Origin of the sequence: Sphingomonas phyllosphaerae 5.2, assembly GCF_000419605.1 — a bacterium.
In the GTDB taxonomy this organism is placed as follows: domain Bacteria; phylum Pseudomonadota; class Alphaproteobacteria; order Sphingomonadales; family Sphingomonadaceae; genus Sphingomonas; species Sphingomonas phyllosphaerae_B.
Genome location: NZ_ATTI01000001.1, coordinates 1169824 through 1285166 on the forward strand (window position 1 = coordinate 1169824; position 115343 = coordinate 1285166).

The window sequence follows — 115343 nt, forward strand, 5'->3', positions numbered from 1 at the left end:
AGTCCGTTCCTTACTTCGCCAGCGATCCGTCGATCGCGGTGCACGCGACCAGCAGTTCCTTGACCGCATCGACCGAGACCTGGAGGTTGCCCTTGGCCTCGTCCGAAAGCTTTACCTCGACGACCTTCTCGACGCCGCCGGCACCAATCACCACCGGCACGCCGACGTACAAATCGTCGATGCCGTACTGGCCGGTCAGGTGCGCCGCGGCGGGCAGGATGCGCTTCTGGTCATAGAGATAGGCCTCGGCCATCGCGATGCCGCTGGTGGCGGGCGCGTAATAGGCCGAGCCCGTCTTGAGCAGCGCGACGATCTCGCCGCCGCCACCGCGAGTCCGCTTGATGATCTCCTCGACCTTCTCCTTGGTGGAAAAGCCCATCTCGATCAGATCGGCGACCGGAATGCCGCTCACGGTCGAATATTCGAGCACCGGCACCATCGTGTCACCATGGCCGCCGAGCACGAACGTGTTCACGTCCTTCACGGATACGACGAATTCCTCGGCGAGGAAGTGGCTGAAGCGTGCCGAGTCAAGCACGCCGGCCATCCCGACGACCTTGTTGTGCGGCAGGCCGGAGAATTCGCGCAGCGCCCACACCATCGCATCGAGCGGATTGGTGATGCAGATGACGAACGCGTCGGGAGCGTTGTCGCGGATACCTTCGCCAACCGCCTTCATCACCTTAAGGTTGATGCCGAGCAGGTCGTCGCGGCTCATGCCGGGCTTGCGCGCGACACCGGCGGTAACGATGATGACGTCTGCGCCGGCGATGTCGGCGTAATCGTTCGATCCCTTGATCGAGGCGTCGAAGCCTTCGACCGGGCCGCACTGCGACAGGTCGAGCGCCTTGCCCTGCGGCACGCCCTCGACGACATCGAACAGGACGATGTCGCCCAGACCCTTGAGTGCTGCGAGGTGCGCGAGCGTACCACCGATATTGCCGGCACCGATCAGCGCGATCTTCTTGCGGGGCATCCCATCCCTTCCGTCGTTGACGTGTGAATGGTCATGCCGACTACGCCCTTCGGGGGCAGGGGGCAACCCGTAAAGCACCAATCCAGAAAGTTTAATCGCAAATGGTTCGCAACATCATTAAGCGGTTCCATGGCCTTGCGACAGGTAGTCTTCGGAGCGCATTTCCTCCAGCCGGCTGACCGTGCGCTGGAATTCAAACGCGCCGTCACCATGCGGATATAGCTGATCGGGAGCGGCATCGGCGGAGGCGAGCAGCTTGACCTTGTGCTCGTACAAGGCATCGACAAGCTGGACGAAGCGCGCGGCTTCGTTGCGGTTGTCGGGGCCAAGGACGGGGATGCCGACGAGGATCACCGTGTGATAACGGCGTGCGATCGCGAGATAGTCGGCGGTTCCGCGTGCCTCGCCACATAGCTTCTTGAACGCGAATACCGCCACGCCCTTCAGCGTCTTGGGCACGCGCAGCGCGCGACCCTGGACGATCAACTCTTCCGAGGGGACGTGGTCGCGGTCCTCGGGCGGATAGTCGGTCAGGCGGAAGAACGCGGCGGATAGATCGGCGGTAGCCTGTTCGCCGTTCGGTACGCACCACGTCTTCTGCGCGCCGAGCCGATCGCGGCGGTAGTCGACCGGGCCGTTGAGCGCGACGACGTCCATCCGCTCCTCGATCAGCCCGATGAAGCCAAGGAAATGCTCGCGGTTCAACCCGTTCTTGTACAGGTCGGCGGGCGCGCGGTTGGAGGTCGTGACCACCGTCACGCCCGCCTCGATCAGCGCGGTGAACAGTCGCGAGAGGATCATCGCATCTGGCGAGTTGGTGACCATCATCTCGTCGAACGCGAGCAGCTGCGCCTCCTCTGCGAGCGCGGCGGCGACCGGGACGATCGGATCACCCTGCTCCTTGCGGCGCTCCGCAGCGATGCGTGCGTGGACCTCGAGCATGAATTCCGCAAAGTGGACCCGGCGTTTCCGCGCGATCGCGACATGCGCGAAGAACAGGTCCATCAGCATCGACTTGCCGCGCCCGACACCGCCCCAAAGATAGACGCCGCGCGCCGGAACCTGGCGGCGCCGGAACAGGCCGATGGTGCGTGGTTTCTCGAGTTCCGCGGCAAGCGTGTCGAGCCGCGCGGCGCCGGCGGCCTGCTCCGCGTCGGGCCGGAGCTCGTCCGCGTCGATCAGCTTCTGATAGGCGGCGAGAACCTTGCCCATGTCGTTCGAACCTTCCGCGGCGTGGTCGCTGCCACGCTTTATGTTGCCATGCACAATAAGCACATGGCCTTGCGGAAGGATTGCGGCAGGATCAAGCCACGGATGATTGCTGCACCAACGTGGCGGTCCGGCGGAGCGGAGGTGGCGGTGGCCTGATCAGACCAGCCGCTCGACCTCCATCTTCTTTATTTCCGCGATGGCCTTTGCCGGGGAGAGTCCCTTGGGACACGTGTTGGCGCAGTTCATGATCGTGTGGCAACGATACAGACGGAACGGGTCCTCCAGCGCATCGAGCCGCTCGCCGGCCATCTCGTCGCGGCTGTCGGCCAGCCAGCGATATGCCTGAAGCAGGATCGCCGGGCCGAGGAACTTGTCGGCGTTCCACCAATAGCTTGGGCACGAAGTGGAACAGCAGGCGCACAGAATGCACTCGTACAGGCCGTCGAGCTTGGCGCGCTCGGCGGGCGATTGCAGCCGCTCCTTGCCGGCGGGCGGGGGCGTGACGGTCTGCAGCCACGGCGTGATCGACGCATATTGCGCATAGAAGTGCGTGAAATCGGGAACGAGGTCCTTGATCACGTCCATCGCGGGCAGCGGCGTGATCTTGATCTCGCCCTTCACGTCCTCGATCGCGGTCGTGCACGCCAGGCCGTTCCTGCCATCGATGTTCATCGAGCACGATCCGCAGATGCCCTCTCGGCATGAGCGGCGGAAGGTGAGCGACGGATCCTGCTCCGACTTGATCTTGATGAGCGCGTCCAGAACCATCGGGCCGCATTCGTCGAGATTGACCTCGAACGTGTCGTAGCGCGGGTTCTGACCCGAATCGGGGTCGTAGCGATACACTTTGAAATTGCGCATCGTGCCGCCCGGCTGGGGCGAGGGGTGCTTCTGCCCGCCCTTGATCTTGCTGTTCTTCGGGAGCGTGAACTCGGCCATGCGCGCGTCTCGTCTTCGTCGGTGGTCCGTCGGCGCGCAGGAGGCGCACCGGCGCCGTTAGTCGGGCGTCGGATACACGATCGAGCGGCGTGCCGCAAACCGTGCCCGTCACCGCCTACGTAGCTATTATGTCCCGCCGCTCAAGGGGCGATCGCACGTTCCAATGCCGCGACGTCGATCCGCACCATCGTCATCATCGCCGCCATCGCGTTGGCCGCGTGAACCGGGTCGGTCATCAATTCGGTCAGGCGGCGCGGCACGACCTGCCACGCCAAGCCCCAGCGATCCTTGATCCAGCCGCACTGCACTTCACTGCCGCCGTCCGCGAGGATCGCGTCCCAATAACGATCGACCTCGGCCTGGTCCGCGCAATCGATCGAAAGCGACATCGCCTCGCTGTGCGTCGGGCCGGGACCGCCGTCGAGCAGCGCGAAGCTGCGTCCGGCAAGCGTGAATTCGACGGTCAGCACCTTGCCCGCCGGGCCACCCGGATAATCGATCGGGGCGCGCATCACCGTGCCGACGGCACTGTCCGGGATCAGCGAGGTGTAGAAGCGCGCCTGCTCCTCGGCGGTGCCGTCGCACCACAGCCAGGTCGTGACCTTGTCGGTCATCCGCGCCGCTCACCGACGAAGCCGAAGCGCGCACCTGCGGGATCGCGTGCCGTGACTGAAAAGCTGCCGCCCGGGATCTCGTTCGGTCCCCATTCCAGCGTGCCGCCGGCCTCGCGCAACCGCGCGACCGCGGCGTCGACATCGTCGACCATGAAATAGACCAGCCACCCCGGGGTTCCCTCCGGGGGCACCGGCATCGTCGCGCCGATGCAGGTCGTGCCGGCATGGACGAAGCGATAGTCGCCGAGCGGCCCCATCGGCATCGCGCCGTCGTGGCGCCAGCCGAACAACGTGGCATAGAAGGCCATCGCCGCGTCCTGATCCGGCGCGGCCAATTCGTTCCACACGGCATGGCCGGCGGTCGCGTCGTTGCTGTCCATGAAGGCCCGCGAGCGGTCGTCCACCGCGCCGCGCATGACGTAGAAGCGCGCGCCCTGCGGATCGGCGAGCAGCGCCAGTCGACCCGCGCCGGGCAGGTCGGTGGCGGGCATCAGCACCCTCGCGCCCGCGTCGGTCGCCTGCGTGAGCGTCGTGTCGACATCGTCGACGCCCACGTAGATCAGCCAACCCGGCGGCAGCAGCGATCCAGGCGGCGTCGGCATCAGTCCGCCGACACCGCCGCCGTCGGACGCGGTGAGGATGCGATAGTCCATTCCGCCTTCGGGCGGCGTGGCGACCGACCACCCGAGCACCGTGGCGTAGAACCGTTGCGCGACATCGGCGTCCTGCGCCTGATATTCGTACCAGATCGGCGTTCCGTGCGGATTCCTCATGCGATCGCCTCCCCTTCGTCGTTGATCATTACGAAGCCGCCATAGACGACCCGTTCGGGATCGAACGGCATCGTATCCCACATCTCGCCCATCCGCGGGTCGGCCATGGTCGCTGTCATGCCGGCATGGCGGGTGGCGGCGTCCGGCCATTCGCACCACGAGAAGACGACGATCTCCTCGGGAGTCGCGGAGACCCCGCTGCGGAAGTCGGTGACGGTGCCGGAGGGCACGTCGTCCTCCCATGCGGCCACGTAGCGAGTGGCGCCATGGTCGAGCAGCATCGCCGCCGCGGCCGCGACGTGGCGCAGATATCCGGCCTCTTTCGCCGCGGGCACCGGCAGCACGAAGCCGTCGACATAGCCGGTGGCGCGCGCTTCGCCGACCGTCAGGATCACGCGGAACCCTCCGAAGATCATCCGCTTGCCGTCAAACGGCGGCGCACCGAGGCCGGCAAGTCGCGGATCGCTTCCGATCCGTTTGCCGAACGCGTCGCCGGCCGCCTTGTCCCGAAACTCCATGAAGCCGAAGCCGGCGGTCTCGCCATCGCGCAGCTTCACCAACGGCGCGAAGCGGTCGGGTTCGTCGGCGGGAACATCTCCCCAGGCATCGGCGACGCGCGCCGCGCCGAGATCGCGCACGATCACCGCGGCGCGTCGCGCGTGATCGGTAAATTCGGCCCGCCCGGCAGTGCGGATCGGCGTCACGAACCCCTGGACGTAGGTCATACCCTCTCCCATTTCGGCTCGCCGCCGTGTCGCGCTCAGGCCGGCGGTGTGGCGCCCATGTCCATGAACACCGTTTCCCATGTATGGCCGTCCGGATCCTCGAAGGCACCGCCGTACATGAATTGCTGGTCGTGGATCGCGCGCGTCTCACGCCCGCCCGCGCCGCGCGCCGCGGCATGGATGGCGTCGACCTCGTCGCGGCTGTCGAAGGTCAGGCACAGCAATGCGGCGCTGACCTTGTGCGTGTCGGCGATCGGCTTGTCGGTGAAGGTCGCATAGAATTGGTGATCGAGCAGCATCACGCTGATCGCATCGGACCACCGCATCGCGGAGGCGGAGTCGTTCGAGAAGTCGGCATTCCGCTCGAAGCCAAGCGCTTCGTAGAAGGCGGTGGCACGCACCACGTCGCCGACCGGCAGGTTCACGAAGATCATCCGCATCGCGCATCCACTCCGAGTCGTCGTTTGCGCGGATGATGCGCGCATGTGCGGAGCAGGCAACCGGGAAGTGCGCGATCGTAACAAATAGCACCGCGCCTGGCGGGCGGTCCGCCGCACAGGCAGATCGGCGGGCAACCGTGCGGCGGCGCGGGCGTTCTGCTCCAGTTCCACCGACCGATCGCGGCGGGGCGGACGCCCGCGGCGGGTTGACGTGGGCGCGCCGGCTTCGCAGTGGTTCGGGCAACTCCAGCAAGACGGCGTACCCGCATGACCGACATTCCGAACACGCAGCCCGACAGCCGCGACACCACGATCCTGGACGCACCCGACAAGATGGTGCGCGTGCGCGACCTGTTCGGCATCGATTCGGACATGGAAGTGCCCGCCTTTTCCGAAGCGGACGAGCGCGTGCCCGATCTCGACCCCGCCTATGTGTTCGATCCGGACACCACGCTCGCGATCGCCGCCGGGTTCGCGCACAACCGCCGCGTGATGGTGCAGGGCTATCACGGCACGGGCAAGTCGAGCCATATCGAGCAGGTCGCGGCACGGCTGAAGTGGCCCTGCATCCGCATCAACCTGGACGCGCACATCAGCCGCATCGATCTCGTCGGGCGCGACGCGATCGTGTTGCGCGACGGCCAGCAGGTCACGGAGTTCCGCGAAGGGTTGTTGCCATGGGCGCTGCAGACCCCGACCGCGCTGGTCTTCGACGAATATGACGCCGGGCGCCCGGACGTGATGTTCGTGATCCAGCGCGTGCTGGAAACCGAGGGCAAGCTGACGCTGCTGGATCAGAACCGCGTGATCCGCCCGAACCCGTATTTCCGGCTGTTCGCGACCGCGAACACGGTCGGGCTGGGCGACACCAGCGGACTGTACCACGGCACGCAGCAGATCAATCAGGGGCAGATGGATCGCTGGAACGTGGTCGTCACGCTCAACTATCTGCCTGCCGCCACCGAGGCGCAGATCGTGCTCGCCAAGTCCGGCGAATACGACAAGCCCGAGGGCAAGAAGCTGGTCGAGAACATGGTCCGGGTCGCCGACCTGACGCGCAAGGGGTTCGTGAACGGTGACATCTCGACGGTGATGAGCCCGCGGACCGTCATCACCTGGGCGCAGAACGCGCTGATCTTCGGTGATGTCGGCTTCGCGTTCCGGCTGTCGTTCCTCAACAAGTGCGACGAGGCGGAGCGCGCGCTGGTGGCGGAATATTACCAGCGCGTGTTCGGCAAGGATCTGCCCGAGAGCGTGGTCGGCAAGGGGTGAGCGGAGTATCCTGCCCTGACGGTCGCCTCCCCGGCCGCCGAGTCCACAGCCCGGCCGAGTTCAAGGTCGATGCGAGTGCTGCGAAAAGATAATGGCTACCGATACCCCCCTCGATCGCTTCAAGGCCGTGCTGGGCGGCGCAGCGCGTGCGCTGTCCGACGAGGCGGAGGTGGAACTCGCCTATACCGCGGACACGCCGGTGCAGTCGGGCAAGCACCTCCGCGTGCCGATGCCGGCGCGGACCCTGCCGGCGGATCAGGTTGCGGAGGCGCGGGGGTTCGCGGATGCCTTCGCGCTGCGGCTGCGGCATCACGACGATACGCTCCACATGCGCGGGGCGCCGGCGGAAGCGACCGCGCGCTCGGTCTATGATGCGATCGAGAATGCACGCGTCGAGGCGCTGGGCAGTCGCGGGTACGAGGGGATTGCGGAGAACCTGTCGCGCGCGCTCGACGTGCGGTTGCGCAGCGACCCGATCACGCGTGCGCGGAACAGGAGTGAAGTGCCGCTGGCGTCCGCGCTGGGATTGATGGTGCGCGAGGCGCTGACCGGGCGGCTGCCGCCGATCGAGGCCGAGCCGGGGTTGGCGTTGGTGCGGGAATGGATCGGCGGGAAGGCCGACCTGAGCACGCTGGCGCTCGCGCTGGACGATCAGCGCGCCTTTCAGGGGCTGACCCGCAAGCTGCTGGAACAGCTTGAACTCGTCGAGGGCGAGCAGGAGCCGCAGGACAGCGACGAGGGCGGCGAGGACGAGGAAGGCGACGAGGGGCAGGACACCGACACTCCCGACGAGGCCGATGCCGAAGGCGCCGAGGGTGAGTCCGAGATTGAGGCGCGCGGGCAGCAGCGCGACGACCAGGCGGCCGAGGGCGAAAGCGAGCAACTCGAGGGTGACGACATCGACGATGCCGAGGGCGAGCCCGGCGACGAGGGCGAGGAGGGGATGCAGCCGGTACGCCCCAATCGCCCGCCGGCGGACCCGGGTGCGCAGTTCGACTACAAGATGTGGACCGAGCGCTACGACGAGGTCGTCGCGGCGACCGAATTGTGCGACGCCGAGGAACTGGCGCGACTGCGCGGGTATCTCGACCAGCAATTGGTGCATCTGCAATCGGCGGTGTCGAAGCTGGCGAACCGGCTCCAGCGGCGATTGATGGCGCAGCAATCGCGGTCGTGGGATTTCGACCAGGAGGAGGGCCTGCTGGACGCTGCGCGACTGGCGCGTGTCGTGGTGAACCCGACGCAGTCGCTGAGCTACAAGATCGAACGCGATACCGAATTCCGCGACACGGTCGTCACGCTGCTGATCGACAATTCCGGCTCGATGCGCGGGCGGCCGATCTCGATCGCGGCGATCAGCGCCGACATCCTGGCGCGGACGCTGGAGCGGTGCGGAGTGAAGACCGAGATTCTCGGTTTCACGACGCGCGCGTGGAAGGGTGGGCAGAGCCGCGAGACGTGGCTGGCCGCAGGGCGCCCGCCGCAGCCGGGAAGGCTGAACGATATCAGACACATCGTCTACAAGCGCGCCGACGAGCCGTGGCGGCGCGCGCGCACCTCGCTGGGGCTGATGATGCGCGAGGGGTTGCTGAAGGAAAACATCGACGGCGAGGCACTGTTATGGGCGCACGCGCGGATGATGGCGCGGCCCGAAGAGCGGCGCATCCTGATGGTGATCTCGGACGGCGCGCCGGTCGACGATTCGACGCTGAGCGTGAATTCGGGATCGTATCTGGAGCGGCACCTCCGGCAGGTCATCGCCTGGATCGAAAAGCGTTCTCCGGTCGAGTTGGTCGCGATCGGGATCGGGCACGACGTAACGCGCTACTACAGCCGCGCCGTGACAATCATGGATGCCGAGCAGCTGGGCGGCACGATCATCGAGCAGCTCGCCGCGCTGTTCGATGCGGAATGACGGCGCGGCGCAACGTCGCGCAAAAGTCCGCGTGAATAGCCTTTCGCTCGTCCAGCCCGTTGTATTGCGGAGGCGGCGACGGTGATTGCGCCGCCGGCTGGCGGGTTCGTCGGCCCGGTGAAGCGATCGGTGACGATCGCCGGTCATGCCACGTCGATCAGCCTCGAGCCCGTTTTCTGGCGCGCGCTGGAGATCGCGGCGCGGCGTCACACGCTACCGCTGTCGGCCGTGGTCGCGCAAATCGATGCGCTTCGAATCGCCCAGCACGACCCGCCTAATCTCGCCAGTGCGATCCGATCGTGGCTGGTGGCCGAACCGACATTGTTTTGCGACAATGCTGAGAGCCTTTCGCATTAGTGTTGACAGTGAAAGTCACTCGCAATAGCTAGCCCCGCAACAATAAGGGGTACGTCATCATGTCAGCTTCGTCCGCGCCGTTCCTGGCGTTATCCTGCATCGGGTTCATCGCGAGTGCACCGGTGGCGATGGCGGAGACTGCCGGTTCCGTGCGCGAGCCGGCGTCTGTGCAGGATGGCCGCGCCCGGATCGATCGTGACGATGTGGTGGTCACCGGCGCACGCGGGCGGGCGCCCGACGAACTGGAGAGTCCCAAGGCGACCTCCGCGCTGCTTGACCTTCCGCAAACCGTCACGGTCATTTCCGACCAGACGCTGCGCAAGCAGAACCTGCTGACGCTGCGCGATGCGTTGCAGACGATCCCGGGCATCACCTTCGGCGCGGGCGAGGGCGGCGGCGGCTATGGCGACAGCATCAACCTGCGCGGCTTTTCGGCGAACAACGACATCACGATCGACGGCATCCGCGACAGCGCCCAATATAGCCGCACCGATCCGTTCAACCTGCAACAGATCGAGGTCTACAACGGCGCCAATTCGGTCTTCAACGGATCGGGTTCGGTCGGTGGCACGATCAATCTGGTCAGCAAGGAGCCGCGCCGAGAGGACCTGACGATCGCGCAGGCGGCGATCGGCACCGACGACTATTACCGCGCCGCGATCGACGCGAACGAGCGCGTGTCCGATACGGTCGGGGTGCGATTGAACGCGGTCTTCCACCGCAACGACGTGCCGGGGCGCGACGTCGAGAAGTACGAGCGCTGGGGCGTGGCGCCGGCGGTGACGATCGGAATGGACGGGCCGACCAGCCTGACGCTGGCCTATGTGCACCAGCAGGATCGCAATACCCCGCTGTACGGCGTGCCCTATTTCAACAACGATTTGGTCGGTGGCCTGATCACCGGTGCGGATCGCAGCGATTATTACGGCTACCGCAATCTCGACCGGCAGGACATCGACGTCGACCGGCTGACCGCGACGCTGCGCCATGCGGTGAATGATCATGTATCGGTGCGCAACCTGACCCGTTGGCAACGGGTCGGCCAATATAGCGTGACCAGCGCGCCGCAGGGCACGTTCTGCCTTTCGGGCGGTAGGCAGCCGGTGCAGGTGGCGGGCGGCATCACCGGTGCGCCGTGCACCACGACCGTCAATGGTGCGCCCTTCGCCATTCCGGCGGGCCAGTGGCTGCCCTCCGGCCCGCGCGGGCTGGTGCGCGATCAGGAAAACCAGCTGTTCGCCAACCAGACCGACCTGCGGCTGGAACATGGCGCGAAGGGCGGCATCCGCAACGTCGCCAACGTCGGCGTGTCGTTCATGGTCGAAGACTATAAGATCCGGGTGGGATCGCTGCTGCGCAACCCCGACGGATCGGCGACCGCGCCGCTGCCGTTGCTGTCGATCGCCAATCCCGACACCGTCTATCGCGGGTCGATCAACGACATCACCACCGCGCGCTCGCAATCCTCGACGCGCAACGTCGCGGTCTATGCCTTCGACACGCTGGAACTGGGGCGGCATGTCGAGCTGAACGGCGGCGTCCGCTGGGAGCAGCAGCACGCCGAGTTCAACCAGCTCCCGATCGCGGTCGCGCCGGGGGTGACCCAGCCGCTCGCCGCTCAATTGCGGCAGCCGAACCGCGAGCGGCTGTTCTCCTACCGCGCCGGACTCGTCTATCATCCGATTGCGGATGTCAGCCTCTACGCCAGCTACGGCAACGCCCGGACGCCGTCGTCGGCAACGGTGCGGCTGGGGTGCGTGAGCGTCTCCGGCACGGTGGCGACCAACACCTGCGGCGTCGCGCCGGAGACGGCACGCAATTACGAGATCGGCGCGAAGGCCGGGCTGTTCGGCCGTCGGCTGGAGCTGACCGCAGCGGTGTTCCGCAACGAGCGGACCAATTACCGCATCCCGTCGAACGATCCGGCGCTGCCGACCGTGCAGGTGCTGGACGGGCGCAGCCGCGTGGATGGGATCGCACTGGGCATATCGGGCAACGTCACCCGTGACTGGACGATCTTCGCCAATTACACCTACCTCGACAGCGAAGTGTTGCAGTCGGTGTCGGACTTTTGCCTGGCGCGACCGGGCGGGACCGGGTGCGGCAACAATGTGGGCAACCCCGATCCGCAACGCGGCAGCCCGCTGGTGCAGACCCCGCCACATTCCGGGAGCCTGTTCACCACCTACAAGCTGCCGTTCGGGCTGGAGGTCGGCTACGGCCTGACGTACCAGGGTCCGATCACCACCTATGTGCCGACCCTCGCCAATGCGACGTTGCTGAAGGCGGACGATTACCTGATCCATCGTGCATACCTGGCGTATAGTTTCCGCGAAGGGCTGACCATGCAGCTGAATGTCCAGAACTTCACCGATGAGAAATATCTGACCAACGTGCGTAACAACATCAATGCCACGACGGGTGTGGTCACCGGCGGCTGGGCGATGCCCGGCGACCGGCGGCAGGCGGTGCTGAGCCTGTTCTACAGCTTCTAGGGCGAGTAGGACGAATGCGCCCTGGCGCGCGGAGCGATGCGATATCACGCGCCGCTCCGCTCGCGACGGCGACGACAACCAAGGCTTTTCCATGCTGATCGCCATCCCCGACGTGCTCGACGCCGCAACGCTGGCGCAGGTGCGCGCGACGATCGACGCGGCCGAGTGGATCGACGGCAACGCCACGTCCGGCCCGCAGGCGGCGCTCGCCAAACGCAACAGCCAGCTGCCCGAGGATGGCGCCGCCGCACGCGCGGCCGGGGCGACGATCCTCGACGCGCTGGGACGGACGCCATTGTTCGTGGCGGCTGCGCTGCCCGCTAAGGTGTTTCCGCCGCTGTTCAACCGTTATGCCGGCGGGCAGGACTTCGGGCTGCACGTCGATAATGCGATCCGTATGAAGCGCGGCAGCGACTTCCGGCTGCGCAGCGATCTTTCGGCGACGTTGTTCCTGGAGGATCCCGCCGCCTACGACGGCGGCGAGCTGGTGATCGAGGACCAGTTCGGGGTGCAGGAGGTGAAATTGCCGGCCGGGCACATGGTGCTCTACCCGGCGTCGAGCCTGCACCGGGTCGCACCGGTGACGCGCGGGGTGCGACTGGCGAGCTTCTTCTGGATCCAGTCGATGGTGCGCGACGACGGTGCGCGGCGGATCCTGTTCGAGCTGGACCAGGGCGTGCAGGCGGTGGCGGCGGCGCAAGGGCACGGCGCCGTCGCCACGGTGCAACTGACGGGGGTGTACCACAATTTGTTGCGGCGGTGGGCGGAGCTTTAGGCGCCGTCATAATTGCCGCGAAGTGCTTCAGGCGCTCCGTGACGGTCGCAGAGCTCGTGGATGCCGATGCCGTGATCGTTACCCACGCATATCGACCATTGCGACGACGCGGCGCAAAAGGCGCTGCCCAAGGCGATGCCGATCTTCGTCCAGAACGAGACGGATGCCGCCACCGTCCGTGCACAGGTTTTCTCCGACGTCCGGATCATGACCGCGGCGACGCGCTTCAGGGGTGTTCGGCTGTCGCGCACCGGCGGGCATCACGGCGATGGCCCCATGCTGCGCGCCGTGCCGACGCTTGATCCCGTCGGCGGCGTCGCCTTCCGCCATCCATCTCACAAGTCGGTCTATGTCGTGGGTGACACCGTCTGGGACCCGGTGGTGGCGCAGGCGATCCAGACCTACCGCCCGGACGTGATCGTCCTGAACGCCGGGTACGCACAATGGGTTGATCTCGGGCCGATCCTGATGGGGCCGCAGGGCGTGCTGTCCGTCCATCGTGCCGCGGCCGCCACGCAGTTGATCGCAACGCATATGGAGGCGATAAACCACTGCGTGCTGAGCCATGCCGATCTTGCCGCCTTCGCGAAGAAGGAAAACTTCGCGGAGCGCCTGTTGATCCCCGCCGACGGCGAGCGCATTCCGATCTGATCGCTTGGCGAGACCGACCCTTCCGGCATGCAGAGGCCCGCACCATGACGAACTCCCGCTACCGTCCCGAGACCCTTGCCCTGCATGCCGGCTGGCGTGCCGATCCGGCGACCGGCGCGGTCGTGCCGCCGATCTACCAAACCACGTCCTACCAGTTCCGGGATGCGGCGCATGCCGCTGACCTGTTCGCCCTGCGCGAACTGGGGAATATCTACACCCGGCTCGGCAACCCGACCACGGACGTTCTCGAACAGCGTATCGCTGCGCTTGAAGGAGGTGTCGCCGCCGTGGCGGTCGCATCGGGGCAGGCGGCATCGACCTATGCGATCCAGAACCTCGCCAGGGCCGGCGACAATATCGTCAGCGGCACCGACCTGTACGGCGGGACCTACAATCTGTTCGCCAATACCTTGCGCGACATGGGCATCGAGACGCGTTTCGTCGATCCGACCGATCCCGATACGTTTGCTCACGCCACCGACGATCGGACGCGGGCGTGGTATGTCGAGACCTTGCCCAATCCGAAACTGGTCGTGGCACCATTGGCGGCGATCGCTGCCCTGGGGCGACCGCTCGGCATTCCGTTGATCGTCGACAACACGGCTGCTCCGCTGCTCGCGCGGCCGTTCGATCATGGTGCAGCAGTCGTCGTCTATTCGACGACGAAGTACATCGGTGGTCACGGCACGTCGATCGGCGGCATGATCGTCGATGGCGGCAATTTCGACTGGAGCGCCCGGCCCGAACGGCAACCGCAGCTCAACACCCCCGACGCCAGCTATCACGGCGCCGTGTGGACGGAAGCCGCGCAACCGTTAGGGCCGATCGCCTATGCCCTTCGCGCGCGGGTGGTGTTGCTGCGCGATTGCGGCGCGGCGCTTTCGCCGTTCAATGCGTTCCAGATCCTGCAAGGCGTCGAGACGCTGCCGCTGAGGATGCCGCGTCATTGCGAGAACGCGCTGAAGGTCGTCGATTTTCTGACGAGCCGCGCCGGTGTGGCACGCGTCATCCACCCCTCGTTACTGACAGGCACGGCGCGGGCGACCGCCGATCAGGTCCTTACGGGTGGCCTGGGCGGGCTCGTCGGTTTCGAGCTGGATGGTGGCCGCGACGCCGGTCGGCGCTTCATCGACGCGCTTGGCCTGTTCTATCACGTCGCCAATATCGGTGACGCGCGGAGCCTCGCGATCCATCCCGCCACGACCACGCATTCGCAGCTGTCCGCGGACGAACAGCTCGCGACGGGTGTGTCGGACGGGTACGTCCGGCTGTCGATCGGCCTCGAGCATATTGACGACATCCTGGCCGATCTGGAGCAGGCGCTGGCAGCGGCAACGGCGAGCGCCTGACCGGCGATGGCGCTGCGCCGCTACCTTGCCGGCGTCTGTTTCACATTGCGCATGTCGACACAGAAGAGGAAGCCGCGATGAGAGCACTTGCGTTGATCCCGGGCGTCTTGTTGGCGTTCACCTCGCCCGCAGCCGCAGAACCGACGCGGGTAGTGGTTCGGGTGCTGAGCCAGGACGCGAAGTTCATCGGCGATCACACCGGCGGTGCCCGCATCACGATCAAGGACGCCAGAAGCGGCAAGGTATTGGCGCGCGGGATCACCAGGGGAGGCACCGGCGACACGGACCGCATCCTGGGGGCGAAAGGTCGATCGGCGACGATACAAACGACCGGCAGCGCGATGTTTGAAGCCGCCGTCGATATAGCAGAGCCGACGTTAGCCGATCTGGAAGTCGAGGGACCGATCGGTCGTCCGCAGTCCCTCATGCGCGTGAAGTCGCAGCACTGGATCATCCCCGGCGAGCCGGTCGATCAGGGAAATGGCTGGCTCGTCGAACTGCCGGGCCTGGCCATCACGCCCACCGTGGTGCGAAAGGGAGGAATCCTCACAGTGCAGGCGAAGGTCGAGCTGATGTGCGGATGCCCGATCACGCCCGGGGGGACATGGGACGCTGCCGATTACAAGGTCAGAGCCTTGCTGTGGTCGGGCAAGACCCGGATATCGACGACGATCCTTCCTTTCCGGGCATCTCCGGGAACCTTCGAAAGCTCGGTCGTCGTCCCTTCGGCTGGCCGGATGTATCTCGATGTCCATGCGATCAATGTGAGGACCGGCAACGCAGGGATCGTCCGAGTTCCCGTTTCGTGAGTTGAAGAACCTGCCCGTTATCGGATGCGGGACGTCAGGATGGCTCACGACCGATGGCGGTGAGTGTTGCGGAAATCGCCGGTGACCAAGGCGCCCGGAGCGCCGTCCCGAAGCGATGGTGCGATCACCGGCGGGTCCGCGAGCGCATGATGCTGACAGCGTCCTTCCGTCTCCGGAGGCGACGGCGCGCATATCCGGCATCGTCAGTTGCGACGCACGACGGGCGACGCGTGCGTTCATGTCGTACGAACCCACATCCGCGGCTGGTCGTGGCAGCGCGGGCGATCGGGCGGAAAAGTGCACGATCCTGATTGATTCGTGAGCGACATATTGATCGGCGGCGGCGAGGCCATAGCGAGCACCACCCCGCACCCGCCCGGAGTTGCGACCGCGTCCGGCCGCCAATTAAGCCGAATACCAGCTTGTCGCGTCCGATCCGGTCCATGATGCTGTTTGCGTGATATCTCAGACAATTCTCACGCGAGTTCGTGGTTGATCCCCTGGTTTGATTGGCTCTATCCTGATCGTGATGGCCAGAACCAAAATCAGTACAATATCGGCAAACCGTCCTCCCAAGCTCACCGAGGATTCGGAGCCGCGGCTTTCGGAGCGGGCGTACCGCGCGATCCTGCAGGGCTTGTTCGATCGAACGATCCCGGTCGGAGCGGAACTGTCGCAGAACGAGTTGATGACGCTGCTCGGATTGACGATCCAGCCGCTGCGGGAAGCGTTGCGCACCATGGAGACCGAGGGGCTGGTGACGATCCACGCGCGGTCGTGCATCCGCTTCGTCAAGGCGGACCTGGAACTGTCCCGATCCACCTACCACTTCCGGTCGCTCATCGAGCGGGCGGGCGCGCGCGCGTTGGCGAACACCGGGAATGCCGAAGAGGTGGCGGGCTTGATCGCGGACCATCGCGATCTTGTCGCAGCACTGCAGCAAGGCGATCTGGGTGTCGCCGAGCAGGCGCGGCTGAACGATCTGGAGGAGCGCCTGCACGGTGCGCTGATCGCAGCGTTGCGCAATCCGCTCATCGAAACGACTGCACGGCGGCTGAAGAACTACGTCACGCTGGTCCGGCTCGATCGCCTGGTGACCAAGCCGCTCGCGCTGCGCACGCTTCGCGAGCATCTCGACATCCTCGAAGCCTGTGCCGACCGCGAGGCCGATGCGGCCGAGGCGGCGCTCTCCATCCACTTCCAGCAGGCGTTGCAGCGGATCCTCGGCATGGCGTGACCGCGTGCAGGCGCCGCACCTACCGCCGTTTCGCCGCTCGCCGACCTCGCCGTCCCGGTCGGTGTCTGGCAAGCACTTCCCGCCGAATGGCGGGCGGGTGGCGCCGCGGCGTTGCCGGGCACGTCGCAGGCGCAGGATTCGCGACTGAAGGCGCAAGGTTCGGGCGGGTATAGCCGCATCGATGGCGGCGATCGCTTTCGACCGCGCCGGATCTGGCGCCCGCCGGCTCAGTATTGAACGTAATAATCCTTGCGGAAATCCTCGCCGGCAAAGGCGCGGCGCATCGTCCAGGGCAGGGGCGGCGCCGTCCAATAGGGATTGTCGGCGGGCAGCCCCAACGCGATCAGGCTCTCCGACGCGATATACATGCTGCCGGCGTTGGAATAGATGTCGCCCAGACCCGGTTGATGCCGCGCGAAGCCGATCGTCAGGAAGCCTTCGGCATTGAAGTTGCTGGGGTCGCCGAACACCCGCCGCTGCGCCGCCATCGTCGCGGCGCGCACTTCCCCGACGGCCAGCGTGTCCGGGAGCAGGCCCTTCCATGCGAGATGCCCGAGCGGCTGGTGGACCGCCGTGCGATAGGTCAGCGAGCGGCCGATCGCGGCATAGCTGCCGTCGGGCGCGATCATGCGCTCCAGATGTTCGGCATAGCGTTGTTCGCGCCGGATCGCGCGCGCGAGTTCCTCGGCGGCGTTCAGGTTGTTGAAGTGCGGTTCGCCGGCGGCCATCGTCGTCAGGATCTGCACCAACATCGGATGCATGACGTAGCTGTTGTAATAATCGAAATGGAAACGCTCGCCATCGCCGTACCAGCCGTCGCCGACATACCATTCGAGCATCTTTTTGATCGTCAGGTCCACGCGCATCGGGTCCCATTGCTCGCCGATGGAGAACAGGAACGCCTCGTTCATCGCCGCGAACAGCAGCCAGTTCTGATAGGGCGGCGAGATGCGGCGCAGCCCCTTGATCTCCTCGACAATCCGCGCTTTCGTCCGCTCGTCCAGCGGCTTCCACAGCGCATCCGGCGCACGCAGCAGCGCGCTGGTGAAATAGGCGGAGTCGACCAGCGCCTGGCCATGACCGCGCCACAACAGGTAATCGGGACTTTTCGGATCGACGGCGTGCGTATAGCTTTCCAGCGCCTGCGTACGGAGCCGCGTGCGCAGCCGTCCCTCGGCGGTAGCGTCATCGGGAAGCGCCAGCCACGGCGCGATGCCGTCGATCAGGCGGCCGAACGCCTCGAGGTAGGCGACGCCCGCATTGCGTCCGTCCCACGTCGGGCTGAGCTCGGGCGTCCATTCGGCGCGAAGCCGGCCGCGCGCCATCCGCCCCAGCACCGGCTCGGCCATACGTCGCAGCAGATCGAGCGCGTAGGCGCGGTCGCTCGGGCCGTCCGGCAGCGGGGCAGGGGTGCCTTGCGCGGCGGCGCTTCCCGGGGCCGCGGCGGCGGCAAGCGTCAGTCCGCCGGCCAGCAGCGTGCGTCGATCTACCGGCATCGTCATTCCCCCGCCTTGGGCGTCGCGAAATCGAGGCGCGTGCCGCCCGCGTACGCATCCCATTGCTTGCGCGAGCGGAAATTGCCTTCGCCGTGGTTCCAGGCCGATCCCGAATAGTAGACGAACGGCGTGCCCGGCATGACGCGCAACAGCACCAACTGGTTGTCCGCATCGCTGCGCACATCCGCAATCATCCGCGGATCGACGCGCACGGCGATCGCCATGCGGCCGTGCCCGGCATCGTCGGGGCCCCACCACGATAGCAGCCCGCGGGCGCGGTCGACCGTCAGTTCGCCTGCGCCCTGCCCGGTGGTGCGCTTGCCGACACCGATCCCGACCAACAGCGGCTCGGGACGATCGGAGGAGATCGTCGAGACCATTCGCGTGAAATGCGTGCCGAGCGGTAGCGTGAAGCGCCGCGTCTCCCAGACCTTGCGACCGACGTCGACCGGCCATGGCGCATAATCCACGGTGAAATCGGCGCGGTCGCCGCCCGACGCGAGAATGCGGTGCCGGATGAAATTGCGTGACGTCCACAATTTGTTGTCGTGCCAGATTCCCAAACCGCCGGCACCGCGCGTCGTGCCGACATTGTAGAAGTCGATGCCTTCGCCGTGATAGCCGTGCTGGTCGCCGGTGCGCAGTTGCCGGTCGGCGAACGGCCACGCCACGTTCTTTCCCCAGCTGTCGATCCCTGAGCCCGACGGGGGCTCGGCAGCCTCCAGCGCATGGCCGTAGATGCGATGCGCGGTGCGATCATTCTCCCACAGCAGGTCGTCGAAGCGGTAATCGGCGAGCAACGCGACGGCCCCTGGCGTGCGACTGGGTGGCGGCGGCAGCGGAGAGGTGACCGGCAGCGGCGGCGGCGATTGCTGCGCCGACACCGGCGCGGCCAGCGACAGCCCCAACGCCGCTCGTACGACCATTCGCCTGCCGGTCATGACGCGATCCCTCTTCTATCAATGTTGTACGACAACCTAATACATCATATCTATTTTGCCAAACCGCGTTTTGTCGATGGGGGCGGGCCGGGACCTTGGTATAGGGCAGGAATGACAAAGACCGTTTCGATGGCCGATGCCCTGTTCGTCAAGCTGGAGGCGCGCATCCGCTCGGGGGAGCTGCCGCCCGGCGCGCGGCTGCCCACGCAAAAGGAGATCGCGGAGGAAGAGCGGGTCAGTCGCACCGTCGTCCGCGAGGCCGTGGCGCGGCTGGAGGCGCAGGGGATGGCGGTGGCGCGGCAGGGCTCCGGCGTGTTCGTGTCCGACGAGGCGCGCTATCAGGCGTTCCAGATCACCCGGCAGGACATGGGCGAACTGGCCGAGGTCATCCGGCTGCTGGAAGTACGACTTTCGGTCGAGGCGGAAATGGCGGCGTTTGCGGCCGCGCGCCGCACGCTGACCGACATATCGGCGATGCGCGGCGCGCTGCGCGACATGGCTTCGGTGGCCGAAGACCCGGTCGCTTCGGCCGCCGCGGACGCGCGTTTCCACGCCGCGATCGCGCGTGCCACCCAGAACGAGACGTTCGTGCGCTTGATCGACTTCCTGGGCGTGCGGCTGGTGCCGCCGCGTAACCTCTACCTGCGCGACCAGCCCGCCGAGGCGCAGCGTGCCTATGTCGAGAAGGTGCGTGCCGAGCATGAGGCGATCGTCGATGCGATCGTACGGATGAATCCGGTCGGCGCGCGCGACGCCGCGCGGCACCATATGCAGGAAAGCCTCAGCCGTCATACCGAGCTGAACGAGGCCGCGAACATTTCTCGGGAGTCATGATCTCGACGCATTGACGCGGAAACAAAGTTGTATGATAACCGATCTGCAAGCCGCGAAGCGGTGCAATAGGAGGGGTTATCGTGGGCAGGTCGTTGTTCATCGGCGTGGCATCTGCGCAGGCCATCGCATTGGCGTTGCTGGCCGCTCCGGCCGCCGCCCAAGTCTCGCCCGCCAGCCCCGCCGCGCAGCCTGAGGAGCCCGCCGCCGCTCCGGTCACGACGGAGGCACCCGCCGCCGTCGAGGATGCCGCCGCCAGCGGTGAGGACATCGTCGTTACCGGCTTTCGCCGCAGCCTCGCCGAGGGACTGGCGCTGAAGCGCGAAGCCGTCGGCGTGCGGGACTCGATCGTCGCCGAGGACATCGGCAAGTTTCCCGAGGCGAACGTCGCCGAGTCTCTCCAGCGCATCCCCGGTATCTTCCTCTCGCGTGACGGCGCGTCGAACGAAGGGCAGCAGATCAGCATCCGCGGTCTCGGCCCGTCCTTCTCGGTGACGACGATCAACGGCGCGCCGGTGCGGACCACCTCGACCGGCGGCGTCGGCGGATCGTCGCGTACCTTCAACTTCGACGTGTTTCCCTCGGAGCTGTTCGGCCGTGTCGACATCTACAAGAGCCCGCTCGCCAACCTCGAGGAGGGCGGGATCTCGGGCAACGTCGACCTGCAGACGCCGCGCCCGTTCGACAGCAAGGGGCGGGTGGTGCGCTATAGCCTCGCGCAGAATTATAATACCGGGTCCGGGCAGATCCGCCCGCGCGGTTCGTTGCTGGTGAGCGACACCATCGGCAACTTCGGCGCGTTGTTCGGAATTGCTTACGCCGAAAACGTCAACGAGCGTTCGGGTTTCCAGTCGACCGGGGGTTACAATTCCACCGCGCTTGCCGCGCCCGGCTTCCTTTCGCCGGCGCCGCCGCCCAACACCACCGGCACCTTCCCCTTCGCACTCGACCTCGACAACCCGACAGCGAATTTCGGCAGCCTGACCCGTGCGCAGGTCGCCAATGCCTACATGCCGCGCTTCTACCGGGTGTTCACGTCCAGCAACGAGCGGCAGCGGCTCGGCATGGTAGGATCGCTGCAATATAAGAGCGACCGGTTCGAGGCGAGCGTCGACGGCATCTACTCGCGGCTGACCGACGTGAACGACGAATTCACCTTCGGCGTGCCGGTGCGCAACGGCAGGACGGTGCCTGGGTCCACGAGCCTGCCCGGGCGTGGTACGAATTCGGGATTGATCCCGGTCGACGTGAAGATCGACCAGTACAACAACCTGTACGGCACTTTCGACAACAGCTCGATCCTGACCGAAAGCTTCTATCGCGATGCCAAGACCGAGTTCAAATACGGCATCGCACGCGCGGTGTGGAACGCCACCGACACGCTGAAGTTTTCCGCACAAGGCAATCTGAACAAGAGCGAGGCCTTCTCATCGGGCAATCGGGTCGTGTCGAACATCTACTCGATCCGCACCACGTTCGATCCGACCGTGAACGTCACCTATCCGACGATCAGCTCGCCGGTGTCGTTCACGGACCCGCGCAGCTTCACCGATCCCAGCCTCGGCTTCGGCTCGGCACGTGAGCTCGACGAACAGCGCAGCGGCCGGTTTGTCGTGAACTGGGATGCCGGCGAGTTCGCGGGCGCCGAATGGTCGGCGCTGCTCGGCGCCAGCTATGTCTCCAGCATCAAGGAGGTCGAGCGCCGCGACGGCACCGCGATCGGCCGATCGCGTACGCTGCCGGGTGGGGGTACGTTCGCGACGCTGGACGTCTTCTCCTACATGGTACCGTTCCTGCCGTACGGCGCGATCGCGGATGGCGGTAACGCAGGCTATCCGTCGCAATTCGCAACCTTCCCGCGCGCGTTCGTCATGGACTTCCTCGACGCCAACGGCGCCAATGCGGCGTCACCGGTGCAGCTCAACTCCAAGTTCCGTGCCGAGGAGATCGTCAAGGCGGCGTTCTTCGAGGCCAACATGAAGCTGCCGCTGGGCCAAGGCGACCTGCGCGGCAACGTGGGCATGCGCTATGCCGACACCAGCACGATCATCGACAATTACGCGCCGACCGGCGGCGGTGCGTTCGCGCCCAGGCGGCGTCGCGGCGGCTATGACAATTGGCTGCCGTCGCTCAGCCTGGCGTGGGATATCACGCCGAAGGTGCTGGTCCGCGGATCGGCGGGCAAGACGATCACCCGCTCCGCGCTGGTCGATATCGCCAGCGGCATCGCCATTCCGAACCGCTTCAACCCCGACGTCACGGTCGGCAACCCTAATTTGCGCCCGCAGACCGCGACGCAATACGACTTCAGCGCCGAATGGTATTTCCAGCCGGGCGCGGTGCTGAGCGTCGGCGCGTTCAAGAAATCGCTGAAGGACACACCGCAGTCGGTCACGATCTTCGGCGTGCCGTTCAGCTCGCTGCAACTGTCGCAGGATCTGTTCGATCGCCGCTCGCTGACCGGCAGCGACAATGGCACGATCCAGCCCGATCAATTGTTCAACGTCACCACGGTCGAGAACCAGGGCAAGCTGGAATTGAAGGGGCTGGAGATCGCGTACCAGCAGAACCTGACCTTCCTGCCGGCGCCGTTCGACGGGTTGGGCGTGCTGGGCAGCTTCACGAAGGTCTGGCGCGACGGCAACGATTTCGTGACGACGAAGGGTACCAGCGTCAGTATCTCGTCCGTGCCCGACTATTCGTACAGTGCGACCGCCTTCTACGAAAAGGGCCCGTTCGCGATCCGCGGATCGTGGAATTATCGCGCGCGCTCGGGCAACGGCTCGGTCAACAACGGCAACGACCAGATCGCCTATACCGCGCCGCAGGGCTTCCTCGACGGTACGGTCAGTTACCGCGTCAATGAACGGTTCGAGCTGCGCGTGGATGCGCTGAACATCACCAACCAAAACCTCTACATCTATTACGAAAACCCGGATCAGCCGAAGGGCAACGGACAGTCGCGGCGCGATAATTCGTTCTTCAACGGCACGACGATCTCGTTCGGCATCCGCGGCAAGTTCTGAGTGTCCCCCCCTGGAGCGCGCGCGGTCGCGCGCTCCCCTTTCCGCAACGGAGCAGTTGAGGCATGACGACGCGCAGCGGACGATATCGCTGGACGATCTGCGCGTTGCTGTTCGCGGCGACCGCGATCAACTACATCGACCGGCAGATGATCGGCGTGCTGAAGCCGGTGCTCCAGCGCGATCTCGGCTGGACCGAGGCGCAATATGCCGACATCGTCTTCTGGTTTCAGGCGGCCTACGCGATCGGTTTCCTGGTCATGGGACGGCTGGTCGACCGGCTCGGTGCGCGCCTCGGCTACGCGCTCGCTTTCTCCTTCTGGACGGTGGCGCATGTGGCGCACGGGCTGGTCAGCTCGGTCGCGCAATTTGCGGCGGTGCGCTTTGCACTGGGGCTGGGCGAGGCGGGAAACTTCCCGTCCGGACTGAAGGCGGTGACCGACTGGTTTCCGCAGCGCGAGCGGGCATTCGCGGTCGGGCTGTTCAACGCGGGCGCCAATGTCGGCGCGATCGCGACGCCGCTGCTCGTGCCCGCGATCACGCTGGCCTATGGCTGGCGGATGGCGTTTGTCGCCACTGGCGCGTTCAGCGTGCTCTGGCTGATCGCGTGGATCGCGATCTACCGCCGGCCGGAGGAGCACGCCCGCGTCAGCCCGGAAGAGCTCGCGCTGATCCGCAGCGATCCGGCATCGTCGGTGCAGCGTATCCCGTGGTTGCGGCTGTTCGGGGTGCGCGAGACCTGGGCCTATGCGGTGCCGAAGTTCCTCACGGATCCGATCTGGTGGATGTTCCTCTTCTGGCTGCCCGACTTCCTCGGCAAGCGCTACGGGCTGGACCTGAAATCGTTCGGGCCGCCGCTGGTCGCGATCTACCTGTTGTCCGACGGTGGCAGCGTATTGGGCGGCTGGGTGTCGTCGCGGTTGCTGCAGCGTGGCTGGAGCGCCAACCGGGCACGCAAGTTGACGATGCTGGGCTGCGCGATCGCCGTGCTGCCGATCGTGACCGTGCAATATGTCGACAGCCTGTGGATCGCGGTCCTGCTGATCGGCGTGGCGACCGCGGCGCACCAGGCGTTCTCGGCCAATCTGCTGACCTTGCCGTCCGATCTTTTCCCGCGCCAGGCGGTGGCCTCGGTCGTCGGTATCGGCGGCACCGCGGGGGCGATCGGGGGCATGCTGATCGCCAAGTTCGTCGGCCACGTGCTGGGCATATCCGGCAGCTATGCGCCGATCTTCGCGGTGGCGGGAGGTGCCTATCTGCTGGCATTGCTGTCGCTGCACGTCATCAGCCCCCGGCTGGCCCCGGCCGGTTTCGATCCGCAGGAGAGCGCCGCATGATCCTTCGACACCTTACCATCGCCGCGACCATGGTGGTCGCCGCACCGGCGGCGGCGCAGCAGGGCCCGGTCGCGCAGGCGGTGAAGCTGGCGGACTGGCAGCTTGCACACATGGACGTGAACCCGCGCAGCGGCGACATGCGCGCGTGGGAACCTGCGGTATTCTGGATCGGAATGACCGCGCTCGCGGATGCGGGCGCGCCGCCGCGCATCAAGGACGCGATCATGGCGATGGGCCGCGCCAACGGCTGGCGACCGGGAGAGAAACCGTATTTCGCCGACGACCATGCGATCGTGCAAAGCTACCTCTGGGTCGCCGCGCATGGCGGCCCGCCGCAGGCTCTGGCGTCCGCAAAGACGACGTTCGATCGCGTCGTCGAGAAGCCCGCCGTCACCACGCTCGCCTTCGCCGTCCCGCCGGAGGGATATGGCGCGACCGAATGCCTGACGCGCTGGTGCTGGTGCGACGCGCTGTTCATGGCGCCGCCGGCGCTGGTGGAGCTGAGCCGGCAGAGCGGCGACGCACGCTATCGCGCGTTCGCGATGAAGGAATTCTGGGCGACGACCGACTTCCTGCTCGATCCGGTCGAGCAGCTTTACTACCGCGACAGCCGCTTCTTCGAGCGACGCGACCCGCAGCGCCGCAAGCAATTCTGGGCGCGCGGCAACGGCTGGGTGTTTGCCGGCATGGCGCGGATCATCCCGTTGTTACCGAAGGGCAGCGCGGACCGCGTGCGGATGGAAGGACTGTTCCGGCGCATGGCGGCGAAGTTGAAGACCTTGCAGAAGCCGGACGGCTATTGGGCGCCGTCGCTGCTGGCGCCCGAAGCATCGCCGCCGGAGTCGAGTGGCACCGGCTTCTTCACCTATGGCATGGCGTGGGGCGTCAACAGCGGCGTGCTGCCGCGGGCGGAATACGCGCCGGTCGCGAAGCGCGGCTGGGCGGCGCTGGAGCGCGCGATCCAGCCCGATGGTCGGCTGGGCTGGGTGCAGCAGGTCAGCGACCGCCCCGACAAGGTCGCCGCGCAGGAGACGCAATATTACGGCGTCGGCGCGTTCCTGCTCGCTGCGACGCAGATCGCCGCGCTCGACCGACCCGCCCGCTGATCAACAGGAGCACCGACGTGTACGCCAAGACTTATTATGCCACCCACCCCGACATGATGGATGGTGCCTCCAACCAGGCGCTGCGCGACCGCTATCTGGTCGGCGGGCTGTTCCGCGACGGCGAGGTCGTGCTGACCTATTCGCATGGCGAGCGCTTCATCATCGGCGGCGCGGTGCCCGGCACCGCCACGCTCACGCTGCCGACGCACAGCGAGCCCGAAAGCGCCGCCGGCCACGCGTTGCTGGAACGCCGCGAGCTTGGCGTCGTCAACATCGGGCGCGGGACGGGAACGGTGACGGTCGATGGGCAGGTGTTCGAGCTGGCGCGCTACGAGGCGCTGTACGTGCCAATGGGTAGCGCGGAGGTAACCTTCGCGGGGGAGGGCGCGCGTTACTATCTGCTCAGCGTTCCCGCACATGCAGCGTTTCCGCTGCGCAAGGTGACGCTCGCCGACGCCAACCCGATGCAGCGGGGCAGCCTGGAGACCTCCAACGATCGCACCATCTACCAGCTGGTGCTGCCGCATCTGTGCGCCAGCGCGTCGCTGTGCCTTGGGCTGACGCAACTGAAGCCCGGATCGGTGTGGAACACGATGCCGCCACACGTCCATGAGCGGCGCAGCGAAATCTATCTGTACTTCGACCTAGAAGACGACAATCGCGTCTTTCACTACATGGGTCGCCCCGACGACCTGCGCCATATCGTCGTCGACGACGAACAGGTCGTCATCAGTCCGCCATGGTCGGTGCACATGGGCGCCGGGACCAGCAACTACACGTTCATCTGGGCGATGGCGGGCGAGAACCAGGACTATAACGACATGGACGTATGCGACATATGCCAGCTGCGCTGAGCCATCCGTTCGACCTGAGCGGCCGCGTCGCGATCGTCACTGGAGCCAACACCGGGATCGGGCAGGCGATCGCGGTGGCGCTGGCGCAGGCGGGAGCCGACGTGGCGTGTGTCGGGCGGACGCCTGCCGATGAAACGGCGGCGCATATCCGCGCGCTCGGCCGGCGCGCAGCGCTGATCGCGGCGGACCTGTCGACGATCGAACCGGTCGAGCGGATCGTTGCCGAGACGGTTGCGGCGCTCGGGCGGCTCGACATCCTCGTCAACAATGCCGGGATCATCCGCCGCGGCGACGCGGTCGACTTCACCGAGGCCGATTGGGACGCGGTGATCGACACCAACCTGAAGTCCGTGTTCTTTCTCAGCCAGAGCGCGGGGCGGCACATGATCGCGGCGGGCGGCGGCCGGATCATCAACATCGCTTCGATGCTGACCTTCCAGGGTGGCATTCGCGTGCCCAGCTACACCGCGGCGAAGAGCGGGGTGGGCGGGCTGACCAAATTGCTCGCAAACGAATGGGCGCGCTACGGCGTGACGGTGAATGCGATCGCGCCCGGCTACATCGCCACCAACAACACTGCCGCGTTGCAGGCCGATGCGGTGCGCAACGCGGCGATCCTGGACCGGATACCCGCCGCCCGCTGGGGGGCGCCGGGGGACCTTGGGGGCGCCGCGGTGTTCCTCGCCTCCGATGCGGCCGCCTATGTGCAGGGGCACGTGCTGGCCGTCGATGGCGGATGGCTCGCGCGATAGCATCATGAACGACCGTCAGGCGGCCTGGCCGGGCCGCCTGACGATGTTCCGTTAGCAGCCGGTCAGAAGTCGAACCGGACCGTCGCGGAGATGGTCCGCCCGTTCAGCGGACGCGCGCGCAGGATGCCCGACGCCGGGATCGCAGCCTCGTCGAAGGCGGTGATCGCCAGCGCGTCGAAGAGGTTGTTCGCGTTGACGCCCAGCATCAGCCGTTCGGTCAGCTGCACCTGCGCGAAGGCGTTGGTGGTAACGAAGCCCGGCGTCTTCAGGATGTTGGTATCCTGCGAATAGCTGCCGGTCGTGCCGATGAACGCCGCGCCGATGCTGAAGCGGTCGGTGCTGACCTGCGGCGTCGCCTGGAAGATCAGCTTCGGCTGGTGGCGCGGCGTGTTGCCGACCACCGCCGGATTGACCTCGTCGCGCGTGATCTCGGCATCGGTGTAGGTCGCCCCTGCCGTCAGCGCGAACGGCCCGCGGCGCACGCCGCCCTCGAACTCCAGCCCGGTCGCACGATATTCGCGCTGGATGATCTGGCTGGTGACCACATCGACGTTGGTGTCCTGCGCCTTCGCCCAGAAGCCGGTGAGGTTCAGCGTCAGTCCGGCCTTGCGGTATTTCACGCCCAGTTCGGCCTGCTTGACGGGATCGTAGGCGGCGCTGCGCTCGGTGAGGCTTCCGTCGGTCGCGTTTACGATCGGGCTGAACAGGATGCGATCCGCGTTGGCGCGTGCGCCGCGGCTGTAGCGCGCGAAAACGGCGAGTGGCTCGGCGATGCGGAAGTTGATTCCGCTCGAGTAGGAGAGATACCGGTAGCTGTAATCGAGCGGCACCGGCGAGGTCAGCGGCGTCACCCCGACGCGCGTCTCGGGCGAGGAAATCACGCCGTTGCCGTCGATGTCGCGCGTCACCGTACCGACGCGCCCGCCGCCCAGATCGGAGCCGAACACCTGCCCGCGCGCGGTGCCGAAGTCGTAGCGCACACTGGCACCGATCGCGATGCGGCCGATGTGGTAGTTGGCGGAGGCGAACGGTGCATTGACCGCATAGTCGAGGTCGACGCTGCGGCGGCGCGTGCCACCGGCCAGCGCAAGGTTGTAGGCATAGACACCGTTCTGCGTCAGCGCACGCCCGCCCGCGGTCGCCACGTCGATCAACGCAGCGCGCCCGTCGCCGCGAACGTCCGAGATCATCGTCGACCACAAGGCGTCACGTGCGATCGTCTGCCGTGCGGCATAGAAGCCGGCAGTGGTGGTCAGGTCGCCGTCGCCCAGGTCCCACACGCGGCTGGCGCGCACGTCGTTGGTGACGTTGTTCATCGACTTGAGACGCAGGTCGAGGATGTTCAGCGCGGCCAGCAGGCCGTTGCCATTCAGCGCCGACGGATCGGCGATCGCCTGACCGGCAAGCGGCCCGTTGGCATAGGACAATTGCGCACCTGCGCCGCCCAGCAGCGCCGCGCCCTGCGTGGCGGGCAGGAACGCCGAGGTGAACGGCGTTACGAACGAACCCGTGATGTCGGAGTAGCGGAAGCGCTCGGTGATGGTCCAGCCGGCGAGATCGAGCTGGCTCTCGATCCCGACCGATTTGACCTTGCTGCTGATCCCTTCGGCCACGTCATGGACGACCGGGTTGTTATTGCCGTCGAGCACGAGGTTGTTGCGGATGTAGCGCGACAGCAGCATGTCACGCGTCGCGTCGAAATTGGCGACCTCGCGCACCTTTGGTGCCGAGTTGGTGCCAGTCGCGCGCACGGGCACGGTATCGTAGAAGGGCGAGCGGTCGTCGAGATACTTGCCGTAAAGACGGACGTAACCACCCGAGAAGGTCTTGGTAACGTTCAGCTTCACCTGACCGCCGCGCTGGGCGTCGTAGCCGGTGCGACGCGGCCCTTCGCCCTGGCGGAAGAAACCGCCGAGGTGGAAGCGCGCGGTCTCGCCCAGCTTGCCGCCGACGTCGAAGTCGGCGCGGTACTGGTCATAGTCCAGTCCGCCGGTCAGTGCGATCGCGCCGCCTTCGGTCTCGCCGGTTTTCGAGATGAAGTTGATCAGGCCACCCGGCGAGTTGGACGCGAAGGTCGAGGCGGAACCGCCGCGGATGACCTCGATCTGCGATAGATTCAGGTCGGCACGGATCAGGTTGTCGGGACCGACCCCTTGGATATCGCCGAATTCCAGCACCGGCAGGCCGTCCTCCTGCAACTGCACGAACTTGATGCCCGACGAGGCCAGCGGCAGCCCGCGGATCGACACGCTGGCCGCTCCCTCGCCGGTTGCCGCCTCGGAACGAACACCGGGAATGTCGCGCAGCAGGTCGCCGATCGAACGCGGCGCCAGCTTCATTATGTCACTTTCCTTCATGCTGCTGGTCGAGGTCGCGCTGTCCAGACGGTCGCGGCCCTTGGCGACACCGGTGGTCACGGTATCGGAGGCTGCCGCGTCCTTCGCTGATTGTTGCGGCGCGCCCGCCTCGACTGGCGTCGGCGACATCATGGCCGCGGAGATGGCGGTGGTGGCAAGGAGAAGCGAAATCACACGTAACCTCGAACTTGTCTGACTTTGAAAGTTCGGCCCAGCTACTTGCAAACGTTTAAATTTTTACTCCATTGTCCGAAGCCGTACGCTCCAGGCGGCAAGAACCCCGCATCGCGATTGATCAGCGACGTGCCGAAAGGGACCATAATGGACCGTGTGAGGTTGGGCCGAATGCATGTTCGGCTCTCCGGTCGTGTTTGCACGATTGTGACCAGCCAAGCTTGTCGACGGGGTCACCCGCTGGCGTCCAGCTTGCGCCGCCGCGAGTAGATGCCGGAGCCCGGATCGATGTCCGGGAGATAGACTTCGAAGGACCGCGCGCCGCTAGTCGACGGCAAGCACATCGATCCGCCCGATGTTCACTGCCGGTTGTCGCCGCCCTCGGCGATCATCACTCGTCGCTGCCGATCGGCATTCCCGGCGGTACGACGGGATCGTCAGAGCGATCGGCGAGTGCCGCCGCCAGCTTCGTATCGTCCAGCAACAGGCGCGCGGTGGAGAGCGCCCAAGCCCGGTCGGCGGGGTCACCGGAGCGCTTTCGCGCCTGCCGCTCCGCCCACTCATGCAGCGCCTGCCCGATGCCGCCCGCCGCTTCCGTGCCAGTGGCCGGGGCGGCGGCGGCGCGTGCCAGCCCGAGGACGATGCGGGTGCCGACCACGCGGCGGACCGCGGCAAGGCGCGCATTGAGTGCCGCTGCGTCCGCCAGTGCCAGGAGCCGCTCCGCGACCAGCGTCGGCCCGGGCACGTCAGGATTGCGGCGATGCTGATCGGCCAGCCGCGCCAATCGTTCGGGCGCGAGCAATGCATCCAGCGTGACTTGCGCGGAGACCTGCGCCGCCACCAGCGCATCGAACACCGCGCTACCCGCCGTCCGCATCACCTCGATATCGGTCTGGCGATCGCGTTCGCCCGACCAGCCCGCCGACAGTTGCGCGATAAGACGGTCGGGCACGTCCAGCGCGGCGGGCGCGAGCGTGGCGAGCAGCGCGTCGAGCGCCCGCTGCTGCGCCGCACCGCTCACCGGCTCCGGCGCCCCGCCGACGCCACCCGCTACCGCGTAGGTGGACGTGACCCCGCCAACCGACTTCGCCGCCGCCTCGACCTGGTAGCGGTGGAGCAGCCAAATCGGCACGAACTTGCGCCGCAACGCGGCGGCAGGTTCGCCGACCGCCAACGCCGCGGGGCCGAAGCGCGCGATCGCTGCGGCACGAACCTGCATCATTCGCTCCAGCTCCGCGGTCGGATCGGCGCCATCGTCCCACAGGCTTCCCCACGGCTGTGAGGCGGACGGGGCGCGCGCATTCTCATCCGAGACGAAGCGCAGCCCGCGCTGCTCCGCGGCGGCAGCCTTCGCACGCGCGGTGGCGTCGGGGTCGGCGCCGGACGGATCACCGTACAACCAGTCGATCGCATGGCGGTCCCACACGCCCAGCCCAACCCCGTACGCGTCGGACAAGTCGGGTGCGCCGTCGGTCAGCCCGATGCGCGGCGCGGGATAGTCCATGACCGATGCACGGTCCTGCGTGCTGCCCGCGAAATTATGGAGCAATCCCAGCGCATGTCCTACTTCATGCGCGGCAAGTTGCCGGATCCGGGCCAGCGCGACGGTCACCGGATCGTTCGGGCCGCCGGTGCCGGTCTTCGCCGCGCCGACCAGCGCCTCATAGATCAGCATGTCCTGGCGGACGCGCAACGAGCCCAGCAGCACCGATCCCTTCAGGATCTCGCCGGTGCGCGGATCGCTGACAGCGTAGCCGTACGACCAGCCGCGCGTCGCGCGATTGACCCAGTTGACGACGTTGAAGCGTATGTCGAGCGGGTCGGCGCCCTCCGGTAGGATCTCCACGCGATAGGCGTCGACATAGCCGGCCGCGTCGAACGCCGTCTTCCACCACGATGCGCCCTCCAGCAGCGCGGTGCGGATCGGCTCCGGCGCGGCGTTGTCGATATAGAAGACGATCGGCTTCTTGACGCGTGAGCGCGGCGCGGCCGGATCGACCTTCTCCAGCCGGAAGCGGTTCGCGAGGTTCTGGACGACCTGCGCGCCGAGCGGCGCTGCGAAATTCAGCGTCTGTGTCGAGAAGCTGCCGCCGCGCGGATCGAACGCGCGGGGCACGTACCCGCGTCCGGGCAGCGCGACGAAGCTGTGACGGACCACCAACGTCACCTGGCGCGGGTCGGGTGCGATGTTGCGTACCTCCGGCCCTGGCGTGTCGCTGGCCCAGGTCTGGCGCGCCTCGAATTCGAGATTCAGCGGGAAGGCGCGCACGGCGTTGGGATCGGCGGCGCTGAGTGCGTCGACCAATTTCCAGCCTTTCTCGCCACTCGTGTTCAGCTGTGCGGCCACATCCTTCGTATCGCGTGCGAGGAACGGCGCGATGTCGACCAGCAGCCGCCCGTCCGCGGCTTCCGTCAGATCTCCGAGCCACAATGTCGAGGTCGCGAACGCATCAGCGGCGGCCGCCTGTTCGCCCGGCGAGGCGCCGCTTGCGCGGAAGCGTGGATTCTCCAGCTCGAAGGCGATCTTTTTACCCAGCCGGCGCATGACGAGCACCTGGGCCGGGCCGGGCTGCGCACGATCCAGTCCGATCGGCGCGGAGCCGAGCCCGGTGCGCAACGCGGTGGTGTAGAGCAGCCGTGCCGCCACGCCGTCGCGTGCGGCGGCGGGAAGCGACAGCAAAATGCGCCCGCCCTTGCGGTCCAGATAGACCGGCAGCAGTCCGTCCATGCGCTCGGTCTGGGCGAGCGGATCGCCTTTTCGCGCCTTCGGAACGCTATCCTCGCGCGGGGTCGCTCGCGCGGGGTTCGGGATCAGCACGCCACCCATGCCGCAGATCAGCAAAGCCAAACGGATCATCGTCACCCCCACAGTCGCACCGTAGAAGACGGTCGTCGTGATCCGCAAGCCGGGACACGACGCGATGTCCCGCATGATCCTTGGACGGGAACTGCGCACGCTCCCGCGGCGCCTTTGGCGACGCAACACGCTTGAGCATTCGCGCGGATGGCGATCAGTGGTCGTTACAAGTGGTTGGGCGGCCGCGACTCGTGCTCGCGCCGGGCCACGGGCACGACAACGCAAAGGGCAGCGCCTTATCGGCCTTACCGGTGGTGAGACGCTTCATCTTCTGGCGACATCTGGGGCATGTGGCGAGTCCGCGGGATCGTCGCGAAGTCGCAGTGGCTGTTTCGCGACACTGACGCTGTCAAACGGACGGTCGTGCGCGCATGTGTCCCGCGCGGCTACACCGGTGATTGTAACATCTTTATCTCGTCCAACTGGCCTTACCAGTGGAATGAGCTAGCTACCTTTGTAGCATCTTCAATGCCTTAGCTGGCCACACTCGGATCTGGCAGTCGGCGTGGCACCGATGCCGTGCCGTGAGCCTCCCACCCCCTGCATCGCGACCATCCTGTACTAACTTGGCACTTACCGCGATTAATAAATCAAATTGACAAACTGGTATCGGTAGCGCAGATTGGCCTTACCAATAAGGCTGGCCAATATCGAGAAAGCTGCTCCTGAAGAGGGCGGCGATACGGCTGCAGGGAACGGAGCACGTGCTCCACGGGAGGGGATTGAAGATGCTAATGGCCAATCGCTGGCGGACGTTCGACGCCATGTTGCTTGCTGCCACGATGCTCGCGGGCACACCGGCGCTGGCACAGCAGGCACCCGCAGGTGGTATGGCGAACCCGCCGACACCGACCGTCGCCACCCCCGCCAATCCCGACCAGAGCACCGCCGCCGACCCGCAGTCGCAGGCGGAGCCGATCCCGCAGCCCGAAGGCGACATCGTCGTGACCGGGTTCCGTCAGAGCTATGCCGATGCGATCCGCTCGAAGCGCAATGAGATCGCGATCACCGACGGTATCTCGTCGGACGGGCTCGGCCGTTTCCCCGATCTCAACGTCGGCGAAGCATTGCAGCGGGTGCCCGGCGTCCAGATCAATCGTGAGGCGGAAGGCCGCAACGCGACCATCAACTTGCGCGGTTTGCCCGGCGAATATGCGCGCCTGACCCTCAATGGTGTCGCATTCGCCGAGCCGATCCTGACCGAAGCCGCGCCGCTCGGCGCGTTCAACGCGGACATCTTCAGCGCGATCGTCATCGACAAGTCGCCGCTCGCCAACGCGCAATCGGGCGGCCTGTCGGGCAATGTCGACCTGCAGATCGCGCCTGCGCTCAGCCGCAAGGAAGGCGGCTTCACCAAGGCGGCCCTGGAATACAATCAGCTCGGCGACAAGTTCGCCCCGGCCGCGACGGTAGGCTACAATCATCTTTTCTCCGACAGCTTCGGCGTGTTCGGCGTGCTGGCGTACAAGAAAGAGAACTTCCGCCGCGACACCGTCCAGTTCAACAGCTACTCGCCGTTCTCCGCGACGCAGGCGCAGGCGAATGCCGGCGTGCTCGGCAGCTATTACGCGCGCTCGGCAGCATGCCCGTCCTGCACGGGCTCCACTGCGACTTCCGGCGTGCTCTACAATTCGCAGCTTCGTCAATATTCGCGGCTCAACCCCGGCGACCTCTACACCGGCGCTGCGGGCGCGGAGTGGAAGCCGGACGAGCATACCCGCGTCAGCCTGACCGGCTTCTACACCGATCGTCGCCTGCCCAAGACGATGCAGTACATCTCGATCGTCGGGCAGAACGACACCAGCGCGCTCACCCCGACGTCGCCGCCGGTCAAGCTTGATGACGGCCGCTATGTCGTGACGGACTACGACTTCACGAACCCCGCCGACCCGCGTTCCTCAACGCGCCGTCTCGGCATCCGGCAGAGCAGCTGGGGGATCAACGGCAAGGCCGAATGGAGCGACGACGCGTGGCGGCTGTCGACGGTGCTGACCGCATCGAAGGCGAACAACCGCTCGGAAGAAACGTCGATCGACTTCGATCGTCTGCAGACCGCGACCGGCAACGGCGCGAGCGGGACGTTGCGGACCGGGGCAGGCGACGTCAGCGATTTCTATTACTCGCTCGCACCCGACCCGCTCATCACCAGTGCGGTGCCGACCTGGTATTGGGGCGGCGTGGCCGATCCCACCCAATATTATAACTCGCCGACGACGGCGGGCCGCACCAACCGCTTCCAGCTGACCGGTACGCAAAGCTATGCGACGAACGAGTTGCTCGCCTATCAATGGGACGCGGAGCGGACCTTCCAGGACAGCGTGCTGAGCGGCATCCAGGCCGGATTCCGCTTCGAACACAACAAGTTCGTCTCGCAGGGCTATCGTACCCAGGCGTTCGGCTTGCAGACCCAGAACATCGACGGCAGCTTCGTGCAGACCGCGCCGGTGGCCGGCGATTTCTTCGGTGACAAGCTCGGCACGTACAGCACGAACTGGCAGTCGACCCGCTATGATTACGCCTTGTCGAAGTTGCGCCCGGTGACGTTGTTCCCGGGCGGGGCGCTGTCTCCGTCCGGCTTCAACATCCGCTACAACGACAACAACTATGCGCTCTATAATTTCACGAACCAGACCGATATCGCGGCGGGTTACGTGCAAGCGAAATATGCGATCGATATCGGCAGCGTCCGCATCCGCGGCAATGGCGGCCTGCGCTATGAATACGCACGCAACTCGATCGATGCGCTGGATCGGGTGTCGTTGACGACCACGATCGGCTCACCGGCGGATTTCACGACGAACAACTACACCAATCGCTACGGCAAGCTGCTGCCGTCGTTCATCGTCGTCGCCGACCTGACCGAGAAGCTGCTGCTGCGTGGTGCCGCCTATCGCACCTACGTCCGCCCGCAGCCGCGGCAGTTCACGCCATCGACGATCGTCGGCAACCCCGTCAACGGCGTCTATTCGCTGACGTTGGGCAATCCGGAATTGCAGCCGTACGATTCGACGTCGTTCGATGCCTCGCTGGAATGGTACAACCGTCCGAACGGGATCATCTCGGTAGCGGCGTTCCAGAAGCGGATCACCGGATTGATCGCGCAGATCACCGACCCGACCCGCCTGTGTCCGCAGGACGGTGCGGCGCTTGGGCTGGGCACGCTGCGCGTCAACGGCGATCGGTGCGAGAGCAGCCAGATCTACACCGGCGGCGCGGTGCCGACGCCCTTCCTGGTCACCGCCAGCGGCTTCGTGAATCAGGACAGCCCCGTCACGGTGCGCGGGGTCGAGTTCAACCTCCAGCAATCCTTGGACTTCCTGCCGGGCGCGCTGCGACATCTGGGTGGCGGCTTCAACTACGCGTTCACCGGCATCAGCGGCCGTACCGCCACCGGCGCTCAGGCGACGCTGCCCGGCGTGTCGAAGCACAACGCCAACGTCATCGGCTATTTCGAGACCGACAAGGGCGGCGTGCGGCTCGTCTACAACATCCGTAGCAAGTACGACCTCGCATCCGCGGGCACCTTCACGGGCGCGGCGCGGCAGGTAAAGTCGCGCGGCCAGCTCGACCTGTCGGCTTCGGCGAACCTGACCGACACGGTCTCGCTGTCGTTCGACGCCTACAACCTCACCAATGCGATCCGCATCGAATACGAGAACGATCCGCGCCTGATCCGGCGCGCCGACTATGATGGGCGCACCTTCACGGTGACGGCGCGCGCCACCTTCTGAGTCCCTTCCCTGGGGTTACTGGCGGTGCTCTCTTCTCCCGGAGCACCGCCCCTTTCTTGCATCAGGGGATATCCTCGACCACGCAGCGGCAATACGACGTCGGATGCAGGAGAACGCGCATGAAGACGGGTACGAGCATTGCTGTGGCTCTGCTGCTTTCCACCGTGGCGACGGCGGGGACGGGCGCCGACGAAACGGCGTTGTTCCGCTATGTCGATCCGCGCATCGGCACCGGCAACGACGACCAGGGCGATACGGTGCCGGGACCCACCCGCCCGGCCGGATCGATCCACCCGAGCCCCGAGACGCTGGTTGGCAGCAACGCCGGCTATGACAAGGACGCGCCGATCAGCGGCTTCGCGCAACTGCATACGCAGGGTTCGGGCGGGCGCACCACCTACGGCACCTTCCTGATCTCCCCACAGACCGGCGCGCCGGTCTTCGACGAGGCGCGGCACCTGTCTGGCAAGGCCGACGAGCGACTGGCCGCGGACGCCTATGCGGTGACGCTGACCCGCTACGGCATTCGTGCCGAGGTTACCCCCGCGCCGTACGCCGCATTCTATCGCTTCACCTATCCCGCGGGTCGCCCGGCGACGATGGTGTTCGACGTGACCCGCAAGATCCGCGGTGAACTGGCCAGCGCTGGCGCCGAGCTTACGCTCGACCCCGCGAACGGCCGGATCGCGGGGCGGGTGCGGGCGCGAAGCTACTGGAATCCCGCCGAAGTCGATATCTGGTTCGCCGCGCAGCTCGATCGTATCCCGACCCGCTGGGGCGTGCGCGTCGGGCAGGAGGATCGCGCGGGCGCCACCCGCGCGACAGCGGCGGCCGACACGCAACTGGCGGGTTGGTGGCAATTCGACGCGACGCCCGCCGATCCGGTCAAGCTGAAGGTCGCGGTGTCGTTCACCAGTGCCGCACGCGCCGCCGAGCTGCTGGCCGAGGATATTCCAGCCTGGGACTATGATGCGGTTCGCCGCGGTGCACAGGCCGACTGGAACCGCGAACTGTCGCGCGCCACGATCGACGGCGTGGGCGCGGCGGACAAGCGCCGTTTCTACACCGCGCTCTACCACAGCGCGATCCAGCCGCGCGATCGCAGCCGCGATCAGCCGGAACAGGACCGTGCGGTACCGCATTGGGACGATTATTATACGCTGTGGGACACGTATCGTACCGGTTTTCCGCTCATGTCGTTGCTGCGTCCGGGCGTCTACCGCGACAATGTCGCCTCGATCGTCCGGACGTTCGAACGCTACGGGGCGGCGCACACGGCCTTTATCGCGGGGCGCAACTATCACGTCGGGCAGGGCGGGGACGAAATCGACAACGTGCTGGGCGAGGCGCTGATCCGCGGTGTCCCGGGGATCGACTGGCAACGCGCCGCGCCGGTGGCGTTGCACAATGCGCACGAGGAGCGTCGTCCGCGCTATCTGGTGCAGGGCTGGTTCGCGGTGGGCGACCGGAGCCCCGAGCCCGACAACCAGCGCGCGCGCTCAGGCTCGTCCACGCCTGCGTTCGCGCTCAACGATTTCTACGCCGCGCGGCTGGCGGCGGCGGTCGGCGAAACGAAGGACGCCGCAGCGCTGCTCGCGCGCTCGCGCAACTGGCGCAACGTCTGGAACCCGGCGGCGGTCAGCGATGGTTACACGGGCTTCGTCATCCCGCGCTACGCCGACGGCCGCTTCCAGCCGCTCGATCCCAAGGTCGGCTGGGATGGCAAGCGTTATGAGAACGTCGGTTTCTACGAAGGAACCGCCTGGGTCTATTCCTACTCGATGCTCCACGACGTGCCCGGCATGGTCGCCGCAATGGGCGGGCGCGCGCGCTTCATCGAGCGGCTGCGGCATGCGCTCGACACCGGGTTGATCGACATCACCAACGAGCCGAGCTTCGCGACGCCGTGGCTGTTCAGCGAAGTCGGTCGACCCGATCTGGCAAGCTATTGGGCCGATCGCATCTTCCGGCGCTTCACCCCCGACGCTTATCCCGGCGACGAGGACAATGGGGCGATGAGCTCGCACTACGTCTTCAACCGGCTGGGCCTGTTCCCGAAGCTGACCAGCGACCTCTATTACATTCATGCGCCGCACCAGCCGCTCGGTACGATCGTCGGTGCCGCGGGCAAGAGCTTCACGATCCGGGCCGACAATTGGAAGGCGGGGCGTATCTACATCGCGGCCGCGTCGCTCAACGGCAAGCCGCTCGCTACGCCCTTCCTCCGCCAAAGCGACATCACGCGTGGCGGCACGCTGCGCCTTACGCTTTCCGATACGCCGACAAAGTGGGCCTCGACCGTGTCGCCTGCGGGCAGCTGACGGGCACGCGCCCCTGCGGCGTCAGTGGCGCGGCACGGCCTGGGCATCGCGGAGCAATGGCGCGTCGCGGCGTTCGTGCAGACGCGCGACGATGGCGGCCGCGGCATCGGCCATCGTCGCGCGATCCCGCTCCGTAATGACGTCACGCGGGTTCGGGTCCACGGCACTGATGGCGCCGATCGCGTGGTTCCCGTCCCAGCGAAGAACGGCGGCGGCATAGAAGCGGAACCGTCCGGCATCGCGGTTCACCCACGGATTGTCGGCGAAACGCGCGTCGGAGAGCAGGTCGGGGATGAAGAAAAAGTCCTCGCCCGAGGCGATCGCATGGCCCGAGAACGAGTGCTTGCGACGGTAGGCGCGCGCGGCGATCCCATGCGCGGCGACCACATATTGCGTATCGTGCAGCAGGATCGACAGCAGCGACGCGCTCACGCCCATCTGCTGGCAGACGTCGCGGGCGATCGCGAGCAGCACCGGGTCGTCCTGCGCTTCCAACGCGCCACTCGCCACCACGGCACGCTCGCGTTCGCGCTCGTTCATCGGGACGGGCGGAGGCTGGAAAATCGAAATGCTCATCGGCGCTCCATCGCCGCAAACGCGGCCCATTCGGGCCTAACTACGCCACAAATACAAACAAATTACTATTCTCAACAGGATGCGGCCGATCGCCCCATTGCGGTACACCTGCCCGCGACACGATATGCCCCGCGCGGCGGCGGGAACCAACGCAGGTCCTGCGGCTTGGTCGTTCGTTCCACAAACAGAAAGACGAACCATGGGTGAATTCACCGACAAGGTCAGCGCCGCCGCCAACAAGGTCGCAGGAAAGATCAAGGAAGAGGTCGGCAAGGCGACCGACAACGAGCGGCTGGAGGCCGAGGGCGAGGCGCAGCAGCTCAAGGGCACTGGGCAGGACGTCAAGGGCAGCGTCAAGGGCGCGCTTGGCGACAAGATCTGAGCGATCAGGGCCGTCCTTTGGGGCGGCCCCTTGTTTTCAAGATGATGGCGTCGGTGCGAGGATTGTAGCGGAAACACGCTCCCGAAGGCCTCGCTGTCGTGCCTCAGTAGCTCTTCGTCGACGTTCGCGCGGGCGCGGTGTGGAGACGAAAATAGCCAGGCGCCAGGTGGCGTTGGCGGGCACGACGATCGGCATCGGCGAGTTCGAGGGCCGTGCGGCCCTGTGCTTTTGCGGTGTTGATGCCCCGGGCGGATTCGCGATGTTTGACGAACCTCGAAGCATTTGACGGACGACGATTATCTCGGCCTGCGCCTCACTTCATGCGGTGGAGGGTGAAGCGCGTTATTTCGGAGGGGACGCCGAGCCGTAGTGCGAAGCCGGGCCAGAGGCCGGTGCCGTTGCTGACATAAAGCGTTGTTTCGCCGAGGGTATATCGGCCGGACACGAAGCCGGCGTTGGCCCGTGCGACGATGCGGTCAAGCCCCACGATCATCCCGCCATGCGTATGTCCCGACAATTGCAGCGCAATCCCGCGGGCGGCGGCGGCGCGCGCGTGGCGCGGCTGATGATCGAGCAGCACGATCGGTGCACCTTCGGGAACGCCGCGTAACGCAAGATCGAGCGATGGCGGCGCTTCGCCGACGCCTGGTGCCGATAAATCGGTGACTCCGGCAAGTACGAGCCGCGCGGTGCCGCGCGCGATCACCGCGTGCGCATTCGGCAGCATCCGGAAGCCCATATCGGTCAGGTGTCGCATCCAGGCGCGATATTCGAAGAAATATTCGTGGTTGCCCGGGATCGCATAGACGCCGTCCGGCGCGCGCAATGCCGCGAGTGGTGCGACGTCGTTACGGCGCATCGCGACCGAGCCGTCGATGAAGTCGCCCGTCACCACGATCAGGTCGGCACCGGCGGCGTTGGCGCGCGCGGTGACCGCCGTGGCCCATGAAGCGGTGAACAGCCGGCTGATGTGCAGGTCGGTCAGCTGGACGATGCGGTATCCCTCGAACGCCGGCGGCAGATCGCGGACCGCGACGGCGACGTCCCGCACCGGCGGGACGCGCGTGGCGTTGGCGACGCCGATCCCCGCTGCGAGCGCCGCCAGCGCACCGATCGCATAGCGAAGCGCGGCGGGTTGCCGGACGGCGTCGTGGCGGATGAGCATCGCCAGCAGCGTGCCCAGGTCGAGCACGACCTGAAACACCGCGAGCAGCACGATCGCGCCGAACGTCCAGTTGAACAGGATGACGACGATGCGCGGGAATTCGGGTGCGAACACCGATCCCGACGAGAGCCGGCTGAAGAAGTGATATTGCGAGGCCAGGAGCATCAGCAGCGCCGCCGGGATCTTCGCCCATAACGGTAGCGGGAGCGGCCAGAGCCAGCGCCACAGGACGACGAGCGCCGGGACGGCGAAGACGAGACTGAAGATGATCGCGCTCCGATATCGTTACACTGCGTCACAACACCGTGCCGGCCGCGACGGGTCCGTGCCCGCGCGGCCGGCACGCAGGATCAGCGCGCCGCGACCCCGCCGGTCAGGTAATCCATCTTGCCGATCTGGACGCCCTTCATCCGCAACAGCGCATAGGTGGCGGTCACGTGGAAGAAGAAGTTCGGCAATACGAAGTCGGTGACGAGGGCGCTGCCGGAGAAGGTCATCTCCAGATTGGGGAACTTCAACGCGATCTCGGCCGTCTCGCGTCCGTCGAACGCGGCGACCGGCGCTTCGTCGAGATAGGCGATCGTCCGCGCGATCCGATCGCGCAGTTCGGCGATCGTCGCCTCGTCGTCGGCCATCGGGCGCGGTTCGACCTGCGCGAGCCGCGTGACCGCCAATTTGGCGGTGTCGCACGCGATCTGCACCTGGCGCGGGAGCGGCAGCATGTCCGGCGCCAGCCGCGCGGCGAGCAGTTCCGCCTCGTCGATGTCGCTGCCGACAGCCGTGGCGAGCAGATGGTCGAGGTTGCGCAGCGTGCGGGTGAAGAGCGGCACGGTGATATCGTACAGACTCGGCATCGTCGTTCCTTCGCGTGCGGGAGGCGCGCTGCGCCGCGACGTGGACGCGCGCGGATGGTTGCGCAAGGTGCGGCGCGCCGCGCCGGTCAGCGCTGCTTCTTCGCGGTCGTCGCGGTGAAGTCAGGGTCCTTGTTCGCGACCCAGTCGACGAACTTGCGGATGCCGGGGTGCGCCAGCAGCGCTTCGACGTCGAGACCGTGGCGCTGCAATTCGGAAGTGGTGAAATTGGCCATCAGCGTCTGCTGGCAGATCGGATGCATCGGTACGACATCGCGCCCGCCCCTGCTCTTGGGAACGGGATGGTGCCAGACGATCGTCCTGCCGGTCGGGCGGCCGCACAGCCAGCAGGTGACGATCGCGGGTGGAGCGTCGTCCTCCTGCTCTATGCCGGCGTAGGGATCGTTGCGGGAGTGTCGGCGAGCCATGCGGATACCTGCGTAAGCGTGAAGTCGTCAGCCCTGATAGCGCAGCGTGTTGGCAAACCCATCATTCGCCTTCGTCATCTTCGCGATTTTCCGGAGGTGCGCGCGGACGTGACGTTCGAAGCGGATGTCGTCGTAGATGCCGGTGACGGGATAATCGTCGCGCGCAAGCAACGCCTTGATCCGGGCGGCGAACGCCGTCTGGTCGTCCGCATCGCCGGTATCGGCCAAGGCGCGGCAGGCCCATTCCTCCGCCGCCGCCTTGTCGTAATCGTCCTGCGCCTCGTAGCCGCGCCGGTCCGCCGCCGCCTGTTCGAGCCGCGCGGCCTTCTGCCGCCGCTCCAGCCACGTGCGAACCAGCGCGCCATCCCATGCCGTTGCCGAACCAGTCATCGTGTCTTCCCGTCGTAATCGGTCTCGACCCGGCGCCGATCGACATTCGCGTTCGAACGTCGGAGCGGCCCGGTCTCGCGATCCGGATAACCCATGCCCGTCGCTACGGGCGCCGGCCGCACTGCCGCATTTACCGCCGTCGGCACGACGGCGGCGGCGACGTGCCGACGCCGGTCATCGATCGCGGTCGATCGGTCCTAGCGCAAACGTGACCGGCTGCCCACCGCACGACGCGATTTGGCTGGACAGCGCGGGCGGGCGATGCCCAGTCTGCGCGCGATAAAAGACGATTCCAAGGAGGATGGCATGGCGCACCGGTATAGCGTTCGGCGGCGTTTGATCGCGCTGGCAACGATCGGCGCCGCCTTCGCCGCGGTGCCCGCCACCGCGCCCGCGGCGCCCACGCCTGAAGCCGTGCCCGCACCTGCACCCACGCCCGCACCCGCACAGCAGGCTGACGCCTACACGCCGGGCGCCGCCAATCTGGAAGCGCGCCGCTGGTTCCAGGACGCCAAGTTCGGGATCTTCCTCCACTGGGGCCTCTACAGCGAACTGGGCGGTGGCGGATCGCCCGGGCTGGCCGAGTGGATCATGCAGGAGAACAAGATCCCCGCCGCCAGATACGAGCGGCTGGCGCGGTTCTTCAATCCCACCAGGTTCGATGCCGATGCGTGGGCCACGTCGTTCCGGAAGGCCGGCGCGCGCTACGTCGTCATCACCAGCAAGCATCACGACGGCTTCGCGATGTTCGACAGCAAGGTGTCGCCCTACAACGTCGCGAAGGCGACGCCGTTCGGCCGCGATCCGATCGCCGAACTTGCTGCGGCGTGCCGGCGGCAGGGCATCAAGCTGTTCTTCTATTACTCGCAACTCGACTGGCACAACACCGACTATTTCCCGCGCGGGCGGACCGGGCACACCACCGGCCGTCCGGAGGCGGGCGACTGGGAGAAATATCTCGATTACCAGGACGCGCAGCTGCGCGAGTTGTTGACGCAATATGGCCCGATCGGCGGCATCTGGTTCGACGGCTGGTGGGACCAGGAGAAGACGCCGCTGCGCGACCGCTGGCGGCTGGACCGCACCTATCGCCTGATCCACCAGCTGCAACCCGCCGCGCTGATCGTGAACAACCACCATCATGCGCCGTTTCCGGGCGAAGACTATCAGACGTTCGAGCGCGACCTGCCGGGTGAGAACACGATGGGTTACAGCGGCACCGCGAAGGTCGGCGCGCTGCCGCTGGAAACCGCCGAGACGATGAACGGCAGCTGGGGCTTCAACCTGGTCGACGACAATTTCAAGTCGCCGGAGACGCTGGTGCGCACGCTGATCGGCGCGGCAGGCCGCAACGCCAACTTCCTGCTCAACACCGGGCCGATGCCGAACGGGGAATTGCAGCCGGAGAATCTGGCCACCTACGCGAAGATCGGCGCATGGCTGACCGCCAACGGGCGTAGCATCTATGGCACGCGGGGCGGACCGATCGCGCCGGGGCCGTGGGGCGTCACCACGCAGCGTGACAAGACGGTCTATGTCCACCTGCTGCGCGCGCACGACGGGCGCGTCGCGCTGCCGTTTGCGGGCAAGGTGGCGTCGGCACGACTGTTCGACGGCGACGCGCCGGTGACGGTCACGGCGCGCGGCGGCACGATCGAGCTGTCGGGGCTGCCGCCGCTCGGCGATCGCTGGGACCAGATCGTCGCGCTTCGGCTGCGGTGACGCGGTATAGCGCCGACGTACTACGCGGGGGGTGCATCGGCACGATATGGCGGCGGCGCAGCGGGTGATAGCGTCACGCCATGAACGACGAGCACGATCACGGCGCCGACAGCATCGAACGCACCGGCCGCGAAGAACGCGACTATCTGCTTCAGCGCGCTGACGGACATCGCCAACTAGCGGAAAAGACAGAAGAGTCTGGCGCGAAGATGATCCATACGCGCCTGAAGCAACTCTATGAGGAGCGGGCAGCGAAGATCGATCTGGTAGATAGCGACTAGTAATTGCTGCAAGAATACCAGGAACGCGGCCTTTGATGATCGGTTGATGCGTCCGACCCGCCCGTGATCGACGGTGCCGGCGTCGGAGGATCGACCATGAAAGCCCTGGCCGTCATGCTGCTGAGTGCAGCGACGCTTTCCGCCTGCGCCGCGCCGGCGACCCGTATCTCGACCGGGTTGCAGCGCTATGGCCTCGACGAACAGCGCGCCGATTGTGTCGGCACGCGGCTGCAAGGCGACCTGTCGCTGGGCCAGCTCCGGCAACTCGGCCGCGCCGCCGCCGCCTATCGCAAGGGCGATACCGACCCCGGCGTACTGACGGCCGGCGACCTGCTGCGCGTCGCGGGCGAACTGAAGGATCCCGCCATTGCGCTGGCGGTCGGGAAGGCCGCCGCCGGTTGCGGCGTCCGCCCGTAATCACGCCGCGCAACCGCATTCCATTCGAGGAGCATGATCATGAACAAGGACGAATTCCAGGGCGGTGCCCGCTATGTCGGTGGCAAGATCGAGAAGGCGGTCGGCGATACCGTCGACAGCCGTGCGTGGAAGGTAGACGGCGTCGTCGACCAGGTCGCAGGCGGGGCACAGCACAGCTATGGCCGCGCCCGCTCGATCGTCGAGGACGCGATCGACAGCGCGCCCGAACTGGCCGAGGAGGCGCGCGATCGCCTGAAGGCGGCCGGCGAACGTGCGGCGGACGCCGCGCAGGAGGGCGGCAGGGTGGCCGCGCAGAAGGTGCAGGACGCGCCGCTGCTATGGGCGATCGCGGCGGCGATCGGCGGCTATGCCCTTGCGCTCGTCGTCCACGGGCGGCGCGATTGAGCCGGCGATGAGCACCGCCCCGTCGTTCAAGACCCTGCGCGAAACCGCCGACCTGCGCCACCTGCGCCAGATCATCGCCGGGCTCGACGAGGGCGTGATCCTGATCGATCCCGACCAGACCCTGCTCTGGGCGAACGCGGCCGCGCTGGCGATGCACGGCGTGGACGACAGCGCCGGGCTGGGTGCGACGGTGGACGAATATCGCGCGCGCTTCCAGCTGCGCTACCGCAACAACCACCGCGTCGAGGCGGACAATTACCCGATCGAACGCGTCGTGGCGGGCGATTCCTTTTCCGAGGTGGTCGTCGAGGTGACGCTGGCGGGAGAGGACGAACCGCGCTGGGTGCATCAGGTGCGCAGCCTGGTGCTGAACGACGCCGACGATGGCGAGCCGGCGTGCCTGGTGCTGATCATCCAGGACGTGTCGGCACGGTACGAGGCGGAGGATCGCTTCGAGCAGTCGTTCAACGCCAATCCGGCGCCCGCGGTAATCTGCCGGTTGAACGACCTGCGGTTCGTGAAGGTGAACCAGGGCTTCCTCGATATGACCGGGCATCAGCGCGACCACGTGCTGTGTCGGACCGTCTACGACATCGACGTGCTGCGCCACGCCGATCGCCGCGACCTGGCCAAGGAGCGGCTGGGGGAAGGGCGGACGATCCCGCAGATGGAAGCCGAGCTGGAGATGCCGGGCGGCGGAACGAGGCTGGTGATCGTCGCCGGGCAGCCGATCGACATGGGCGACCAGCCGTGCATGCTGTTCACGTTCGCCGACCTGGAGCCGCGTCGCAAGGCGCAGGACGCGCTGCGTCACAGCGAGGAGCGCTTCACGCGCACCTTCCAGCTGGCGCCGGTGCCGATGGCGATCGGTGCGCGCGACGGGCATCTGCTGTGCGAGGTGAACGCCAGCTTCACGCAGCTGACGGGATACGGCGCGACCGAGATCATCGGGCGGCCACTCGGCGAGGTGGAATTGTGGGAGAGCAGCGCGATGCGGCGCGTGATCGAGGCGGCGATCGACGGCGGCCACGACCTGCGCGGACACGAGGCGCGGCTCCACGCCAAGGACGGCGCAGCGATCGATTGCATCGTGTCGACGGAGTCGATCCGGCTGGGCGACGAGGCCTGCGTGCTGTGGGCGTTCCAGGACATCTCGCAGCGCAAGGCGACCGAGCTGGAGCTGGTCGAGGCGATCGAGGCGGTGATGAAGGACACCAGCTGGTTCAGCCGCACCGTCATGGACAAGCTGGCACGGCTGCGCGCGCCGCACTCCAACATCGATGGGCCGGGGCTGGACGATCTTACCGCGCGCGAGCGCGACGTGCTGGCGCTGATCTGCCGCGGTTACGACGACAAGACGATCGCACGATCGCTGAACGTCGCGGGCAACACCGTGCGCAACCATGTTGCGCGGATCTACGCCAAGATCGGTGTCAACCGCCGCATCGCCGCGGTCGCCTGGGCGCGCGCACGCGGTTTCGATGGCGAGGGCGTCGCGATCGGCAAGGCGGTTCAGGAGACGGTGGCATGACCAAGCGACGCAGCGCCACGGATACCCCCGCCGGCCCCGATGAGGCCGCCGTGGCAAGGCGCACGCGATCCTCGGTCCACGAGGCGATCGGCAAACTGATCGGCGACGACGCCGCCACCCGACGCGGCACCGCCGGCAAGGAAGCGGCGGGCGACGACGACGACGAGGAACCGACGCGGTCCTGAGAGCGCGACGGACGAAGACTTTCAACAGGAGTGATTATGGCTAGCAACGCAAGCAACGGCTTCGCGCCGATCGATGACGCATATCCGGGCAAGACGCGTACCCGGCTGTCGTGGGGCGCGATCTTCGCCGGGGTCGTCATCGCGGTGGCAGTGCAACTGGTGCTCGGTATCCTCGGGGCCGGGATCGGGCTGACGATGGTCGACCCGGTGGAGGGGACGACGCCGGGCGCGGCGGGCTTCGGGATCGGGGCCGGGATCTACTGGCTGTTGACCACCGTGCTGGCGCTGGGCGCGGGCGGCTTCGCGGCAGCGCGGGCCGCGGGCGTGCACGAGCGGTTCGACGCGCTGGTCCACGGGCTGGTCGTATGGGGCGTCACGCTGATCCTGACGCTGTACCTGCTGACCTCGGCCGTCGGCGGCATCATCGGCGGCGCGTTCCGTACAGTGGGCGCGGTAGCCGGCGCGGCCGGCTCGACGGTCGGCGCAGCGGCGCCTGCCGCCGCGTCGGTCGCCGGGGTCGACGCGAGCGATGTGCGCAGCGAGGCAGCGGCGTATCTCTCGGACGCGCCGAGCGATCCTGCACAGATGACGGCGGAGCAGGCGCAAAAGGAGATCGCCCGCGAACTGCCGGCGCTCGCGCGCGGCGGCAGCGATGGCCAGCAGGCCGAGCGCCGCATCGTCGACATCGTCGCCGCACAGCGCAAGATCAGCCGCCCCGAGGCGCAGGCACAGGTGACGCGCGCGAAGCAGCAGTTCGCCGCGACCAAGGAGAAGACGATCGAGACCGCGAAGTCGGCGACCGACAAGGCCGCGGGTGCCGCAGCCGGGACGTCGTTCGTCCTCGTCCTCGCATTGCTGGTCGGCGCGGCAGCGTCCGGCTTCGGCGCTACCGCGGCCACCCGCCGCCGCCTGCGCTGAACGACCGCGGCGGGCCAGCACAGCCGGCCCGCCGCAGCCTTTTGCCCAAGGAGTGAAGGAGATCATCATGACCAACAGGACCGGACTGGCCGCCGTACTGGCAGCGACGATCGCGCTCGGCGCGTGCAACACCGTCAACGGTGCCGGCAAGGACATGCGCTCGGCCGGCTCGGCGGTGTCCGACGTGTCGGGCAAGACCAAGAAGTAATAGATCCAGCCGGCGACGGCGCCGGTCATGCGCGATGCGGGCGGTCGGGGTTTTCACATCCCGGGACGCCCGCATCGCCGCTTCGCAGGCTATTTCACATAAGTTTTGTGGATTCTTAAGGAAGGTGCATCCGACCCGTAGCCGGCGACGTACCTGCTGCGCCTGCGCCGACGACCAGTTTTTTGCCTTCGCGTCGGGCCAAGGGAGGTGCCACCACATGAAGCAGCAAGATCTGGTCATCGATGCGCTCGATTCGCGCGCGCAGCGGCGGACCGACCGCCGCGCATTGTTCACCGCCGCACTGGGCGTCGCCGCCGTCGGCTCCGCGTTCGCTTATTCCGATCCCGCCCGGGCGCAGTCCGCCGCGACCGACCTGGACGTGCTCAACTTCGCGCTGAACCTCGAATATCTCGAGGCGCAATTCTACCTCTTCGCCGTCAACGGCGCAGGGCTGGCCGCCACCCAGACCGCCAGCGGCGCCGGCGCGGCCGGCGGGGTCGTGACCGGCGGAGCGAAGGTCGACTTCTCGGGCGACGCGCTGGTCGGCGCCTATGCCGCGGAGATCGCCGCCGACGAGGCCGCGCACGTCGCCTTCCTGCGCAAGGCGCTGGGCAGCGCCGCGGTCGGGATGCCGAACATCAACATCTCCGGCGAAGCGGACGGGCCATTCACGGCCGCCGCACGCGCCGCCGGCGTGGTCGGCCCGACTGGCACCTTCAATCCCTATGCCGATCCGAACAGCTTCCTGCTGGGCGCGTTCATCTTCGAGGACGTCGGCGTCACCGCCTACAAGGGTGCGGCGCCGCTGCTGACGAACAAGACCTTCCTCGAGGCCGCTGCCGGCATCCTGGCGGTGGAGGCCTATCACGCCGCGATCGTGCGCACGACGCTGTATGCCAAGGGCATCCCGGCGCTGGTCGATGCGACGGAGCAGATCGCGGCGGCACGCAACGCCCTGGACGGCAAGCCCACCGAAGACCTGATCCGCGGGATCGCGCCCGACGACGATGAGGGCATCCGGCCGACCGGCAGCGGCGCGACGCTGACCTCGAACATCGTGCCCCTGAACGCCAATGGCCTGGCCTACAGCCGCACGACCGGGCAGGTGCTGAACATCGTCTACCTGAACGCCGGCACCACGACGATGGGCGGGTTCTTCCCGAACGGCGTCAACGGCAACATCCGATCGACCACGTGAGCGTGCGGTCGCTTCCCTGCGTCCCATCCTCATCCCCTTTTCAGGAACGACTCACATGATCGATCATCGCAAAGCTCTCGACATCCTCGCGGCGGCCGATGCCCGTCGCGCGGCGCGACGCCAGTTCCTCAAGGTCGCCGGCGGCGGCACGCTCGCGCTCGGTAGCGCCAGCCTGTTGTCTGGCTGCTTCGATTCCGAAGGCGACGACCAGCCGAGCCCGACGCCGACCCCGACGCCTACCCCGGCGGCGGTGACCGACAGCGACATCCTCAACCTGGCGCTGAACCTCGAATATCTCGAGGCGCAATTCTACCTGTACGCCGTAAATGGCACCGGCCTGTCCGCCAGCATGATCGCCAGCGGTTCGGGCACCGCGGGCGGCACCGTCACCGGCGGCGCGAAGGTGGATTTCTCCAACGACGCACTGGTCGGCGCCTATGCCCGCGAGATCGCGGCGGACGAGGCCGCGCACGTCGCGTTCCTGCGCACCGCGCTCGGCTCGGCGGCGATCGCGATGCCCAACATCAACATCTCGGGTGACGCCAACGGCGCGTTCACCGCGGCGGCGCGCGCGGCGGGCGTGGTGGGACCGAACGACACGTTCAATCCCTATTCCTCGCCGGAGAACTTCCTGCTCGGCGCGTTCATCTTCGAGGACGTCGGCGTCACCGCCTACAAGGGCGCGGCACCGCTGCTGACCAGCAAGGTGTTCCTCGAGGCGGCGGCCGGCATCCTGGCGGCGGAAGCCTATCACGCCGGGCTGGTGCGTACGGTGCTGTATGCCAAGGGCATCGCGACGCCCGCACTCGTCACGGCGGCGGGGCGCATCTCCGACGCGCGCGACACCCTCGACCAGGGCAGCGACACCGACGAGGGCCTCGTCAAGGGCACGGCGGCCAACCTGGTCCCGACCGATGCGGACGGGATCGCCTACAGCCGCAACAGCGCGCAGGTGCACAACATCGTCTATCTGAATGCGACCGGGGCCAACCGCAACGGTGGCGGGTTCTTCCCGAACGGGACGAACAACCCGAACGCGACCCTGCGTGTCGGCCTGCCCTGATCGCGCACGGTCGCACGGACAATCGAGAAAACCTGCAAGGGAGGGTGCGGCCGCACCCTCCCGTTCGAAATATGAAGGGAGCAAGATATGAAGGCGATTGCGATGACCGGCGCGGCGATGCTCGCCGCATTTGCCGCCCCTGCGATGGCGCAGGAAAGCGACGGCGGCTTCAACGGCATCTACGTCGGCGCCGCGGGCGGCTATGACGTGCAGCCGAACGACGGCGGCGCGCAGGTGCTGTTCGACCGCAACCTCGACGGTCGCTTCGGCGACGTGGTGCGCACCGGTTCCGGCGCCAACGCCTTCTCGCCGGGCTTTTGCGGCGGGCAGGCGACCAGCCAGCTTAGCCCCGGTGCGGGCGGGCGCTGCACGAAGGACAAGGACGACTGGGCCTATTATGGCCGCATCGGTGCCGACGCCCAGCGCGGCCGCATCGTCGTCGGTCTCGTCGGGGAGTTCGGGACGAGCAACATCACCGATGGCGTCACCGCCTTTTCCGGCACGCCGGCCAGCTACGTCTTCAATCGCGGGATCGACTGGGAAGGCGGCATCCGTGCGCGCGCCGGCTTCACGCCCAACGACACGACGCTGTTCTACGGCACGTTCGGCCCCGGCTATGCCCGGATCGACCGTGCGTTCGGTTCGACCAACACCACCAACACCTTCACCGGCAGCGGCAAGCGCAACCAGTTCGGTATTCAGGGCGGTGGCGGCATCGAGCAGCGGATCGGCGAGCATCTGTCGTTCGGGCTGGAGTATATGTACCACCAGTATCAGGACGACGATTATGTCGTCCGGGCGGCCGGCCCGGCGGGCACGCCGTTCACCAACGCGAACAACGGCGGCAGCGCATCGGGTACGGACTTCATCCGTTCCGACGACAAGTTCCGCTGGCATTCGATCCGCGCGACGGTCGGCTTCCACTTCTGACGCCGATCGCCGGTCGGGTTTCGGAGCCTGACCGGCGTTGGTTCGGATGCGGAGACGGGGACCCGTCGCTTCGGCCTTGATCCGGACTCCTGCTTCTTCCCGGCGTCGGTGAGAAGCGGGACCGGATCAGGTCGGGACGATCCACGCGAACCGACCTGCGGGTCTGGCTTTGAGGGCTCAAGGTCTGCGTCGAAGCGGGACAAAGCGGGCGGCTCCTAACAACGATCGGCGCGTCGCTTCCGCGACGATGCTACCCGCCCCGCTATGAACTCGGCGGAGAGCGGCACGATGCAACGTAGCGAGAAGCAGAAGATGCTGGCCGGCGAGCCATATCACGCCGGTGATCCCGAACTGATCGCGGACCATCAGGCCGCACTTGCGTGGATGGCGCGCTACAATGCCGCCAGCACGCTGCCCGCCGACGAGCGGCGTGCGATGCTGGCGCAACGGCTGGCGTGGGTCGGCGACGGCGCGGTCATCCGGGCGCCTTTCCACTGCGACTATGGCTATAACATCGCGATCGGCGAGGGCGTGTTCCTCAACTATGGCTGCATCGTCCTCGACGTGGTCGCGGTGACGATCGGCGACGCGACGCAGATCGGCCCGGGGGTGCAGATACTGACCGCCGATCACCCGCGCGATCCGGCGGCACGTGCGACGGGTGCCGAATGGGGCCGCCCGATCGCGATCGGGCGCAACGTGTGGATCGGCGGCGGTGCGCTGATCCTGCCCGGCGTCACGATCGGCGACGACGCGATCGTCGGCGCGGGCAGCGTGGTGACGCGCGACGTCGCGCCGGGCGCGACGGTCGCCGGCAACCCGGCGCGCGTGCGCTGACGGGTCTGGCCGGCGCGCGAAAGCGGCGATATCCCCGCGCATCAAGGGAGAGCGACATGGATACGACAGGGGCAGGGATCAGTCGGCGCGCGGCGCTGGCCGGCGCAGGGCTGGCGGGCACGGCGATGCTGACGGCGGGTGCGACGGCCGCCGCGACCGGCGGAACGCTCGCGCCGCGCCCGCCGATGGGCTGGAACAGCTGGAACAGCTTCGCCACCACGATCACCGAGGCGCAGGCGCGCGAGACCGCGGCGATCATGCGCGAGAAGCTGCTGCCGTTCGGCTACGACGTGTTCACGGTCGATATCCAATGGTATGAGCCGCAGGCCTCGAGCTACGAATATAACGCCGATCCGGTGCCGGCGATCGACGGTCACGGTCGCGTGATCCCGGCGCCGAACCGTTTCCCGTCGAGCCGCGACGGATCGGGTTTCACGAAGCTTGCTGCCGACATCCACGCGATGGGGATGAAATTCGGCATCCACGTCATGCGCGGCATCCCGCGGCTGGCGGTGAAGAAGAACCTGCCGATCCTCGGCACCCGCTATCGCGCCGCGGACGTCGCCGACACGAACAGCATCTGTTCGTGGAACCCGGATATGTACGGTGTCGATATGACGAAGCCGGGTGCGCAGGCCTATTACGACAGCATCTTCCGCCTCTATGCCGACTGGGGCGTCGACTTCGTCAAGATGGACGACATGAGCCGCCCCTATGACGCGCACGCGCCGGAGATCGAGGCGGCGCACAAGGCGATCGTCAACAGCGGGCGCGCAATCACGCTGAGCCTGTCGCCCGGCGAGACACCGGTGATCCGCGGCGATCATGTCCGCCGCTTCGCGCAGATGTGGCGCATCTCCGACGACTTCTGGGACGAATGGTCGATGCTGGCGGCGCAGTTCACGCGGCTGGAGAACTGGAACCCGTGGCGACGCCCCGGCGCGTGGCCCGATGCCGACATGCTGCCGCTGGGCCGGCTGGCGCTCGGGAAGCGCGATACCAAGTTCACGCCGGACGAGCAGCGCACGTTGATGACGCTGTGGTCGATCGCGCGCTCGCCGTTGATCATGGGTGGGGACCTGCGCCATCTGGATGCGCCGACGCTGGCGTTGCTCACCAATCGCGCCGTGCTGGCGGTCAACCAGGCTTCGACCGACAACCAGCCGCATTTCGTGGCGGACGGCACGCGCATCTGGTCCGCCCGGCCGGAGGGCGCGCCCGGCGACCGCTACCTCGCGCTCTTCAACACCAGCGACGCACCGCGCGAGGTCGGCATCGCGCTCGACCAGCTGAAGCTGGCGCCGGGCGCGCGCGTGACCGACCTGTGGAGCGGCGCGGCGCTGGGGCAGGCCGGGGCACGATTCGCGCAGACGGTGCCGTCGCATGGCGCGGGGCTGTACCGGCTGCGCGGGTAGCGCTCATCCCAGCGCGCGGCGGAACAGCCCGAGCGTCAGCGCGATCGACTGGAGGAACAGCGCGGGATCGTAGCGCGGGCCTTCGTCGCGCAGGAAGGCGTGCTGCGCGTTGAATTCGTGCCATTCGTACGACGCGCCGACCTCCTCCAGCCGCGCGCGGATCGCGGCACGCCCGGCGAGCGGGACGTGCGGGTCCTGCCGCCCCCAGACGAACAGCAGCTCGGCGCGCAGCTCGGACAGCCGCGCCAGCGTGTCGTCGCTGCGCCCCGCGCCCAGCGTGCCGGAATGGATGTCGGTCGGGTAGAAGCACGCCGCCGCCGCGACCCGCGGGTCGAGCGCGGCGCGGCAGGCGAGATGCCCGCCCAGGCACACGCCGAATGTGGCCAGCCGCCCGTTGCAGGCGGGATGATCGGCCAATGTCCCGAGCGCGACGTCGGCATCGGCATCGAAGGCGGCGACCGGCTTGGTGATCTTCAGCAGATTGCCGCGGTCGGTGCCCGCCGTATCATAGGCGAGCGCGGTGCCGGCGGGTTCGTATTCGTGATAGACCTCCGGCACCGCGACGACATAGCCATGGCCCGCGATCATCGCCGCCAGCCGCCGGATCGGCGCGGTTGCCTGGAATATCTCGGAAAACAGCAGCACCCCCGGAAAGCGCCCGTCGAGCGCGGGGCGGAACAGGTGCATCCGCATCGTGCCGCCGCCGGGCACCTCGCGATCGATCGTCTCGTCGCTGCGCAGGATCATGCTGGTATCTCCATCGGACTGCGGTGCCGGGGCATAAGGACTCCTCAAGAAATAAGGTTCTTAATCCTAGCATGACCGAGCCAACCTACACGATCGATGCCGACGCGCGGGGCGAGTTCCTGAGGCTTACGCTGAAAGGGGACTGGAATGCAGGGATCACCGAGCGATTCGCCGCCGAGGTGGCGCTCACGCTGCGCCGGATGCTGGCGACTGGCACCCGGCACGGGCAGTTGCGCACCCTGATGGATATGCGGCAGAAAAACATCCTGCCGCAGAACGTCGCGGTCGAGTTCGCGCGCATGGTGCGCCCCGATTCACCGTCGCGGAAGGTGGCGCTGCTGGTTTCCGGTGCGCTGCACCGCATGCAGGCCAAGCGCATCGGCGACGCGCGCTATGCAGTGTTCGAAACCGAGGAGGCGGCGCTCGCCTGGCTGTACGTCCCCGAAGACGGCGCCGCCTGAGGTCGCTCAGCCCGCCAGCGCCGCTGACGCGGTGGCGCGCTCGTCCAGCCGCGCGACCAATGCATCGAACGGCATCGGGCGGTCGATGAAGTAACCCTGCGCGTAATCGCATCGTATGTCGCGCAGGAACGCGAGGTTCGCGGCATCCTCGATCCCCTCCGCCACCACCTTCAGCCCCAGCGCATGCGCAAGGTCGATCGTCGAGCGCACCAGCTTGGCATCGTTCTCGCGCTCATGCGCATATTGCACGAAGCTGCGATCGATCTTCAATTCGCTGAGCGGCAGTTCGCGCAAATAGCTGAGCGTCGACTGGCCCGTGCCGTAATCGTCCATCGAGATCGCGACCCCGCGCGCGCGGAAGTGCCGCAACGTGGCGGTGGCGGTGAGTGGATCGGACATCGCGGCCGACTCGGTCACCTCGAAGATCAGCGCGTCGGACGGGATCGGCGCGGTATCCAGCAGCCGGTCGACCGCAGCGATGAACGCAGGCGCGTCGAGCAGCTTGGCGGAGATGTTGACCGCCGCGGTGACCGCATGGCCCGTGGCGCGCCACCGCGCAGCGTCAGCCATCACCCGTTCCAGCACGTACAGCGTCAGCGGCTCGATGCGATCGGTCTGCTCCGCCAGCGGCACGAACGCGGCCGGCGATACGAAGCCGCGTTCGGGGTGGCGCCAGCGCACCAATGCCTCGACGCTGCCGATCCGATCGGTGGCAAGCGCCAGCTTGGGCTGGTAATGGACCTCGATCTGCCCGGCGTGGATCGCGGCGTCGAGCTCGCCCATCAACGACACGGCGTTCTCCAGTCGGTCGCGATTGACCGCGGCGCGGCGCCAGAACACGCCGGCCGCCGCCGCCTCGCCGGCCGCCAGTGCTGCGGCAGCCATGTCGCCATCCTCGGCGATGCCCAGCGCTACAGCGACATCGACCTTGCGGCCCATGATCTCGACCGGCTGGAGCAGCAGCGTGCGCAGCGTCGCCAGCATGTCCTCGACGATCTCATGCGTCGGCAGCAAAAGCGCGAGCTGGTGGCTGCGCACCCGGTAGACCGCGTCGTGCGCGCTGCACAGCCGCAGTCGCTCGGCCGTGCGGACGATCGCCTGCGACACCTGCGCCGTGTCGAACACCGCCGACAGTTCCTCCAGATTGGTGAGCTGCACCACCGCCGCGATCCCGCTGCGGTCCGCGGGTTGCGTGGCGAGCGCGCGCTGGTTGGGCAGCCCGGTCGCCTCGTCGTGCAGTCGCCCGCTGCGGAAGCGGCGGAAGATGTCGCGCGCCACGAACAGCGCCCCGGCGACCGACAGCATCAGCCACCCGAGCCCGAGCGGATAATAGATCGCGAGCCAGCGCTGCGCGGCGAGCGCCACCACCGCCATCGCGATCATGCCGCCAGCGAAGATGCCGGCCGCAACGTCGCGGCGCCGCGCGCGCACGCCCGGTACGCACAGCAGCAGCGCGAGCGCGAACGACGCCAGCGGCGTGCCGCGCACCGGCACCCCGCGCAGCAGCGTCTCGGCGCCGAGCGCCTGGATCGTCACCCCCGGCAGCACCCCGCGCAGCGGCGCAGGGTAACGGTCGCCCATCTCGATCGCGGTCGCGCCGATCAGGATGTTGCGACCCCTTACCAGCGCCGGGTCGAACGTGCCCTTTTCGACCGCGACGAAGCTGAGCCGCGGAATGGTGGCGGGATCGATCGAGAAGTCGACGGGATAGTCGACGTCGGCTTTGCCGGCACGCGCGGCGATATAGGCCGATAGCGACGGGCGCGGTGTTCCTGCGGTGACGGTGGCGAGCGGCAGCGCGCGGACCAGCCCGTCGACGTCGGGTGCGAAGCTGACCGAGGCGAGCGCGGCGTGCGCGCGGAAGGCGTCCAGCGGCAGTGCGTCGAGGTTGCGCCGGTCGCCCGCGCCGGCCTGCTGCCCGAAGGTGGGCAGCGCGACGCGGCCACCGGCGCGGCGCAATGCGGCGGCGAAGGCGCGGTCATCGACCGGATCGGAGGCGCTCGAGAGATCGACGTCGAAGACGATCGTCGCCGCACCCGCTGTGCGCAGCCGGTCGACGACGGCAGCGTAATGGCGGCGCGGCCACGGCCAGCGGCGAATTTCGGCGACGCTGCGCGCGTCCATCTCGACGATCGCTACCTGCTTGCTGGAGGGGTGGGACTGTACGGCGAAGCGCAGCGGCTCCAGCGCGCGCTTGATCGGCCCGCCGATGCCCGGCAACATCGCGAGCATGCCGACCAGCGCGGCGGCAGCGAGGATCAGCGCGTTGCTGGAGCGGCGCATCAGAACGCGCGCGCCACGCGCAGCGAGATGCGCGGCCGATGGTCGCCGGTGTCGAAGCGCGCCGGCCCCAGAGGCAGCGCCGCTTCCGCCATCCAGTCGAAGTGCCCGGTGCCGATCCGCACGCCGACACCGGTCGAAGCGAGGCTTCCCCCGCCGATCCCGCCGTGCCGGTTGCCGACCACGCCACCGTCGACGAAGGTATAGAGCTGTCCGCGATCGACGACGCTGCCGGGGATGCGCCCGGTGTCGGCGCGCAGTTCCAGCGAGCCCATCACGCCGTGGTCGCCGGTGCGCTCGGCATAATCATAGCCGCGACCGAAGGCCGGGCCGCCGAGCCCGATCTCGGCCGCGGCGAGCAGCGGACGGGACGAAACCTGCCCGGCGCTGGCGATCGCGACGCTGAACGGCTTGCCGATCGAAGCCGTCCAGTCGATCATGTAGGTGCCCGCGACGAACCGCGCGTCACCATCCGAACGCGAGGCGAGCAGCGCACCCTGGCGGGTCGTTCCCATGCCCGGCAATCCCGCGATCGTCGCGAGTTCGGCGCGCAGCACGCCGCGGCCCAGCGTCGCGCTGCCGCCCAGCGTCGCCGTGACGGTCGCGATCCGGTCGCTGCGCAGACGACGGCGGGCCAGATCCTGGTCGGTGCCGAGCGCGCGCAGTTCGCCGGTTGCCCACAGGCTGCGCGCGCGGGTGCGCACCAGCGGATATTGCAGCGCGATCGCGGCATCGGCGCTCCTGCCGCGCACATCGAGCGTGCGGAGGATGCCGCCGGGCCGCGTGCGCGCGATCGACCCGGAGGCGGACAGGATCGCCCCGTCGTTGCCGACCGGCGCGCCATAGCGGGCGCGCAGGAAGGTGAATTCGGTCGGTTGCAGCGGCGTCTGCGACACGATCAACGCCAGTTCGTCGCCGTCCTGCGCCAGCCCCCGAACGCTGGCCAGTGCGGTCGAGCGCACCGGCCCGACTTCGCTGCTGCCGCGATTGTCGACCTGGATATAGCCCGACGCGCCGTCGCGCTCGATCGTGACCAGCAGGATGCCGAACCCGTCCTGACGGATCAGCCGGCTGTCGGTGATCCGGACCCCCGGTACGTCGCCGACCAGCAGCAGCGCGCGTTCCAGCTGATCGCGGCGCACCGCCGTGCCGGTCGCCAGCGCGCGGCCCAGCAGCCGGTCCGCGGTGGCGCTGCGCGCGCCGATCACGCGCACCGCGTCGATCCGTCCGAGATCGAGCGTCACGTGCAGGATGCCATCGCGCAGCGCCTGCGCGGGCACCTGCGCCGTGGCGAATGGATACCCCTGCGCGCGCGCGACCGCGGCGACCGATCCCGCGAGCGCGGCGACTTCATCGCGGCTCAACTCCTGCCCGATCACGCTTGCGATCGGCGTGGCGAACACGGCGGCGGGCAACGCGCCGCGTCCGTCGATCACCACCGCGCGCACGGTGCCGGTGACGCGCGCGGCCGGCGTCGGCAGCGGGGTGGCGCGTGTCGGCGGGGTCGGGGTAGCGGCGTCGGAGGCGTTTGGCGGCGGGAGTGTCCGCTCTATCAGTCGCGGATCGGCGCGATCCAGCGCAGTCTGCGCAGCGGCTCCCTGCGACATCAGCGCGACCAGCACCGACCATTTCACCTTACGCGCCATTCCGCCCCAACTCGCTTCGTCACGATCGCGAGGTAGGCGTGCAATGCTTGTGATTCGGTTAGGACAGGGTGCCGGGATCATGCTGACGACGCCGCCTTATGTACAAATCAACCATTTAAAATCAGGAGATTGCAACCTTCGCGAGCGCATGCGGGACGGCGACGGCCGTGAGTACGAGGCCGTCGAGACCGGGAGATCTTCATGCGCCGCGCCCTGCTTGCCGTCCTGGCAGCTACCTGTTCCGTCCCTGCGCTCGCCGCACCGGCGGGGTGGACGATCAGCGAGGCGTCGGGCACCGTCACGGTCGCCCGCGCGGGCGTGAGCACGGTCGCCACGCGCGGGGTGGCTGTGACCGCCGGCGATGTGGTGACGACGGCGGCTGGCGCGCGTGCGGTGCTGGTGCGCGGCACCGAGTTCATGATGGTCGCGCCCGCGTCGCGACTGCGTTTGCCGGCCGAGGCGCAGGCGACCGGCGTAACGCGCGTGGTCGAGGAATTCGGCAACATTGTCTTCATGATCAAGAAGAAGATGACCCCGCATTTCGAGGTGCAGACGCCGTATCTCGCCGCCGTGGTGAAGGGCACGACGTTCTCGGTCGGCGTGTCGGACCAGGGGACGGCGGTGCAGGTGCTGGAGGGCGCCGTCGACGTCGCGACGCTGGACGGCGGCGCGCACGACCTCGTCACGCCGGGCGCGGTCGCGATGGTGTCGGCATCGAACCGGATGCGGATGACGATCGAGGACAATGGCCGCTCGCGGGTGATCGAATCGCCGAACGCGCCGGCCGAGCCCGTCGCGCCGGCCGCCGCGGCGGCGGTGGCAGCGGCACCGGCCGAGGCCGCGCCGGCGGAAGCCACGCCGGTCGCCGCTGCCGAACCGGCGGCGGTCGTGCCGGTTGCCGCTGCGCTTGCCGCCCCGACCGAGAGCGTGGAGGTGGCGACCGTCGCGCCGGCGCTGACCGAGGCGGTCTATGCGCCGTCCGCCTCGTTGTCGGTGGCGACCGGCGGGCTGGTATCGGGCACGATCGGTGGCGACGTGAGCGGCGTGGCGGCGGCGACGCGCATCGCCAGCGAGGCGGTGGTCACCACCACCCGCGTGGTCGAGGCGGCGACCGCGATCGTCGCGCAGCAGTCCGCCTCGCTCGCCGCGACGGAGATGGTGGAGAAAACCAGCGCCGAGGTGCTCGCCGCGACGCAGGCCAAGGCGGATGCCGAGCGCGCGGCCACCGCCAGCGCCGCCGCTGCCGCGCAGGCCGCCAAAGACGCCGCGCGCGCCAAGGTGGAGCAGGAGCAGAGCGCCGCCGCGCATGCCGCCGCCGCTGCCGCCGCCGACCAGACCGCCCGCGCCGCCGCTGCCGCCGCCGCGCAGACCGTGCAGGCGGAGGCCGAGCGCGTCGCCAAGGCGAGTGCGCAGGTGCAGGCCGAGGCGGAAGCCGCCGCCGCCGCCCGCACCATGCAGGATATCGCCGCCGCGACCGCGCGCGCCAATGCCGATCGTGCGGCGCAGGCGACCGCGCAGGCCGATGTCGCGCTCGCGCGTGCCGCCGCGGCGGAGCAGGCCGCACAGGCCGCCGCCGCCGCCGCGCAGGAGCTTGCCGCGCAAGAGGCGCAGCAGGTCGCGGCACAGGCGGCGGTGCGTGCCGCTGCCGATGTCGCGGCAAGTGCGGCGGCGGAGGTCCAGCGCAGCGACGCCGCGGCGCGACAGGTCGCTGCCGCACAACTGGCGCAGGTGCAGGCACTGGCAGCGACCACCGCCGCCCGCATCGCCGACGCGGTGCGCGTCGCGCAGGCCGCTGCCGACGCCCAGGCGACGTTGATCGCGCAGCAGGGGGCGCATGCCGCGGCGCAGGACGCGGCGCGGGTGGCGAGCGAGATGGCCGCGCAACTGGCGGCAGAAGCCGCCCGCACCAACGACGCGGCAAGCCAGGCGGCGGCCGACAAGGCGGCGCGCGACGCCGCCAAGGCGGCCGACGATGCGGTCAAGGCCGCTGAGCAGGTCGACAAGGCCGGGCGCGACAAGGCGTTGCGTGACGCCGCGAAGCTCGCCGCCGAGGAAGCCGCCACCGCCGCCCGCGACAGCGAGCGCGCCGGCCGGGACGCGTCGGACAAGGCGGCTGCCGATGCAGCCCGGGATGCCGAAAAGGTCGCGAGAGAGGCGGCGAAGGCGGCGGAAGCCGAGACGCGCGCTGCCGAGCAGGCCGCGAAGGCCGCCGCGCAGGCGGAGAAGGCCGGGCAGGACAAGGCGGCGCGCGATGCCGCGAAGCTCGCCGCGGACGAAGCCGCCACCGCTGCACGCGAGAGCGAGCGGCTCGTGAAGGAAGCGACCGACAAGGCCGCCGCCGACGCCGCGAAGGAAGCGGACAAGGCCGCCAAGGAGGCGGCCAAGGCAGCGGAGCGCGCGACGAAGGCTGCCGAGGACGCCGCCAAGGCCGCGAGTGACAAGGCGGGCAGCGATGCGGCGAAGGCCGGGCAGGACCAGGCCGCCGCCGCCGCCGCGCGCGAAGCCGAACGCGCCGCGAAGGACGCCGCGAAGGCCGCGGAGGGCAAGGCGACGAAGGATGCGGATCAGGCCGCCAAGCTCGCGGCGGAGGCCAGCGCCAAGGCTGCCGCGGACGCCGCCGCCGCGCAAGCCGCCGCTGCCGCGCAGGCGCAGCAGGCCGCGCAATCGGTGCTTCAGAACGTCGCCAGCGGCGTCGCGCAGGTCGCACAGGGGGTCGGCAGTCAGGTTGAAAAGACGGTGCAGTCGCTGCTGAAGCTGCCCCGCCCCTGAGCCGGAGGCCGGTGCCGGGGTTCGACGCTCGCGCTCCTCATCCGCGAGAGCGGCTGACCCGGCACGTTCGGCTTCTCCGCTCCCGTGATGACGGGTGAAGCGCTTGTCCGGTGCCATGCGCGTACGGGTGCGGCCGCGTCCGCGTGATCGGCACGATGCCGCTGCGCGCCGGCTATCACGGGGCGCCAACGACGCGCTGCGTGGCCGGAAACGACTGTGCGCGTTTGACGCGGGCACCTGTTCGATCATCTCTGCCCGGCGAGGCCGGCAACCGGAAGATGCCTGCCGCCGTTTCGCTCACCGACCGGATCAAAGGAGCGACCACATGAATATCGACCTCAGCGGCAAGACCGCGCTCGTCACCGGATCGACCGAGGGCATCGGCTTCGGCATCGCGCAGGGCCTGGCGAACGCCGGCGCGCGCGTGATCGTCAACGGCCGCACGCAGGCGAAGGTGGATGCTGCCGTCGCACGCATCGGCGGCAGCGCACGCGGCGTGGCGGCGGATCTCGCCGCCGTGGACGGGCATGAGCAACTCGTCTCCGCCGTTCCGGACGCGGATATCGTCGTCAGCAATCTCGGTATCTTCCAGCCCGCCGACTTCTTCGACACCGACGACGCGACGTGGGACCGGCACTGGCAGGTCAACGTGATGGCCGGCGTCCGGCTCGCGCGCGCCTATCTTCCTGAGATGGAAGCGAAGGGCTGGGGCCGGCTGCTGTTCCTGGCGTCGGAATCGGCGTTCAACATCCCGGTCGAGATGATCCACTACGGCGTCAGCAAGACCGCCGACGTGGCGCTCGCCCGCGGCCTCGCCAAGCGCATGGCCGGCACCGGCGTGACGGTGAACTCCGTGCTGCCCGGACCGACGCTGTCGGAAGGCGTCGAGGCGATGCTGGAAGCGGAACGCGCGAAGTCGGGCAAGCCGATCGAAGAAGTCGCCGCAGCATTCGTGCAGGAACACCGCTCCAGCTCGATCATTCGCCGCGCCGCGACCGTCGAGGAGGTCGCCAACATGGTGGTCTATCTCGCGTCGCCGCTGGCATCCGCGACGACGGGTGCGGCTGTACGCGTCGATGGCGGGGTGATCGACACCTTGATGTGAGAAACGCGCCGATCGCCACACCGGGCTGCGTGGTGATCGGTCGGCCCACCGCGGGATCACGCGCGACGGCTGACGAGCGGCGTTCGACGCCTGCGGTTGCCATCCACGGCGAGGCGCATGTCGACGACGGTCGAGCGTGAGCGGTGTCGTACGCCGCTCACGCTCTTCCTTCCGCCCGACCCGCAAATAGAACAGCGGGACAACCCGCTGGATTATGAAGCCGAGATACCCTGCACAGAAGGCAGTGTGACGATATCGGAGGATTCCGCCCAGAGATTGATCCCGCCGTCTTCGGCCGCCTTGTCGATGGCGGCAAGCTCTTCGGCGGAGAAGTCCAGCGTCTTCACCGAGTCGAGCGAATCGTCGAGTTGGTCGACCGTGCGCGCGCCGATCAGCGCCGACGTGACGCGTGGGTCGCGCAATACCCAGGCGATCGACATTTGCGCCAACGTCTGCCCACGGGCCGCCGCGATGTCGTTCAATGCGCGGATGGCCGCGAGATTCTGCTCCGTCAGCAAGGTCTGCGAGAGCGATCCGCCGCGGTTGGCGCGCGCGTCCTGCGGAACGCCGGTCAGATACTTGTCGGTCAGCATCCCCTGCGCAAGTGGCGAGAAGGCGATGCAGCCGGTTCCGAGATCCTCCAGCGTGTTCAGCAGCTCGCGTTCGATCCAGCGGTTGAGGATCGAATAGCTGGGCTGGTGAATGAACAGCGGCACCTTTTCATCGGCGAGGATCTGCGCCGCCTTGCGGGTCAAACCGGGTTCGTAGGAGGAGATGCCGACGTACAAAGCCTTGCCCTGCCGGTGGAGCTGCACCAGCGCACCCATCGTCTCCTCGAGCGGGGTCGTCGGGTCGACACGGTGCGAATAGAAGATGTCGACATAATCGACGCCCATCCGCTTCAGGCTCTGGTCGCAACTGGCGATCAGATACTTCTTCGACGAGCCGATATCACCGTAAGGACCGGGCCACATGTCCCAACCCGCCTTCGTCGAGATGATAAGCTCGTCACGATGCGTCTTGAAATCGGCCGCGAGCACGCGACCGAAGTTTTCCTCGGCCGACCCGTACGGCGGGCCATAATTGTTGGCGAGATCGAAGTGGGTGACGCCGCGGTCGAATGCGCGGCGCAGGATCGCGCGCCCTGTTTCGAAGACATCGCTTCCACCGAAATTCTGCCACAGCCCGAGGCTGATGGCGGGCAGCCTGAGCCCGCTACGGCCGGTGCGCCGGTACGGCATACCGGCATCGTATCGGTGGGGCGAAGCGACATATGGAGGATCAAACGGCATGGCAGCTCCTTTTCGAATGGTCCAACGCACAACGCGCCGGGCGTTTCAATCAAGGTCTGGCGGCCCCTGCCGGCTGGTTTGCATCCGCAACGCGTCGGACGAAGGTCGAGACATCCTCCAGCACCGGCGCGCGCCCACGGAACGGCCGGGCGAGGGCGAGAAGGATGCCGATGTGGCCGAGGCCGGCATAGGCGCGCAGGTCCACGGGGACGCCGCCCGTGCGCAGCCTGGCCGCGAGCGCCTGACTGTTGCGCGGCCGGACGAGCGTGTCCTTGTTGCCGTAGAGCAGCAATGCCGGTGGGTCGCCGACGCCAGCCCAGGTCACCGGCTGCGTTTCCGCCGGATCGGGCGAGCGACCGAACGCCGCGCGGCTCGCGTCCACATCGAAGGGGGCGAAGTCGTACGGTCCCGCAAGCCCGACCAGGCCCTTCACCGCGGCGCGGCTTTCCCCAAGCCATCGCGGGTCCACTGCGAGCATCGCTGCGATATAGGCGCCCGCGGAATGGCCCATCAGCACCACCGTTCCGCGATCGCCCCCGTGGTCGCCGGCATGCGTGACTGTCCATCGCACCGCCGCTGCACCGTCCTCGACGAAAGCGGGATAGTGGACGGCGGGAACCAGCCGGTAATCCGGTACGATCGCTACGAAGCCCTGCGCGGCCAGCGCGCGGCCGACGAAGGCATAGCCGGCGCGCGTACCGCTGTTCCAACTGCCGCCGTAGAAGAACACGACCACCGGCCGCGGCCGCTGCGATGCCGCGCGGGGCGCGTACACATCGAGGCGCTGGCGCGGGTCGGGGCCGTAGGCCACGTCCTTCGCGACGCGGATGCCGCCGCGGTCCTTCGGCACCAGCGCATCGAAGGTGGTCAGCGGCGAGCAGGCTGCGGCGAGCGAGCCGAGCAGAAGCGCGGCGTGTATGCGGATGCGAGGAAGGTTCACGTGCGTGCCGCGGCGGCGGCGTAGGACAGGGCGTCCTCGCGCAGCTTTCGCCAGAGGTCGCGCTCCGCCGCCGCATCCGCGAGGGCGCGATGTGCCGGGGCGGCGCTTTTCGTCGCGTTGGCGCTCGCGACGAGATCGTGGACGGTAACCGCCAGGCGGTCCGCCGGAACGACATCGCGCAGGATCGAGATTGCGGTGTCGCGCAACGCCACGTCCGTGTCCTGCAGGCGCAGCGCGTGGCGGGGCAAGCCGGCGGCACGCAGCAGCGCGCTGAGCCACTTGCCGTCCCACGACGGGGCGCTGGCAAAGAGCGCGTGGTCGGACAAGGCCGCGATCATACGGGCGGCGACGGCGTCGTGCGCCGCCCCGTCGCGAACCAAGGTCTCGCGCGTGATGCCGTGGATACGCTCCGACTCTTCGTCCCAGTCGGTCCAGGCGGGTGCCGGTGCGATCAGGTGGCTCTCGGAACGGCCATCCTCGAACACCCAGGCGACCTCGATCGGGTAGCTCCGGTCGGCCAGCGACGAGGCCTCGAAGTCGAGAAAGACATTCACCGTCGATACTCCACGTTGGCGCATCTGCGCGCCTGATGCGCATGTACGACGATGTAGCACGTGTCTGGCGCTGTCGACGGCCCGGCTATTTGCGCCGCCACAGGAGCGCACCGACGGTGGCCAGCCCGGCGGCGACGCCCAGCGCCGCCGCCTTGCGGCGTCGCTCGGGGTGACGACGGCCGCCTTCGATGCCGCTCGGGCCGGCAGGCGGGGCGAACAGCGCGCCACTTCCATCCTCGCCGCGCTCGGCCTTGTCGCTCCAGCGGCCCATGAACCCGTTCATCATCGCCGCCGAAAGATTGGGGACGACGAAATGGCTGAGTTTCAGCGCGATCGCCGGAGCACCGACGACGGTGGTGTTGCGGGGACGGTCGGCAAGCCGGACGATCGCCTTCGCCACCGATTCAGGGGCTAACGAGCCGGGGGGAAGCGACAGCTTCGCGCCGGTGTAGTTCGCTGCATGGTCGATGCCGGGCGTATCGACGAAGGTCGGGTAGACGTCGCAGACGTGGATGCCCGGATGCTTGGACAATTCGCCGCGCAACGCTTCGCTGAACCCGCGCAGTCCGAACTTGCTGGCCGAATAGGCCGCCGCATAGGGCGTCGCGACGAACCCACCGACCGAGATCATGTTGACGAAGGTGCCATGATCCTGCGCGAGGAAGATCGGCAGCACCGCATGTGCATCGTTCATGTGGCCGATGAGGTTGGCGGCGACCACGTGCGCGTGATCCGCGATCGGCACGTCCTCGTAGCGCCCGACGACGCCGACGCCGACGTTGCTGAACCAGAGGTCGATCCCGCCCAACGTGTCGCGAGCTTCGGCGGCGAGTTGCGCCACCGCGCCGGCGTCCGTCACGTCGACGATCCGCACGTGCGCCTCGCCGCCGGCCGCGCGGCAGCGCTCCGCGATGTCGTCGAGCCCCGCGCGCCCACGTGCGCCGAGCACCAGCCGGGCGCCGTTGCGCGCGAACGCCAGCGCGGTCGCCGCACCTATTCCACTGGATGCGCCGGTGATGACGACCCGCTTCGCTACCCTTTTGTCTGCCACGCTTGCTGCCCTGCTGGGAACGACGGAAGCAGGACGATTGCCGGGGTGGTGTCGTTCCGACCGGGCGACCATCGCCTTGCGGATATTGTCGTTCCCGGGCAGCATGGGTCGTAACGGCGCGGGACACGACATTGCCGGCGGATACGTTCGCGCGACATGCCGATCATCAAGCTCATGTCGTCAGGCCGTCGCCCTCGATGATCAGCGCGAGCCCGATGCGGTTTCGCAGGTCGTCGGGCAGCCGGACCACGAGTTCCTGGCCGGAACGGGTGAAGGGGAGGGGGGTGGTGCTTCCCGGGAACGTCACCTTGCTGACCTCGCCCCTTCCCACCGGATTGTCGCTGCCCAGCAGCGACAGCCGGACGGCACCATCCGCGGGCCAGCCCAGCACCAGCGCATGCAACGCGCCACTGCGAGTTACGTAGCGGATATCCTTCGCCGTATAGCTGCTGTCCTGGCCGCCTTCGGAGAACGCGCCTCCCGACCCGGTGCTGGAGCCCTCTCCGTGCAGACGCCACGGGCGTGTTCCGTAAATCGCGTCACCAAACCGTTGCATCCACGTGGCAATCTCTTCGACGATCTGGCGTTCGCGGTCGTCGATCGTCCCGTCGCCGCGGAGTGGAACGCTGAGCATGAGGTTGCCGTTCTTCGAGACGACGTCGCACAGCGTGTGCAAGACCTTGGCCGGCGTCTTGTAGCGGTTTTCGCGGTAATATTGTTCGCCGTAGAACCAGTTCCCCAGGCACGTCTCCGTCTGCCACGGGAAGCGGTCGATATAGCCTTTCTGCCCGCGCTCGACGACGTCGACCAATCCCATCCGCCGCTGCGGCGGGGTCTCCTTGGCGGTGACCACGCCCTCCAGCCGGCCGTCATGCCACGCCATGTTCCGGTTGTAGAAATAGGCCGCCATGTCGAGACCGGCCTGCCCGAGCGGGAGATCGTGGTTGTCGAAATAGAGCATGTCGGGCCTGTATTTGTCGATCAATTCCCGGCAGCGAAGCGTCCACCGTTGCACGAAGGCCGGGTCGTGCGGCGCGCCCTCGTCCCACAGCCCGTCGGTGGCGGCATGCCACGCATTCGCTTCCGCGATCGACGCGATCCCGTCGGGCATGGCCATGCTGCGGCCGGTGTACAGCTCCTGTGGGTCGAGCCCCTCCCACCAGCGGCCGCGTCCGTCCGCCCGGGTCAGCCGGGCGGCGTCGTAGCGCTGACCCCGACGCGGGCCTTGCAGGTCATAGCCATACGCGACCTGGTTCCAGTGCCAGGCGTGGCCCGAATGGTTGGACACCGCAAACCGAAGTCCACGCTCGCGGGCGAGCTTCGCCCAGGTGCCGACGATGTCGCGTTTCGGGCCGACCCGCGTCGAGTTCCACGCATGATGCGACGATGCGTAGCAGTCGAAATTGTCGTGGTGGTTGGCGACCGCCATGAAATAGCGCGCGCCGGCGCGCTTGTAGAGATCCAGCAGCCCGGCCGGGTCCCATCGCTCGGCGCGCCAACGGTTCTGGATTTCCATGAAACCGCTGTCGGCGGGGTGGCCGTAATGCTTGAGGTGATGCTCGTACGAGGGGTGACCTTGCAGGTACATGTCGCGCGCGTACCAATCGTCGCCCGCCGCGGGGACGGAGGCCGCGCCCCAATGCGCCCAGATCCCGAACTTGGCGTCGCGGAACCAGTCGGGCGCGCTATATCCGCTGGTGAGCGACCCCCAGTCGGCCCCGAACCGCGGCGGTGGATCGACCCTGACGGGCCGCAGGTCCGCCGAACGCGCCGGGACCCCGGCGCCACCGGGCACCGCGGCTGCCGCGGCAGTGGCCACGCCGGCGTGGAGGACGGATCGCCGTGTAACGTCCATGCTTCGATGTTCCCTCTTGGCGGCCTTCGCCGCATTCGTCATGTCAGGCGTGTCCACCGCATCGCGGCGCGGCGGCGCGTCAGCGGCTGCGCAAGGCGCGCTCGATCGCGGCAAGTGCGAGTGGACGCATCACGGCATAGCCTTCCGGCGTCGGATGCACGCCGTCGGTGGCGAGACCCGGCTTCATCGCGCCCTGTTCCGTCGCCATCGCACGGTGATAATCGACGTAGGTGAAGCCGTTGGCGCGCGCATATTCGCGTAGCCACGCGTTCATCGCAGCGATCTGCGGCACGGGGCGCTTCTCCGGGTTCCACGGAAACGCGCCGGCGGGCGGGATCGAGGCTAGGATGACCCTGATCCCGTGCGCGCGGGCGAGTTCCGCCATGGTCTGGATGTGCCCTTGCACGGTCGCCATCGTGGCCGCGCCGGTATTGCCCGCGATATCGTTGGTCCCGGCCATGATGTGAACGGCGCGGGGGCGGAGCGCGATCACGTCCTGACGGAAACGCAGCAACATCTGCGACGTGGTCTGCCCGCTGATCCCGCGATCGACCAGCCCGTCGGTGAACAGCGACGGATCCGCACCGATCCAGTTGTCGGTGATGGAATCGCCCATGAAGACGACGCGCACGGGCCGCTGCACCTGCGCATTCGCTGCTGCGTAGCGGCATAGCTGGCCATGGTCGCGGGTCAGCATGTGCAGGTTCCACATCTGCCAGGCCGCGCCATCGGCCGGCTTGGGATGGGCGGGGCAGGGCTGGGCAACGATCCCGGACGGATCGTCGGCATAGGGATCGCCGGGCACGCGCGTCTGTGCGCCGGCGGCTCCCGCAGCGAACAGCAGCGGGGCAAGGATCAGGGGAGCGAGGATCAAAGGGCTGCGCATCGTCAATGCTTCCTTCCGTGTCGGAGCGGGGTGGCCAGCGCGGCGGCGATCGCCCGCGCCGCGATGGGGGCCATGCGCGTATAGCCGACCAAGAGCGGGTGGACGCCGTCATCGGTGTAGCGGGCGTCGAGCAGGCCGCGCCTGTCCACCAGCGCGGCGTGATAATCGGCATAGCGATAGCCGCGCCGTGCGCAGAAGCCGTGCAACCACGCGTTCAGTGCGCGCAGCGTCGCCGGGTTACGCTCCCTGACGACGTCGCGGGCGTTGGGGGTGTAATCGTTGACCGGCAGCAGCGACCCGAACACCACCTTGATTCCGTGCGCGTCGGCGAGGTCGGCCATCGCCTCCCAATTGCTCTCGATCTGCTCCGGCGTTTCCTCCTGCAGAAATCCCTGCACGTCGTTCACGCCGGCAAGGATCACCACCACCGCTGGACGCAGGGCGATCACGTCCTGATGGAAGCGCAGCAGCATCTGCGCGGTCACCTGGCTGCCGACGCCGCGGTTGACATAGGGGCGGCCGGGGAAGCTTTCGGCCAGGTTCCAGCGATCGGTGATGGAATCGCCGATAAAGACCACCCGCCGTTCGTCATGGCGCGGCGGCGGCAGCAGGCGATTGGCCGCTTGGTAAAGGTAGCGCTCCCCGAAATCGTGCATCAGGCTGGGGACCAACTTGTCACGGAAGGGGCCGAGCCACGGGCCCCAGTCGCGCTCGGCGACGACGCGGCGGGTCGGCGAGCTTTGATATGCCGCAGGCGCCGCGAGGGCGGAAAACGTGGGGAATGCCAGGATTGCCGCTGCGCAGGCGATCAAACCGACGCGTCGCACACGCCGCGGACGAAGCTTGCCACCCGATCCGCTCCTCATGCTCGCCCCCTCCGCTGTACCTGTACGGCACGATCGTCGCATCTTACGGATAACGCTACCAAAAAGCGCTGGTAAAATCTTCTTTTATATATCACAGCCCGTTCAGGCCTGAACAAGGGCGGCTCGACCAGGAGGGGAACGGACATGCTGAACACGATCGCAACGCGACATCCACGCCGTCGGTGGCACGCAGGGGCGTCTGCCATCGCATTGTTGCTCGGCAGTGCCGTGCCGGCCTGGGCGCAGACGCCCGCCGACGATGCACCGCAGAGCGGCACCGTTTCACCGAGCGGCGATCAGCGCACCACCGACGATCAGTCCGACGGCGGCAATGCCGGTGCGGAAGAGATCGTCGTCACCGGTACGCGCGCCAGCCTGTCCAGTGCGCAGGCCATCAAGCGCAACGCCGACCAGATCGTCGATTCGATCGTCGCAGAGGACATCGGCAAGCTGCCCGATCGCAACGTCGCCGAGGCGTTGCAGCGGATCACCGGCGTGCAGATCCAGCGCAGCTTCGGCGAAGGCAGTTCGGTGGCGATCCGCGGCTTGAGCCAGGTCCGTACCGAGATCAACGGCCGCGACATCTTCACGGCCAACAACGGTCGCACCCTCAGCCTGGAGGACGTCCCGTCCGAACTGCTGGCCGGGATCGACGTGTACAAGAACCCGTCGGCGAACCTGATCGAGGGCGGCATCGGCGGCCTGATCAACCTGCGCACCCGCAAGCCGTTCGACTTCGACGGGTTCCGCCTGTCGGCCAGCGGCAGCAGCAATTACTACGACCTGTACGATACCACCAAGCCGCAGGCGAACCTGCTGGTGTCGGATCGCTGGAACACCGGCATCGGCGAGATCGGCGTCATGGTCGACCTGGCGTATCAGCAAACCGCCTTCCGGCAGGACCAGGTTTCCAGCCAGCCGATGTTCCTGCTGCAGGACGGGCTGAACGCTGACGGAACGCCGGTCAATGCATCGGACCGGCAGGTCGCGACGGGGCTGAACCGGCTCGGCACGCCGACCTACCTGGCCCATGGCGTCGGGATCGGCCAGTATCTCGGTGATCGTCGCCGCCTGGGCGTCGATGCCGCGGTACAGTGGCGCCCGACCGACACGGTCGAGGTCACCGCCGAGTATATCCGCTCGGACTACAAGTTCCGGTACGGCGACTACAGCTTCTTCGCCTACACCGGGCTGAACCCGATCATCCCGGACTATACGCAGCCCTTCACCTATGACTCGGAAGGCAATTTCCGCAGCGGCACGTTCGTCGACGTGCCGGTCAACGCCAATACGAGCCTCGAAAGCCGTCGCTCGGTCACCAGCGACTATTCGCTGAACGTGAAGTGGCGCCCGTCGGATAACGCCACGATCACTGCCGACGGGCAGTATATCAAGGGCACCACCGACGGCCAGCGGTCGATCGTGATCCTGGCGTCGACCGCGGAGCGGCTTTATCATTCGGTCGCCGAAGATGGTCCGCCGACCTTCTTCATCACGCCCGACGGCAACGCCGCCAACGGCAACGGGCTGATCACCGATCCGGCCAATTACGGCAGCGGGGTAGGCTATCTCGACCATATCGACCGATCGGTGGGCGATCAGTACAGCGCCCGTCTGGACGGCGAGTACAAGTTCGACGGCAGCTTCCTGAAGTCGGTGGCGGTCGGTCTGCGCTACACCGATCGCTCGGCGACGACCGACAGCTCGACCTATGCCTATTACGGGCTGAACCGGCCGCTCGCGCCGGGCCTGCTCGAGCTGCGGCCGTTCCGCGGCAACCTGTATCGTGGGTTCCAGGGCGTGCCGGACGGCGCGATCTTCTTCAATCGCGGCGTGACGCTCGACTATGACCGGACGCGCGCGGCGCTTGCCGATTACGTCGACCCGTCACAGCGTCAGGCGCTGCTGGACGGCGTCGGCTATGGCCCCAACGACCGGAACGTGCAGGGCGAGACGACCTACACCGCGTACGGCGTGGCGCGTTTCGGCACGACCGACTTCGTGCTGCCCTTCGACGGTAATCTGGGCGTGCGCGTGATCAAGACCCAGACCAGCTCGGCCGGGTTCCGCGGTGAATCGCCGCGGGTCCAGACCGGGGTGGACACCACCACCGGCCTGCCGATCTTCGGCAACGGCCCGGTCACGTTCGTGCCGGTCGAGGTCGACTCCTCGTACACCAAGGTGCTGCCGAGCCTGAACCTGACGTTCCATCTGACGGATCAGGTGCAGCTGCGGCTGGCGGGGTCCAAGGCGCTGACCCGGCCGGCGTTCGACCAGCTGAACCAGAACATCACGATCAACCAGAACGTGCCCACCAACGGCATCCCGACCGCCTCGTCGGGCAACGCCAACCTGCGCCCGCTGACCGCCGACCAGCTCGACGCCAGCCTCGAATATTACTTCTCGCGCACCGGATCGCTGTACGCCGCCGCGTTCTACAAGAAGGTCGACGGTTTCATCACCAACGGCGTCTTCGATGAGAGCTACACGTTCGGCAACGACACCGTGACCTATCAGGTCAGCCGTCCGGTCAACGGCGACAATGGCCGGATCAAGGGCGTCGAGATCGGCGGCAATACGTTCTTCGACTTCCTGCCGGGATGGCTGTCGGGCTTCGGCACGCAGGCGAACTTCACTTACGTCGATAGCGAGGCCCCCTCGCCGGATGCGGAGGACACGTCGGGCGCCCGCCTGTCCGTGCCGCTGGAGCAGCTTTCCAAGTACAGCTACAACCTCGTCGGAATCTACGACAAGGGTCCGCTGTCGGCGCGTGTCGCGTACAACTGGCGGTCGAAATATGTCGTGACCACCCGCGGCAACGGTTCCGGCAACCTGCCGATCTTCAACGATGCACGCGGGCAGCTGGACGCGTCGATCACTTATACCATCGCCCCCCATTTCGCGCTCACGGTCGATGGGACCAACCTGAGCAATGCCGAGAACCGGACCTATTACGGCGTCGCCAGCCGTCCGCAGTCGGCGGTGCTCAACGACCGCCGGATCAGTGTGACGGCGCGGCTGACCTACTAAACCGGGATGATCGGACAGTAGCGGGCATTCCGACGTGCCCGCTACTATTTCGCCCGGTCCACTCGGCAAGTACGCGCCTGTTTCCGTTGCAAACGGTAATCTTGACGTCAGTCGCTGGCGGTGACCCGCCGGTTACGGGTTGAGCTGGAATATCTTCCCGATCTCGTTTGCCGGCATGGGTCGGCCATAACGGAACCCTTGTGCCTCGTCGCAACCCAGGCGGAGCACGGCACCTTCCTGCTCGGCGGTTTCCACCCCCTCCGCGATGACCTGTAGTTCGAAGGTCTTCGCCATACTGACGACCGCGCCGACGATTGCTGCGTCACCGGCTTTACGATCGATGCGTTGAATAAAGCTGCGATCGATCTTCAGCCGGGTGAGCGGATATTTCTGGAGAAGGCTCAAGGAAGCGAATCCGGTTCCGAAATCGTCGAATGCAATGCCGACGCCGATGGCCTTCAGCCTCCTCAGAGCCTTCGTGGATTGTCGGCTATGTCGCAGGACAGTGGTTTCGGTAATCTCGATTTCGAGCCTGTCCGGCGCCATGGCGTGCCTTTGCAGGGCGGTGGTCACGACGTCGAAGAGCCGACCGGACCGCAACTGGGCAGCGAAAAGGTTGATGCCGACCCGCAATGTTCCCAGGCCTTCCCGTTCCCATTCGGCTGCAGTGGCGCACGCCTGTTCGATTATCCAATCTCCGACCTCCTCCGCGATGGCGCTCTCCTCGAGCACATCGATGAAAGCGTGCGGAGCGAGCAGGTCGTGATGCGGATGTCGCCAGCGAAGCAGTGCCTCGACGCCTGCAAGTGCCTTGTCGTGGAGACGCACTTGCGGCTGGTACCATAATTCGAATTCACCGTTCGCAAGCGCCGCGCGCAGCTCGGAGCCAAGACGATGCCTCGCCTCCGACCTGCTTTGCATGTCGCGCGCAAAGAACGAACGGGCGCCGCCGCCGCTGCTTTTCGCGCTGTATAGCGCCAGGTCAGCGCAGGAGAGCAGTTGCTCCACACCCGAGGCGTCCTTCGGCGCCATGGCGATGCCGATGCTGGTTCCGATGTACACCGATTGCCCCGCAAGATCGAACGGCGGATGCAAGGCCCGGAGGATGCCTTGTGCAAGATCATCCAGCCGCGACGGGTCAGCGCAATCCGACAGGAAGACGGCAAATTCGTCGCCGCCGAGCCGCGCAACGAAGTCCGGGGCGCCGATCAACGCGGTTAGCCGCGCACCGACGGCGGTGAGAAGTTGATCGCCGACCGAATGCCCGAGACTGTCGTTGACATGCTTGAAGCCGTCCAAGTCGAGCAGCATCAATGAGCAGGGCGCGCGGTCTAACTCCGTGCCGAGCAACTCGTGCAGAGCATTACGGTTCGGCAGCGACGTGAGTGTGTCGCAATTCGCGAGGTGCTGAAGACGGGCGCGCGCCGAATGCCGATCGGCGAAGTCACGCAGAAGCGCGCCGAACATGGGCGTACGGTCCTCGAACCACATCGACAGCGACAGATCGACGGGGATCTCACTGCCGTTTGCATGAAGCGCGAGGATGTCGACCGAATGACCCGCCAGGCGCGCGCGACCCGATTGAACCGCACGGGCAAGCCCGGCGTCGTGCGCCGCGCGCAACCTGTCCGGGATGATGATCGAGAGCGGTTTGCCGATCGCCTCTTCTGCGCTGTACCCGAAAAGCTGTTCGGCTGCTGTATTCCAGGAGAGGATCAGGTTGTCCGCGCCCGCGCAGATCGCAGCGGTCGCGGAGCTGGCGAGCATCTGCTCGTACCGCTCCGCCGTCGGCTTGCCCGCGCGCTCGACCGAGCTCTGTGTTCCCATCTGCATCTCAGTTCTGCCTCATGGGTAAGATGGCACGGAACGGTTAAGAGTTCGGCCTGAAGCGGAACTGGCGTAGCACTTTGAGGTGCCGGCATTTTCGACATGAACGGCGACCGTCTCCGCCAGGTCGCTCGCGTGCGTCGGGGCCGGCAATGGTTCGACGCCGCCGCAGTCCTCCACGGGCGATCGGCGCGGTCGGCCACTAAACTGATGATCGTGATCAACACCAGCCTCTTTGCCGCACGGTCGATGCTACTTCATGAGCCCGATCGTGGCGAGTGCGTGTGCCGTCGCGCGGCGGGTAGCCGGTGTGATCGGACGCTGGCCGTGCGCCACGCACAGCCACTGACGCCCGAGCCGGGCGAAGCCGAGCGTGCCCGCCAGGCCGGCGATCCGATGCGCATCCGCCGCGAGCATGGCATCGTCCGTTTCGCGCAACGCGGCTTCAAGCGTATTTTTTAAGCCATCGAGCAGCGTCGCAATGTTCGCTTCTCCGAAGGCGGCGGCGAGGCGGTCCAGAAGTGCCAGCCGTTCGGCGTGCATCCAGTCCGCGACGATCAGGGCGAGATCGTCGTGCAGGCGCGCACGATCAACCACGTCGTCGCAAGCCCGCGCCTGGGCCTCCTCAGCGGCGATCCAGCCCGCATCGGCCAAGGCGACGATCGGCACCAGTGGATATGCCACGCGTGCGCCAGCCGATCCCTCCACGCAGCAAATCACCAACTCGGGGGTCGCCCGTGCGTGTGTCCCCACGTCGGCGGCGATGCGGCAATCCCAGCCGTGCAGCGCGAGCACCGCTGCGACGGCTTCCGCCTCCGGAGCCACGATCAGGATCATGCTGGCCTCCTGCGCATCATCGAGGACGTCTTGCTCGAAATTAAAAAGATGGACACGAACGCCCTACTTTGGAAATGTGGACAAGAAGTTTAATGCAAGCAAGTCAATATGATAGAGAGTAGTGATCGAAAGCAGGGCGGCCGCGCGCTGGTCGCCGACGATCATCCGCTGACCCGCGAGGGGCTGGCGCTGGCGGCGCGTGCGGCGCTTCCGGGCGTTTCGATCGTGGCCGCCGGATCGATCAGCGACGCCGTTGCGGCCGCCGCGCACAGTACGCTGCGGATGATCCTGCTCGATTATCACTTGCCCGACGCACGCGGTTTCTCCGGCCTGCTCACGCTTCAGATGCAGGCGCCCACAACGCCGATCGTACTCGTGACCGCCAGCGAGGAGCCGCGGCTGGTGGAGGCGGCGCGTGCGATCGGTGCGGCGGGATACCTGTTCAAGAGCCTGCCGCTCGATCACCTCGCCGAGCGGCTGCGGCGCGTCGACGCAGGAGAGCGGGTGTTCCCGCCTGGCAACGAGCACGCACCCGCGCTCGACGATCTGCTCGCGCGGCTCGCCAAATTATCCCCTGCGCAGCGTGCAGTGCTGCTCGCGCTTGCCGACGGCCGGTCGAACAAGCGGATCGCGCACGACCTGACCGTCACGGAGGCGACGATCAAGGCGCATCTGACCGCGATCTTCCGCAAACTAGGGGTGAGCAACCGTGCCGAGGCCTTGCTGGCGGCGCGGCCCTTGCTGGACCACGACGCGCCGTGACCGTCGCGAAGCGCCCCCGGCCGCCGTCGCGGTGGCGCTTCGTTCTGGTGGCCGCGGTCACTCCCCTGGTGCTGGCGGTGCTGGTCGGCTGGACCGGCGCCGAATATACCCGTTCGGTCGCGGCGCAGGAGGCGGCGGCGCGCTCCGTGCTGCGGGAGCGTTCGCAGATGCTGTTGCTGTCGGCCGTGAAGGATGCGGAGACCGCGCAACGCGGCTTTCTCCTGACCGGCGATCCCGCCTTCCTCGGTCCCTATGCGCCGGCACGGGCGACGACGACGCGGCTGCGTGCCTTGCCCGGTGTCGCGTCGCCGCTCGCAGCGCGTTTGATCGACATCAAGTTCGCGGAACTGGACCGGACGATCGCGCTCTACCGTGCCGGCGACATCGCGGCGGCGCGGCGGGAAGTGGCGTCAGGGCGCGGCAAGCGGATCATGGACCAGCTGCGCGACGCGGTCGCGGACGACAGCGTGACGGAGCGGGCGCGTAGCTCCGAACGCTCCGCCGCCTTCGCGCATTATCGTGACGAATTCTATTGGCTGCTGACCGTGACCGGTGCGGTGTCGAGCATGGCGCTGCTGGCGATCATGATCGCACTCTGGCGTTCGCGCTGGGAGCGTTACGAGGCCGCACGCGTCGCGCACGACGTCGCGGAACGCAACGCCGCGATCCTGGCGAGCACCACCGACACGCTGCTTATCGTCAACCCGAGTGGCTCGGTAGAGATGGTCAACGACGCGGGTTGCGCGCTGCTCGGCTATACGGCGGCGGAACTGGAGCATCGCGATCTTTCGACGGTGCTGCGGCTGGGGGAGGGTAGCGGCGACTTCCACGCGCGGATCGGGCTGCGCGACGGACGGCTGGTGCGCAGCTTCCTGCCCGATCAGGCGGTACGACGCCGCGACGGCAGCGCGGTGATCGTCGATGTATCGATCGGGGTGATGCGCGTTCGCGATGGCGACCATCTGGTGCTGTCGCTGCGCGATGCGTCGGAGCGTGCGCGGATCGAGCGCGCGAAGGACGAACTGATCTCGACCGTCAGCCACGAACTGCGCACTCCGCTGACCTCGGTGGTCGGATCGCTGGCATTGCTGCGCGCGGGCGTGCGCAGCGACTGGACCCCGCAGGCGCAGCGGCTGATCGACATCGCCGACAATAATGCGCGGCGGCTGATCCGGCTGATCAACGACATGCTCGACATCGACCGGATCGAATCCGGGCAACTGACGATGGCGCGCGACACGCTCGACGTGCGCGCGGTGGTGGCGCAGGCGGCGCTGGATGCGGAGGGGCTGGCGCGTAGCCGCGACGTCCGGCTGCGCAACGTGCCGGCGAACACCCCGGTCATGGCGCTGGGCGATGGCGGGCGATTGTTGCAGGTGGTCACCAACCTGCTGTCGAACGCGATCCATGCGTCGCCGGGTGGCGCGAACGTGACCCTGTCGACGTATGCCGCGGCGAGCCGCGCGGTCGTGAGCGTGGCCGATCGCGGGCCGGGTGTGCCGGCCGCGCTGCGCCAGCGGCTGTTCCGTCGCTTCCAGTCGCAGCGGCAGGATGGCACCGGGCTGGGCCTTGCCATCTCGCGGGAGATCGTGCGGCGGCTTGACGGATCGATCTGGTTTGAGGATCGTGCCGGCGGCGGCACGCAATTTCTGTTCGACCTGCCGCTGATCCAGCCGCCGGGCGTCGTCGCGGCAATCGACGGGGCGCTGCCGGTCGTGCTCCACCTCGACGACGATCCCGACCTGCGCGAGACGGTCGCCGTCGCGCTGGCGGGCGTCGCGACGATCCTGCCCGCCGCCAGCCTGAGCGCAGCGCGTGCGGCGCTGCGCGGCGGCGCACCGTCGCTCGCGCTGCTCGACATGCAGGTCGTCGACGGCCACGGGCCGGAACTGATCCCCGAACTGGTCGATGGCGACGGCCGCGCGCTGCCGATCGTGATCCTGTCGGGGCAGGACGTGCCGGCCGTGCTGGCGGCGCGCGCGGCGGTGGTGCTCACCAAGGGACGCCACGGCATGGCAGACGTGGTCGAGACGGTCAGGCGGTTGCTGGCGGCGCGCGAGGAGGAAGTATGATCGGGCCGCTGCGTCTGTTGTTCGTCGACGACGACGCGGACATCCGCATGATCGTCGCCCTGACGCTCGCGCGCGATCCCGCGATCGCGCTGGATGCGGTCGCCTCCGCAGACGAGGCGCTGGCGCGGATGCGCGTCGGCACGCCGCCCGACGCCGCATTGCTCGACGTGTCGATGCCCGACATGGACGGCCCGACACTGGCCGCCGCGCTGCACACGATCGCGCCGCGGCTGCCGGTGATCTTCATGACCGCGCACAGCCGCGAGCGCGAACTGGCGGTGCTTCGCGCGGCCGGCGCGGTCGGGGTGATCGTCAAGCCATTCGAGCCGCTGAAGCTGGTCGACCAGATCCGCGCGCTCCTCTAGAGCCGCTTCACCTTGCGTCCGCGCGCGACATGGTCGGGCTTCAGCCGCCGCGTCGCGAGCGGGCCCTGCCGTGTGTAACGGTCCTGTGCGATGTCAGTACTGACCCACACCTTACGTCCCGGGAAACCCCGATGCTCCGGCCGGCGCTGAACGCCAGCGTCCGGCTGCTGATGCCAGCTGCACCGATCCCTGCATCCCGATGTCGACGCGCGTGCCGACGTCGTGCCGCGGTTCCGCTTTGGCGACCTGCGTAGGCCCGGTATATCATTCGCAGCGAAGCTGCCGTGCCCGGCATCTCGGCCCCGCTGCGATAGTCGAGCGCGATGTTGTTGATCGCGCGTCGGCACCCGGAACAGGCGGCTGTCCGTGCCGACGCCCGATACGTTGCCGTTCGTCACTCCTTCATCGGCGCCCGGCCAGGCGGAGGCGGCGATCCCCGCGCCGGCGGCGCCCCGGCTCGAACCAAGGCGCGCCGATCAAGGCTCCTGCTTTGGCCCGCTCGTTCTCATCCAGTAGATCGCAAAGCACTATCAGCAGCGATCAGCCTGCTCGAAGGTCGCGCGGGCAAGTCGGGCTCGCTTCTGCTGACACCGACGCTCGAGGCTCAGCGTGCCCGATCCGGAAGGAGAACGTGAAGGCTAAGCTGGCACTGCCACATACCGCTTATGGTGAGCTGGAGGGCGCGCCGCGTCAGTATGCCTAAAAGATGGTTAAGACACTGAGTGCTTACATCCTGTCGCGATTCGGCTCTGCAGCGACTTTATGATGCCGTAGATATTGCAAAAACAGCGTTAGCCATTCGACCTTGGTCTAATTTCCACGGTGTTAACAATGTAAATTTTAGTTTGTTAACCAGGCGCCGCGATGCCTGTGCTCTCGTGAAGCGGGGGTTGTTATGTCTTATCAAGCATCGGCAAGTGACCGGAATGTCCGGCGTCGACTGCGTAATTCAACTTGCATCACGACTGTTTTTGCAGGCGTGGCCCTCCTGAATGCGGCTCCGTCCAGTGCACAGCTGTTGACACTGACCGGCCTTTTCAATGATTTGAATATCTTGAGTGCGACTGTGAACGACCAAGGTGTCAAGATCACCGCCAACACCAATCTCACCAACGCTTTAAACACCAACGTCAACGCGCTTACGACGACCGTCAATAATCAAGTCACCGCACTTCAAGCTGTCCAGGCGACCGCGACAGTGAACGCGAACTCGATTGCCACTGTCACCGCGTCGGTGAATCAGCAGCAAACGCAACTCACCGTGAACAGTAACCTGCTGAATGGGCTTAGCACCGGTCTGGGCACGCTTGGCTCCACCGTCACTTCGCAGGCTACCGCCCTTGGGGGTTTGCAAGCCACCGTCAACGGCAATGTCTCTGATCTCGCTGCACTGTCCACGACAGTGAACCAGCAGGGCTTGCAGCTCACCGCTCGTCTCGGCGCACTGGACACACTGAGCGACGGCGTGACGTCGCTCACCGGCACGGTGACCGGGCAGGGCCAGGTCGTTCAGGCGCTACAGGGCAGTGTGGCGACGGTGGCGAACGATGTGGGAGCATTGACCGGCACCGTCGGCAGCGTCGTTCTGGACGTGGCAGCTGCAACCACCCAGCTCGCGCAGCAGGGCACCGATCTCGGCGCACTTCAGGCGAGTGTTGGCGCGAACGCGGCTGACGTCCTCGGGCTTCAGGCAACGCTTGGTGCAACGGGCATCGACGTGACGGACCTGCAGACCCATGTGGCTGACCACGAGCTGCGCATCGCGGCCAACACCGCACAACTTGGCACGCTCGGCGCGACCGTTACGGTACAGGGTACCATGCTGGATCAGCAGGGCGGCGACATTGCCACTGCGGCAGCTAATATCGCGAGCCTCCAGGGCCTCGTGAACTCACAAGCCGGTACGTTGGGCGCCCTTGGCACGACCGTTACGGCGCAAGGGACGCTGCTGGGCGAGCAGGACACTCGCATCACCGCCAACGCGGATGCGATCCTGTCACTTCGCAACATGGCCGTCAGCGGCAATGCAAGCCCCCTGCAATATACCACCCTGGCAGCTCCGACCGTGGCGACGACGGCAGCAACCAACGACGTAGCCGTTCTTGGTGCGGAACCCGGCCCCGTTCGGATCCACAACGTCGGAGACGGACAGGTCGTCGCCAACTCGACCGACGCGGTGAATGGCGGGCAGCTTTTTGCCGTGGGGCAGCAGGTCGACGGACTTGCGGCGATAGCGGTGCAGTATGACGATGCAACGCACGCTCGTATCACGCTCGGTGGAAGCGGTGCTGCGCCTGCAGTGATCGCCAACGTGGCACCGGGAAGTCTCACTTCCGGATCAAGCGAGGCCGTCAACGGCGGACAACTTTCGGATACGAATGCTCTGGTCGCTGCGCTTCGCGGCGATGTCACCGTTCAGGCGCGCGATCTCTCGGTCGCGCAGAGCGATATCTCGGTCCTTGGCGGCACGTTGAACGCGCAAACCGCCCTGCTCGGCGCCAATGCCGCTTCCATCTCTTCGCTCCGCGACGACGTTGACAATGGTGCGATCGGCCCCGTCCGCTATTCGGATCCCGCGGCGCCCGTACTGCCGAACGGCGGGACGATTACGCAAAGCCTGGCGCTTGTCGGTCGCGACCCCGCGCCCGTCAGGCTCCACAACGTCGGCGACGGCCAACTGGCAAGCGGCTCGACCGATGCCGTCAACGGCGGACAGTTGTTTGCGCTGTCGCAGCGTTACCAGAGCTTTGCCGACCTGGCGCTGAGTTATGACGATGCATCGCATGCATCGGCGACCCTCGGGGCCACCGGAGTGCCTGTCGCTCTCCGCAACATCGCCGCGGGCACGCTGGCCGCAGGCTCAAACGATGCCGCGACTGCCGGGCAGTTATTCGACACCAACCGGACCGTCGCTTCGCTCACCAATCTGGGACAGCTGCAGGCCGGCATGATCGGCACGTTGGACACGCGCGTGGGCGATCTTTCGCAGGATCTCGGGCAACTCGGCCTGTCGATCGACACCGGTTCGCGTGGGCCACTACGGTATGCCGACATTGCGACTCCGACCACGCCCAACGGGGGAATTCTCTCGCAGGACCTGACACTCGTCGGGGCGGGCAGCGGGCCCGTACGGCTTCACAGTGTCGCGGATGGTCTCATCGCTGCCGGTTCCTTCGATGCAGTGAACGGCAACCAGCTCTTCCTGCTCGGGCGTAGTGCGGCAAACGCGATGGGGCCGGGCTTCCGCTATGATTCCGTTACCGGCTTCTCGGGCAACTTCACTTTCAAGGGCCAGTCATATGGCTCGGTGCAGTCTGTATTTGGCGCCATAGAGACGTCGCTCGGAACGTCGGCCGGCAATGTCCCGGGTACGGGCGGAGCCGCTGTCGATCCCGACAGCATGAAGTATTTCCATGCGAATTCTACGATGGTCGACAGCGAGGCCACCGGCTTTGACTCGACAGCCATCGGGCCGGCCTCGACATCGTCGGGCGTTGCCGCGATCGCGGTCGGACGAAATGCCGTAGCAGGCGGTGACAGCTCGGTTGCGATTGGCGACGGGGCTGCGGCGATGGACGGCAAGGCGGTTTCGATCGGCCTTGGCAACGTTGCGTCGGGCGACGGCGCTGTGGCGATCGGCGACCCGAACTATGCGACGGGGGAGGGCGCCACCGCACTCGGCAAAGACAATAACGCGACCGGCGTCGGTGCAATCGCGCTTGGCAACATCAACGTCGCGGAAGGCAACGGCAGCACCGCTATCGGCTCGATGAACCGCTCGAGCGGACTTGGTGCCGCAGCGCTCGGTTATACCAACATCGCCGCGGGCAAGGGTGCGATAGCCATCGGCACGCACAACAGTGCGATCGGCGACGGAGCGCTGGCGATCGGCGCCAACGTCGTCACCAACGCCGCTGATACACTCGCCATCGGCAACGATGCCAGTGCTAACGGCATCCGTGCCGTTGCGATCGGCAACAGCGCGGCGGCAACGGCGGTCAACGCGGCAGCCTTCGGCTATGACGCCGAGGCAGCGGCCGACTACTCGACAGCCGTCGGGACAATCGCGCGCGCTGACGGGTTCGGCGGAACGGCGCTTGGCACATTGTCCAGCGCCAGCGGCTATGCCGCGAGTGCCTTTGGTTCGGGCGCGATCGCCGACAAGGAAGGAAGCGTCGCCCTCGGTTCTGCTTCGCAGACGATGCGCGGTGCGGTGAGTGGCTACAGCGCCTTTGGTACCAGTGGATTGCAGCAGTCGCTGGGCGAAGTCGCGATCGGGCGTAACCTGGCCTACATCGACCCGCTCACCAACATCTCCACGCCGACGGGCAACCGGCAGATTACGGGTGTCGCCGCAGGTGCCGAGGACACCGACGCGGTCAACGTCTCGCAGCTCCGCGGTGTGTCCGGCACGCTGGCCGCGGTGTATGTCAGCGGTTTCGGCGGCGGCGCGCGCTACGACAGCACCACGGGCTCGCTGGCCGGACCCAGCTACACGCTTGGCGGCGTGACCTACTCGAGCGTCGGCGATGCGCTGCAGGCGATCAATGCGCGCCTGGACACTGCGGCTGGTGCCGGCGACGCGAACGCGCCCGGGAACAACGCTCCGCCCGCCACCCCGGCGATCGATGGCGCTGTTTCTGCGGGAACGTCTCCGCCGGTCAATCCGTCGACGGATAATGGCGGGAATAGCGCGGCAGCCACCAACGTACAGCTCGCCGCCGCGACAACACAGATCGCCGCAACCACTACCCGGGTAGCTGCCGTCGAGACACGCGTCAGTTCCGTTGAGACAAAGGCCGAGCAGGCGCTTGCCGCCAGCGGCCGGTCCATCCAGTATGACGGTGATGGGGAAACCTCGATCACGCTGGGCGGTGATAAGGCGGTAGCCCTCCACAATCTGGCGCCGGGTACGGCCGACAACGATGCCGTCAATGTCGCACAGCTCAACAGTGCGATGAACGGCGCCGTCGACGCAGCGAACAGCTATACCGACCAACGTGTGGCCGCTCTCTCGTTCGACCTTGGTCGCGTCAACCGTGATCTAAGTGCGGGAGTTGCCGGAGCGTTGGCAATGGCCGGAATGCCTCAGCCCTATGAGGAAGGAAAAAGCATGTTCTCGCTAGGGGCCGGTACTTTCCAGGGCCAGTCTGCAGTTGCCATGGGTGTGTCGCGGATCATGAGCGACGGACATGCCATCATCAAACTGGGTGCAACGTACAACAGCCGCAAACGCGTCGGCGCAAACATCGGTGTCGGTTACCAGTTTTAAGCGCGATCGATTGTCCAGGCGGGTGCAAGAAAGCACCCGCCTGGAATCAATCCTGTGCGATCTTGCTGGCTTTCGGGGATTTATAGCCCGGCAGCATGCCGGCGAATGATTGTGCGAAGGCGTGGTGACGCTCAACGGGAACTGAGGCGACCATCGCATCGGCGATCGCCTTGATTTCGTCCTGCGTGAGCGCCCCGCGGTTATGGAGCGTCTGCAACAGTGCCACCACACCGATGTAAGCGGTATCGGCCTGGTGCATTACCGCTTCGATCGCACCCGCGATCTTATGAACATCGGCGACTGCCATGGCGAGTGGTTCCTTTCCTAAGCCCTTCGGGCATCATGATAATTGATGAGACAGTCCGCAAGTGACACCGGCTGCCCGGACGCTTCGGCATATTCGTGGACGCCACGCCATGCGCAGTTCGAGGCGGCAAGGCGACCCAAGGTCTGCATGATGGTCGGCTCAGGCAGCATTGTCGTACTTGCCAACGAGTGCTCATTCTGCGGACGGCCGCAGCGCCGTTTTTTCAAACTCACGCGTGCCGTCGTCCTGGCAGGGTAGCAGCCGGATCAGCCCGAGCACACCTCAAGCCCCGCTCAAGATGAGCAATCGCTTCGAACTGGTCGCCTGCTCACTCTAACCTGTGTGATTACCATAAAGCAGGGGTAGAGAAAAGTTGGTCTGAATCTTAGACTTTAGTCGAAGTGAAGGGGAAGGGCTGCCGAGTCATTAAGCACCCTTATCTACCAAGGGCGCTGTGTTTTTACTTCGTCAACCGAAGTGTCCTCAGGAGATGCTCGCATGACCTATGTTACCGCAATGCACTCGCGTTCGATCGCGAGCGCAGTTGGCGCGGGCTTCGCAATGCTGTCCATCCTCTTTGCTCCCGTACAAGCAGACGCATCAACGCAAGGTAGTCTTGGCGCAACTTCGACGGGATCGGTCACGATTACCGCAAGCGTCGCAAACCGCGCGCAGATCACCGGGCTGAGCGATGTGGCGTTCACCAACGTCGATCCCGCGAGCGCCGCCACCGCCGCGCAGAGCAATTGCGTCTGGAGCAACACGGCGACCAAGGGTTACAGCATCACCGCAACGGGCAGCGGGACCGCCGGCGCGTTCACGCTCGCCAACGGCAGCCTTTCCGTACCCTACACCGTGCAGTGGAACGCCGGCGGCGGGCAGACCAGCGGCACTGCGCTGACCGCGAGCACGGCGCTCGCCGGCATGACGAGCACCGCGGCCAATCCGACGTGCAGCACCGGCGCAGCCACGACGTCCAGCCTGATCATCGGCATCGCCGCGTCGAACCTGCAGGGCATGACCTCGGCAACGAGCTATACCGGCTCGCTGACGCTCCTCGTCACGCCGCAGTAACCCGGACCGTCGGCCCGAACGGTGAAGGTGATCCGGCGTATCGCGACGGCGGCCCTTGCATTGGTGGCCGTGGCTGCCCCTGCGGCAGCGCAAAGCGTCCAGGTCAGCGGCCTGACCGACGTCGCGTTCGGTACGATCGGCGCATTCGGCACTGATCTGGTCCGCAGTCAATCACTCTGCGCCTTCAGCGGGCTGCTGGGCGGACGTTACGCGGTGACCGCATCGGGCTCCGGCGCTGGCGGCGCGTTCACGCTGTCGAACGGTGCCGCCGCGCTGCCGTATGAAGTGCAATGGAGCACCGCCGCGGGGCAGAGCGCGGGCACCAGCCTGACCGCCAATGTCCCGCTCGCCGGGCAGACGATGCTGCTGAGCTGTCCCGTCCTCCAGACGACGAATACAAGCCTGATCGTGATCCTGCGCGCCGCCAACCTCGGTGTCGCGACCGCCGGCAACTATTCCGGTACGCTGACCGTGATCCTGGCGGCCAATTGACGTGGCGCGGTGCTTAGACCTTTCCGGATGGCGGCGCGTGCCGCGGCACGCCGGCGCGCTGCTGGTCGCATCGCTCTGGGCACTCCTGGTCGCTTCCGCTGCACACGCGGCCGACTCGTCGGCACCACACGTCACCGCCGCGATGCCGGCCGAGTTCGCCGCGTTGGCCGCAACGCAACGCACGATCGTCGACATCTTCGTCGGCGCCCGCCGCATCGGTCAGTTTCCCGCCGATGTCGCGCAGCACGACGTCCGCCTGCTCGATCCCGTCGCGATTGCCGCTGCCATCCCGGACGTGCGCGACATGGCCGCGGTGACTGCGGCGCTCAGCAAGCCGCTGTCGATCGACGCGCGACCGCCCTGCGACCCTGCGACCGGCTGCGTGGCTGCTACCGGCACCGGCATCAATGCTACCTATGATGCCGCGACCTTTCGACTGGCGCTTTCGCTTGCCCCCCGGCTGCTCGCCGTCCGCAGCGTGCAGGCCGACTATCTCGAGGATGCACTGACGGCGCCATCGGCCGTGGCGACGATCGGCATCGCGGTTGCAGGCGGCGGCGGAGCGGGCACCGCCTATGCTGTTCGCAACCGGCTGGTCGCGGGGGTCGGGCCGATCCACCTGCTGTCGGACACGTCCTTCTCGACATGGGACGGCGCGCGGATGGATACCCTGGCCGCTGACATCGACCGCCGCGACCTTCGGCTCCGCGCGGGCCTCTTCTACGCGCCCGGTGCCGACCTCGTGGGGCGCCGGCGCATCCTTGGTGTGGGCGTCGCGACGCAGTTCGACACGCGGGCGGACCGCATGGCGTTGAGCGGCACCCCGCTGATCGTGCTCCTGGCGCAGCGCGCGCGGGTCGACGTCTACGTCCAGGGGCAGCTGGTCAGTTCGCAAACCTATGAAAGCGGCAATCAGGCGCTTGATACCAGCTCGTTCGCCGACGGCTCCTATCCGGTCGAGCTGCGCATCACGGAGAATGGCGGCGCGACCCGGGTCGAACAGCGCTTCTTCAGCAAAAGCGCCGCGCTGGCCCCCGCGGGCCGGGTGGTCTTCGACGCGCAAGTGGGCGTTCTGGCACAGACTGGCGCCGATCGGGGCGAACGGATCGCGATTGCCACCGGCGGGGCGCGAGGCCGCTTCGGTGGACATGTCGCATGGGACGCGGCGGCGATGGTGACTGCGGCCAACAGTGTGGCGGAGGGTGGGCTCTCACTGCTCACCGAACGCGCGCAGGCGCGTGTCGCGCTGCTGGCCTCCACCCGCGGCGATCGCGGCGTAGCGGCGCAGCTGAGTTCGGCCGGCGGCAGTCCGCTCGGCTACAGTCTCGACCTTCGTCATGTGCGCAGCGCGACCGGTACCGCGTTGATCGCCGACACGGCCGACACGGCCGACGCGTCGGATCGCGATATGGCGACCCGGATGATGCGCCTGCGCGGCACCGGGACGCAGGCGAGCTATACGCAGCTCCTCGGAAACCTGTCCTATTCATTGCCGCGTGCGCAAGTGGGCCTTTCCGGCTATCTCTTTCGCACCGCTGCGCGGGGTGCCGCGTATTCGTTCGGCCCCAACATGCGCTGGTCCGTCCTTCAACGCGATCGATTCCAGTTGTCGCTCACCGGGCAATATGCGCGCACCCGGCGCGGCGATGCGCTGGCGTTCGGGGTCCAGTTCCAGCTGCTGGGACCGCGCGCCGCGATCAGCACCGCGGCGGGCGTACAGCGCGACGTGGTCGGGGACAGGCACGTGCTCTCGCCGGTGATCGAGTCGTCGGCGACGCTGCACCGCGACGATATCGCCGGCGGCACGCTCGATGCCGGCGCGCTGGTGCAACGCGCCGCAAACGGCAGCATCCTCCAGCTTACCGGGGAGCGACGCAGCGCGCTTGGCCGTGCCGCGCTGGCCCTTACGGCGCGGCCGGACGCGCCGAACGGTGGCTTGCAATACGGGCTCACCGCGCAGACCTCGTTCGGGGTGACGCGGCGCGGCCTGCGGCTCGGTGCGGAGGGGCAGAACGACAGCATGATTGCGGTGGCGGTGGACGGCGATCCGGCCGCACTCTTCGAGCTGCTCGTCGACGATGCCGTGCGCGGCACGTTGCGAGGCGGGCAGCGGACGGTACTAACGGTGCAACCCTATCGTCGCTATCGTGTCCGGCTGCGCGCGATTGCCGCCGGGCTGATCGCGTTCGACGCACGGACGCGCACGGTCGACGTCTTTCCGGGCAGTGTGGCGTCGCTGGACTGGACCGCGCGCCCGGTGCGCGCGATGTTCGGCCGGCTGGTCGACGGCCGGGGTGCGCCGATCGTCGACGCCGACCTGACCGCCGGCGACGCCGTCGCGGCGTCTGACCCGCAGGGATATTTCCAGATCCAGGCCGCCGCCGATGCGGTGCTGACCGCGCGCACCGGTGCCGGCCTGACCTGCACCGCACGCCTGACCGACGACTACGCCCCCACGCCCTACGCCCGCCTTGGAGATGTCGCATGCCTACCCTGAGCCGCCTCGCCGCCGCGTTGTTCGCCACCGCCGCGCTTGCCGCACCGGCGCAGGCCAATATCGTGCTGAGCCAGGTGGTGGTCGATCTGGCCGCAGGCGGCGACATGGCGCAGGACGTGGAGATCGCCAACGACGACAAGGAGGTAGCCTATGTCGCGGTGACGCCGTTCGCGATCGCGTCTCCCGGCGGCGCCGACGAGGGCCGGACGCCGATCGTCGACCCGGAGGCGGGCGGGTTGCTGGTCTCGCCGCAGCGGCTGATCCTCCAGCCCGGTGAACGCAAGACGGTCCGCATCGCCGCGATCGCGCCGCGCGGCGCGGCCGACCGCATCTTCCGCGTGACCATAAAGCCCGTCGCTGGCCCGGTGACCGCGCCGGTGACCGCGCTGAAGCTGCTGGTCGGCTATGACGTGCTCGTCATTCAGCGCCCTGCGACGCCGGTCGGGCACATCGTCGCGACGCGCAGCGGTGCCACGCTCGCGCTGCGCAACGACGGCAATACCAACGCCGAACTGTTTGACGGGCGCCAGTGCACGGGCAACGACCCGTCGAGCTGCCGGGCGCTGCCGTCGCGGCGGATCTACGCGGGGCAGACCTGGTCGCAGACGCTGCCCGGTGTGGGCAAGGTGACCTATCAGGTCGCGGTCGGCGCGTTGAACCGCGCGGAGCAATACTGACGGCGATGCGGACGTGTAGTCACGCTGCGGGCGGCCGCTTACGGGTCCCAAGGTTCGAGATGTCGGCGCCGTTTGGCGACGTAAGGATACCTGGGAGGAAAGGCAGGAGACGGCCAAAGCACAACGACCCCGCGATCGCTCGCGAGGCCGTCGGAAAACCTGGTGGACGCACTTGGGCTCGAACCAAGGACCCGCTGATTAAGAGTCAGCTGCTCTACCAACTGAGCTATGCGTCCGTTGATCGTCGGGGAAGCGTTTCCGAAGAACCGCCCGGCGATCGGGAAGCGCGCCTCTAACAGCGCTTCCGGGATTCGCAAACCCCTTTTTTCACTTTTTCACCAGCCCGTCCGCTGGCGCAGCGTGGTCGAGCGATCGATGCCCATCAGGATGCCGAGCGAAATCAACACCGTCATTTGTGCCGAGCCGCCGAAGCTGACGAGCGGCAGTGGAATGCCGACAACCGGGGCGAGGCCCATCACCATCATCAGGTTGATCGCCATGTAGAAGAAAATCGTCGTGGCGAGGCCGGCCGCCGCCAGCTTGGCGAAGCGATCCTCGGCGCGCACGCCCACGTTGACGCCCCAGCGGATCACGAGCAGGAAACCGATGATGAGGAAGGCGCCGCCCGCCAGGCCCCATTCCTCCGCCATCGTCGCGAAGACGAAGTCGGTATGCCCTTCCGGCAGATAGTCGAGATGGCTCTGCGTACCTTGCAGGAAGCCCTTGCCGAAGAGCCCGCCCGAACCGATCGCGATCTTCGACTGGCTGATGTGATAGCCGGTGCCCAGCGGGTCGCTCTCCGGGTCCATGAAGATCAGGACGCGGTGCCGCTGGTAATCGTGCAGCACGTAGTTGACCGCCAGCGGGATGGCGAGCGCCGCGCCCAGCACACCGCCGACGAACAGGCGCAGCGGGATGCCGGCCAGGAACATCACCGTCGCGCCGCCCGCACAGATCATCAGCCCGGTGCCGAGATCGGGCTGCATCATCACGATCACCGCCGGCATCCCGATCAGCATCGCCGCCGGCCAGATCGCCTGGAAGCGGCGCGTCTCGGCCGCCGGCAGCATGTCGTAGAAGCGCGCCAGCGCCATCACGATCGCCAGCTTCATCATCTCCGATGGCTGGATACGGATCGGGCCGAAGCCCAGCCACCGCTGGCTGCCGCCGCGCACCGCGCCCAGCAGCTCGACCATCACCAGCAGCACGAGAAAGGTGCCGTAGATCCAGAATGCCGAGCGCTTCCACCATTCCAGCGGCACGCGTGACAGCGCCACCGCGCCGATCATGAAGACCGCGAAGCGCATGCCCTGCGGGATCACCCACGGGCGCAAGCTGCCCCCCGCGGCGGAGTAAAGCACCACCAGGCCGAAGCCGCCGATCGCGGTGACGAGCAGCAGCACGCGCCACGGCAGGGTGGCGAGCGGGGCGGGGACGAAGCCGCTCACGGCTGCGGGTCCACGCCGCGATCGAGGGGGGCGCTACGTCGCTCGCCCTCGGTCTCGGGTTCGGGCGAGCCGGTGCGCGCCGGTCCACCGCCGGCGGCCACGTCGCGGGCGGTCGCCTCGGCGCTGGCATTCGAGGCGTCGGTGGCGGCGGCGACCGCGGGGGATGCGGAGGCGGGGACATCGTCGTCGTCGGGCAATACCGGCACCACGGGGGTATGCGCGGCGCGATAGGCGGCGCGCTGCGTCGCCAGGCGGGTCGTGATGTCGCCACCCCAGGTCGGCTCGACCTCGGCGAGGCTCTTCAGCGCGCGGTCGCGGTCGAACAGGTAGGTCATGATGTCGCGTCCGATCATCGGCGTATCGAGATTGCGAACGGTGTGGCCGTTATGTTCAAGCACGATCGCGGCGGCGTAGCGCGGATTGTCGTAGGGCGCGAAGCAGACGAACAGGGCGTGGTCGCGAAGCTTGAACGGCAACTGCCCGTTCTTCAGCACCCCCGAGCGCCGCTCCGCCATCGTGATGCGGCGCACCTGCGCGGTGCCGGTCTTCGCGGCGATCGCGACGCCGGGCACCAGCATCCGTGCCGCGCCGCCGGTGCCGCCGCCGTTGACGACGCCGTTCATCGCCTCCCGGATCAGGCGGAAATGCTCGGGATCGATCGGCAGCGGCTCGGCATGCGGCTTGAACGGATCGCGGATCAGCGTCGGCACCAGCCGGCGCCCCGAAGCGAGCCGGCTTGCCATCACCGCCAGCTGCAGCGGGTTGGACAGCACATAGCCCTGACCGATCGAGGCGTTGAGCGAATCGGCGACCTTCCAGTCGGTCTTGTACTTGCGCTGCTTCCAGGCGCTGTCCGGTACGGTGCCGTAGCGCTGGGTGGAGAAGGGCAGCTCGAACTTCTGGCCGAGCCCCAGCTCGCGCGCGATCGGTGCGATCCGGTCGTAACCGACGCGGCGCACCATCTCGTAGAAATAGATGTCGCAGCTTTGCATGATCGCGTTCTTGAGATCGAGCGGTCCGTGACCGCCGCGCTTGTGACAGTGGAACACGCCATTGCCGACGCGCATCGCGCCCGAACAGAACACGCGCTCGTCGGCACCGACGCCCGCGGCGAGCAGCGCCAGCCCGTTCATCGGCTTAACGGTGGAGCCCGGCGGATACAGACCCTGCGTGACCTTGTTCATCAAGGGCACGTGATCGTCCTCGCTCAGCATCTTCCATTCGAGTTGGCTGATGCCTTCGGAGAAGGTGTTGGGATCGTAGGCGGGCATCGACACCATCGCCAGCATCTCGCCCGTCTGGCAGTCGAAGACCACCGCCGAGCCGGAGTTGGTGCCCAGCCGCCGCGCGGCATATTCCTGCAACCCGGCATCGATCGTCAGTCGCAGCGTGCGCCCCGGCAAGTCCGGGCGGGTGGCGAGTTCCTTGACCAGCTTGCCGCGCGCGGTCACCTCGACACGGCGGGCACCCGCAGTGCCGCGCAGCAGCGGCTCCATCGTCTTTTCCAGCCCGTCCTTGCCGAGCTTGAAGCCAGGGGTGACGTAGAGCGGGTCCCGGGTCTTCTTATATTGCTCGGCGGTCGCGGCGCCGACGTAGCCGATCAGGTGCGCGACCGCCGCACCGCCGGGATAATGCCGCGCGAAGCCACGCGTCGGGGCGACGCCGGGTAGTTCGGGCTGGCGGACCTGCACCGCCGCGAAGCGATCCCAGTCGATGTTCTCGGCGATCTCGACCGGGCGGAAGCCGGGTGAATGCTCCAGCTCGGCGCGGATCTGTGCCAGATCCTCGTCGGTCAGCGACAGCAGCCCGCGCAGTTGCGCCAGCACACGCTCCGGATCCTCGAGCCGGTCGGGGATTACGTCCACGCGGAAATCGGTCCGGTTGCTCGCGATCGGCTGGCCGTTGCGGTCGACGATCCAGCCGCGGCGCGGCGGGATCATGGTCATGCTGACACGATTGCTCTCGGCCAGCAGGTTGTAATGCTCGTTCTGCGCAATCGCGAGATAGCCCATCCGGCCGATCAGGATGCTACCCAGCCCGAACTGGCCCGCCCCGAGCAGCCAGGCACGGCGCGAGAAGCTGTAGCTTTGCGCAGCCTCGGTCATGATCTTCGGGGCGCGCGATCTCACAAGGCGCGCCGCAGATCGATCCACGCGACCAGGCGCGCGGCGGCGGGGAAAAGCAGGACCGACATCATGATCTGAAGCAATAGCACGCTATCGACGTGCGCGCCGAACGGCGTCGCGGCCAGCCTTCCGCCCACCAGCGCGAGCCCGATCGCCAGCGCCGCGATCGCCCAGCTTTGCGCGAAGTCGCGCACGCCCGACCTCGCGTCGATCGCGTCGACCAGGAAATAGGCCAGTGTCCACAGCAGCATCGCGCTGCCGATCGGCTGACCCGAGACGAGATCGTCGAACAGCCCGAGCAGCGCCGGTGCCCAGACCCGCAGCGACAGCGGCGCGAGCAGCCGCCACGACAGCAGGATCAGCAGTCCGACCGGCGGCAGCAGCGGCAAGGTCGCATCCCAGGGCAGGATCGTCACGAGCGACCCGGCCATGACCGTCGCCCACGGCAACAGCCGCGCGCGCCCGGCGGGCAGCGGTTCCTCGAAGGGCGGGCGAGACGGTTTCACGGCTCGGGCGTGGGGGTCGGCGCAGGGGTTGGGGACGGTACGGGAGCCGGTGGCGGAGGTGGCATGAACGCACGGTGGACGATCGCGAAATCCAGCACGTCGGGGCGCGCGAACGGTCGGGCCGGGGCGCTTTCGGTGCCGGCACGCAGCACGCGCGCGACGGGCACGCCGGGCACGAAGATGCCGCCCGTTCCCGAGGTGACGAAGATGTCGCCGGGGCGGAAATGCCCGTCGGCGGTGTCGATCGTGCGAATGTCGATCAGCCCGTCACCGCGCCCCGCGGCCAGCGCCGGGCGGCCATCGCGCGAACGACGGACCGGCACGACGCTCTCGGCATCGGTGACCAGCAGCACGCGTGCGGTGTTGGGGCCGGCGTAGAGGACGCGCCCGATCAACCCTTCCGGGCCGCTGACCGGCTGGCCGTCCGTCACGCCTTGCCAGCTGCCGGCGTTGAGCAGGCCGTAGCGGCGCGTGCTCGACGCGCTGGTGCTGACGATCCGCGCGACCGTGACGGTGTCCTGACGCTGATCGCGCACACGCAGCAGCGCGCGAAGCCGGACGTTCTCTAGGCGAGCCTGCCGCCCGACCAGCAACGCGCCGCGCGCGCGGGCAAGTCGTTCGCGCAACTCCGCATTCTCACCGTGGACCCGCCACCAGGTGCCGATCGCCTCGGGCACGGTCGCGATGGTGCGCACCACTGCGCCACCGGCTGTGGCGACCGGCGTCGTCGCTTCCGCCACCGCCGCCTGCGCGACCGAGAAGGCGGCGGGGTTGAACGTCGACAGCGCGAGCAGGACCGCCCCTACCACCGCCCCGGCGATGCCGAGGATGTAGGTGACGAACAGCCCATATTGCGCCCGCCGCGAAAAGCCGGGGCGCCGATCCCGCGACGGCGCCATTGCCGTCACCTCCCGCCTTCGAAATTAGCCGTTCTGGAGCACTGCGCGGAACAGCGGGTCTTCCAGTGCGCGCCCGGTGCCGATCGCCACGCAGATCAGCGGATCGTCGGCGATCGTCACCGGCAGCCCGGTCTCGTCGCGCAGCACCTCGTCCAGCCCCTGCAGCAAGGCACCACCGCCGGTCAGCACGATCCCCTGATCGACGATATCCGCCGCCAGTTCGGGAGCGGTGTTCTCCAGCGCGATCCGCACGCCGTCGACGATCGCGGCCACGGGTTCGCTGACCGCCTCGGCGATCTGCGCCTGGTTGATCTGGATTTCCTTCGGCACGCCGTTCACCAGGTCGCGACCCTTGATGTGAACCGTCTTGCCGATGCCGTCGACCGGCGGCTTGGCGCAGCCCAACTCCTGCTTGATCCGCTCCGCGGTCGCCTCGCCGATCAGCAAATTGTGGTTACGGCGCACGTAGCTGACGATCGCCTCGTCCATCTTGTCGCCGCCGACTCGCACCGACGTGGTGTAGGCGAGGCCGCGCAGCGACAGCACCGCGACCTCCGTCGTGCCGCCGCCGATATCGACCACCATGCTGCCGACCGGCTCCGTCACGGGCATGTCGGCGCCGATCGCAGCCGCCATCGGCTCCTCGATGAGGTAGACGGCGCTGGCGCCGGCGTTCTGCGCCGCGTCACGGATCGCGCGGCGCTCCACCTTGGTCGAGCCCGACGGCACGCAGATCACGATCTCCGGCCAGCGCATGAAACGCCGGCGCCCGTGCACCTTCTCGATGAAATATTTGATCATCTGCTCGGCGACGTCGATATCGGCGATGACGCCGTCGCGCAGCGGGCGGATCGCCTCGATCGAGCCGGGCGTCTTGCCCATCATCAGCTTGGCATCGTTACCGACAGCCTTGACCCGCTTGACGCCGTTGATCGTCTCCACCGCCACCACCGACGGTTCGTTGAGCACGATGCCGCGGCCACGCACGTACACGACCGTGTTCGCGGTTCCGAGATCGATCGCCATGTCGTGTGAGGTCATCTTGAACAGGCGCGAAAAAAACATTGCGAGGGCCGTCCGTATAATCTTCGCCGGAAAAGGGGCGCCGGCAGTGGTCGTCCAAAGTCCGCGCACCCGCAGGAATCATGCTGGCGATGGTATCTGCGGGGTCGCGGGATGCCGCGGCTTGGGCTAGGTGCTGGCTCGTGTCAATACGCCGTCTCCCCTCGCATCTGGTCAACCGCATCGCTGCCGGTGAAGTGGTGGAAAGACCCGCCAGCGCGTTGAAGGAGTTGGTCGAGAATGCGATCGATTCCGGCGCGACACGCATCGCCGTGGTGCTGGCGGCGGGCGGGATCGAGCGGATCGAGGTCGCCGACGACGGCTGCGGGATGACCCCGGCCGAGCTCGCGCTGGCGCTGGAGCGGCACGCCACCTCCAAGCTGCCGGATGAAGATATCGACCGCGTCCAGACGCTTGGCTTCCGTGGCGAGGCTTTGCCGTCAATCGCTTCCGTTGCGCGGTTGACGATCGAGAGCCGCCCCGTCGGCGCGGAGGGATGGGCGCGGACAATCGACAATGGCGCGCTGGAGCGCGACGGGCCCGCCGCATTGCCGCCCGGCACGCGCGTGGTGGCGGAGGCGTTGTTCGCGCGGGTGCCGGCGCGGCGCAAGTTCCTGCGTTCGCCGCGCGCCGAATATGGCGCGTGCCTCGACGTGGTACGACGGCTGGCGATGGCACGACCCGATATCGCCTTCTCGGTCGAGCATGACGGGCGGCGTGTGCTGTCGGTGATCGCGGCCGAGGGGCGGCCGGCACGTGTCGCGGCGCTGACCGACCGAGCGCTGGCCGACAATTCGGTGGCGATCGATCTGGAGCGCGAGGGGCATGTGCTGGGCGGGGTCGCGGGGCTGCCGACCTTCCACCGCGGGGTGGCCGATCATCAATATCTGTTCGTCAACGGCCGACCCGTACGCGATCGGTTGCTGATCGGGGCAATCCGCGGCGCCTATGCCGAGATGATGCCGCGCGACCGCCATGCCGTGGTCGCGCTGTTCCTCGACGTGCCACCCAGCGAAGTCGACGTGAACGTCCATCCGGCCAAGACCGAGGTGCGTTTCCGCGATCCGGCGCTGGTGCGCGGGATGATCGTGTCCGGATTACGCCGCGCGCTGGACGCCGCGGGGCACCGCGTCGCGCACTCGGCCCCGGCCGATATCATGGCGTTGTGGACGCAAGGTTCGAGCGTTCCCCCGGCGTTTGATGGCGACGCGAGCGGAACCTCCGGTGAGCCGGTGGGATCACAGGGCTCCGCCCCGACCTTCCCGGCCGGGCAGGGGCTCCGATTGAACGACCACCGGCCGACTTTCTTCGCCGCCCCGCCGCAGGCGCGTCCGACCCCGGAGTGGACGCCGCCGCCGGTGCGCGAGGACTTCCCGCTCGGCGTCGCGCGCGGGCAGGTGGCGAAGACCTATATCGTCGCCGAAGCCGAGGACGGGCTGGTATTGGTCGACCAGCATGCGGCGCACGAGCGGCTGGTGCTGGAGCGGATGCGCGTCGCGCTCGCCGGCGGGCGGGTGGCAAGCCAGTCGCTGCTGATCCCCGAAGTGATCGAGCTGGAAGAACCGGCGTGCGACCGGCTGGAGGCGCGTATCGCGGAACTCGCTGAATTCGGGTTGGAACTGGAGCGGTTCGGCGCCCGCGCGATGCTGGTGCGCGCTACCCCCGCGCTGTTGGGCAGTGGCGATCCGAAAGGGCTGGTGACCGACCTCGCTGACGAACTCGCCGCCTATGACGAGGCCTTGTCGTTGCGCGAGCGGCTGGACGCGATCGCCGGGACGATGGCGTGCCATGGATCGGTGCGCGCGGGGCGGGTGCTGTCACCGGCGGAAATGAACGCGCTACTGCGCGAGATGGAGGCGACGCCGCATTCCGGGCAGTGTAACCACGGCCGTCCGACGTGGGTGAAGCTGGATCTTAAAACCGTTGCGAAGCTGTTCGGCCGCTCGTGAGGCGTCCGACATGCGATCCGCCTATCAACCAGGCGCGCGATGGGTCGTGAAGAAGCGAAGCATCGCGCGCGAGGCGTCCGGGCCGGCGGCATCAGCGTAGGAGCCGGCCGGATCGCCGCCCGACCAGGCGTGGCCGGCACCGGCGATCGTCCACTGCTCGATCAGGATCCTGCCGGCAGCGTCGCGGCTGAGCGTGCGCGTGTAGCGCCGACCGCCCGCGGTGCCATCCTCGATCTCGATCGTCACCGGTACGCCCGTTGCAGTTGCGGCGGCGGTGACGATCGCCTGCGCGTTCGCTTCGTCGACTACGCCGTCACGGTCGCCGTGAAACGTGATAACCGGCACGAAACGCGCGTTTGCGCGCGCGGCGCTTCGCTGTGCGGCACCGCGCTTCATCGCGGTCAGTGCCTCGGGCAGGGTCCTTGCGGCACCGCAGGCAAGGCCGGAGTGGATGCCGACCGCAGCGAACAACTCCGGATAGGCATCGGCCATGATCGCGGCGGCGGCACCGCCGGCCGATAGCCCGGCGACATAGACGCGAGCGGGGTCGGCGTGTTCGGCGGCGAGCACGTCGTTCACAATGCCGGCGATCAGCGCCGGCTCGCCGCGGTCGCGGGCCTGGTCGCCGGGGCGAAACCAGTTCCAGCAGCGCTGCTGGTTGGCGGTCTGCGTCTGACGCGGGTAGGCGACGAGGAAGCCGAGTTCGTCGGCGAGCCGGTTCATTCCGGTGCCGCGCGCGAAATCCTCGGGGCTCTGGGTGCAGCCGTGGAGCATCACCACCAGCGGCATGCCGGGCGCGGCGGCGGCCGGGCGATAGAGCATATAGTCGAGCGCGCCCACCTGTCCGTTATGACGACGCGTGTCGAAGCGACCGATGGCGGGCGTGTCGATGATGGCAGCCGGGAGGATCGCGCCGGCGACCGGCTGTGGCGGGCGCGGGCGATCCGGGTTCGTACCGAGCGCGTTCCGTAGCAGCGCACTTGCGCCGGTCAGGTCGCCGGTGCGGGTCAGCCGCAGCGCTTCGGCCATTGTGGTCTGTAGCGTCATCGATCTTCTCCGTTCAGGCGAGGCGGTCGGCGAGCGCGGCCTTGACCGCGGGTGTCGCATGGAGTGCACCCAGAACGGTTACCGATCCGATCGCGGCGCGCGCGAGTTCGGGAGTGACGTCGGGGGCGATGGTAAGCAGGCCGAGCACGCGGATGTCGAGCATCTCGTCCTTGGCGCGTGCCGCTTCGAGGTCGCGGGCGGCGAGATGGCAGAGCCCGAGCTGGAGTTGGCGACGCGTCGCCGATTGGCGTGCCGCTTCGCCGTGTCGATCCAGCTGATTGCGGATCGCTGTGCGGATGAAGTCGCTGCGATTGCCGTAAAAGCCCTCCCGCACCAGCAGATCGACGTGCCCCAGGTCGACGAACCCGAGGTTGATCGTGATCTTCTCACTGTCCTGCTGCTGCGCCATGCTCGATCCACCATCCGTATGGATGGTATTTGGATGGCGATCAGCGAATTACAAGATGTACGCGGAGGCCAGTCTCAGCGGATGATTGCGAACCTGATCCGGGCGGTCAGGTCCATGACCACGATGCCATCCCAGACGGGTGCATTGCCGAGCACGCCGTCGGTGGGCACCGGCCAGTCCGCGAACCCTGCCGGTGCGAGCGGGTTGGTGAAGACGGTGACGCGCCCGAGATCGACCGTGCCGACGCGGAGCGAAGCCGTCGACGGTGCGCCGGCGATGACGAGCGGCTTGCCCCATGCGGTGCCGCGGTAGCTGGCGGGCGCGTCCGCGGTGGTCGTGCGGCCGGTCAGTCGCCGCCAGAGCGAGAGGTCGACGCTGAGCGGCAACTCACTGGAGCCGGTGTCGAACACGACGGTGTCGCTTGCGAACGTACCGATGGTGACCGGGACGTGGAACTTGGCATTGCGGAGCATCGCGCGCACCGACGGGGCCGCAGCGATCGGGGCGGGCACGTCGCCGGCGGCGAACAGGCAGAAGCGCCGGGCGGGATAATCGATCACCACCACCCGGCCGAGCAACGCGGGTAGCCCGAGCGTGCCTTGCACCTGCGCGTCGGGAGTCATGTCACGATTGGCGTAGAGCGTCGGGCGGTTGAGCGTGGTGCCGGCGATCGTGAGCGTCGTGGCGCGGAACGTCTCAGCGCCGGCCGGGGTGCCGGCGGGCGGCGCTCCGTACAGGCTGGTGGCATCGGCGCCGGTATCGAGCTGCATCCACAGCGCGCGGCCGTCGAGCGCGACAGGCACGGTGATCGCCCCGCGCGGTCCGGTGTCGCTGGGGACCCATCGGAACGCCGTGCATGACGGACCGGACAGGCTGGCGCTAGCAGCGCCGAGCGTCGTGGCGGGAGCAAGCGCGGCGGCGAGCACGGCAAAGGCGGGAGCGATCATTATCGAACCCTTACAACCGGGCGCGATGGCGTCCAGAGCGGCGGCCCGGCGTTGTGGAACGCTGACGAAGGCCGCGCATGGCTGACAAGCAGACCCGCGCTAGCTAAACCGCGACCCTTGCCAGATGCTCTCGCGGCCTATCTGCCGCTCAGCCGAAATTCACGGGCGGAAGTGCGGCGACCGCGGGGCGGGCGAGCAGATAGCCCTGGCATAGCCGAATGCCGAGATCGCGCAGCGTTTGAAGTTCGGCGCCGGTCTCAATACCCTCTGCGATGCAGCCGATGCCCAGCGCCTCGGCGATCCTCACCACGCCCGCGACGATCGCCTGACGCGCGGGCGACGCATCGATGTCGCGGATCAACGCCATGTCGAGCTTGATCATGTCGGGGCGCAGGTCGGCGAGCAGCCCGAGCCCGGCATAGCCAGCGCCGAAATCGTCGATCGCGGTGGTAAAACCGCGGGCGCGATATGCCGCGACGATCCGCTGGACGTGCGCGACGTCGCGCATCCGTTCGTCCTCGGTGAATTCGAACATCAGCCGCCGCCGATCGAAGCCGACGCGCTGCGCCGCGGCCAGCGAGGCGCGGATGCACGCATCCGGTTCGTAGACCGCGTTCGGCATGAAGTTGATCGACAGCTTCGTCGAATCGTCGGCACCGAACAACCGTCCGGCGAGCGCGATCGCGGTGACGCGACACTTCTGGTCGAACTTGTAGATCATCTCCGGATCGACGCGCGCCAGCACCTCGCCCGCCGACAAACCGTCTACACCACGCACCAGCGCCTCATAGGCGAAGACCGTCCCGGTTGTGACGTCGACGATCGGCTGGAATGCCATGGTGATCGCGGTGCCGAAGGGAGCGCCCCCACGGCACCCGGGGCAGGGATGTTCTGCCGCGGCCGGCAACAGCGATGCGTCGTCGATCATATCCGTCACCTTGGTCGCGACCGGCCTTACGCCTGCGCCGCAATCCTTTCCACGGGCATGCGTAGCGGTGCGCAGGTTAAACAACGGCAAAGACGAAGAAAGGTTCTTGCGCTCACGAACGTCGGGCGGGCCGTAGCATTACCCGTCCGTCAGACGTGGCGCGGAGAGCCGGTCAGATTCCTGCCTGCCGTCGTGCGCGGATCACCGCCGTGTCCAGCGCCGACAGGAACCGCGAGCGATCCTCCTTTGCGAACGGCGGTGGGCCGCCGATACGGTCGCCTCCTGCACGCAGGTCGCTCATGATCGCGCGCACCGCGACGGCGTTACCGATCGAGCTGCTGGTGAACGGGCGACCGTTGGGGGAGATCACCGCGGCGGCGCCGGCTTTCAGGCACCGATCGGCGAGCAGTATGTCGGCGGTGACCACGACGGTGCCGCCATCGACGCGCTCGGCGATCCAGTCGTCCGCCGCGTCGAAGGTGTCGCCGACCACGACTCGCTCGATCAGCGGGTGCACGGGCACGCGCAGGTGCGCGTTGCTGACGACCGTCACAGGCACCGCGAGCCGGTACGCGACCCGGTAGATCTCCTCCTTCACCGGGCAGGCGTCGGCGTCGACCAGGATGCGCAAGGACACAGACATCGCCGCTCCATGCCACAACGCCCGCGTGCGGCACAGGCGGACGTGCGGCATTCGAACATCACCGTCGCCGGTCTATCCTCGAGCAGCAGCATTCCGCTGTTTCCCCTGGAGGAAGATTGATGACCGTCGAAACACTCATCACACCCGCGCGTGCGCTGTTCGCGCTCGATCAGCTGGACGTTCAATTCGATCCGGCGCTCGGTACCCTGTGGACCTACATGCGCCCGCACGCGCGCCCCAGCTTCAATCCCGGATTGCTCCACGACTTCGTGCAATGGCAGGACGACGTCGGCCTGGCGGTCGACAGCGGCGCGATGCCGATCCGCTATCTGGTGCTCGGCTCGCACTTTCCCGGCGTGTTCTCGCTTGGCGGCGACCTGGATCTGTTCGCGCAGCTGATTCGCGGGCGCGACCGCGCGGCGTTGGTCAAATACGGTCAGGCGTGCGTGCAGATACTCCATCGCAACATGCTCGGGCTCGGGCGGCCGATCGTCACGATCGGGCTGGTCGAAGGCGACGCACTGGGCGGCGGGTTCGAAGCATTGCTGTCGTTCAACGTCGTCATCGCCGAGCGCGGCGCGACGTTCGGGCTGCCCGAGACGCTGTTCGGGCTGTTCCCCGGCATGGGCGCGCATTGCTTCCTCTCGCGGCGGCTGGGCGCCGCACGGGCCGAGCAGATGATCCTGAGCGGGCGCAGTTACACGGCCGAGGAATTGTACGACATGGGACTGGTTCACGCGCTTGCCGAACCCGGTGACGGACGGCGGATGGTCGAGGACTATATCCGCGGCAACCGCCGCCGCCACAGCGCGCATTGCGCGATCTACGAGGCGTCGCGCGCGGTGAACCCGTTACCGCTCGCCGAGTTGGAGGCGGTGGTCGATCTATGGGCAGACGCGGCGCTACGTCTGGGGGAGACTGACCTGAAGCTGATGCGTCGATTGGTGGCAGCGCAGGTGAAACTGCTGGAGAAAGCGGGGCAGGTCACCGTGGCAGCGGATTGAATCGCGAGGACGACAGGCGCTCCCGGCATCGCTTCGAGGTCGGGGCGTCATCGTCACCGGAACAGGTTCGCCTTTGCCAGTTCGACCACTTCGTCGCCGCGGCCGCTCATGATCGCGCGGAGCGTGTAGAGGCTGAAGCCCTTCACCTGCTCGGCCTTGATCTTGGGCGGCATCGCGAGTTCCTGCGTTTCGGTCACGACGTCGACCAAGGCCGGACCATCATGTTCAAAGGCGGCACGTAGTGCCGCCTCCAGCTCGTCGGAGCGGGTGACGCGCGCACCAAAGAAGCCCATCTCGCGTGCGACCGCACCGAAATCGGGGTTCTGGAGCGAGACTGCGGTGTCGACATAGCCAGCGGCCTTCTGCTCCATCGCAACGAAGCCGAGCGTCGAATTGTTGAAGACGACGATCTTGATCGGAAGCTGCATCTGCACCGCCGTGAGCATGTCGCCCATCAGCATCGTCAGCCCGCCATCGCCGGACAGCGACACGACCTGTCGCCCCGGGAACGCCGCCTGAGCACCCAACGCCTGCGGCATCGCATTGGCCATCGAGCCGTGGTTGAACGATCCGATGAGTCGCCGACGCCCGTTCATCGTCAGATAGCGTGCTGCCCAGACCGCGGGGGTGCCGACGTCGGCGGTGAACACCGCGTCGCGGTCGGCGACCGCGTCGATGGTACGCGCGACGAATTGCGGGTGGAGCGGCTTTTCGCCATCGCGCGCGGTGGCGAGATCATCGAGCCCCTTGCGCGCCTTGGCGTAATGATCGCGTGCCTTGGTCAGGAACGTGTCGGAACGGCCAGGGGCGATGCGTTCGCGCAGCGCGCTCGCGGCTTCGCGCACGTCGGCGACGATGCCGATGTCGAGCTGAACGCGGCGGCCGAGCGCGGAAGGATCGCGATCGACCTGCGCGATCCTCGCCTTTTCGGGGTAGAAGTTGCGATACGGGAAATCGGTGCCGAGCATCAGCAGCGTGTCACAATCCATCATCGCGTGATAGCCGGACGAGAAGCCGATCAGGCCGGTCATGCCGACGTCGAACGGATTGTCCCATTCGATATATTCCTTGCCGCGATAGGCGTGGACGATCGGTGCTTGCAGCGCGGCGGCGAGCGCCACCACCTCGTCATGCGCCCCGGCCACGCCGGCGCCACACAGCAAGGTGACGGCTTTCGATCCGTTGAGCAGTTCGGCGAGGCGATCGATCTCCGCGGCCTGCGGCACGATCCGCGGCGGCACCGGTGCGGCGAAATCGGCGCGCGCGGCGGCGGGCGCGTCCTTCAGCGCGACGTCGCCGGGAATGACCAGCACCGCGACCCCCTGCTTGCCGATCGCGGTGCGCAGCGCGCGGTGGAGCAGTTCGGGCAATTGTTCGGGCGTCTGCACCATCTCGCAGAAGTGACTGCATTCGCGGAACAGCTCGGTCGGATGCGTCTCCTGGAAGTAGGACAGGCCGATCTCGCTCGACGGGATATGCGCAGCGATCGCGAGCACGGGAACACGGTTGCGCTGGCAATCGAATAACCCGTTGATCAGATGGAGGTTGCCGGGGCCGCAACTGCCTGCGCAGACCGCAAGCGCGCCGGTAGCGGCAGCCTCCGCACCGGCCGAAAACGCGGCGACCTCTTCGTGGCGGACGTGCATCCACTCGATCTTGCCCGAACGGCGCAGGCTGTCGTTGATCGCGTTGAGGCTGTCGCCGGTTACGCCCCAGATCCGCTCGACGCCCGCCGCGGCCAGTGTTTCGGTGATGAGGTCGGCGATCTGCATGGCATGTCCTTCACTGGCGCTGCCCGGGTGGAGCGTTCGCGAGGGGGAAACCAGCGGGGTCGCGATTGGCTTCGTGCAATCGCTGCAATCGTGCGTGCCGGCACGCACATGCGCCGTCGCATCAGGGCCGGGGATCGTCCGCCAGGAGTGCTGCGACGTCGTCGGCGGGCATCGGGCGCGCCAGCAGATAGCCCTGCACCGCGTCGCACCGCGTGCGGCGGAGGTGCTCGAGCTGCGCGGGTGTCTCGACCCCTTCGGCGACGGTGCGCATCCCGAGCTTGGCGGCGAGATCGACGACGGTCTGGACGATCGCGATCGATGCCGGGCTGTGATTCAGATCGGTGATGAAGGAGCGGTCGATCTTCAGGGTCTGAAACGGGAAGCGTGTGAGATAACTAAGCGACGAATAGCCGGTACCGAAATCATCGAGCGTCGTACGCACGCGCAGCCGGTTGAGCGCTTCCAACGCCGCCAGCGATGCCTCGACATCGTCGAGCAGCACCGATTCCGTCACTTCGAGGTTCAGGCGTTCCGGAGCGAGCCCTGTGCTTCGCAAGGCGTCGAGCACCACCGCCGGTAGATGCGTGGCGCGCAACTGGATCGGCGACAGGTTCACTGCGATCGTGACGTGCGGCGGCCAGTCGCGTGCGACGCGGCACGCCTGATGGAGCACCCAATTGCCGATCGTGTCGATCAGCCCGTTATCCTCCGCGATCGGGATGAACTCGGCAGGGGAGACGGCACCGTGGCGGCGGTTGGTCCAGCGCAGCAGCACCTCGCACGAGGTGATACGATCGTCGACCAGGTCGAAGATCGGCTGGAAGCGCAAGTCGAACTCGCCGCGGTCTAGCGCTCCTTGCAATTCGCTGCCCAGCTGACGACGGCGCTCGATCTTCTCATCCATGACCGGTTCGTAGAAATATAGCTGGCCGCGTCCGCTTTCCTTGGCACGGTAGAGGGCAAGGTCGGCGTTCTTGAGCAACGTGTCGGCGTCGCGGCCGTTCTCCGGCGACACCGCCACGCCGATCGAGGCGCTGGTGCGCAGGCTGTGGCCGTCGTGCGCGACCGGCGCGCGCACCGCATCGAGGATCGCAGCACCGATCGCCGCCGCCTCGTCAGGGTCGCCGACCACGCGGACGATCGCGAATTCGTCGCCACCGAGCCGCGCCACGACGCTGTCGGCGCCGAAGCGATCGCGCAGGCGCCCGGCGACCGCGGCGAGCAAGGCGTTGCCAGCCAGGTGGCCGAAGGTGTCGTTGACCTCCTTGAAGCGATCGAGATCGAGCCAGTAGAGCGCCAGGCGACCGGCGGTGGAGGAGCGGCTGGCCAGTCGATCCTCGAACTGTTCGCGGAAGGCCGTGCGGTTCGACAGACCCGTCAGGTCGTCGCGGCGGGCGGCCGCGGCGTGATGTTCGGCAAGCGCCGCTTTCTCGTGGCTGACGATCGTCGCCTTCAGGATCGCGCCATAGGTCTGGAGCGTGATGTCCACCATCGCGATGACGAACATCAGGATCACCAGCGCCAGCACCGCTTTCAGCGGCTCAAGCGCGATCAGAAGCCCGGCGACCAGCGGCAGCGAGGCGAGACACAATTGCGCCAGCGCGATCTGCGGGCGTCCGGCATTGCGTCCTGCGATCCCCGCGGCATAGCCAATCGCGGTGGTGACGGCGAGCAGCGGCAACACGCCATCGTGCGCGCGCGTCAGCGTCAGGAAACCAAACAGGCCGAGCAGGCCGGAATAGGCCAGCGCGCCGAGCCGATATTGCAGTTCGTGGCGGCGTGCCGACGCAGCGTCCTGCGGGTGGCAGCGCATCGTGTCGGCGATCCGGACGATGCCGATCAGGCCGATCGATCCGGCGCACCCCGCCAGCCACGCGTCGTTCGCAGCCCAGGCGACGACAGCGGCGATCATCGTGCTGGTCAGTGCACCGATGATCAGCGACTGCGGCGAGGCATAAAGCGATTCGACCAGCACCGCGCGCACCTGCGCCGTGATCCGGCTGTCGGACTGGCGTAGCTGTTTCAGCCGGACGATCAGGCGCGCCATGACATGCTCATGTGCCGCAAACTATCTCCAATCCCTGAATGACCAAAGGCGAACCGCGAATTATCGTTTTTCCTCAACGGGAAAGTGAGGAAGGTCGCGCCGGTGGGCGACCGCCACGCTCGTAGAACAGGTGCGGACCGACCCGGCCGACCTTTACCAGCGAGTCGCGCCAATAGGGGACCACCCAGTCCGCGTGGTAATGCGTTGCGCGCCCGACGTCGGCGAAGACGCCGCCCGAGAGGGCGCCGCGTGCGCGGCGGCGCGCACTGGCCCAGCCGCTATGCTGCGGACGACGCGCAAACGAGCGGTCGCAGGTGAACGAGAACTGGCAGCCGGTGACGCGCGCAGCGCCTTGATAGACGACGCCGCAGACCGTCTTCGGGAAGCCGGGGCGGCGAACGCGGTTCAGCACGACCTGCATCACCGCGCGCTGCCCGCGACTGTCGTTGCCGACCTCGTAGAGCGCGGCGGTCGCAAGGCAATCGGCGGCCTGCGCGCGCGCCGCGGGACCGCCGCGGAATCGGTAGGGCGCCGCGGCGCGACGGCGGACGATCGGTACGGCGGCGTTGGAAGCGCGTGCCTGCGCCATCGACAGGGGACGGACCGGATCGGGCGACAACGTGGTGCGCGGGCCGAGCAGCGCAATCGCGATCACCGCCAGCGTCGCGATGCCGAGCAGCAGCCACCAGCGCCGCAGCGTGGCGTCGCGGCGACGCTGCCGACGCTGCCGGCTGCGCTTGCGGGGGACGGGACGATGCTGGGCCACGCGAGCGCGCTTACATCGTCGCGCGGGGGCGGCGCCAGTCGCGGGACCGGAAGGCTGGCCATGCTGGCACCTGCCCGAAAATGGAGCATTATCGCGGCGCGAACCTGTCGCGGTTGATGGTATTCCAGCATCCACACTGATATGTATCGAGTGACATCGCGCCGGGATGCCGAGTGACGGGCGTTCGTCCGACGGGCGGCGGGCTGTTGCACGCAGTGTCGGTTTCCCGGAGCCGGTCCGGCGGTTGGGGGCAATTTGTCGATCTTACGACGCAACAATGTGCGGATCGCCGGCAGCGGCGAGCGCGCGATCATCTTCGCGCACGGCTTCGGGTGCGACCAGAACATGTGGCGCCTGGTAGCGCCGGCGTTCGAGCGCGATTTCCGCACGATCCTGTTCGACCACGTCGGTGCCGGCGGATCGGACCTGTCGGCTTACGAGCCGGCACGCTACGGGGATCTGTCGAGCTATGCCGCTGATGTAGGCGAAATTTGCAACGCGCTCGACCTGCGCGATGCGATCTTCGTCGGACATTCGGTGAGCGCCATCATCGGCGTGCTCGCCTCGCTCGCCGATCCGGCACGCTTCGCCGCACTGGTGCTGGTCAGCCCATCGCCGCGCTACATCGACGACGGCGCATACAAGGGCGGGTTCTCGGCCGGCGACATCGACGAGTTGCTGGCGTCGCTGGCGGACAATCACCTCGGCTGGTCGGCGATGATGGCGCCCGTCATCATGGGAAATGCCGACCGGCCCGAATTGGGCGAGGAACTGACCAACAGCTTCTGCCGCACCGAGCCTTCGATCGCGCGCGATTTCGCGCGGGTGACGTTCACGTCCGACAATCGCGCCGACCTGTACAAGGTGACGACGCGCACGCTGATCCTGCAATGTCGCGAGGACGCGATCGCGCCGGTCGAGGTGGGGCAGTACGTGCACGACGCGATCGCGGGCAGCACGCTGGTGATCCTCGACGCCACCGGGCATTGCCCCAACCTCAGCGCACCCGCCGAGGTCGTCGCTGCAATCCGCGCCTTTGTCTGAGGCGCTCGCGCTCGATGCGCTTCCCTGCGGCGTGCTGACGGTCCGGGCCGACGGCATCGTCGCGCATGCGAACCGGCGCATCGCCGAGTGGCTGGGGACGGACGCGACGGCGCTGGCCGGGCAGCGGCTTAGCCGGTTGCTGGGCGTACCGACGCGCATCTTCTACGAGACCAATATATCGCCGCTGTTGCGGATGCAGGGGTTCGTCGATGAGGTGGCGATGGATTTCGTCGCGAGCGGCGGCGCGAAGGTGCCGTGCCTGGTCAACGGCGCCGAGCAGCGCGACGCCGATGGCACGCTGGTCGCGACGCAGTTCGCGATCTTCCGGGCGGCCGAGCGGCGGCGCTACGAACGCGCGCTGATCGACACGCATCAGGCCAGCGAGCGGGTGGTGCTGGCCGAGCGGGCGACGTCGCATCTGCGTGAACAGTTCATCGCAGTGCTGGGCCACGACCTGCGCAACCCGCTGGCCGCGATCGACAGCGGGATCCAGTTGCTGGTGCGGCGCGAGGCCGTGAGCGAGCAGGGGCAGCAGGTGCTCTCGCTGATGCACGGCAGCGTGATGCGCGCGTCGGAGCTGATCGACAACGTTCTCGATTTCGCGCGCGGGCGACTGGGTGGAGGACTGGGCCTCAGCCGCGATGCGACTGCGCCACTGGCGCCGGTGCTGGAGCAGGTGGTCGCGGAGATCGTGTCGGTGGCACCGGACCGGATGATCCGCAGCGAGATCGCCATCGTCGATCCGGTCGATTGCGACCGGGCGCGGATCGGGCAGATGCTGTCGAACCTGCTCGGCAATGCTGTGACGCACGGGTCACCGACCGAGCCGATTACGGTGCGCGCGTGGACCGGGGAGGGCCGGCTCACGATCGCGGTCGCGAATGGCGGCGCGCCGATCGACGAGCCGACGCGGCAGAAGTTGTTCCACCCTTTCTTTCGCGGCGAGTTGCGGCCGAACCAGGACGGGCTCGGGCTGGGGCTGCACATCGCCTCGCAGATCGCCGCTGCGCACGGCGGCACGCTGGACGTGACGTCCGACAGCCGCGAGACGTGCTTCACGTTCGTGATGCCGGTGCGGCCGGATGAGGAAGGCCAGGGGCGCGGCGAAGGTCAGTGCTGAAGATGCGTCAGCATCGCCCGCGCGCAGACGACGGTCACCAGCCGCGGCTGCCGGGGATGCCCTTGAACGGACCGACGACGCGGGACGTGATCCAGCCGCCGTAGAACTCGCCGGGCTGCGGGGTCACGGTCTCACCGTCGACGGTGCAGCGGTCGAATGGGGCGGCGTAGAAGGAGACGTGATCGCGCAGCGCCGCGAACGCCGGGGTGGGGTTGGCGTAACTCCAGCCGACGCGCGGCAACACGAGACCGCCGACGACGACGTCCCAGTAAGTGGCGGCGCCCTTCCACTCGCAAAACGAACTACCGTCCGCGCGGCGCAGCACGCCGGGGGCGATGTCCGCGCGCGGTATGTAATAGCCGGGCGGATGGCTCGTCTCCAGCGTGCGGATCGCGGCGCGCGTCTCGGCGATGATCCGGCCGCCGTGCTCGATCCGGATGTGTGCGTCGGTCGGCTGGGCGATGGCAGGGCGCGGGTAGGCCCAGACGCTCTCCTGACCGGGGGCGGCGGGATCGGGACGCGGCCTCATGACGGTAGCACCCGTCGGGCGGCGCGCTGCAGCGATGGCCGGAGGCGCAGGAAGCCGAGATAGCCAATCTCCAGCCCGCGCAGCATGATAGGGGCACGGGCGAGCAAGCCGAGCGGCCGGAGCAGCGGGATCGCGCGCCACATCGCCGCGAAGGCCGCAGCGCCGGAAAGCAGTTCGCCATCCTCACGGGCGTGGAAGCGGGCGAGCAAGGCACGCCGATCGAGCGGGCAGGTGTCCGGGCCGGACGTGCTCGCATCGACGAAGCGGATTGCGCCGCGCGTGTCGAGGCGGCGCATCAGCGCAATTTCGGCGCGGCAGAGCGGGCAGGCGCCATCGTGCCAGACGGTAAGGTCGGTCATCGGGAGCATATGGTGACGTTCGAGCCCGTTGCATCGGCGATTTCGACGCGCCGGTGCGCGAAAACGAGCCGAACGATCAGGCCGGGTGCCGCATCGTCCATCGTGACGCGCGCGCCCATTCGCGCCGCGGCGGAGCGGACGACCGCGAGGCCGAGTCCGCTGCCGTCCGGGCCGTCGGCGGGGGCGAGACGGACGAAGCGGTCGAAGACGCGCGCGCGGTCGGCGGCGGCGATGCCGGGTCCGTCGTCGCGCACCGAAAGCTCGACCGCATCCTGATGCACGACGATCGCGACCGTCACGTTGCCGCCGCGGCGATTGTAGCGGATCGCATTGTCGACCAGGTTGCTCACGATCTCGACCATCATCGTGCGATGCCCGGTGATCCAGGCCGGGGCGTCGTCGGCGTCGAGTTGCAGTTCGACGCCGGCCGCGATCGCCTCGCCGATCCGGCGGCCGATCACGCGCACCGCGACCTCGCGCAGGTCGACACGTTCCTGCGGGGCGGAGGTCCCGGCTTCCTCGGCACGGGCGAGCGCGAGCAATTGGACCAGCAGCCGTTCGAGCCGGGCGGCGGCGTCGGCGATCTCGTCCAGCGCGCCCGGCGCGCCGCGCCGCGCCAGCGCGACCTGCACCTTCAGCACCGACAGCGGCGTGCGCATCTGATGCGAGGCGTCGGCGGTGAAGCGGCGCGTCGCGGCGGTGGCGGTGTCGAGTTGCGCCAGCAATCCGTCGAAGGCGTCCGACAACGGGCGCAGCTCGAGCGGGAGCGGCCCGGCGTCGAGCGGCGAGAGATCGGGCGCGGCCGGGCCGTCGCGCGCCTCAACCGCCCCGCGCAGCCGCGCCAGCGGGCGCAGGCTCCATCCGAGCGCCGGCCGCAGCAGCAGCACCGCGGTACCGACCAGCGCCACTTCGCCGAACAGCAACGCGAGCAGCAGCCGCCGCTTGAGCGCGCTGCGACCGTCGAGCGTCTCGGCGACCTGGACGATCACCGGCCGTTCGATCGCGGGGAGAGCGCGGCGCACCTCGGCGATGCGGATCGGCTGGCCGCGATAGGTGGCGAAGCGGAAGCGCGGCTGGTCGATCGCGAGGTCGGCGGGGTCGGCGGCGGGCAGATCGGCATAGCCGGTGAGGAGCTCGCCGCCGATCGCGATGCGATAATAGACGTTGTCGCGCTCGCTGTTCTCCAGCATCCCGAACGCAGCGGGCGGCAGGTCGAGCGTTACCTCGCCGCGTTCGACCTGGACCGTCTCGGCGATCGCACCCAGCGCGCCGCCGAGCACGCGATCGTTGGTGCGGCGTACGACGTCGGCGATCAGCGCGGCGCCGACGATGCCCAGCACGATCGCGGCGCCCAGCAGCGGCCCGAGCATCGCGACCAGCAGGCGCGTGCGCAACGCGATGGCGCCACCGCCGCCGCCGCCACCGCCGCCGCCCGCCGCCATCAGCGCGCGTCGATCATATAGCCCACGCCGCGCACGGTGCGGATCTGCGGCCCGTCCGCCCCGAGCTTGCCGCGCAGGCGGGTGACGTGGACCTCGATCGCGTTGGGGCCGACCGGCTCGTCATAGCCGAAGACCTCCGCGAGCAGCAGTTCGCGCGGCACGACCTGCCCGGCGCGCGTGGCGAGCGCATCGAGCACCGCCCATTCGCGGCGGCGCAGGTCCAGCGCGCGCCCGGCCACCTCCGCCGCGCCGCTCGAGCGGTTGAGGGTGAGCGCGCCGATCGTCACGACCGGCACCGGATCCCCGCCGCGCCGTCGCCCGAGTGCACGCACGCGCGCCTCCAGCTCGGCGGGATCGAAGGGCTTGCGCAGGTAATCGTCGGCGCCGAGATCGAGCCCGCGCACGCGGTCGTCGAGCGCGTCACGTGCGGTGAGCATCAGCACCGGCACCTTCTCGCCGCGCCGGCGCAACCGTTCGAGGACGGTGAAGCCGTCGATGTCGGGCAGCCCGACGTCGAGGATCAGCAGCGCATATGGCTCGGCCGACACCAGGCCGAGCGCTTCCTCGCCGCTGGCCGAGTGATCGACCGCGTGCCCGCCGGCGCGCAGCAGCGCGGCGATGCTGCGCGCGAGCGCCGCATCGTCCTCCACCATCAGGATGCGCACGAGCGGTTTCCGATCACGTCATGCCATCGGCACGGCGAGGATGCCGATCCGCCGGGCGTCGCGGAGAGGGCGCGATGCGTGGGTGTCGCCATCGACGCGCACCGCCGCGTCGGACCGAAATCATCCCGCCGCGAAGCAGGCGCCCGCGGGGCAATGCCGGCGGCGCGACGTGGCCGGAGACCGCTCATGCCGCGATCCGGTGAAAGGTTGCTGACAGGTCCACCCGATACTCCACGATCAGAGCTTATCCGAGCGAAGACGCGGAAAAGCGAGAGGAGCCGGGATGCGAAAGATCCTATTTGTAGCAATTGCCGCGGTCGCGACCGCCGCGCCGCTTGGCGCGCAGCAGCGCCCGACCGGTTATCCGCGCGCCTATGACACGCTGATCGCGGATGCGCGTGCGGAGCGCGTCCTGACGATCTACGGCAATGCCGATCGCAGCGAGCTGGTCGACGTGGTCGCCGCATTCCGCCGGACCTATCCGGGAATCGCGGTCCGCTATGCCGATCTCGGCTCGACCGAAATCTACCGCCGGCTGGTGCGCGAGACGCAGGCGCGGCGGCCGTCCGGCGACCTGATCTGGTCGTCGGCGATGGACCTGCAGATCAAGCTGATCAACGACGGCTATGCGCAGGGTTACGCCAGCCCGGAGAAGCCGGCATTGCCGCCCGCCGCGGTGTGGAAGAACATGGGCTATGGCGTCACCGCCGAGCCGATCGGCATCGTGTACAACCGTCGGCTGATCCCCGATGCAGCGATGCCGCGCAGCCATGCCGCGCTGGAGGCGCTGCTGCGGCGTCGCCGCGCGCTGTTCACCGGCAAGGTCACGACCTTCGACCCGACGCGATCGAACGTCGGCTATCTCTATCTGGCGCAGGACATGGCGATCACGCGCGACAGCCGGACGCTGTTCGCGGCGATCGCCGCGACGCGGCCGGTGCTGCAGGCGAAGACCGAGCCGATGCTGGCGGCGGTGATCGCGGGCAAGCAGGCGATCGCCTATAACGTCATCGGCTCCTATGCGCTGGAACGCGCCAAGCGCGTGCCGCAGCTCGGCGTCGTCTTCCCCGGCGATTACACGATCGTCACCTCGCGGATCGCGTTCATCGCCCGCGACGCGCGATCGCCCGCCGCAGCAAAGCTGTTTCTCGATTTCCTGCTGTCGCGCCGCGGGCAGACGCTGCTGGCGCGGCGCAGCCTGTGGCCGGTGCGCACCGACGTGCGCGCGCGGCGGCTGCCCGCGGCGCAGGCGCGGCCGATCCGCGTCGGGCCGCAATTGCTCGTCCATCTCGATCGCATCACGCGCCAGCGCTTCCTGCGCGAGTGGCAGGCGATCCTTTCCGGAGTGTCCCGATGAAGATCCTGCGTACCGGCTGCGCTTTGTTCGCGCTTGCCGTCGCCACGCCCGCGCTGGCGCAGACGCCCAGCCAGGCGGAACTGGCCGACCTCGTGCGGGCGCAGGCCGCCGAGATCGCGTTGCTGAAGGCGCGGCTCGATCGCATGGAAGGCGCGCAGCAGGCGGCCGTCGCCGCGGCGCCGATCCCGGTCACCCCGCCGCCGCAGGTGGCGCAGGCCGCGCCGGTGCCGCGCGTCACCGTGCCGTTCGCGCCGCAGCTCGCTCCGCCCGGCCCAGCCGAGCGCAGTATCGCGCAGGCGACCGCATCGCGCGACAATCCATCGGGCGTGACGACCGAATGGGGCGCGGGGTTGCCGGTGTTCCATTCCGCGGACGGCGTCTACACCTTCAAGCCGCGCGGCCGCATCCTCGCCGACGTCAGCTCCACCTTCGGGTCGAAATCGGACACCCGCAACCTGACCACCACCGGGATGCGCGCGCTGCGCCTCGGGCTCGAGGGCGGGGTAGGGCCGCACTTCTTCTACCAGATGGAGGCCGACTTCTCGGAGAACGAGGTCGACGTGGTCACCGCGTTCATCGGCTGGCGCAACCGGATCAACGCCGCGTTCGACTATGACGTGCGCGCGGGGCACCTGTTCAACGATCGCGGCTTCGAGGGATCGACGGGATCGGACTCTACGCCGTTCCTCGAGCGGACCGCGGTGGCGACGGCGATCATTCCGCAGCGCGGCTTCTACGGGCTGGGCGTGATGCCGCGGCTGTTCTGGAAAAGCGGTCACGCCTCGCTGACCGTCACCGGCGACCGGATCGACGGCACGCAGGCGGTGAGCGACGGGCGTACCGTGCTGGGGCGTGCGCACTGGAACCCGGTCAAGACCGACGACACGGTGCTGCACCTCGGGATCTGGGGCTTCGACGAAAGCCTGTCGCCGGCGGCGACGACGCTGACGCGCAACACGGTGATCGGCGGTCGCTTCAACGGCGGCCTGCGCGTCTCGTCCGGGCCGTTGCCGGGCGGGACGGGGACGACCGGCTATGGGCTGGAACTGGGCGGCTATCGCGGGCCGTTGTGGTTCATGGCCGAGGGCGGCCGGCGCCGTGCGCGGCTCGACGGCGGGCGCGCCGATTTCGTCAGCAAGGCGTGGAGCCTGTCGGGCGGTTTCTTCCTGACCGGCGACCTGCCGCCGTACAATCCGCGGCTCGGCAGCTTCGGCCAGCCGCGCGTCAAGCGCCCGACCTTCGACGGTGGCCCCGGCGCGATCGAGCTGACCGCGCGCTACGAGAACCTCGACTATACCGATCTGCCGACCGGTGGCGAGGGATGGGCGGGGACGCTGGGGGTCAATTGGTACCTCAACAGTTTCACCCGGCTGCAGCTGAACGCCATCCACTGGCACACCGACAATCGCAGCGGCGCCGTGACCGGCAGCGACGACGGCCAGACCGTCAGCGCCCGCGTCGGCGTCACCTTCTAGAGCGGGATGAGATCGGGTGGATCCGTCATTGCGAACGCGGCGAAGCAATCCCGAGCCGGACCAGGACGCCCAGGATCGCTTCGCTGCGCCCGCAACGACGAATGTCCGGTTCGCCCGGATCGCGTTCAAGCCACAACTATCAACCAAGGACTTGCCATGAACCTGGCTTTGCTCGGCTTCCTTATGGTGGCCACCTTCATGACGCTCATCATGACCAAACGGATGACGCCGCTGGTCGCGTTGATCGTCATCCCGACGCTGTTCGGGTTGATCGCGGGACAGGCGGCGGGCCTGGGCGCGATGATGATCGACGGGATCAAGAACCTCGCGCCGACCGGCGTGATGCTGCTGTTCGCGATCCTCTTCTTCTCGACGATGACCGATACCGGGCTGTTCGATCCGCTGGTCGGGCGGTTGATCCGGCTGGTGCACGGCGATCCGACCCGGATCCTGCTGGGCACCGTGGTGCTGTGTGCGCTCGTCAGCCTGGATGGCGACGGATCGACGACGTACATCATCACGATCGCCGCGCTGCTGCCGCTCTACAAGCGTTACGGCATGAACCGGCTGTACCTGTGCTGCCTGTTGATGGCGACCAGCGGGGTGATGAACCTGACGCCGTGGGGCGGGCCGACCGCGCGCGCCGCCAGCGCGCTGAAGCTCGATCCCGCGACGCTGTTCCTGCCGCTGATCCCCGGCATGATCGCCGGGCTGGCGTCGCTGCTGGCGCTGGCGGTGTGGTTCGGTCGCAAGGAGCGGACGCGGATCGGCGCGGTGGAGGCGCGTGACGAGGACGTCGACTTCACCGGCATGGCGGTCTCGCAATATCCCGAGGCGCGTCGCCCGAAGCTGATCTGGTTCAACGCCCTGCTGGTCGTCACGCTGCTGACGCTGCTGGTGTGGGGCGTGCTGCC

97 protein-coding genes and 1 tRNA gene (1 of these 98 running past the window's edge) are annotated in these 115343 nt (G+C 67.6%); 51 read left to right on the top strand and 47 right to left on the bottom strand.

The window, feature by feature from the left end:
- Positions 1–10: 10 nt before the first annotated feature.
- The 7 genes from mdh to SPHPHY_RS0105420 form a co-directional block, all read right to left on the bottom strand.
- A complete protein-coding gene (mdh, locus tag SPHPHY_RS0105390) occupies positions 11–976 on the bottom strand; it encodes a malate dehydrogenase (RefSeq protein WP_022685681.1) in 966 nt (321 codons plus the stop codon).
- A gap of 117 nt (positions 977–1093) precedes the next feature.
- Entirely contained in the window at positions 1094–2188 is a 1095-nt protein-coding gene (gene zapE / locus SPHPHY_RS0105395) for a cell division protein ZapE (RefSeq protein ID WP_028056515.1), read from the bottom strand.
- A gap of 156 nt (positions 2189–2344) precedes the next feature.
- Positions 2345–3127, bottom strand: a complete 783-nt coding sequence (locus SPHPHY_RS0105400; protein WP_022685683.1) for a succinate dehydrogenase iron-sulfur subunit — start codon at positions 3125–3127, stop codon at positions 2345–2347.
- Between the two features lie 140 nt (positions 3128–3267).
- Entirely contained in the window at positions 3268–3741 is a 474-nt protein-coding gene (locus SPHPHY_RS0105405) for a VOC family protein (RefSeq protein ID WP_022685684.1), read from the bottom strand.
- Complete coding sequence (locus SPHPHY_RS0105410) at positions 3738–4514, bottom strand: VOC family protein (RefSeq protein ID WP_022685685.1); 777 nt, start codon at positions 4512–4514, stop codon at positions 3738–3740. Before SPHPHY_RS0105410 ends, SPHPHY_RS0105405 begins: the two co-directional genes overlap by 4 nt.
- Entirely contained in the window at positions 4511–5239 is a 729-nt protein-coding gene (locus tag SPHPHY_RS21310) for a DUF1428 domain-containing protein (RefSeq protein WP_022685686.1), read from the bottom strand. Before SPHPHY_RS21310 ends, SPHPHY_RS0105410 begins: the two co-directional genes overlap by 4 nt.
- A gap of 35 nt (positions 5240–5274) precedes the next feature.
- Positions 5275–5679 (bottom strand): VOC family protein, encoded by a 405-nt coding sequence (locus SPHPHY_RS0105420; RefSeq protein WP_022685687.1) that lies wholly within the window; start codon positions 5677–5679, stop codon positions 5275–5277.
- 267 nt (positions 5680–5946) lie between these two features.
- Here SPHPHY_RS0105420 and cobS point away from each other — a divergent pair, with 267 nt between their 5' ends.
- The 9 genes from cobS to SPHPHY_RS0105465 all read left to right on the top strand — a co-directional run bounded on the left by cobS (position 5947) and on the right by SPHPHY_RS0105465 (position 16539).
- Positions 5947–6951 (top strand): cobaltochelatase subunit CobS, encoded by a 1005-nt coding sequence (gene cobS, locus SPHPHY_RS0105425; RefSeq protein ID WP_022685688.1) that lies wholly within the window; start codon positions 5947–5949, stop codon positions 6949–6951.
- Positions 6952–7042: 91 nt separating this feature from the next.
- Positions 7043–8866: a cobaltochelatase subunit CobT gene (gene cobT / locus SPHPHY_RS0105430; RefSeq protein ID WP_022685689.1), complete on the top strand. Its 1824-nt coding sequence runs from the start codon at positions 7043–7045 to the stop codon at positions 8864–8866.
- An 81-nt stretch (positions 8867–8947) separates the two neighbouring features.
- Positions 8948–9223, top strand: a complete 276-nt coding sequence (locus SPHPHY_RS19415) for a ribbon-helix-helix domain-containing protein (protein WP_051148277.1) — start codon at positions 8948–8950, stop codon at positions 9221–9223.
- Between the two features lie 59 nt (positions 9224–9282).
- A complete protein-coding gene (locus tag SPHPHY_RS0105440; RefSeq protein WP_022685690.1) occupies positions 9283–11718 on the top strand; it encodes a TonB-dependent receptor in 2436 nt (811 codons plus the stop codon).
- Positions 11719–11809: 91 nt separating this feature from the next.
- A complete protein-coding gene (locus tag SPHPHY_RS0105445; RefSeq protein WP_022685691.1) occupies positions 11810–12493 on the top strand; it encodes a Fe2+-dependent dioxygenase in 684 nt (227 codons plus the stop codon).
- A 90-nt stretch (positions 12494–12583) separates the two neighbouring features.
- The gene (locus SPHPHY_RS19420; protein ID WP_156025026.1) at positions 12584–13144 is read left to right on the top strand and encodes an MBL fold metallo-hydrolase; all 561 of its coding nucleotides are present in this window, start codon (positions 12584–12586) and stop codon (positions 13142–13144) included.
- Positions 13145–13188: 44 nt separating this feature from the next.
- Entirely contained in the window at positions 13189–14493 is a 1305-nt protein-coding gene (locus SPHPHY_RS0105455) for an O-acetylhomoserine aminocarboxypropyltransferase/cysteine synthase family protein (RefSeq protein WP_022685692.1), read from the top strand.
- A gap of 77 nt (positions 14494–14570) precedes the next feature.
- Positions 14571–15302 (top strand): hypothetical protein, encoded by a 732-nt coding sequence (locus tag SPHPHY_RS0105460; RefSeq protein ID WP_022685693.1) that lies wholly within the window; start codon positions 14571–14573, stop codon positions 15300–15302.
- A gap of 529 nt (positions 15303–15831) precedes the next feature.
- Positions 15832–16539 (top strand): GntR family transcriptional regulator, encoded by a 708-nt coding sequence (locus SPHPHY_RS0105465; protein ID WP_022685694.1) that lies wholly within the window; start codon positions 15832–15834, stop codon positions 16537–16539.
- Positions 16540–16766: 227 nt separating this feature from the next.
- Here SPHPHY_RS0105465 and SPHPHY_RS0105470 read toward each other — a convergent pair whose 3' ends face one another.
- Together SPHPHY_RS0105470 and SPHPHY_RS0105475 are read right to left on the bottom strand one after the other, a co-directional pair.
- Complete coding sequence (locus SPHPHY_RS0105470; RefSeq protein WP_022685695.1) at positions 16767–18041, bottom strand: DUF2264 domain-containing protein; 1275 nt, start codon at positions 18039–18041, stop codon at positions 16767–16769.
- Positions 18038–18976 (bottom strand): DUF4861 family protein, encoded by a 939-nt coding sequence (locus tag SPHPHY_RS0105475; RefSeq protein WP_028056517.1) that lies wholly within the window; start codon positions 18974–18976, stop codon positions 18038–18040. The genes SPHPHY_RS0105470 and SPHPHY_RS0105475 overlap by 4 nt, the downstream gene beginning before the upstream one ends.
- 111 nt (positions 18977–19087) lie before the next feature.
- Between SPHPHY_RS0105475 and SPHPHY_RS0105480 the strand changes: the two genes are divergently transcribed.
- From SPHPHY_RS0105480 to kduD, 6 genes are all read left to right on the top strand, one after another.
- Positions 19088–19810 (top strand): FadR/GntR family transcriptional regulator, encoded by a 723-nt coding sequence (locus SPHPHY_RS0105480; RefSeq protein ID WP_022685697.1) that lies wholly within the window; start codon positions 19088–19090, stop codon positions 19808–19810.
- 80 nt (positions 19811–19890) lie between these two features.
- Positions 19891–22833 (top strand): TonB-dependent receptor, encoded by a 2943-nt coding sequence (locus tag SPHPHY_RS0105485; RefSeq protein ID WP_231370361.1) that lies wholly within the window; start codon positions 19891–19893, stop codon positions 22831–22833.
- Positions 22834–22895: 62 nt separating this feature from the next.
- A complete protein-coding gene (locus SPHPHY_RS19425) occupies positions 22896–24167 on the top strand; it encodes an MFS transporter (protein ID WP_022685699.1) in 1272 nt (423 codons plus the stop codon).
- Positions 24164–25273, top strand: a complete 1110-nt coding sequence (locus SPHPHY_RS0105495; RefSeq protein ID WP_022685700.1) for a glycoside hydrolase family 88/105 protein — start codon at positions 24164–24166, stop codon at positions 25271–25273. Before SPHPHY_RS19425 ends, SPHPHY_RS0105495 begins: the two co-directional genes overlap by 4 nt.
- 17 nt (positions 25274–25290) lie before the next feature.
- The gene (gene kduI, locus SPHPHY_RS0105500) at positions 25291–26127 is read left to right on the top strand and encodes a 5-dehydro-4-deoxy-D-glucuronate isomerase (RefSeq protein WP_022685701.1); all 837 of its coding nucleotides are present in this window, start codon (positions 25291–25293) and stop codon (positions 26125–26127) included.
- Positions 26124–26879 carry a 2-dehydro-3-deoxy-D-gluconate 5-dehydrogenase KduD gene (gene kduD / locus SPHPHY_RS0105505; protein ID WP_028056520.1) on the top strand — a complete coding sequence of 252 codons (756 nt, stop codon included), beginning with the start codon at positions 26124–26126 and terminating at the stop codon, positions 26877–26879. Before kduI ends, kduD begins: the two co-directional genes overlap by 4 nt.
- Positions 26880–26941: 62 nt before the next feature.
- On the opposite strand, the gene SPHPHY_RS0105510 is transcribed toward kduD, so the two are convergent.
- Entirely contained in the window at positions 26942–29218 is a 2277-nt protein-coding gene (locus SPHPHY_RS0105510; protein ID WP_231370362.1) for a TonB-dependent receptor domain-containing protein, read from the bottom strand.
- Between the two features lie 16 nt (positions 29219–29234).
- Between SPHPHY_RS0105510 and SPHPHY_RS22470 the strand changes: the two genes are divergently transcribed.
- Positions 29235–29432, top strand: a complete 198-nt coding sequence (locus SPHPHY_RS22470; protein WP_231370363.1) for a hypothetical protein — start codon at positions 29235–29237, stop codon at positions 29430–29432.
- A 369-nt stretch (positions 29433–29801) separates the two neighbouring features.
- Here the strand turns inward: SPHPHY_RS22470 and SPHPHY_RS0105520 are convergent, their stop codons facing one another.
- On the bottom strand, positions 29802–32267 hold the full coding sequence (locus tag SPHPHY_RS0105520; RefSeq protein ID WP_051148385.1) for a zinc-dependent metalloprotease: 2466 nt from the start codon (positions 32265–32267) through the stop codon (positions 29802–29804).
- A gap of 728 nt (positions 32268–32995) precedes the next feature.
- Between SPHPHY_RS0105520 and SPHPHY_RS0105525 the strand changes: the two genes are divergently transcribed.
- A complete protein-coding gene (locus tag SPHPHY_RS0105525; RefSeq protein WP_028056523.1) occupies positions 32996–35998 on the top strand; it encodes a TonB-dependent receptor in 3003 nt (1000 codons plus the stop codon).
- Between the two features lie 119 nt (positions 35999–36117).
- Positions 36118–38319, top strand: a complete 2202-nt coding sequence (locus SPHPHY_RS0105530) for a GH92 family glycosyl hydrolase (protein WP_028056524.1) — start codon at positions 36118–36120, stop codon at positions 38317–38319.
- A gap of 21 nt (positions 38320–38340) precedes the next feature.
- On the opposite strand, the gene SPHPHY_RS20885 is transcribed toward SPHPHY_RS0105530, so the two are convergent.
- Positions 38341–38793 (bottom strand): GAF domain-containing protein, encoded by a 453-nt coding sequence (locus SPHPHY_RS20885; RefSeq protein ID WP_156025027.1) that lies wholly within the window; start codon positions 38791–38793, stop codon positions 38341–38343.
- Positions 38794–39094: 301 nt separating this feature from the next.
- Here SPHPHY_RS20885 and SPHPHY_RS0105540 point away from each other — a divergent pair, with 301 nt between their 5' ends.
- Positions 39095–39277, top strand: coding sequence for a CsbD family protein (locus SPHPHY_RS0105540; RefSeq protein WP_022685709.1), 183 nt, complete (start codon positions 39095–39097; stop codon positions 39275–39277).
- A 313-nt stretch (positions 39278–39590) separates the two neighbouring features.
- On the opposite strand, the gene SPHPHY_RS0105550 is transcribed toward SPHPHY_RS0105540, so the two are convergent.
- From SPHPHY_RS0105550 to SPHPHY_RS0105565, 4 genes are all read right to left on the bottom strand, one after another.
- The gene (locus SPHPHY_RS0105550; protein ID WP_022685711.1) at positions 39591–40607 is read right to left on the bottom strand and encodes a metallophosphoesterase; all 1017 of its coding nucleotides are present in this window, start codon (positions 40605–40607) and stop codon (positions 39591–39593) included.
- A 185-nt stretch (positions 40608–40792) separates the two neighbouring features.
- A complete protein-coding gene (locus SPHPHY_RS0105555; protein WP_022685712.1) occupies positions 40793–41296 on the bottom strand; it encodes a DUF1993 domain-containing protein in 504 nt (167 codons plus the stop codon).
- Between the two features lie 86 nt (positions 41297–41382).
- Complete coding sequence (locus SPHPHY_RS0105560; RefSeq protein WP_022685713.1) at positions 41383–41721, bottom strand: hypothetical protein; 339 nt, start codon at positions 41719–41721, stop codon at positions 41383–41385.
- Between the two features lie 27 nt (positions 41722–41748).
- A complete protein-coding gene (locus SPHPHY_RS0105565) occupies positions 41749–42111 on the bottom strand; it encodes a hypothetical protein (protein WP_022685714.1) in 363 nt (120 codons plus the stop codon).
- A gap of 306 nt (positions 42112–42417) precedes the next feature.
- On the opposite strand from SPHPHY_RS0105565, the gene SPHPHY_RS19435 reads away from it, so the two are divergent.
- From SPHPHY_RS19435 to SPHPHY_RS0105635, 13 genes are all read left to right on the top strand, one after another.
- On the top strand, positions 42418–43833 hold the full coding sequence (locus SPHPHY_RS19435; protein ID WP_081645253.1) for an alpha-L-fucosidase: 1416 nt from the start codon (positions 42418–42420) through the stop codon (positions 43831–43833).
- Between the two features lie 80 nt (positions 43834–43913).
- Complete coding sequence (locus SPHPHY_RS0105580) at positions 43914–44114, top strand: hypothetical protein (RefSeq protein WP_022685717.1); 201 nt, start codon at positions 43914–43916, stop codon at positions 44112–44114.
- Between the two features lie 96 nt (positions 44115–44210).
- On the top strand, positions 44211–44531 hold the full coding sequence (locus SPHPHY_RS0105585; RefSeq protein WP_043130630.1) for a hypothetical protein: 321 nt from the start codon (positions 44211–44213) through the stop codon (positions 44529–44531).
- Positions 44532–44570: 39 nt separating this feature from the next.
- A complete protein-coding gene (locus tag SPHPHY_RS0105590; RefSeq protein WP_028056526.1) occupies positions 44571–44936 on the top strand; it encodes a CsbD family protein in 366 nt (121 codons plus the stop codon).
- A gap of 7 nt (positions 44937–44943) precedes the next feature.
- Positions 44944–46467 carry a helix-turn-helix transcriptional regulator gene (locus tag SPHPHY_RS0105595; protein WP_043130634.1) on the top strand — a complete coding sequence of 508 codons (1524 nt, stop codon included), beginning with the start codon at positions 44944–44946 and terminating at the stop codon, positions 46465–46467.
- Entirely contained in the window at positions 46464–46652 is a 189-nt protein-coding gene (locus SPHPHY_RS19440) for a hypothetical protein (RefSeq protein ID WP_022685721.1), read from the top strand. The genes SPHPHY_RS0105595 and SPHPHY_RS19440 overlap by 4 nt, the downstream gene beginning before the upstream one ends.
- A gap of 36 nt (positions 46653–46688) precedes the next feature.
- Positions 46689–47570, top strand: coding sequence for a hypothetical protein (locus SPHPHY_RS0105605; protein WP_022685722.1), 882 nt, complete (start codon positions 46689–46691; stop codon positions 47568–47570).
- A gap of 67 nt (positions 47571–47637) precedes the next feature.
- Positions 47638–47778 carry an entericidin A/B family lipoprotein gene (locus SPHPHY_RS21315; RefSeq protein ID WP_081645398.1) on the top strand — a complete coding sequence of 47 codons (141 nt, stop codon included), beginning with the start codon at positions 47638–47640 and terminating at the stop codon, positions 47776–47778.
- A 217-nt stretch (positions 47779–47995) separates the two neighbouring features.
- On the top strand, positions 47996–48976 hold the full coding sequence (locus tag SPHPHY_RS0105615; protein ID WP_022685724.1) for a ferritin-like domain-containing protein: 981 nt from the start codon (positions 47996–47998) through the stop codon (positions 48974–48976).
- Between the two features lie 55 nt (positions 48977–49031).
- Complete coding sequence (locus SPHPHY_RS0105620; protein ID WP_022685725.1) at positions 49032–50039, top strand: ferritin-like domain-containing protein; 1008 nt, start codon at positions 49032–49034, stop codon at positions 50037–50039.
- An 87-nt stretch (positions 50040–50126) separates the two neighbouring features.
- Entirely contained in the window at positions 50127–50969 is an 843-nt protein-coding gene (locus tag SPHPHY_RS0105625) for an outer membrane protein (protein WP_022685726.1), read from the top strand.
- Between the two features lie 288 nt (positions 50970–51257).
- Positions 51258–51806 (top strand): sugar O-acetyltransferase, encoded by a 549-nt coding sequence (locus SPHPHY_RS0105630; protein ID WP_028056528.1) that lies wholly within the window; start codon positions 51258–51260, stop codon positions 51804–51806.
- Positions 51807–51862: 56 nt separating this feature from the next.
- The gene (locus tag SPHPHY_RS0105635) at positions 51863–53221 is read left to right on the top strand and encodes a glycoside hydrolase family 27 protein (protein ID WP_022685728.1); all 1359 of its coding nucleotides are present in this window, start codon (positions 51863–51865) and stop codon (positions 53219–53221) included.
- Positions 53222–53224: 3 nt separating this feature from the next.
- On the opposite strand, the gene SPHPHY_RS0105640 is transcribed toward SPHPHY_RS0105635, so the two are convergent.
- Complete coding sequence (locus SPHPHY_RS0105640) at positions 53225–53968, bottom strand: dienelactone hydrolase family protein (RefSeq protein WP_022685729.1); 744 nt, start codon at positions 53966–53968, stop codon at positions 53225–53227.
- Positions 53969–54039: 71 nt separating this feature from the next.
- Between SPHPHY_RS0105640 and SPHPHY_RS0105645 the strand changes: the two genes are divergently transcribed.
- Positions 54040–54429 carry a hypothetical protein gene (locus SPHPHY_RS0105645; RefSeq protein ID WP_022685730.1) on the top strand — a complete coding sequence of 130 codons (390 nt, stop codon included), beginning with the start codon at positions 54040–54042 and terminating at the stop codon, positions 54427–54429.
- A 6-nt stretch (positions 54430–54435) separates the two neighbouring features.
- On the opposite strand, the gene SPHPHY_RS0105650 is transcribed toward SPHPHY_RS0105645, so the two are convergent.
- On the bottom strand, positions 54436–56712 hold the full coding sequence (locus SPHPHY_RS0105650; RefSeq protein WP_022685731.1) for a putative bifunctional diguanylate cyclase/phosphodiesterase: 2277 nt from the start codon (positions 56710–56712) through the stop codon (positions 54436–54438).
- Positions 56712–58355 (bottom strand): ShlB/FhaC/HecB family hemolysin secretion/activation protein, encoded by a 1644-nt coding sequence (locus SPHPHY_RS0105655; RefSeq protein ID WP_022685732.1) that lies wholly within the window; start codon positions 58353–58355, stop codon positions 56712–56714. The genes SPHPHY_RS0105650 and SPHPHY_RS0105655 overlap by 1 nt, the downstream gene beginning before the upstream one ends.
- Before the next feature lie 201 nt (positions 58356–58556).
- Between SPHPHY_RS0105655 and SPHPHY_RS20890 the strand changes: the two genes are divergently transcribed.
- Complete coding sequence (locus SPHPHY_RS20890) at positions 58557–61124, top strand: FecR family protein (RefSeq protein ID WP_022685733.1); 2568 nt, start codon at positions 58557–58559, stop codon at positions 61122–61124.
- Between the two features lie 325 nt (positions 61125–61449).
- Positions 61450–62229, top strand: a complete 780-nt coding sequence (locus SPHPHY_RS0105665; RefSeq protein WP_022685734.1) for an SDR family NAD(P)-dependent oxidoreductase — start codon at positions 61450–61452, stop codon at positions 62227–62229.
- A gap of 212 nt (positions 62230–62441) precedes the next feature.
- On the opposite strand, the gene mgrA is transcribed toward SPHPHY_RS0105665, so the two are convergent.
- The 7 genes from mgrA to SPHPHY_RS0105700 all read right to left on the bottom strand — a co-directional run bounded on the left by mgrA (position 62442) and on the right by SPHPHY_RS0105700 (position 69673).
- A complete protein-coding gene (mgrA, locus tag SPHPHY_RS0105670) occupies positions 62442–63521 on the bottom strand; it encodes an L-glyceraldehyde 3-phosphate reductase (protein WP_028056531.1) in 1080 nt (359 codons plus the stop codon).
- A 49-nt stretch (positions 63522–63570) separates the two neighbouring features.
- The gene (locus tag SPHPHY_RS0105675) at positions 63571–64461 is read right to left on the bottom strand and encodes an alpha/beta hydrolase (protein ID WP_022685736.1); all 891 of its coding nucleotides are present in this window, start codon (positions 64459–64461) and stop codon (positions 63571–63573) included.
- Complete coding sequence (locus tag SPHPHY_RS0105680; RefSeq protein ID WP_022685737.1) at positions 64458–65015, bottom strand: transcriptional regulator; 558 nt, start codon at positions 65013–65015, stop codon at positions 64458–64460. The genes SPHPHY_RS0105675 and SPHPHY_RS0105680 overlap by 4 nt, the downstream gene beginning before the upstream one ends.
- A gap of 85 nt (positions 65016–65100) precedes the next feature.
- Entirely contained in the window at positions 65101–66066 is a 966-nt protein-coding gene (locus SPHPHY_RS0105685; protein WP_022685738.1) for an SDR family oxidoreductase, read from the bottom strand.
- Positions 66067–66238: 172 nt separating this feature from the next.
- Positions 66239–67921, bottom strand: a complete 1683-nt coding sequence (locus tag SPHPHY_RS0105690; RefSeq protein WP_022685739.1) for an alpha-L-fucosidase — start codon at positions 67919–67921, stop codon at positions 66239–66241.
- A 79-nt stretch (positions 67922–68000) separates the two neighbouring features.
- Positions 68001–68807, bottom strand: a complete 807-nt coding sequence (locus tag SPHPHY_RS0105695) for an SGNH/GDSL hydrolase family protein (RefSeq protein WP_022685740.1) — start codon at positions 68805–68807, stop codon at positions 68001–68003.
- Between the two features lie 2 nt (positions 68808–68809).
- Complete coding sequence (locus SPHPHY_RS0105700) at positions 68810–69673, bottom strand: GDSL-type esterase/lipase family protein (RefSeq protein ID WP_022685741.1); 864 nt, start codon at positions 69671–69673, stop codon at positions 68810–68812.
- A gap of 144 nt (positions 69674–69817) precedes the next feature.
- On the opposite strand from SPHPHY_RS0105700, the gene SPHPHY_RS19455 reads away from it, so the two are divergent.
- Positions 69818–72703 carry a TonB-dependent receptor gene (locus SPHPHY_RS19455; protein ID WP_051148280.1) on the top strand — a complete coding sequence of 962 codons (2886 nt, stop codon included), beginning with the start codon at positions 69818–69820 and terminating at the stop codon, positions 72701–72703.
- A 132-nt stretch (positions 72704–72835) separates the two neighbouring features.
- Here the strand turns inward: SPHPHY_RS19455 and SPHPHY_RS19460 are convergent, their stop codons facing one another.
- Both SPHPHY_RS19460 and SPHPHY_RS20895 read right to left on the bottom strand, forming a co-directional pair.
- Positions 72836–74536 (bottom strand): putative bifunctional diguanylate cyclase/phosphodiesterase, encoded by a 1701-nt coding sequence (locus SPHPHY_RS19460; RefSeq protein ID WP_022685743.1) that lies wholly within the window; start codon positions 74534–74536, stop codon positions 72836–72838.
- Positions 74537–74782: 246 nt separating this feature from the next.
- Entirely contained in the window at positions 74783–75367 is a 585-nt protein-coding gene (locus SPHPHY_RS20895; protein WP_022685744.1) for a hypothetical protein, read from the bottom strand.
- 108 nt (positions 75368–75475) lie between these two features.
- Between SPHPHY_RS20895 and SPHPHY_RS0105720 the strand changes: the two genes are divergently transcribed.
- The 4 genes from SPHPHY_RS0105720 (at position 75476) to SPHPHY_RS0105740 (ending at position 83838) form a co-directional block, all read left to right on the top strand.
- Positions 75476–76129, top strand: coding sequence for a response regulator (locus SPHPHY_RS0105720; RefSeq protein ID WP_022685745.1), 654 nt, complete (start codon positions 75476–75478; stop codon positions 76127–76129).
- On the top strand, positions 76126–78201 hold the full coding sequence (locus tag SPHPHY_RS0105725; protein ID WP_022685746.1) for an ATP-binding protein: 2076 nt from the start codon (positions 76126–76128) through the stop codon (positions 78199–78201). The genes SPHPHY_RS0105720 and SPHPHY_RS0105725 overlap by 4 nt, the downstream gene beginning before the upstream one ends.
- On the top strand, positions 78198–78566 hold the full coding sequence (locus tag SPHPHY_RS0105730) for a response regulator (protein WP_022685747.1): 369 nt from the start codon (positions 78198–78200) through the stop codon (positions 78564–78566). The genes SPHPHY_RS0105725 and SPHPHY_RS0105730 overlap by 4 nt, the downstream gene beginning before the upstream one ends.
- A 1018-nt stretch (positions 78567–79584) precedes the next feature.
- Positions 79585–83838 carry a YadA-like family protein gene (locus SPHPHY_RS0105740; RefSeq protein WP_196802129.1) on the top strand — a complete coding sequence of 1418 codons (4254 nt, stop codon included), beginning with the start codon at positions 79585–79587 and terminating at the stop codon, positions 83836–83838.
- 46 nt (positions 83839–83884) lie between these two features.
- On the opposite strand, the gene SPHPHY_RS0105745 is transcribed toward SPHPHY_RS0105740, so the two are convergent.
- Complete coding sequence (locus tag SPHPHY_RS0105745; protein WP_022685750.1) at positions 83885–84145, bottom strand: hypothetical protein; 261 nt, start codon at positions 84143–84145, stop codon at positions 83885–83887.
- A gap of 693 nt (positions 84146–84838) precedes the next feature.
- Here SPHPHY_RS0105745 and SPHPHY_RS0105750 point away from each other — a divergent pair.
- Genes SPHPHY_RS0105750 through SPHPHY_RS0105765 form a run of 4 tightly spaced genes read left to right on the top strand, consistent with a single transcriptional unit; the run spans position 84839 to position 88885 of the window.
- Positions 84839–85219 carry a hypothetical protein gene (locus tag SPHPHY_RS0105750; RefSeq protein ID WP_156025029.1) on the top strand — a complete coding sequence of 127 codons (381 nt, stop codon included), beginning with the start codon at positions 84839–84841 and terminating at the stop codon, positions 85217–85219.
- Between the two features lie 27 nt (positions 85220–85246).
- Positions 85247–85711, top strand: a complete 465-nt coding sequence (locus tag SPHPHY_RS0105755) for a hypothetical protein (protein WP_156025030.1) — start codon at positions 85247–85249, stop codon at positions 85709–85711.
- 37 nt (positions 85712–85748) lie between these two features.
- Positions 85749–88208, top strand: a complete 2460-nt coding sequence (locus SPHPHY_RS0105760) for a TcfC E-set like domain-containing protein (protein ID WP_022685753.1) — start codon at positions 85749–85751, stop codon at positions 88206–88208.
- Positions 88196–88885 (top strand): hypothetical protein, encoded by a 690-nt coding sequence (locus SPHPHY_RS0105765; RefSeq protein ID WP_022685754.1) that lies wholly within the window; start codon positions 88196–88198, stop codon positions 88883–88885. Before SPHPHY_RS0105760 ends, SPHPHY_RS0105765 begins: the two co-directional genes overlap by 13 nt.
- A gap of 160 nt (positions 88886–89045) precedes the next feature.
- Here SPHPHY_RS0105765 and SPHPHY_RS0105770 read toward each other — a convergent pair.
- The 6 genes from SPHPHY_RS0105770 to SPHPHY_RS0105795 all read right to left on the bottom strand — a co-directional run bounded on the left by SPHPHY_RS0105770 (position 89046) and on the right by SPHPHY_RS0105795 (position 94929).
- A tRNA-Lys gene (locus tag SPHPHY_RS0105770) sits at positions 89046–89121 on the bottom strand.
- Positions 89122–89220: 99 nt separating this feature from the next.
- Positions 89221–90333, bottom strand: coding sequence for a rod shape-determining protein RodA (gene rodA, locus SPHPHY_RS0105775; protein ID WP_022685755.1), 1113 nt, complete (start codon positions 90331–90333; stop codon positions 89221–89223).
- Positions 90330–92438 (bottom strand): penicillin-binding protein 2, encoded by a 2109-nt coding sequence (gene mrdA, locus SPHPHY_RS0105780; RefSeq protein WP_043129953.1) that lies wholly within the window; start codon positions 92436–92438, stop codon positions 90330–90332. Before mrdA ends, rodA begins: the two co-directional genes overlap by 4 nt.
- Before the next feature lie 20 nt (positions 92439–92458).
- On the bottom strand, positions 92459–92965 hold the full coding sequence (mreD, locus tag SPHPHY_RS0105785; RefSeq protein WP_022685757.1) for a rod shape-determining protein MreD: 507 nt from the start codon (positions 92963–92965) through the stop codon (positions 92459–92461).
- Positions 92962–93864, bottom strand: coding sequence for a rod shape-determining protein MreC (mreC, locus tag SPHPHY_RS19470; protein ID WP_022685758.1), 903 nt, complete (start codon positions 93862–93864; stop codon positions 92962–92964). Before mreC ends, mreD begins: the two co-directional genes overlap by 4 nt.
- 24 nt (positions 93865–93888) lie before the next feature.
- Complete coding sequence (locus SPHPHY_RS0105795; RefSeq protein WP_022685759.1) at positions 93889–94929, bottom strand: rod shape-determining protein; 1041 nt, start codon at positions 94927–94929, stop codon at positions 93889–93891.
- Between the two features lie 140 nt (positions 94930–95069).
- Between SPHPHY_RS0105795 and mutL the strand changes: the two genes are divergently transcribed.
- Entirely contained in the window at positions 95070–96875 is a 1806-nt protein-coding gene (gene mutL / locus SPHPHY_RS0105800; RefSeq protein WP_028056537.1) for a DNA mismatch repair endonuclease MutL, read from the top strand.
- Between the two features lie 24 nt (positions 96876–96899).
- Here mutL and SPHPHY_RS19475 read toward each other — a convergent pair whose 3' ends face one another.
- The 5 genes from SPHPHY_RS19475 to SPHPHY_RS0105825 form a co-directional block, all read right to left on the bottom strand.
- On the bottom strand, positions 96900–97922 hold the full coding sequence (locus SPHPHY_RS19475; protein ID WP_043129954.1) for an alpha/beta hydrolase family esterase: 1023 nt from the start codon (positions 97920–97922) through the stop codon (positions 96900–96902).
- A gap of 13 nt (positions 97923–97935) precedes the next feature.
- Entirely contained in the window at positions 97936–98331 is a 396-nt protein-coding gene (locus SPHPHY_RS0105810) for a CopG family transcriptional regulator (RefSeq protein ID WP_022685762.1), read from the bottom strand.
- Between the two features lie 74 nt (positions 98332–98405).
- Positions 98406–99278 (bottom strand): hypothetical protein, encoded by an 873-nt coding sequence (locus SPHPHY_RS0105815; RefSeq protein ID WP_022685763.1) that lies wholly within the window; start codon positions 99276–99278, stop codon positions 98406–98408.
- Between the two features lie 148 nt (positions 99279–99426).
- Positions 99427–100116 (bottom strand): EAL domain-containing protein, encoded by a 690-nt coding sequence (locus SPHPHY_RS19480; protein ID WP_196802204.1) that lies wholly within the window; start codon positions 100114–100116, stop codon positions 99427–99429.
- A 262-nt stretch (positions 100117–100378) separates the two neighbouring features.
- Positions 100379–100837: a YaiI/YqxD family protein gene (locus tag SPHPHY_RS0105825; RefSeq protein ID WP_028056538.1), complete on the bottom strand. Its 459-nt coding sequence runs from the start codon at positions 100835–100837 to the stop codon at positions 100379–100381.
- Between the two features lie 131 nt (positions 100838–100968).
- On the opposite strand from SPHPHY_RS0105825, the gene SPHPHY_RS0105830 reads away from it, so the two are divergent.
- Complete coding sequence (locus SPHPHY_RS0105830; protein WP_022685766.1) at positions 100969–101853, top strand: crotonase/enoyl-CoA hydratase family protein; 885 nt, start codon at positions 100969–100971, stop codon at positions 101851–101853.
- A gap of 53 nt (positions 101854–101906) precedes the next feature.
- Here the strand turns inward: SPHPHY_RS0105830 and poxB are convergent, their stop codons facing one another.
- The 3 genes from poxB to SPHPHY_RS19485 form a co-directional block, all read right to left on the bottom strand.
- Positions 101907–103625: a ubiquinone-dependent pyruvate dehydrogenase gene (poxB, locus tag SPHPHY_RS0105835; protein ID WP_022685767.1), complete on the bottom strand. Its 1719-nt coding sequence runs from the start codon at positions 103623–103625 to the stop codon at positions 101907–101909.
- Positions 103626–103746: 121 nt separating this feature from the next.
- Positions 103747–105672, bottom strand: a complete 1926-nt coding sequence (locus tag SPHPHY_RS0105840) for a putative bifunctional diguanylate cyclase/phosphodiesterase (RefSeq protein WP_051148281.1) — start codon at positions 105670–105672, stop codon at positions 103747–103749.
- Between the two features lie 73 nt (positions 105673–105745).
- Complete coding sequence (locus tag SPHPHY_RS19485; RefSeq protein WP_022685769.1) at positions 105746–106438, bottom strand: cell wall hydrolase; 693 nt, start codon at positions 106436–106438, stop codon at positions 105746–105748.
- 255 nt (positions 106439–106693) lie between these two features.
- Between SPHPHY_RS19485 and SPHPHY_RS0105850 the strand changes: the two genes are divergently transcribed.
- A complete protein-coding gene (locus tag SPHPHY_RS0105850) occupies positions 106694–107482 on the top strand; it encodes an alpha/beta fold hydrolase (protein ID WP_028056542.1) in 789 nt (262 codons plus the stop codon).
- Positions 107475–108602, top strand: a complete 1128-nt coding sequence (locus tag SPHPHY_RS19490) for a PAS domain-containing sensor histidine kinase (protein ID WP_022685771.1) — start codon at positions 107475–107477, stop codon at positions 108600–108602. The genes SPHPHY_RS0105850 and SPHPHY_RS19490 overlap by 8 nt, the downstream gene beginning before the upstream one ends.
- A gap of 34 nt (positions 108603–108636) precedes the next feature.
- On the opposite strand, the gene SPHPHY_RS0105860 is transcribed toward SPHPHY_RS19490, so the two are convergent.
- The 4 genes from SPHPHY_RS0105860 to SPHPHY_RS0105875 are packed head-to-tail and all read right to left on the bottom strand — an operon-like array spanning position 108637 to position 111597.
- Positions 108637–109131 (bottom strand): DUF427 domain-containing protein, encoded by a 495-nt coding sequence (locus SPHPHY_RS0105860; protein ID WP_022685772.1) that lies wholly within the window; start codon positions 109129–109131, stop codon positions 108637–108639.
- Positions 109128–109490 (bottom strand): thiol-disulfide oxidoreductase DCC family protein, encoded by a 363-nt coding sequence (locus tag SPHPHY_RS0105865; protein WP_043130665.1) that lies wholly within the window; start codon positions 109488–109490, stop codon positions 109128–109130. Before SPHPHY_RS0105865 ends, SPHPHY_RS0105860 begins: the two co-directional genes overlap by 4 nt.
- Positions 109487–110932 carry a sensor histidine kinase gene (locus SPHPHY_RS19495; RefSeq protein WP_022685774.1) on the bottom strand — a complete coding sequence of 482 codons (1446 nt, stop codon included), beginning with the start codon at positions 110930–110932 and terminating at the stop codon, positions 109487–109489. The genes SPHPHY_RS0105865 and SPHPHY_RS19495 overlap by 4 nt, the downstream gene beginning before the upstream one ends.
- Complete coding sequence (locus tag SPHPHY_RS0105875) at positions 110932–111597, bottom strand: response regulator (protein ID WP_022685775.1); 666 nt, start codon at positions 111595–111597, stop codon at positions 110932–110934. Before SPHPHY_RS0105875 ends, SPHPHY_RS19495 begins: the two co-directional genes overlap by 1 nt.
- A gap of 283 nt (positions 111598–111880) precedes the next feature.
- Here SPHPHY_RS0105875 and SPHPHY_RS0105880 point away from each other — a divergent pair, with 283 nt between their 5' ends.
- The 3 genes from SPHPHY_RS0105880 to SPHPHY_RS0105890 all read left to right on the top strand — a co-directional run.
- Entirely contained in the window at positions 111881–112954 is a 1074-nt protein-coding gene (locus SPHPHY_RS0105880) for an ABC transporter substrate-binding protein (RefSeq protein WP_022685776.1), read from the top strand.
- Positions 112951–114429, top strand: coding sequence for an OprO/OprP family phosphate-selective porin (locus SPHPHY_RS0105885; protein WP_022685777.1), 1479 nt, complete (start codon positions 112951–112953; stop codon positions 114427–114429). Before SPHPHY_RS0105880 ends, SPHPHY_RS0105885 begins: the two co-directional genes overlap by 4 nt.
- 156 nt (positions 114430–114585) lie before the next feature.
- Positions 114586–115343: the 5' portion of a CitMHS family transporter gene (locus tag SPHPHY_RS0105890; protein WP_022685778.1), read on the top strand. It continues 550 nt past the right edge of the window; only the first 758 of its 1308 coding nucleotides appear in the window; the start codon lies at positions 114586–114588; its stop codon lies beyond the right edge, outside the window.

What these genes read in the sequence shown, in the direction of transcription:
- SPHPHY_RS0105480 (WP_022685697.1), top strand. Translation starts at nt 19,088, where the DNA reads ATGACAAAGACCGTTTCGATGGCCGATGCCCTGTTCGTCAAGCTGGAG.
- SPHPHY_RS0105650 (WP_022685731.1), bottom strand. Translation starts at nt 56,712, where the DNA reads ATGCGCCGCTCCAGCAACGCGCTGATCCTCGCTGCCGCCGCGCTGGTC.
- zapE (WP_028056515.1), bottom strand. Translation starts at nt 2,188, where the DNA reads ATGGGCAAGGTTCTCGCCGCCTATCAGAAGCTGATCGACGCGGACGAG.
- SPHPHY_RS0105865 (WP_043130665.1), bottom strand. Translation starts at nt 109,490, where the DNA reads ATGACCGACCTTACCGTCTGGCACGATGGCGCCTGCCCGCTCTGCCGC.
- SPHPHY_RS0105640 (WP_022685729.1), bottom strand. Translation starts at nt 53,968, where the DNA reads ATGATCCTGCGCAGCGACGAGACGATCGATCGCGAGGTGCCCGGCGGC.
- SPHPHY_RS0105720 (WP_022685745.1), top strand. Translation starts at nt 75,476, where the DNA reads ATGATAGAGAGTAGTGATCGAAAGCAGGGCGGCCGCGCGCTGGTCGCC.
- SPHPHY_RS0105765 (WP_022685754.1), top strand. Translation starts at nt 88,196, where the DNA reads ATGCCTACCCTGAGCCGCCTCGCCGCCGCGTTGTTCGCCACCGCCGCG.
- SPHPHY_RS0105565 (WP_022685714.1), bottom strand. Translation starts at nt 42,111, where the DNA reads ATGACTGGTTCGGCAACGGCATGGGATGGCGCGCTGGTTCGCACGTGG.
- cobT (WP_022685689.1), top strand. Translation starts at nt 7,043, where the DNA reads ATGGCTACCGATACCCCCCTCGATCGCTTCAAGGCCGTGCTGGGCGGC.
- SPHPHY_RS0105880 (WP_022685776.1), top strand. Translation starts at nt 111,881, where the DNA reads ATGCGAAAGATCCTATTTGTAGCAATTGCCGCGGTCGCGACCGCCGCG.
- SPHPHY_RS0105445 (WP_022685691.1), top strand. Translation starts at nt 11,810, where the DNA reads ATGCTGATCGCCATCCCCGACGTGCTCGACGCCGCAACGCTGGCGCAG.
- SPHPHY_RS0105815 (WP_022685763.1), bottom strand. Translation starts at nt 99,278, where the DNA reads ATGATCGCTCCCGCCTTTGCCGTGCTCGCCGCCGCGCTTGCTCCCGCC.
- SPHPHY_RS0105730 (WP_022685747.1), top strand. Translation starts at nt 78,198, where the DNA reads ATGATCGGGCCGCTGCGTCTGTTGTTCGTCGACGACGACGCGGACATC.
- SPHPHY_RS0105560 (WP_022685713.1), bottom strand. Translation starts at nt 41,721, where the DNA reads ATGGCTCGCCGACACTCCCGCAACGATCCCTACGCCGGCATAGAGCAG.
- SPHPHY_RS0105405 (WP_022685684.1), bottom strand. Translation starts at nt 3,741, where the DNA reads ATGACCGACAAGGTCACGACCTGGCTGTGGTGCGACGGCACCGCCGAG.
- SPHPHY_RS19455 (WP_051148280.1), top strand. Translation starts at nt 69,818, where the DNA reads ATGCTGAACACGATCGCAACGCGACATCCACGCCGTCGGTGGCACGCA.
- SPHPHY_RS0105540 (WP_022685709.1), top strand. Translation starts at nt 39,095, where the DNA reads ATGGGTGAATTCACCGACAAGGTCAGCGCCGCCGCCAACAAGGTCGCA.
- SPHPHY_RS0105795 (WP_022685759.1), bottom strand. Translation starts at nt 94,929, where the DNA reads ATGTTTTTTTCGCGCCTGTTCAAGATGACCTCACACGACATGGCGATC.
- SPHPHY_RS19495 (WP_022685774.1), bottom strand. Translation starts at nt 110,932, where the DNA reads ATGGCGGCGGGCGGCGGCGGTGGCGGCGGCGGCGGTGGCGCCATCGCG.
- mgrA (WP_028056531.1), bottom strand. Translation starts at nt 63,521, where the DNA reads ATGCCGTTTGATCCTCCATATGTCGCTTCGCCCCACCGATACGATGCC.
- SPHPHY_RS22470 (WP_231370363.1), top strand. Translation starts at nt 29,235, where the DNA reads ATGCTGCTGGTCGAGGTCGCGCTGTCCAGACGGTCGCGGCCCTTGGCG.
- SPHPHY_RS0105605 (WP_022685722.1), top strand. Translation starts at nt 46,689, where the DNA reads ATGGCTAGCAACGCAAGCAACGGCTTCGCGCCGATCGATGACGCATAT.
- SPHPHY_RS0105460 (WP_022685693.1), top strand. Translation starts at nt 14,571, where the DNA reads ATGAGAGCACTTGCGTTGATCCCGGGCGTCTTGTTGGCGTTCACCTCG.
- SPHPHY_RS0105620 (WP_022685725.1), top strand. Translation starts at nt 49,032, where the DNA reads ATGATCGATCATCGCAAAGCTCTCGACATCCTCGCGGCGGCCGATGCC.
- SPHPHY_RS21310 (WP_022685686.1), bottom strand. Translation starts at nt 5,239, where the DNA reads ATGACCTACGTCCAGGGGTTCGTGACGCCGATCCGCACTGCCGGGCGG.
- SPHPHY_RS19440 (WP_022685721.1), top strand. Translation starts at nt 46,464, where the DNA reads ATGACCAAGCGACGCAGCGCCACGGATACCCCCGCCGGCCCCGATGAG.
- SPHPHY_RS0105745 (WP_022685750.1), bottom strand. Translation starts at nt 84,145, where the DNA reads ATGGCAGTCGCCGATGTTCATAAGATCGCGGGTGCGATCGAAGCGGTA.
- cobS (WP_022685688.1), top strand. Translation starts at nt 5,947, where the DNA reads ATGACCGACATTCCGAACACGCAGCCCGACAGCCGCGACACCACGATC.
- SPHPHY_RS0105630 (WP_028056528.1), top strand. Translation starts at nt 51,258, where the DNA reads ATGCAACGTAGCGAGAAGCAGAAGATGCTGGCCGGCGAGCCATATCAC.
- SPHPHY_RS0105585 (WP_043130630.1), top strand. Translation starts at nt 44,211, where the DNA reads ATGAAAGCCCTGGCCGTCATGCTGCTGAGTGCAGCGACGCTTTCCGCC.
- SPHPHY_RS0105625 (WP_022685726.1), top strand. Translation starts at nt 50,127, where the DNA reads ATGAAGGCGATTGCGATGACCGGCGCGGCGATGCTCGCCGCATTTGCC.
- SPHPHY_RS0105665 (WP_022685734.1), top strand. Translation starts at nt 61,450, where the DNA reads ATGAATATCGACCTCAGCGGCAAGACCGCGCTCGTCACCGGATCGACC.
- SPHPHY_RS0105475 (WP_028056517.1), bottom strand. Translation starts at nt 18,976, where the DNA reads ATGACCGGCAGGCGAATGGTCGTACGAGCGGCGTTGGGGCTGTCGCTG.
- SPHPHY_RS0105555 (WP_022685712.1), bottom strand. Translation starts at nt 41,296, where the DNA reads ATGCCGAGTCTGTACGATATCACCGTGCCGCTCTTCACCCGCACGCTG.
- SPHPHY_RS0105615 (WP_022685724.1), top strand. Translation starts at nt 47,996, where the DNA reads ATGAAGCAGCAAGATCTGGTCATCGATGCGCTCGATTCGCGCGCGCAG.
- mdh (WP_022685681.1), bottom strand. Translation starts at nt 976, where the DNA reads ATGCCCCGCAAGAAGATCGCGCTGATCGGTGCCGGCAATATCGGTGGT.
- SPHPHY_RS0105885 (WP_022685777.1), top strand. Translation starts at nt 112,951, where the DNA reads ATGAAGATCCTGCGTACCGGCTGCGCTTTGTTCGCGCTTGCCGTCGCC.
- SPHPHY_RS0105595 (WP_043130634.1), top strand. Translation starts at nt 44,944, where the DNA reads ATGAGCACCGCCCCGTCGTTCAAGACCCTGCGCGAAACCGCCGACCTG.
- SPHPHY_RS0105700 (WP_022685741.1), bottom strand. Translation starts at nt 69,673, where the DNA reads ATGAGGAGCGGATCGGGTGGCAAGCTTCGTCCGCGGCGTGTGCGACGC.
- SPHPHY_RS21315 (WP_081645398.1), top strand. Translation starts at nt 47,638, where the DNA reads ATGACCAACAGGACCGGACTGGCCGCCGTACTGGCAGCGACGATCGCG.
- SPHPHY_RS0105860 (WP_022685772.1), bottom strand. Translation starts at nt 109,131, where the DNA reads ATGAGGCCGCGTCCCGATCCCGCCGCCCCCGGTCAGGAGAGCGTCTGG.
- SPHPHY_RS0105645 (WP_022685730.1), top strand. Translation starts at nt 54,040, where the DNA reads ATGACCGAGCCAACCTACACGATCGATGCCGACGCGCGGGGCGAGTTC.
- SPHPHY_RS0105510 (WP_231370362.1), bottom strand. Translation starts at nt 29,218, where the DNA reads ATGAAGCTGGCGCCGCGTTCGATCGGCGACCTGCTGCGCGACATTCCC.
- SPHPHY_RS0105455 (WP_022685692.1), top strand. Translation starts at nt 13,189, where the DNA reads ATGACGAACTCCCGCTACCGTCCCGAGACCCTTGCCCTGCATGCCGGC.
- SPHPHY_RS19480 (WP_196802204.1), bottom strand. Translation starts at nt 100,116, where the DNA reads ATGGCATTCCAGCCGATCGTCGACGTCACAACCGGGACGGTCTTCGCC.
- SPHPHY_RS0105525 (WP_028056523.1), top strand. Translation starts at nt 32,996, where the DNA reads ATGCTAATGGCCAATCGCTGGCGGACGTTCGACGCCATGTTGCTTGCT.
- SPHPHY_RS0105420 (WP_022685687.1), bottom strand. Translation starts at nt 5,679, where the DNA reads ATGCGGATGATCTTCGTGAACCTGCCGGTCGGCGACGTGGTGCGTGCC.
- SPHPHY_RS0105635 (WP_022685728.1), top strand. Translation starts at nt 51,863, where the DNA reads ATGGATACGACAGGGGCAGGGATCAGTCGGCGCGCGGCGCTGGCCGGC.
- SPHPHY_RS0105495 (WP_022685700.1), top strand. Translation starts at nt 24,164, where the DNA reads ATGATCCTTCGACACCTTACCATCGCCGCGACCATGGTGGTCGCCGCA.
- SPHPHY_RS0105465 (WP_022685694.1), top strand. Translation starts at nt 15,832, where the DNA reads ATGGCCAGAACCAAAATCAGTACAATATCGGCAAACCGTCCTCCCAAG.
- SPHPHY_RS0105580 (WP_022685717.1), top strand. Translation starts at nt 43,914, where the DNA reads ATGAACGACGAGCACGATCACGGCGCCGACAGCATCGAACGCACCGGC.
- SPHPHY_RS0105830 (WP_022685766.1), top strand. Translation starts at nt 100,969, where the DNA reads ATGACCGTCGAAACACTCATCACACCCGCGCGTGCGCTGTTCGCGCTC.
- SPHPHY_RS0105655 (WP_022685732.1), bottom strand. Translation starts at nt 58,355, where the DNA reads ATGGCGCGTAAGGTGAAATGGTCGGTGCTGGTCGCGCTGATGTCGCAG.
- SPHPHY_RS0105530 (WP_028056524.1), top strand. Translation starts at nt 36,118, where the DNA reads ATGAAGACGGGTACGAGCATTGCTGTGGCTCTGCTGCTTTCCACCGTG.
- SPHPHY_RS0105840 (WP_051148281.1), bottom strand. Translation starts at nt 105,672, where the DNA reads ATGGCGCGCCTGATCGTCCGGCTGAAACAGCTACGCCAGTCCGACAGC.
- SPHPHY_RS0105550 (WP_022685711.1), bottom strand. Translation starts at nt 40,607, where the DNA reads ATGCTCCTGGCCTCGCAATATCACTTCTTCAGCCGGCTCTCGTCGGGA.
- mreC (WP_022685758.1), bottom strand. Translation starts at nt 93,864, where the DNA reads ATGGCGCCGTCGCGGGATCGGCGCCCCGGCTTTTCGCGGCGGGCGCAA.
- SPHPHY_RS0105440 (WP_022685690.1), top strand. Translation starts at nt 9,283, where the DNA reads ATGTCAGCTTCGTCCGCGCCGTTCCTGGCGTTATCCTGCATCGGGTTC.
- SPHPHY_RS0105400 (WP_022685683.1), bottom strand. Translation starts at nt 3,127, where the DNA reads ATGGCCGAGTTCACGCTCCCGAAGAACAGCAAGATCAAGGGCGGGCAG.
- SPHPHY_RS19475 (WP_043129954.1), bottom strand. Translation starts at nt 97,922, where the DNA reads ATGACGCTACAGACCACAATGGCCGAAGCGCTGCGGCTGACCCGCACC.
- SPHPHY_RS20890 (WP_022685733.1), top strand. Translation starts at nt 58,557, where the DNA reads ATGCGCCGCGCCCTGCTTGCCGTCCTGGCAGCTACCTGTTCCGTCCCT.
- SPHPHY_RS19435 (WP_081645253.1), top strand. Translation starts at nt 42,418, where the DNA reads ATGGCGCACCGGTATAGCGTTCGGCGGCGTTTGATCGCGCTGGCAACG.
- SPHPHY_RS0105810 (WP_022685762.1), bottom strand. Translation starts at nt 98,331, where the DNA reads ATGGCGCAGCAGCAGGACAGTGAGAAGATCACGATCAACCTCGGGTTC.
- SPHPHY_RS0105410 (WP_022685685.1), bottom strand. Translation starts at nt 4,514, where the DNA reads ATGAGGAATCCGCACGGAACGCCGATCTGGTACGAATATCAGGCGCAG.
- SPHPHY_RS19460 (WP_022685743.1), bottom strand. Translation starts at nt 74,536, where the DNA reads ATGCAGATGGGAACACAGAGCTCGGTCGAGCGCGCGGGCAAGCCGACG.
- poxB (WP_022685767.1), bottom strand. Translation starts at nt 103,625, where the DNA reads ATGCAGATCGCCGACCTCATCACCGAAACACTGGCCGCGGCGGGCGTC.
- SPHPHY_RS19425 (WP_022685699.1), top strand. Translation starts at nt 22,896, where the DNA reads ATGACGACGCGCAGCGGACGATATCGCTGGACGATCTGCGCGTTGCTG.
- mrdA (WP_043129953.1), bottom strand. Translation starts at nt 92,438, where the DNA reads ATGACCGAGGCTGCGCAAAGCTACAGCTTCTCGCGCCGTGCCTGGCTG.
- SPHPHY_RS0105470 (WP_022685695.1), bottom strand. Translation starts at nt 18,041, where the DNA reads ATGACGATGCCGGTAGATCGACGCACGCTGCTGGCCGGCGGACTGACG.
- SPHPHY_RS0105590 (WP_028056526.1), top strand. Translation starts at nt 44,571, where the DNA reads ATGAACAAGGACGAATTCCAGGGCGGTGCCCGCTATGTCGGTGGCAAG.
- SPHPHY_RS0105690 (WP_022685739.1), bottom strand. Translation starts at nt 67,921, where the DNA reads ATGGACGTTACACGGCGATCCGTCCTCCACGCCGGCGTGGCCACTGCC.
- SPHPHY_RS20895 (WP_022685744.1), bottom strand. Translation starts at nt 75,367, where the DNA reads ATGATCCTGATCGTGGCTCCGGAGGCGGAAGCCGTCGCAGCGGTGCTC.
- SPHPHY_RS0105520 (WP_051148385.1), bottom strand. Translation starts at nt 32,267, where the DNA reads ATGATCCGTTTGGCTTTGCTGATCTGCGGCATGGGTGGCGTGCTGATC.
- SPHPHY_RS0105695 (WP_022685740.1), bottom strand. Translation starts at nt 68,807, where the DNA reads ATGCGCAGCCCTTTGATCCTCGCTCCCCTGATCCTTGCCCCGCTGCTG.